The 114,984-nt window shown below is 72.2% G+C and carries 99 protein-coding genes and 4 pseudogenes (1 of these 103 running past the window's edge); 50 read left to right on the top strand and 53 right to left on the bottom strand.

Features of this window, described 5'->3' with window-relative positions:
- The 4 genes from AB0958_RS06415 to AB0958_RS06400 form a co-directional block, all read left to right on the top strand.
- Positions 1-1,168, top strand: the 3' portion of a protein-coding gene (locus tag AB0958_RS06415; RefSeq protein ID WP_366889153.1) for a ferredoxin reductase family protein. Its footprint begins 170 nt before the window's first position; only the last 1,168 of its 1,338 coding nucleotides appear in the window; its start codon lies off the left edge, out of view; it ends in the stop codon at positions 1,166-1,168.
- 10 nt (positions 1,169-1,178) lie between these two features.
- Positions 1,179-1,592, top strand: coding sequence for an FMN-binding protein (locus AB0958_RS06410; RefSeq protein ID WP_366889152.1), 414 nt, complete (start codon positions 1,179-1,181; stop codon positions 1,590-1,592).
- A 2-nt stretch (positions 1,593-1,594) separates the two neighbouring features.
- The gene (locus AB0958_RS06405) at positions 1,595-2,317 is read left to right on the top strand and encodes an FAD:protein FMN transferase (RefSeq protein ID WP_366889151.1); all 723 of its coding nucleotides are present in this window, start codon (positions 1,595-1,597) and stop codon (positions 2,315-2,317) included.
- Positions 2,318-2,767: 450 nt separating this feature from the next.
- The gene (locus tag AB0958_RS06400) at positions 2,768-3,745 is read left to right on the top strand and encodes a zeta toxin family protein (RefSeq protein ID WP_366889150.1); all 978 of its coding nucleotides are present in this window, start codon (positions 2,768-2,770) and stop codon (positions 3,743-3,745) included.
- Here the strand turns inward: AB0958_RS06400 and AB0958_RS06395 are convergent.
- Positions 3,738-4,061, bottom strand: coding sequence for a hypothetical protein (locus AB0958_RS06395; protein ID WP_366889149.1), 324 nt, complete (start codon positions 4,059-4,061; stop codon positions 3,738-3,740). The genes AB0958_RS06400 and AB0958_RS06395 overlap by 8 nt on opposite strands.
- Positions 4,062-4,431: 370 nt before the next feature.
- Here AB0958_RS06395 and AB0958_RS06390 point away from each other — a divergent pair, with 370 nt between their 5' ends.
- From AB0958_RS06390 to AB0958_RS06375, 4 genes are all read left to right on the top strand, one after another.
- A complete protein-coding gene (locus AB0958_RS06390; protein WP_366889148.1) occupies positions 4,432-7,080 on the top strand; it encodes an ATP/GTP-binding protein in 2,649 nt (882 codons plus the stop codon).
- 153 nt (positions 7,081-7,233) lie between these two features.
- Complete coding sequence (locus AB0958_RS06385; protein ID WP_366889147.1) at positions 7,234-8,364, top strand: ABC transporter ATP-binding protein; 1,131 nt, start codon at positions 7,234-7,236, stop codon at positions 8,362-8,364.
- Positions 8,361-9,011, top strand: a complete 651-nt coding sequence (locus AB0958_RS06380; protein ID WP_366889146.1) for an ABC transporter permease subunit — start codon at positions 8,361-8,363, stop codon at positions 9,009-9,011. Before AB0958_RS06385 ends, AB0958_RS06380 begins: the two co-directional genes overlap by 4 nt.
- Positions 9,008-9,673, top strand: a complete 666-nt coding sequence (locus tag AB0958_RS06375) for an ABC transporter permease (protein WP_366889145.1) — start codon at positions 9,008-9,010, stop codon at positions 9,671-9,673. The genes AB0958_RS06380 and AB0958_RS06375 overlap by 4 nt, the downstream gene beginning before the upstream one ends.
- A gap of 85 nt (positions 9,674-9,758) precedes the next feature.
- Here AB0958_RS06375 and AB0958_RS06370 read toward each other — a convergent pair whose 3' ends face one another.
- The 4 genes from AB0958_RS06370 to AB0958_RS06355 are packed head-to-tail and all read right to left on the bottom strand — an operon-like array spanning position 9,759 to position 13,766.
- A complete protein-coding gene (locus tag AB0958_RS06370) occupies positions 9,759-10,355 on the bottom strand; it encodes an ATP/GTP-binding protein (RefSeq protein ID WP_366889144.1) in 597 nt (198 codons plus the stop codon).
- Positions 10,342-10,758 (bottom strand): DUF742 domain-containing protein, encoded by a 417-nt coding sequence (locus AB0958_RS06365; protein WP_366889143.1) that lies wholly within the window; start codon positions 10,756-10,758, stop codon positions 10,342-10,344. Before AB0958_RS06365 ends, AB0958_RS06370 begins: the two co-directional genes overlap by 14 nt.
- A 45-nt stretch (positions 10,759-10,803) precedes the next feature.
- Positions 10,804-11,280 carry a roadblock/LC7 domain-containing protein gene (locus tag AB0958_RS06360; RefSeq protein WP_046732636.1) on the bottom strand — a complete coding sequence of 159 codons (477 nt, stop codon included), beginning with the start codon at positions 11,278-11,280 and terminating at the stop codon, positions 10,804-10,806.
- Entirely contained in the window at positions 11,277-13,766 is a 2,490-nt protein-coding gene (locus AB0958_RS06355; protein WP_366889142.1) for an ATP-binding protein, read from the bottom strand. Before AB0958_RS06355 ends, AB0958_RS06360 begins: the two co-directional genes overlap by 4 nt.
- A gap of 321 nt (positions 13,767-14,087) precedes the next feature.
- Here AB0958_RS06355 and AB0958_RS06350 point away from each other — a divergent pair, with 321 nt between their 5' ends.
- Entirely contained in the window at positions 14,088-15,047 is a 960-nt protein-coding gene (locus AB0958_RS06350; RefSeq protein WP_366889141.1) for an ABC transporter substrate-binding protein, read from the top strand.
- 151 nt (positions 15,048-15,198) lie between these two features.
- Here AB0958_RS06350 and AB0958_RS06345 read toward each other — a convergent pair whose 3' ends face one another.
- Positions 15,199-15,654 carry a TerB family tellurite resistance protein gene (locus AB0958_RS06345; protein WP_366889140.1) on the bottom strand — a complete coding sequence of 152 codons (456 nt, stop codon included), beginning with the start codon at positions 15,652-15,654 and terminating at the stop codon, positions 15,199-15,201.
- A gap of 140 nt (positions 15,655-15,794) precedes the next feature.
- Here AB0958_RS06345 and AB0958_RS06340 point away from each other — a divergent pair, with 140 nt between their 5' ends.
- On the top strand, positions 15,795-16,157 hold the full coding sequence (locus tag AB0958_RS06340; protein WP_366889139.1) for a metalloregulator ArsR/SmtB family transcription factor: 363 nt from the start codon (positions 15,795-15,797) through the stop codon (positions 16,155-16,157).
- The gene (locus AB0958_RS06335; RefSeq protein WP_366889138.1) at positions 16,147-18,678 is read left to right on the top strand and encodes an HAD-IC family P-type ATPase; all 2,532 of its coding nucleotides are present in this window, start codon (positions 16,147-16,149) and stop codon (positions 18,676-18,678) included. Before AB0958_RS06340 ends, AB0958_RS06335 begins: the two co-directional genes overlap by 11 nt.
- Positions 18,679-18,745: 67 nt before the next feature.
- Here the strand turns inward: AB0958_RS06335 and AB0958_RS06330 are convergent, their stop codons facing one another.
- The 3 genes from AB0958_RS06330 to AB0958_RS06320 all read right to left on the bottom strand — a co-directional run bounded on the left by AB0958_RS06330 (position 18,746) and on the right by AB0958_RS06320 (position 21,133).
- A complete protein-coding gene (locus AB0958_RS06330) occupies positions 18,746-19,798 on the bottom strand; it encodes a sporulation protein (RefSeq protein WP_366889137.1) in 1,053 nt (350 codons plus the stop codon).
- Positions 19,799-19,988: 190 nt separating this feature from the next.
- Positions 19,989-20,432 carry a DUF6114 domain-containing protein gene (locus AB0958_RS06325; protein WP_366889136.1) on the bottom strand — a complete coding sequence of 148 codons (444 nt, stop codon included), beginning with the start codon at positions 20,430-20,432 and terminating at the stop codon, positions 19,989-19,991.
- Positions 20,432-21,133 (bottom strand): DUF6230 family protein, encoded by a 702-nt coding sequence (locus tag AB0958_RS06320; RefSeq protein ID WP_366889135.1) that lies wholly within the window; start codon positions 21,131-21,133, stop codon positions 20,432-20,434. The genes AB0958_RS06325 and AB0958_RS06320 overlap by 1 nt, the downstream gene beginning before the upstream one ends.
- Before the next feature lie 611 nt (positions 21,134-21,744).
- Here AB0958_RS06320 and AB0958_RS06315 point away from each other — a divergent pair.
- Positions 21,745-22,389: a Tat pathway signal sequence domain protein gene (locus tag AB0958_RS06315; RefSeq protein ID WP_366889134.1), complete on the top strand. Its 645-nt coding sequence runs from the start codon at positions 21,745-21,747 to the stop codon at positions 22,387-22,389.
- Positions 22,390-22,406: 17 nt separating this feature from the next.
- Here the strand turns inward: AB0958_RS06315 and AB0958_RS06310 are convergent, their stop codons facing one another.
- Positions 22,407-23,324: a lytic polysaccharide monooxygenase gene (locus AB0958_RS06310; RefSeq protein ID WP_366889133.1), complete on the bottom strand. Its 918-nt coding sequence runs from the start codon at positions 23,322-23,324 to the stop codon at positions 22,407-22,409.
- Between the two features lie 460 nt (positions 23,325-23,784).
- On the opposite strand from AB0958_RS06310, the gene AB0958_RS06305 reads away from it, so the two are divergent.
- The 6 genes from AB0958_RS06305 (at position 23,785) to AB0958_RS06280 (ending at position 31,160) form a co-directional block, all read left to right on the top strand.
- The gene (locus tag AB0958_RS06305; protein ID WP_366889132.1) at positions 23,785-24,432 is read left to right on the top strand and encodes a ScbR family autoregulator-binding transcription factor; all 648 of its coding nucleotides are present in this window, start codon (positions 23,785-23,787) and stop codon (positions 24,430-24,432) included.
- Positions 24,433-24,544: 112 nt separating this feature from the next.
- A complete protein-coding gene (locus AB0958_RS06300) occupies positions 24,545-25,702 on the top strand; it encodes a damage-control phosphatase ARMT1 family protein (protein ID WP_366889130.1) in 1,158 nt (385 codons plus the stop codon).
- 192 nt (positions 25,703-25,894) lie between these two features.
- On the top strand, positions 25,895-28,060 hold the full coding sequence (gene cyc2, locus AB0958_RS06295; RefSeq protein WP_366889128.1) for a germacradienol/geosmin synthase Cyc2: 2,166 nt from the start codon (positions 25,895-25,897) through the stop codon (positions 28,058-28,060).
- Between the two features lie 252 nt (positions 28,061-28,312).
- The gene (locus tag AB0958_RS06290) at positions 28,313-28,870 is read left to right on the top strand and encodes a PDZ domain-containing protein (protein WP_366889127.1); all 558 of its coding nucleotides are present in this window, start codon (positions 28,313-28,315) and stop codon (positions 28,868-28,870) included.
- 140 nt (positions 28,871-29,010) lie between these two features.
- Positions 29,011-30,138 carry an aminopeptidase P family protein gene (locus tag AB0958_RS06285; protein ID WP_366889126.1) on the top strand — a complete coding sequence of 376 codons (1,128 nt, stop codon included), beginning with the start codon at positions 29,011-29,013 and terminating at the stop codon, positions 30,136-30,138.
- Between the two features lie 74 nt (positions 30,139-30,212).
- Complete coding sequence (locus AB0958_RS06280) at positions 30,213-31,160, top strand: aminoglycoside phosphotransferase family protein (protein WP_366889125.1); 948 nt, start codon at positions 30,213-30,215, stop codon at positions 31,158-31,160.
- Positions 31,161-31,250: 90 nt separating this feature from the next.
- Here AB0958_RS06280 and treZ read toward each other — a convergent pair whose 3' ends face one another.
- Positions 31,251-32,996 (bottom strand): malto-oligosyltrehalose trehalohydrolase, encoded by a 1,746-nt coding sequence (gene treZ / locus AB0958_RS06275; RefSeq protein WP_366889124.1) that lies wholly within the window; start codon positions 32,994-32,996, stop codon positions 31,251-31,253.
- 175 nt (positions 32,997-33,171) lie between these two features.
- Between treZ and AB0958_RS06270 the strand changes: the two genes are divergently transcribed.
- From AB0958_RS06270 to AB0958_RS06260, 3 genes are all read left to right on the top strand, one after another.
- Complete coding sequence (locus AB0958_RS06270) at positions 33,172-33,723, top strand: DUF1707 and FHA domain-containing protein (protein WP_366889123.1); 552 nt, start codon at positions 33,172-33,174, stop codon at positions 33,721-33,723.
- A gap of 119 nt (positions 33,724-33,842) precedes the next feature.
- On the top strand, positions 33,843-35,210 hold the full coding sequence (locus AB0958_RS06265) for a M14 family zinc carboxypeptidase (RefSeq protein WP_366889188.1): 1,368 nt from the start codon (positions 33,843-33,845) through the stop codon (positions 35,208-35,210).
- On the top strand, positions 35,207-35,620 hold the full coding sequence (locus AB0958_RS06260; protein WP_366889122.1) for an SSI family serine proteinase inhibitor: 414 nt from the start codon (positions 35,207-35,209) through the stop codon (positions 35,618-35,620). Before AB0958_RS06265 ends, AB0958_RS06260 begins: the two co-directional genes overlap by 4 nt.
- 175 nt (positions 35,621-35,795) lie before the next feature.
- Here the strand turns inward: AB0958_RS06260 and AB0958_RS06255 are convergent, their stop codons facing one another.
- The 3 genes from AB0958_RS06255 to glgX form a co-directional block, all read right to left on the bottom strand.
- The gene (locus AB0958_RS06255; RefSeq protein WP_366889121.1) at positions 35,796-37,046 is read right to left on the bottom strand and encodes a M14 family zinc carboxypeptidase; all 1,251 of its coding nucleotides are present in this window, start codon (positions 37,044-37,046) and stop codon (positions 35,796-35,798) included.
- 284 nt (positions 37,047-37,330) lie between these two features.
- Complete coding sequence (gene treY / locus AB0958_RS06250; RefSeq protein ID WP_366889120.1) at positions 37,331-39,676, bottom strand: malto-oligosyltrehalose synthase; 2,346 nt, start codon at positions 39,674-39,676, stop codon at positions 37,331-37,333.
- A gap of 83 nt (positions 39,677-39,759) precedes the next feature.
- Positions 39,760-41,868, bottom strand: coding sequence for a glycogen debranching protein GlgX (glgX, locus tag AB0958_RS06245; RefSeq protein WP_358976200.1), 2,109 nt, complete (start codon positions 41,866-41,868; stop codon positions 39,760-39,762).
- Positions 41,869-42,064: 196 nt separating this feature from the next.
- On the opposite strand from glgX, the gene AB0958_RS06240 reads away from it, so the two are divergent.
- The 4 genes from AB0958_RS06240 to AB0958_RS06225 all read left to right on the top strand — a co-directional run bounded on the left by AB0958_RS06240 (position 42,065) and on the right by AB0958_RS06225 (position 46,433).
- A complete protein-coding gene (locus AB0958_RS06240) occupies positions 42,065-42,880 on the top strand; it encodes a Tat pathway signal sequence domain protein (RefSeq protein ID WP_366889119.1) in 816 nt (271 codons plus the stop codon).
- Positions 42,881-42,937: 57 nt separating this feature from the next.
- Positions 42,938-44,254, top strand: coding sequence for a copper amine oxidase (locus tag AB0958_RS06235; RefSeq protein ID WP_366889118.1), 1,317 nt, complete (start codon positions 42,938-42,940; stop codon positions 44,252-44,254).
- Positions 44,255-44,356: 102 nt separating this feature from the next.
- Entirely contained in the window at positions 44,357-45,598 is a 1,242-nt protein-coding gene (locus AB0958_RS06230) for an SAV2148 family HEPN domain-containing protein (RefSeq protein ID WP_366889117.1), read from the top strand.
- Between the two features lie 115 nt (positions 45,599-45,713).
- Positions 45,714-46,433 (top strand): 3'-5' exonuclease, encoded by a 720-nt coding sequence (locus AB0958_RS06225; RefSeq protein ID WP_366889116.1) that lies wholly within the window; start codon positions 45,714-45,716, stop codon positions 46,431-46,433.
- Positions 46,434-46,530: 97 nt separating this feature from the next.
- Here the strand turns inward: AB0958_RS06225 and AB0958_RS06220 are convergent, their stop codons facing one another.
- Complete coding sequence (locus AB0958_RS06220) at positions 46,531-47,394, bottom strand: aminoglycoside phosphotransferase family protein (RefSeq protein ID WP_366889115.1); 864 nt, start codon at positions 47,392-47,394, stop codon at positions 46,531-46,533.
- 249 nt (positions 47,395-47,643) lie between these two features.
- Here AB0958_RS06220 and AB0958_RS06215 point away from each other — a divergent pair, with 249 nt between their 5' ends.
- Positions 47,644-48,564 (top strand): S41 family peptidase, encoded by a 921-nt coding sequence (locus AB0958_RS06215; RefSeq protein WP_358976216.1) that lies wholly within the window; start codon positions 47,644-47,646, stop codon positions 48,562-48,564.
- 90 nt (positions 48,565-48,654) lie between these two features.
- Here AB0958_RS06215 and AB0958_RS06210 read toward each other — a convergent pair.
- Positions 48,655-48,873 (bottom strand): annotated as a pseudogene (locus AB0958_RS06210) (hypothetical protein); the annotation flags it as partial.
- Positions 48,874-49,070: 197 nt separating this feature from the next.
- Here AB0958_RS06210 and AB0958_RS06205 point away from each other — a divergent pair.
- Together AB0958_RS06205 and AB0958_RS06200 are read left to right on the top strand one after the other, a co-directional pair.
- Positions 49,071-49,613, top strand: coding sequence for a DUF1697 domain-containing protein (locus AB0958_RS06205; protein WP_366889114.1), 543 nt, complete (start codon positions 49,071-49,073; stop codon positions 49,611-49,613).
- A gap of 148 nt (positions 49,614-49,761) precedes the next feature.
- On the top strand, positions 49,762-52,422 hold the full coding sequence (locus AB0958_RS06200; protein WP_366889113.1) for a fibronectin type III domain-containing protein: 2,661 nt from the start codon (positions 49,762-49,764) through the stop codon (positions 52,420-52,422).
- A gap of 168 nt (positions 52,423-52,590) precedes the next feature.
- On the opposite strand, the gene AB0958_RS06195 is transcribed toward AB0958_RS06200, so the two are convergent.
- The 15 genes from AB0958_RS06195 to AB0958_RS06125 form a co-directional block, all read right to left on the bottom strand.
- On the bottom strand, positions 52,591-53,340 hold the full coding sequence (locus AB0958_RS06195) for a sirohydrochlorin chelatase (protein WP_366889112.1): 750 nt from the start codon (positions 53,338-53,340) through the stop codon (positions 52,591-52,593).
- Positions 53,341-53,349: 9 nt separating this feature from the next.
- Entirely contained in the window at positions 53,350-54,228 is an 879-nt protein-coding gene (locus AB0958_RS06190; protein ID WP_358976233.1) for an ABC transporter permease, read from the bottom strand.
- Positions 54,215-54,994 carry an ABC transporter ATP-binding protein gene (locus AB0958_RS06185; RefSeq protein ID WP_366889111.1) on the bottom strand — a complete coding sequence of 260 codons (780 nt, stop codon included), beginning with the start codon at positions 54,992-54,994 and terminating at the stop codon, positions 54,215-54,217. The genes AB0958_RS06190 and AB0958_RS06185 overlap by 14 nt, the downstream gene beginning before the upstream one ends.
- A gap of 33 nt (positions 54,995-55,027) precedes the next feature.
- Positions 55,028-56,140, bottom strand: a complete 1,113-nt coding sequence (locus AB0958_RS06180; RefSeq protein WP_366889109.1) for an aliphatic sulfonate ABC transporter substrate-binding protein — start codon at positions 56,138-56,140, stop codon at positions 55,028-55,030.
- 231 nt (positions 56,141-56,371) lie between these two features.
- Positions 56,372-57,709 carry a GTP-binding protein gene (locus AB0958_RS06175; RefSeq protein WP_366889108.1) on the bottom strand — a complete coding sequence of 446 codons (1,338 nt, stop codon included), beginning with the start codon at positions 57,707-57,709 and terminating at the stop codon, positions 56,372-56,374.
- A 2-nt stretch (positions 57,710-57,711) separates the two neighbouring features.
- Complete coding sequence (gene cysD / locus AB0958_RS06170) at positions 57,712-58,650, bottom strand: sulfate adenylyltransferase subunit CysD (protein WP_366889107.1); 939 nt, start codon at positions 58,648-58,650, stop codon at positions 57,712-57,714.
- Positions 58,647-59,183 carry an adenylyl-sulfate kinase gene (gene cysC, locus AB0958_RS06165; protein WP_366889106.1) on the bottom strand — a complete coding sequence of 179 codons (537 nt, stop codon included), beginning with the start codon at positions 59,181-59,183 and terminating at the stop codon, positions 58,647-58,649. Before cysC ends, cysD begins: the two co-directional genes overlap by 4 nt.
- Positions 59,184-59,221: 38 nt before the next feature.
- Positions 59,222-59,932 (bottom strand): phosphoadenylyl-sulfate reductase, encoded by a 711-nt coding sequence (locus AB0958_RS06160; protein ID WP_366889105.1) that lies wholly within the window; start codon positions 59,930-59,932, stop codon positions 59,222-59,224.
- Positions 59,929-60,108, bottom strand: a complete 180-nt coding sequence (locus tag AB0958_RS06155; RefSeq protein WP_132890059.1) for a hypothetical protein — start codon at positions 60,106-60,108, stop codon at positions 59,929-59,931. Before AB0958_RS06155 ends, AB0958_RS06160 begins: the two co-directional genes overlap by 4 nt.
- A complete protein-coding gene (locus AB0958_RS06150) occupies positions 60,105-61,802 on the bottom strand; it encodes a nitrite/sulfite reductase (RefSeq protein WP_366889104.1) in 1,698 nt (565 codons plus the stop codon). The genes AB0958_RS06155 and AB0958_RS06150 overlap by 4 nt, the downstream gene beginning before the upstream one ends.
- 125 nt (positions 61,803-61,927) lie before the next feature.
- Positions 61,928-62,011, bottom strand: a complete 84-nt coding sequence (locus AB0958_RS06145) for a putative leader peptide (RefSeq protein ID WP_309500612.1) — start codon at positions 62,009-62,011, stop codon at positions 61,928-61,930.
- A 108-nt stretch (positions 62,012-62,119) separates the two neighbouring features.
- Positions 62,120-62,707: a GNAT family N-acetyltransferase gene (locus AB0958_RS06140; RefSeq protein WP_366889103.1), complete on the bottom strand. Its 588-nt coding sequence runs from the start codon at positions 62,705-62,707 to the stop codon at positions 62,120-62,122.
- A 74-nt stretch (positions 62,708-62,781) separates the two neighbouring features.
- The gene (locus AB0958_RS06135; RefSeq protein WP_366889102.1) at positions 62,782-64,119 is read right to left on the bottom strand and encodes a hypothetical protein; all 1,338 of its coding nucleotides are present in this window, start codon (positions 64,117-64,119) and stop codon (positions 62,782-62,784) included.
- A gap of 185 nt (positions 64,120-64,304) precedes the next feature.
- Positions 64,305-65,582 carry a GAF domain-containing protein gene (locus AB0958_RS06130; protein ID WP_366889101.1) on the bottom strand — a complete coding sequence of 426 codons (1,278 nt, stop codon included), beginning with the start codon at positions 65,580-65,582 and terminating at the stop codon, positions 64,305-64,307.
- Positions 65,583-65,887: 305 nt separating this feature from the next.
- Positions 65,888-67,531 (bottom strand): acyl-CoA dehydrogenase family protein, encoded by a 1,644-nt coding sequence (locus AB0958_RS06125; protein ID WP_366889100.1) that lies wholly within the window; start codon positions 67,529-67,531, stop codon positions 65,888-65,890.
- Positions 67,532-67,704: 173 nt separating this feature from the next.
- Here AB0958_RS06125 and AB0958_RS06120 point away from each other — a divergent pair, with 173 nt between their 5' ends.
- A complete protein-coding gene (locus tag AB0958_RS06120; RefSeq protein WP_366889099.1) occupies positions 67,705-68,850 on the top strand; it encodes a YihY/virulence factor BrkB family protein in 1,146 nt (381 codons plus the stop codon).
- A gap of 144 nt (positions 68,851-68,994) precedes the next feature.
- Entirely contained in the window at positions 68,995-69,666 is a 672-nt protein-coding gene (locus AB0958_RS06115; RefSeq protein WP_366889098.1) for a helix-turn-helix transcriptional regulator, read from the top strand.
- Here AB0958_RS06115 and AB0958_RS06110 read toward each other — a convergent pair.
- A complete protein-coding gene (locus tag AB0958_RS06110; protein ID WP_366889097.1) occupies positions 69,655-70,050 on the bottom strand; it encodes a VOC family protein in 396 nt (131 codons plus the stop codon). The two genes, AB0958_RS06115 and AB0958_RS06110, sit on opposite strands and share 12 nt — an antisense overlap.
- Positions 70,051-70,745: 695 nt before the next feature.
- Here AB0958_RS06110 and AB0958_RS06105 point away from each other — a divergent pair.
- Together AB0958_RS06105 and AB0958_RS06100 are read left to right on the top strand one after the other, a co-directional pair.
- Complete coding sequence (locus AB0958_RS06105) at positions 70,746-71,612, top strand: isocitrate lyase/PEP mutase family protein (RefSeq protein WP_366889096.1); 867 nt, start codon at positions 70,746-70,748, stop codon at positions 71,610-71,612.
- Entirely contained in the window at positions 71,609-71,863 is a 255-nt protein-coding gene (locus AB0958_RS06100; RefSeq protein ID WP_366889095.1) for a hypothetical protein, read from the top strand. Before AB0958_RS06105 ends, AB0958_RS06100 begins: the two co-directional genes overlap by 4 nt.
- A gap of 136 nt (positions 71,864-71,999) precedes the next feature.
- Here the strand turns inward: AB0958_RS06100 and AB0958_RS06095 are convergent, their stop codons facing one another.
- Complete coding sequence (locus AB0958_RS06095; RefSeq protein WP_366889094.1) at positions 72,000-72,206, bottom strand: hypothetical protein; 207 nt, start codon at positions 72,204-72,206, stop codon at positions 72,000-72,002.
- A gap of 30 nt (positions 72,207-72,236) precedes the next feature.
- Positions 72,237-73,301 (bottom strand): substrate-binding domain-containing protein, encoded by a 1,065-nt coding sequence (locus tag AB0958_RS06090; protein ID WP_366889093.1) that lies wholly within the window; start codon positions 73,299-73,301, stop codon positions 72,237-72,239.
- Positions 73,302-73,646: 345 nt separating this feature from the next.
- On the opposite strand from AB0958_RS06090, the gene AB0958_RS06085 reads away from it, so the two are divergent.
- Complete coding sequence (locus AB0958_RS06085; RefSeq protein ID WP_366889092.1) at positions 73,647-75,203, top strand: carboxylesterase family protein; 1,557 nt, start codon at positions 73,647-73,649, stop codon at positions 75,201-75,203.
- Here AB0958_RS06085 and AB0958_RS06080 read toward each other — a convergent pair.
- The 3 genes and pseudogenes from AB0958_RS06080 to AB0958_RS06070 form a co-directional block, all read right to left on the bottom strand.
- Positions 75,198-75,358: pseudogene (locus AB0958_RS06080) on the bottom strand (LacI family transcriptional regulator); the annotation flags it as partial. The gene AB0958_RS06085 and the pseudogene AB0958_RS06080 overlap by 6 nt on opposite strands.
- A 111-nt stretch (positions 75,359-75,469) precedes the next feature.
- Positions 75,470-76,387, bottom strand: coding sequence for a homocysteine S-methyltransferase (mmuM, locus tag AB0958_RS06075; RefSeq protein WP_366889091.1), 918 nt, complete (start codon positions 76,385-76,387; stop codon positions 75,470-75,472).
- 169 nt (positions 76,388-76,556) lie between these two features.
- The gene (locus AB0958_RS06070) at positions 76,557-77,336 is read right to left on the bottom strand and encodes a helix-turn-helix transcriptional regulator (RefSeq protein WP_366889090.1); all 780 of its coding nucleotides are present in this window, start codon (positions 77,334-77,336) and stop codon (positions 76,557-76,559) included.
- A gap of 86 nt (positions 77,337-77,422) precedes the next feature.
- On the opposite strand from AB0958_RS06070, the gene AB0958_RS06065 reads away from it, so the two are divergent.
- Positions 77,423-78,397, top strand: coding sequence for an LLM class flavin-dependent oxidoreductase (locus AB0958_RS06065; RefSeq protein ID WP_366889089.1), 975 nt, complete (start codon positions 77,423-77,425; stop codon positions 78,395-78,397).
- A 461-nt stretch (positions 78,398-78,858) separates the two neighbouring features.
- Positions 78,859-80,268, top strand: coding sequence for an RICIN domain-containing protein (locus AB0958_RS06060; RefSeq protein WP_366889088.1), 1,410 nt, complete (start codon positions 78,859-78,861; stop codon positions 80,266-80,268).
- Between the two features lie 137 nt (positions 80,269-80,405).
- Here the strand turns inward: AB0958_RS06060 and AB0958_RS06055 are convergent, their stop codons facing one another.
- The gene (locus AB0958_RS06055; protein WP_366889087.1) at positions 80,406-82,085 is read right to left on the bottom strand and encodes a rhamnogalacturonan lyase B N-terminal domain-containing protein; all 1,680 of its coding nucleotides are present in this window, start codon (positions 82,083-82,085) and stop codon (positions 80,406-80,408) included.
- Between the two features lie 199 nt (positions 82,086-82,284).
- Here AB0958_RS06055 and AB0958_RS06050 point away from each other — a divergent pair, with 199 nt between their 5' ends.
- Positions 82,285-83,340, top strand: coding sequence for a rhamnogalacturonan acetylesterase (locus tag AB0958_RS06050; protein WP_366889086.1), 1,056 nt, complete (start codon positions 82,285-82,287; stop codon positions 83,338-83,340).
- 77 nt (positions 83,341-83,417) lie between these two features.
- Entirely contained in the window at positions 83,418-85,115 is a 1,698-nt protein-coding gene (locus AB0958_RS06045; protein WP_366889085.1) for a DUF2264 domain-containing protein, read from the top strand.
- Positions 85,116-85,191: 76 nt separating this feature from the next.
- On the opposite strand, the gene AB0958_RS06040 is transcribed toward AB0958_RS06045, so the two are convergent.
- Both AB0958_RS06040 and AB0958_RS06035 read right to left on the bottom strand, forming a co-directional pair.
- Positions 85,192-85,872 carry an alpha/beta hydrolase gene (locus tag AB0958_RS06040; protein ID WP_366889084.1) on the bottom strand — a complete coding sequence of 227 codons (681 nt, stop codon included), beginning with the start codon at positions 85,870-85,872 and terminating at the stop codon, positions 85,192-85,194.
- Positions 85,865-86,455, bottom strand: a complete 591-nt coding sequence (locus AB0958_RS06035) for a TetR/AcrR family transcriptional regulator (protein ID WP_366889083.1) — start codon at positions 86,453-86,455, stop codon at positions 85,865-85,867. Before AB0958_RS06035 ends, AB0958_RS06040 begins: the two co-directional genes overlap by 8 nt.
- Before the next feature lie 146 nt (positions 86,456-86,601).
- On the opposite strand from AB0958_RS06035, the gene AB0958_RS06030 reads away from it, so the two are divergent.
- On the top strand, positions 86,602-87,861 hold the full coding sequence (locus AB0958_RS06030) for an MFS transporter (RefSeq protein ID WP_366889082.1): 1,260 nt from the start codon (positions 86,602-86,604) through the stop codon (positions 87,859-87,861).
- A gap of 13 nt (positions 87,862-87,874) precedes the next feature.
- On the opposite strand, the gene AB0958_RS06025 is transcribed toward AB0958_RS06030, so the two are convergent.
- From AB0958_RS06025 to AB0958_RS06005, 5 genes are all read right to left on the bottom strand, one after another.
- Complete coding sequence (locus tag AB0958_RS06025) at positions 87,875-88,675, bottom strand: ABC-2 family transporter protein (RefSeq protein WP_366889081.1); 801 nt, start codon at positions 88,673-88,675, stop codon at positions 87,875-87,877.
- Positions 88,676-88,680: 5 nt separating this feature from the next.
- Positions 88,681-89,484, bottom strand: a complete 804-nt coding sequence (locus AB0958_RS06020; RefSeq protein ID WP_366889080.1) for an ABC-2 family transporter protein — start codon at positions 89,482-89,484, stop codon at positions 88,681-88,683.
- 1 nt (position 89,485) lies between these two features.
- Positions 89,486-90,484 (bottom strand): ATP-binding cassette domain-containing protein, encoded by a 999-nt coding sequence (locus AB0958_RS06015; RefSeq protein WP_366889079.1) that lies wholly within the window; start codon positions 90,482-90,484, stop codon positions 89,486-89,488.
- Between the two features lie 181 nt (positions 90,485-90,665).
- Positions 90,666-91,910: an ROK family protein gene (locus tag AB0958_RS06010; protein ID WP_366889078.1), complete on the bottom strand. Its 1,245-nt coding sequence runs from the start codon at positions 91,908-91,910 to the stop codon at positions 90,666-90,668.
- A 63-nt stretch (positions 91,911-91,973) separates the two neighbouring features.
- Positions 91,974-93,227: an FAD-binding protein gene (locus AB0958_RS06005; RefSeq protein ID WP_366889187.1), complete on the bottom strand. Its 1,254-nt coding sequence runs from the start codon at positions 93,225-93,227 to the stop codon at positions 91,974-91,976.
- Positions 93,228-93,369: 142 nt separating this feature from the next.
- Here AB0958_RS06005 and AB0958_RS06000 point away from each other — a divergent pair, with 142 nt between their 5' ends.
- The 4 genes from AB0958_RS06000 to AB0958_RS05985 all read left to right on the top strand — a co-directional run bounded on the left by AB0958_RS06000 (position 93,370) and on the right by AB0958_RS05985 (position 98,802).
- Entirely contained in the window at positions 93,370-94,377 is a 1,008-nt protein-coding gene (locus tag AB0958_RS06000) for a hydroxyacid dehydrogenase (RefSeq protein ID WP_366889077.1), read from the top strand.
- Between the two features lie 52 nt (positions 94,378-94,429).
- Complete coding sequence (locus AB0958_RS05995; protein ID WP_366889076.1) at positions 94,430-95,503, top strand: LacI family DNA-binding transcriptional regulator; 1,074 nt, start codon at positions 94,430-94,432, stop codon at positions 95,501-95,503.
- Positions 95,504-95,646: 143 nt separating this feature from the next.
- Positions 95,647-96,978: a radical SAM protein gene (locus AB0958_RS05990; protein ID WP_366889075.1), complete on the top strand. Its 1,332-nt coding sequence runs from the start codon at positions 95,647-95,649 to the stop codon at positions 96,976-96,978.
- Between the two features lie 315 nt (positions 96,979-97,293).
- Entirely contained in the window at positions 97,294-98,802 is a 1,509-nt protein-coding gene (locus AB0958_RS05985) for a cellulose-binding domain-containing protein (protein WP_366889074.1), read from the top strand.
- Between the two features lie 113 nt (positions 98,803-98,915).
- On the opposite strand, the gene AB0958_RS05980 is transcribed toward AB0958_RS05985, so the two are convergent.
- From AB0958_RS05980 to AB0958_RS05970, 3 genes are read right to left on the bottom strand one after another with little or no spacing between them, the layout of a single operon-like run.
- The gene (locus AB0958_RS05980; protein WP_366889072.1) at positions 98,916-99,914 is read right to left on the bottom strand and encodes an ABC transporter substrate-binding protein; all 999 of its coding nucleotides are present in this window, start codon (positions 99,912-99,914) and stop codon (positions 98,916-98,918) included.
- 23 nt (positions 99,915-99,937) lie between these two features.
- On the bottom strand, positions 99,938-100,969 hold the full coding sequence (locus tag AB0958_RS05975; protein WP_366889071.1) for an ABC transporter permease: 1,032 nt from the start codon (positions 100,967-100,969) through the stop codon (positions 99,938-99,940).
- Positions 100,966-101,760, bottom strand: a complete 795-nt coding sequence (locus AB0958_RS05970; protein WP_366889070.1) for an ATP-binding cassette domain-containing protein — start codon at positions 101,758-101,760, stop codon at positions 100,966-100,968. Before AB0958_RS05970 ends, AB0958_RS05975 begins: the two co-directional genes overlap by 4 nt.
- Before the next feature lie 201 nt (positions 101,761-101,961).
- On the opposite strand from AB0958_RS05970, the gene AB0958_RS05965 reads away from it, so the two are divergent.
- The gene (locus tag AB0958_RS05965) at positions 101,962-102,972 is read left to right on the top strand and encodes a LacI family DNA-binding transcriptional regulator (protein ID WP_366889069.1); all 1,011 of its coding nucleotides are present in this window, start codon (positions 101,962-101,964) and stop codon (positions 102,970-102,972) included.
- 272 nt (positions 102,973-103,244) lie between these two features.
- On the opposite strand, the gene AB0958_RS05960 is transcribed toward AB0958_RS05965, so the two are convergent.
- The 5 genes from AB0958_RS05960 to AB0958_RS05940 all read right to left on the bottom strand — a co-directional run bounded on the left by AB0958_RS05960 (position 103,245) and on the right by AB0958_RS05940 (position 108,711).
- Positions 103,245-105,050 carry a DEAD/DEAH box helicase gene (locus AB0958_RS05960; RefSeq protein WP_366889068.1) on the bottom strand — a complete coding sequence of 602 codons (1,806 nt, stop codon included), beginning with the start codon at positions 105,048-105,050 and terminating at the stop codon, positions 103,245-103,247.
- Positions 105,051-105,137: 87 nt separating this feature from the next.
- Complete coding sequence (locus AB0958_RS05955) at positions 105,138-105,341, bottom strand: cold-shock protein (RefSeq protein WP_007502648.1); 204 nt, start codon at positions 105,339-105,341, stop codon at positions 105,138-105,140.
- Between the two features lie 121 nt (positions 105,342-105,462).
- Positions 105,463-106,773, bottom strand: a complete 1,311-nt coding sequence (locus tag AB0958_RS05950) for an acyltransferase (RefSeq protein WP_366889067.1) — start codon at positions 106,771-106,773, stop codon at positions 105,463-105,465.
- 211 nt (positions 106,774-106,984) lie between these two features.
- Positions 106,985-107,878, bottom strand: a complete 894-nt coding sequence (locus AB0958_RS05945; protein WP_366889066.1) for a helix-turn-helix transcriptional regulator — start codon at positions 107,876-107,878, stop codon at positions 106,985-106,987.
- A gap of 26 nt (positions 107,879-107,904) precedes the next feature.
- Positions 107,905-108,711 (bottom strand): SDR family oxidoreductase, encoded by an 807-nt coding sequence (locus AB0958_RS05940; RefSeq protein ID WP_366889065.1) that lies wholly within the window; start codon positions 108,709-108,711, stop codon positions 107,905-107,907.
- A 290-nt stretch (positions 108,712-109,001) separates the two neighbouring features.
- Between AB0958_RS05940 and AB0958_RS05935 the strand changes: the two are divergent.
- From AB0958_RS05935 to AB0958_RS05905, 7 genes and pseudogenes are all read left to right on the top strand, one after another.
- Positions 109,002-109,301 (top strand): annotated as a pseudogene (locus AB0958_RS05935) (GTPase RsgA); the annotation flags it as partial.
- Positions 109,302-110,216: 915 nt separating this feature from the next.
- A complete protein-coding gene (locus AB0958_RS05930) occupies positions 110,217-110,465 on the top strand; it encodes a hypothetical protein (RefSeq protein ID WP_366889064.1) in 249 nt (82 codons plus the stop codon).
- 144 nt (positions 110,466-110,609) lie between these two features.
- Complete coding sequence (locus AB0958_RS05925) at positions 110,610-111,020, top strand: hypothetical protein (protein WP_366889063.1); 411 nt, start codon at positions 110,610-110,612, stop codon at positions 111,018-111,020.
- Positions 111,021-111,421: 401 nt separating this feature from the next.
- Positions 111,422-112,516 (top strand): ribosome small subunit-dependent GTPase A, encoded by a 1,095-nt coding sequence (gene rsgA, locus AB0958_RS05920; RefSeq protein WP_366889062.1) that lies wholly within the window; start codon positions 111,422-111,424, stop codon positions 112,514-112,516.
- Positions 112,517-112,574: 58 nt separating this feature from the next.
- The gene (locus AB0958_RS05915; RefSeq protein WP_366889061.1) at positions 112,575-113,093 is read left to right on the top strand and encodes a methylated-DNA--[protein]-cysteine S-methyltransferase; all 519 of its coding nucleotides are present in this window, start codon (positions 112,575-112,577) and stop codon (positions 113,091-113,093) included.
- A 297-nt stretch (positions 113,094-113,390) separates the two neighbouring features.
- Positions 113,391-114,572 carry an SGNH/GDSL hydrolase family protein gene (locus AB0958_RS05910; RefSeq protein ID WP_366889060.1) on the top strand — a complete coding sequence of 394 codons (1,182 nt, stop codon included), beginning with the start codon at positions 113,391-113,393 and terminating at the stop codon, positions 114,570-114,572.
- 140 nt (positions 114,573-114,712) lie between these two features.
- Positions 114,713-114,984 (top strand): annotated as a pseudogene (locus tag AB0958_RS05905) (hypothetical protein); the annotation flags it as partial.

The following is a 114,984-nucleotide window of genomic DNA, read 5'->3' as shown; positions in this document are numbered from 1 at the left end:
GCTGTACGGCGCCCTCGTCATGGCCTTCCAGCTGGTGCTGGTGGCCCGGCTGCCCTGGCTGGACCGCCGGATCGGCATGGACCGGCTGACGTCCTGGCACCGCTGGACCGGCTTCGCCCTGCTCTGGACGCTGCTCGCGCACGCCGTCTTCATCAGCTTCGGTTACGCAGACGGCGCGGGCGTCGGCCCGGTCACCGAGCTCGTCGACCTCGCCCGGACCACGGAGGGCGTGCTCCGGGCCGTCGTCGCGCTCGGCGTCATCCTCGTCGTGGGCGCCGTCTCGGCCCGCTACGCCCGCCGCCGACTCGCCTACGAGACCTGGCACTTCATCCACCTGTACACGTACGTGGCCGTGGTGCTCGCCTTCAGCCACCAGGTCGCGGTCGGTACGACCTTCACGGCGTCGTCCGCCGCGAAGGCGTACTGGTACGCCGTGTGGGGCGTGGCCCTCGGCGCGGTGGCCCTCGGCCGTCTCGTCCTCCCCCTCTGGCGCAACCGACGCCACCAGTTCCGGGTCTCCGCGGTCGTCCCCGAGTCGGACGACGTGGTCTCGGTCCACGTCACCGGCCGTGACCTCGACAAGCTGGGCGCGCGGGCCGGCCAGTTCTTCCTCTGGCGCTTCCTGACCAAGGACCGCTGGTGGCAGGCCAACCCCTTCTCCCTCTCCGCCGCACCCGACGGCCGCACCCTGCGCCTGACCGCCAAGGCCGCCGGTGACGGCAGCGCCGCCCTGCGGCACCTGAAGGTCGGCACGCGTGTCTTCGCCGAGGGCCCGTACGGCGCGTTCACCACCCTGCACCGGCAGAGGACCGAGTCCCTGCTCATCGCGGGCGGTGTCGGTGTCACGCCGATCCGGGCGCTCCTGGAGGACCTGGAGGGCCACGCGGTCGTCATCTACCGCGTCGGCACGGACCGGGACGCCGTCCTCTACGACGAACTCCGCGACCTCGCCGTCGCCAAGGACGCCGAACTCCACCTGGTCACCGGCCCGCCGGTGCCCGACAAGCTGGCCGCGCGCGAACTGGCCCGGCTGGTGCCCGACATCGCCGACCGGGACGTCTTCCTGTGCGGGCCGCCCCCGATGATGAACGCGGTGCTGCGCAGCCTGGGAGACCTGGGCGTACCCAAGCCGCAGATCCACTTCGAGCGTTTCAGCCTGGCGGGATGAGAGGGACACCGTGAAGCGAGCCATACCCGTCGTCGCCCTGAGCATCGCCGGCCTGATCCCCGTCTGGCGCTACGAGCCGTCGATCGGCGGTACGACGGCCTCCACCGCCGCACCGGCCACGACCCCGTCCGCAACGACCCCGTCCACCGCCACGACCCCGGCCTCGGGCACGGTCGTCCGGGGGACGACCGTCGACACCGACAAGGGTCCCGTCCAGGTCCAGGTGACCTTCTCCGGCGACAGGATCACCGCGGTCAGGATGCTCCAGCAGCCGAACCACCCGCAGACGACGGCCGCGGTGCCGGTGCTGATCTCGGAGACGCTGAAGGCGCAGACCGCGGACATCGACACCGTCTCCGGCGCGACGATCACCAGTGACGGCTACAAGGAGTCCCTCCAGGCCGCGATCGACGCGAAGGGCTGACCATGCGCCGGGTCGAACACGTCATGGGCTTCCCGGTGTCCCTGCGCGTCGACGACGAGGGGGACTTCGCGGCGGCCGCGGACGCCGTCTTCGACTGGCTGCGCGAGGTCGACGAGCGGTTCAGCCCGTACCGGCCGGACAGCGAGGTGTGCCGGCTCGACCGGGGAGAGATCGCCGAGGAGGCCGTGTCCCCGGACCTCGCCGAGGTGCTCGCACTGTGCGAGGAGTACCGGCTGGCGACCGGCGGCGCGTTCGACGTGCGGCTGCCGGGGCGGCACCTCGACCCGTGCGCGGTGGTCAAGGGCTGGTCCGTGCAGCGGGCGGCGGAGCTGCTGGCTGCGGCCGGGGCGCGGCGGTTCGTGCTGAACGCCGGGGGAGACGTGGTCGCCTCCGGCGGGCCCTGGCGGGTGGGGGTACGGCATCCCGACCACGCCGACCGGCTGTGCACGGTCCTGGAGCTGACCGACCGCGCGGTCGCCACCTCCGCCCGCTACGAGCGCGGCGACCACATCGTGGACGGCCGTACGGGGCGTCCGGCGACCGGGCTGCTCAGCGTCACGGTGGTCGCGCCGACCCTGACGGAGGCCGACTCCGTGGCGACGGCCGCCTTCGCGATGGGTGCGGAGGGCGCCGCGTGGGCGGCCGGGCGTCCGGGCTGCGAGGTGTTCGTGGTGGACGCGGCGCGAGCCGTGCTGAGAACGGCGGACCTGCCGGTCGCGGCCTGAGTTCCGCAGGCTCTTGAGCCCGGCGCCGCAGGCTCTTGAGCCCGGCGAGGGTCATCGCGTCGTCACGGGAGCGCGCAATGAGCTCCCCTTGGTGCCCGTTGTCCACGACCATGACCGTCGAGGCGCACAGGTCGTGCCCGGTCCCCGCCGGGCGGAGCCCCGGGCTCCGGGCGGAGACCCCGCCGGGCGGAGCCCCGGGCTCCGGGCGGAGACCCCGCCGCGGTCAGCCGCCGCCGACGTCTGAAACACCTTCAATTCACAGTTGGCCGGAATTCTTTCGTCCGTACGGATGACGGTGACCGGGTGGTCGGTATGCGGCGGGGTTCCGACGGCCATTGCGTACGGGGTGGATCGAGCGGAAGATGTCCTGTGAGTCCGCTGAGACTCAGGCAATGCAAGGGGTGAAAAACCCTGTTGGTGCGCCTGGTTCCTGCGGTCCCTTCATCGCCCATGAGTCACAGATCGGGACGCCCCTTGTCCATTGTGCGACGCGCCGGTTTCTCTCCGCGTGATCGGAACTGCACCTGCGGCACGTGTTCGATCTTTCGCGGGGCCGGCGGGAGCGTCCCGGTCCTCCGGGCCGGCGAATCGTCCCGCCCGGTCTCCCCTCTCGGCGAACTCTCCCGGACCGACATCGAGGAGATTTTCGAACAGATTCGGGCCGACTACGAACCCGACGTCGTGCGGCAGACCGCCCCGTGCCGGAGCGTCATCGTGGCGCAGCCCGGTGCGGGAAAGTCCCAGTTGATGCCCGTCGGAATGGACGGCGCGACGCGTGTGTCCGGGGACGACTTCAAGATCTACCACCCCGGTTACCTGGGGCTGCTCGCCGCTGATCCACGGACCGCCGGCGCCCGGATCCGATCCGTCTACCAGGAGTGGCAGTGGCGGTTGGAGGAGCGCGTGCGCGCCCTGCGCGGTCACCTCGTGAGCGAGAACAGCCCCGGTCCGGTCTGCGCGTTCCTCGACGACCTCGCCGCTTTCCGGCACGACGGTTACCGCGTCGAGCTGGTGGTGCTGGCCGTACGCAGGGCGGACAGCCGTCAGGGGATCGGCCTGCGCTACGCCGACATGCTGCGGACGGAGGCGGCCCTGGCCCGGTTCACCTGGGTCGGCGGGCACGACGAGTGCTTCGAGGCCGTCGCCGAGGTCCTCGCGGCGGTCGAGCAGGAGTCCGCGGCCGACGCGGTGAGCGTGGTGCGCCGGGGTGGGGTGGTGCTGCACCGGGGCGAGCGCGAGACCGGGGGCAGGCTCGGCGGTGGGGCGGTCGACGCGCTGCTCGCGGAGCGGCGGCGGCCCTACACCTGCGAGGAGGCGGCGGCCTTCCTCGTGAACCATGAGCGGCTGTGCCGGGAACTTCCCCAGTACCGTGACGAGTGGGAGGAGGTCCTGGAACTGGCCGCGCCCCTGATGTCCCTGGTCAACTGACCGGCGGCCACGAATCCGTGAGCCTGCGGAAGAGTGCGCCGTAGTCCCGGGTCACCCGCGCGATTTCCTCGGGTCCCGATCGGGCGAGCGATTTCCGCTCGTCCAGGCACTTCTGTCGTTCAATCATCAATGAATTCAGGCGCGCGCTGTCGGGTTCCGGGAGTCGTCGCTCCAGATAGATGGCCCTGTTGTACCAGGCGATGACGAGGCGTACGCATTCCAACGCCACCGCATAACCGGCGAGTTCGGTTCGGGGTGACTCCCCGGTTTCCCCGGTGTCGGCGGACGGCCTGTTCTGGATCTCCGGATCGGACACCGCGTTCACCTCGACGGCTCGGTCCCCCCGAACCCTTTCGGCCGGGCGAATACCCAGCGCCTTGGACGTGGCGTCCCACACGTGGCGAATGGGCCAGGGATTTCCTTGCTCTTTGCACCCACCGGAGCGTCTGCCCTTACGACTGGTGATCAACCACACCGAATTCTCTCCGTGTCCTGTGATGTCGGAGCGGAGCGTGGTGAGGCCTGTGGTGTGGCCCCGTTCCGTGGTCCCACAGCTTAGGGTCCCTGGAGCGCCCGTGACACTCGTATGCAAGGGGGAACACGGAGCGTTCATTCGGAATGGCCGGTTCCGCTATGGGCGTCGATTCGCCGAGCGCATACGATCCTGGTATATCCGGGGGGGTTTCGTGGGCGGGCGGGATCTTCGTGCGCTGTTCGGTTCGAACGATCGGGGAATCCAGGTCGAGGAGCACTTCACCAACCGTCAGGAGCAGTGGGCAGCCGTCACCGCTGCCCTGGCCGAGCATGCGCAAGCCCTCTCGGCGCCCGGCTTCGACGTCGAGGACCTGGAGGCGCCGCGGAACAACGTCCTCGTCTTCCACGGCATCGGTGGCATAGGGAAGTCGACGCTGTCGCGGAAGGTGGAGGCTGCCCTCGCCCACGCGGAGCACCGGCCCACCCAGTGGGGTGAGCCCCTCCGGGTGAGCGGCCGGGTCCTTCCCGTCCGGATCGATCTCGCCCGTTCGGCCGGCACGGACTTCGAACGGGTGATCCTCACCCTCCGGCTGGCCCTCGCCGAACTCGGCCGCCCACTGCCCGCCTTCGACCTGGCGCTGCGCCGGTACTGGGACCACGTCCACCCGGGCGAGCCGCTGGAGGAGTTCCTGCGGCGCGGCGGCCTGGGCCGGCGCTTCGGACAGGCCGTGCCGGACCAGATGCAGTCCGCCCTCACCGACATCGCCCAGGCTCTGCTGCTGCCCGGCACGGTCGGCGCGGTCGTCGGACAGGTCACCGGCGCCCTGATCCGCGCCCTGCGCGACCACCGCACCGCCGTACGCGCGCTCGCCGGCTGCGCGCGGCTCGCCGACCTCCTGGAGGCCGAGCCCGATCTGGACGCTCTCTCCTACTACGCGCACCTGCTGGCCTGGGAGATCGCCCGGCTCCCGCCGGCGCGGGCCGTGCTGCCGGTGGTCCTCCTCGACACCTTCGAGGACGTCGGCGACCGAGTCCACCGTGACCTGGAACGGCTGCTGCAGCGGGTGGTCTGGCTGATGCCCAACGCCTTCTTCGTGGTCACCGGCCGCAGCCGCCTCCAGTGGGCCGAGGACGCCCTGCACGGCCAGCTCGACTGGACCGGACCGGCGGCCTGGCCGGGCCTCGCCGCGCCCAGCGGGCCCGTGCGGGGGCCGTCCCGGCAGATCCTCGTCGGGGACTTCTCGCCCGAGGACTGCGACGACTACCTGGCCCGGCGCCTGACCCGCGACGGCCGTCCGGTCATCGCGCCGGAGGTCAGGGCGGTGATGGTCGCCCGCTCGCACGGCTTGCCGCTCCATCTCGACCTGGCCGTGCAGCGCTTCCTGGCCATCCGGCGCACCGGGCGCGAACCCGTCCCCGCCGACTTCGACGTCGCCTTCCCGGCCCTCATCAGCCGTACGCTCACCGACCTCACGCCGGACGAACGGCATGTGCTGCGCTCGGTGTCGCTGCTCGACCACTTCGACGTACCGCTGGCCTCCAGGGCGGCCGGGATGACCTACGAGGCCGCCGCCCTGCGCCTGGTCGAGCGGCCGTTCGTCCTGTCGGACCCGCACGCCGTCTGGCCCTACCACCTGCACGGGGTCATCCGTTCGACCATCCGATCGGCCAACGACCCGGCAGACGACCGCTGGTCGGCGGGTGACTGGGAACGTGCGGCGGCGCGGGCGTTCGACGCCGTCGGGGAGTGCTGGGCCACCGCTCCCGAAGGCGACCGCGGGCGGCTCGTCGACTGCCTGCGGCAGGGACTGCGCCTCGCCCGCGACTTCGGTCTCGGCCTGGGCTGGCTCACCGACGCGGCCTGGAGCTATGTCGGGGACTCCGTGTGGGAGCCGCTCGCTCCGCCCGCTCCGGTCGGGGACCCGCCGGCCGCGCTGCGCACGGCGGCCGACGCCCTGGTGGAGACCCTCAGTGCACTCGCCCGCCGTCAGCACGAGCACCGGGAACGCACCGTCGACCGGCTCACCGCGGTCGTCGAATCGGGCCTGCTGCCCCCGGAGTTGCGGGACATGGCCGTGTACTACCGGGCCAAGGCCGAGCGCGACCTGGGCCGTTCGGTGGAGTCGCGCAGCGGTATGCGGGTCGTCGCCGAGGGCGGCGGACGGCTCGCCCCGGCGGCCCGCCGGGGACTCGCCCACCTGGCCCGGCTGGCCGGGGACTTCCCGACGGCCCTGAGCACCGCCGCCACCCTGGGCTGGGCCGGGCGCCACCACCGGGTGCTCGGTGACGTCTGGTGGGTGCAGGGCGACATGGCCCGGGCCGCCGAGGCGTACGCGGCGGCCCGCGACGAGGCCGAGCGGCACGCCGTGGCCGGCGAACGCGCCACCGCCCAGACCCAGCGGGCCTTCGTACTGGCCTTCGTCGACCCGGCCGCCGCCGCGGACGAACTGGACCTGGCCCGGCAGTTGCTCGCCGGACTCGACCTGCGTGCCACCCGGCTCACCGCCCGCATCGCCGCCCTCGTCCGGGACGCCGGGACCCCGGGCCCCGAGGTGACCGACCGCGCCGACGTGCTGCGTGCCGAGGCCGGGGTCGCGGGCATCACCGCCGCCCGGCTCACCCTGGAACTCGCCCTCGGCTTCCACCACGCGGTCCTGGACGACCGGGCCGGGGCGCAGGCGGCCGTGGCACGGCTGCGGGATCTCAGCCCCGGCCCGGACTACGCCTACTACGCCGACCTCGTCTGCTTCATGGCGGGACTCGAACCGTCCGCGTCGCCCTGCGGCAGGGCGCGCTGGGTGGACGGCGAGGACGTCACCCGGGCCCGCTGGCGGGCCCTGGCCACGATCAGGCGCGGCTGACGGCGGGCGACAGATCACGGACTGAAGACAACCAGTCAGTCGCCAAAGTCCTGAAACACCGGCGGTCTAAACTCTGTCCGCAACGGCCTGTGCCACGGCGACCGTGGTCGAAAATCGGGCATTGTCAGCCAAACCCGAAGGGTATTCGGCGCTTTGATACGGATAGATTCAGTCACCAAGCGGTACCCGGACGGTACGGTCGCCGTCGACCGACTCTCCCTGGACATACCGGACCGCTCGATCACCGTCTTCGTCGGGCCCTCGGGCTGCGGCAAGACGACGACCCTGCGCATGATCAACCGGATGGTGGAGCCCAGCGAGGGCCGCATTCTCCTCGACGGCGCCGACATCCACGCGCAGCCCGTCAACACCCTGCGCCGGTCCATGGGTTACGTCATCCAGAACGCCGGTCTCTTCCAGCACCGCACCATCATCGACAACATCGCCACCGTGCCCCGGCTGCTCGGCTGGACCAAGCAGAGGGCACGCGCCCGGGCGGCCGAGCTGATGGAACGGGTGGGTCTGGACTCGGCACTCGCCAAGCGCTACCCGTACCAGCTCTCCGGCGGCCAGCAGCAGCGCGTCGGCGTGGCCCGGGCGCTCGCCGCGGACCCGCCCGTACTCCTGATGGACGAACCGTTCTCCGCCGTCGACCCCGTGGTCCGCAAGGGACTTCAGGACGAACTGCTGCGCATTCAGGACGAGTTGGGTAAGACCATCGTCTTCGTCACCCATGACATCGACGAGGCGATCAAGCTCGGCAGCATGGTCGCCGTGATGCGTACGGGCGGTCACCTCGCGCAGTACGCGCCCCCCGCCGAACTGCTCACCGACCCCGCCGACACCTTCGTGGAGGACTTCCTCGGCGCCGACCGGGGCATCCGCCGGCTGTCCTTCTTCCCGTCCGCCGGGCTGGAGTTGCAGCGGGCCCCGATCGTCGCGATCGACGCCGACGCCGCCCGGCTCGGCGCCCGCGCCTCGGCCGACGCCCCCTACCTCCTCGTGACGGACCTGGACGGCAGGCCGCTCGGCTGGGGCGAACCGGGCGACCTCACCGCCGGTTCGATCGACCCGACACGACTGCTGTCGTACGGGCGGCCCTTCGTGCCGGGCCGGGACTCGCTGCGCGCCGCGCTCGACGGCTCGGTGCTCTCGCCGACCGGCTGGGCCGTGGCCGTGGACGATGAGGGACGCGCGGTCGGCGTCGTCTCCCAGCAGGTCATCGGCGCCGCGATCCGCACCGCCCACGCCGAGGGCCGCGACGACGCGAAGGTCGGGGGATGAGCGGTTTCTTCGACATTCCCAGCGACCTCCAGAACACCTACTTCGGGCTGATCGGCCTGCACCTGCGCGAGGCCCTCATCCCGGTCCTGGCCGGTCTGCTGGTGTCCCTGCCCGTCGCCCAGCTCTGCGTGCGCTTCCGCTGGCTGTACCCGCCGGTGCTGGGCGTGACCACGATCCTGTACGCCATCCCCTCCCTGGCCTTCTTCGTGATCCTCATCGACTACACCGGCCAGACCGAGACCACGGTGATGATCCCGCTCGCGGTGTACAGCCTGGTGGTGCTGGTCCCGGCCATCGTGGACGGCGTCCGCTCGGTCCCGCAGGAGACCCTCGCCGCCGCCACCGCGATGGGCCTCGGTCCCGTCCGCCGTTACTTCCAGGTCCAGTTGCCGATCGCGGTCCCCGCCATCATCGCGGGCCTGCGCGTCGCCACCGTCTCCAGCATCTCCCTGGTCAGCGTCGGCATGCTGATCGGCAACCAGGGTGCGCTCGGCAACCTGCTCAACGACGCGAACACCTACCACCGTCCCGAGCTGGCGGTGAACTCCGTGGTGACGACGGCCGTGCTGGCGATCCTGGCCGACGCGCTCCTCGTCCTCGTCCGCCGTGTGCTGACGCCCTGGATGCCGAAGGAGAGCACCCGGTGAACGTCCTCAACTTCATCCACGCCTTCTTCAGCGACAGTTCGCACTGGCACGGCTACGACGGCATCCCCACGCGCGTGTGGGAGCACATCCAGTACTCCTTGGAGGCGCTCGCCTACGCGGCCCTGATCGGCCTGCCCGTCGGCCTGGTCACCGGCCACTACGGCCGCGGCGGCAACGCCCTCGCCCTGATCGCCACGGCCGGCCGCGCGCTGCCCAGCTTCGGCCTGCTGGTCCTGATGTTCATCTGGCTGGGCTTCGGCATGCTGCCGGTGATGATCCCGTTGGTGATCCTCGCCGTACCGCCGATCCTGGTCACGACGTACGAGGCGCTCCGCTCGGTCGACCCGTCCCCGGTGGACGCCGCCCGGGGCATGGGCATGACCGAGCCGCGCATCCTCTTCCAGGTCGAACTCCCGGTGGCGCTGCCCCTGATCCTCAGCGGCCTGCGCTCCGCGGCCATCCAGATCGTCTCGACGGCCACGATCGCGGCGTACATCAGCCTCGGCGGCCTGGGCCGCTACATCATCGACGGTCTCTACCAGAAGAACTACGAGAAGGTGGTGGGCGGCGCCACCCTGGTGGCCGCGATGGCCCTGGCGACGCTGGGCATCTTCTGGGCGGTACAGAGACTGACGGTCTCGCCCGGAGTACGGCGGAGCTAGCGCCCCTCAAGCGGTAGCGCCCCGCAAGGGGCGCGGGGAACTGCGCGCTCAGCCACACACGGCCCGCAGTTCCCCACCCACCGCACTACCCCCCACTACGCGCCAGCGCCAGTTCCAGAACAACAAGCAGCGCATCCCGCACGGAACCCCGTTCACGCGCGTCGAAGACGACCAGCGGCGTCCCCTCGGCGACGTCCAGCGCCCAGCGCACCTCGTCCAGCGAGTGTTCCACCTGCCCGTCGAACGCGTTGATCGCGACGGCGAACGGTATCCCCTTGTGCTCGAAGTAGTCGACCGCGGCGTAGCAGTCGTCCAGGCGACGCGTGTCAACGATGACGAGCCCGCCGAGCGCGCCCTCCACGATGTCGTCCCACATGAAGCCGAACCGTTCCTGCCCGGGGGTGCCGAACAGGTACAGCTTCAGCGTCGGGTCGATGGTGATGCAGCCGAAGTCCATCGCCACGGTCGTGGTCGTCTTGCGCGGGGTGAGCGAGAGGTCGTCCACACCCGCCGCGACCTCGGTGATCGACGCCTCGGTGGTCAGCGGCTCGATCTCCGAGATCGAGCCGACGGCGGTGGTCTTGCCCACGCCGAAACCGCCCGCGATGACCATTTTCACCGGCAGCGGCGGCCGCACGGCCGTACGCCCGGCGCCCCGGGTCAGCGAGTCAGTCGGTGTCACGGAGTACCCCTCGGGAGTCGGGGATGGCCCGCAGGCCATCGATAACCCTGCGCAGGACGGACGAGTCGTGGGTGGCCTCGAAGTCCGGCACGTGGACCGTCAGCTGCCCGGCCTCGCGCAGGTCTTCTGCCAGCACCCGGACCACGTTCAGGTGCAGCCGCAGCCGGGCCGCCAGTTCCGCGAGCGACTGCGGAAGCCGGCACGCCGCGACGATGTCGTGCTGCTCGAAGGAGAGCCGGTCCAGCACCGCGAGCCCGGCGGCGGTGGCCACCACCTGGGTCTCGACGGGCATCGCCGGTCCGGAGGCGCTGTCCGCCACCCGGCCGGCGGTGACCAGGAACGGCCGTACGGCGGGGGCGGGGCCGACCGGGTCGCTGCCCGGGGGCGGTGAGCCGTCCGCCATGGCTGTGTCTTCCTCTCTCGACCGGATCTCTACCAAAGACCCCGGTCAGCGCGTCTGTGGGACGCCGACGCTGTTCTTCAGCTCCAGGACGAGCTGTGGACTGAGGGCCGCACCGGCGCGGTTGGCGAACAACGTCATCTCGTAGGCGATGTTGCCGAGCTTGGCCTCGTTGTCGGCGACCACGCCGAGCACGGCGCCGTTGCCGATCGCGGAGACGATGACATGGCCGCCCTCCAGGTCGATGATGACCTTGTTGAGGCCGCCCAGGCCGTAGTTGCCGGAGGCGCCGGCGGCCAGGCTGGTGATGCCGGAGACGATCGCGGCCAGCCGCTCGGAATGGGCGCGCTCGCGCAGCTCCGAGACGGCGATCAAAAGGCCGTCCGAGGACACGGCGATCGCGTCGACCACGCCTGCGGTCTCGGTCGCGAAGCGGTTCAGCAGCCAGGTGAAGTCGGCTGCGGCCGCCTGCAGGTCGGTCGGCGTGATGCCGCCCGTCGGGGTGTCACCTGTCGACGTGCTCACTGCTCGGCTCCTTCCGGAAGGTGGATCTGGTCGTGCGGCGGATTCGTTCGGGGGTGCGGCGCGGGCCGCTCGTGGCTGCCGGTGTCGCTGTCGCGCCGGGCGCGCTCCACCGCCGCCTCGAACTCGTCGAGGGCGGCCCGCTCGGCCTCGGCGTCGCGGGTACGCGGCGGCTGGGAGAGGGTCTGGGCGGCGCCGACGGTGGTCCGCAGGGTGGCGCCGCGGACCCGGCGGCGCAGGGGGCGGCTGCCGTCGGCGGTGTCGGCCGGGGGTTCGCCGGAGCGCGCGGCCGGGATCTGCGGGGCCGTCCCGGCGTCGGCGGCCGGCTCGCGGCGCGGCACCCGGCGGGGGAGCGGGCCCTCGGGCTCCGCGGCGGCGTGCGCCGTGCCGGTGGCCCAGCTCGGCGTGGCCGCGCCGTTGCGCGCCGGGGCCGGGCCGGTCGGCACCGAGGCCGCCGGGGTCGGTCCGGTCGGCCCGGTGGGTGCCGCCGGTTCCACGGTGAGCGGGCTGCCGGCGGTGTCGGCCACCGCGCTCATCGTCAGCAACAGGCGCCCGGGCAGCGTCACTTCGGCGGTGACACCGCCGCCCGGGGTCCGGGTCAGCTCGACGCCGATCTCCCAGCGCCGGGCCAGCGCACCCACCACGAACAGGCCGAGCACCTTGGTCGGCACCAGGTCGAGGCGCTCACGGCGGATCAGCCGCTGGTTCTCCTCGGCCAGCCGCTCGGCGCTCATGCCGAGACCGTGGTCGGTGACGACGATGTGCGCACCGGCGTCGCCGGCGCGCACGGTCACCTCGACCGGGCTGCCCGCCGGCGAGAACGACACCGCGTTCTCCAGGAGTTCGGCCACCATCAGGGTGAGGTCGCCGATGATGTCCGGCTCGATCACGGCGTCCGTGCCGGCGTACAGCCGTACCCGCTGGTACCCCTCGATCTGGCCGAGCGCCGCCCGCACGACGTTGGACACCGGGGTGGGCCCGGCGGCCAGCACGGTCTCGCGGATGCCGGCCAGCAGCATCAGGCTGTCGGCGTTGCGGCGCAGCCGGACGGCGATGTGGTCGATGGAGTAGAGGCGTTCCAGGAGCGCCGGGTCGGTCTCGGCCCGCTCCACCGCGTCGATGAAGGCCAGCTGGCGGGTGGTCAGGTTGCTGACGCGGCGGCCGACGTTGCCGAACATCTCGGCGGTGTTGCGGCGGCTGAGCACCTGGCGTTCCAGGAGCGCCGCGGCCGTGGTCTGCACCTGGTTGAACGCCTCGGCCAGGTCGCCGATCTCGTCCCGGGCGGTGACCGGCATGTCCCGCAGCCGGGGCGGGCCGGCGTCCTCGGCGTCGTCGTCGGCGACGCGGGCGAGTTCGCGGCCCGCCACCTCGGCGACCTCGTGCGCGACCCCGGTCAGGGCCTGCACGGGGCGGATCACCGAGCGGCGCACCAGCACCGACAGGGCGAGCCACAGGACGAAGCCGAGCAGCGCGCCGGTCAGCAGCCAGATGGCGCGCCAGCGGGCGGAGTCGGCGGCGGCGTCGGCGCGGTCGGCGATCTGGCCGATGAGCGAGGTGGTGATGGCCAGCCGGGCGGCGGCCTGGTCGAGGTAGGCGGGGTAGTCGGTCAGCGCGTCCTTGACCGCCAGCTCGATCTGGTCCGGGCTGCCCGACACCAGCTTGGTCGGGTCGATCTGCAGCTCGGCGAAGGACTGGGCGATCCTGCCCTGCGCCTTGGTGTGTTCGAGACCGGCGAGCTGCTCGGCCTGTCCGTCGGAGGCGAACCGGCCGAACCGGTCGGCCTGGTGCTGGTAGAGGTCGTAGGCGCCGACCGCGTTGGTGAACTCGATCAGCGCGTTGGTGTCCCCGGTGGTCGCCGCCAGCACGTTGGTCTCGAAGGCGCCGTGGGCGGCGTCCGCGCGCAGCAGGGAGTCCAGCAGGTTGCCGGTGAAGGTCGAGGCGAGGTTGGTGTTGCGGTCCAGTCCGAGGCCGTCGATCAGGTCGTTGGAGGCGTTGGAGTAGGCCGGGTCGATGTTGTCGGCCGGCAGGTACGCCTGCTCGACGGAGTCACGCAGGCTGGACAGGCCCTCGACCTGCCGCAGGGCGTCCGCCTCGGTGCCCGGCAGCCGGTCGCCGAAGGTCTGACGGACTCTCCTGACCTGGGAGTCCACGGCGTTCTGGGCGGCTTGGTAGGCGTGCGGCGAGGGCCTGGAGTTCCCGGACTCGTACCGCGCGGAGAGCAGGATCGCCTGCTGGTGCTCCGCCTCGACCCTGTCCACGAGCCGCGCCACCTGGGCGCTGTCCCGGACCAGCTGCGCCGCGGAGTCCGCGCTGGTGGACTGCTGCACCAGGTCGGTGAAGACATACGCCAGCAGGACGGCGATGACGGCGAGCGGTACTCCGACCAGCAGGTTGAGCTTGCGCCGGAAGGGCCAACGGTCGGCGAATCCCCGTATCCCGCCCTGCTGCGGGGTGGGACGGACGGGCGCGTCCACCTGGTTCGTGGACACCGGGCCTCCTTCATCAGGGTGTCTGGTGTGGGGGGGGCGTCTTCACCCCGAGCTGTTGCGGAACGACACCGAGTAGCGGGCCCCGTGCACCGCTGTGACCGATATCAACTGCGGTGAGACTACAGCGTTCTTGAAGCGCCGTTCCGCTTGCTCTTTATCAAGAATCCGTTACAAAGAGACCGCTCTCCATCCACAACTGGCCACGGATCGAAGCCAATCGGTGACCCGGAGACACTTGACTGACCGAGAACGGGCTGGATTGGATCGTGTGGAGTGGTTCGCAACACCCCCACCCTTCCCTCAGCTCCCGGAACGGCAACCGTGACTCTCCACACCCTTCCCAGCAGGTCAATCCGGACATACCGAGGTGCGGCGACCGTCGCGCTCGCCGCGACGACGGCCCTGCTGGCGGGCTGTTCCTCCTCCAGCGACAGCAAGTCCGACCCGCTGTCGGACAGCAAGGCGAGCGGCGACACCGTCGTCGTCGGCTCCAACAACTTCGCCGAGAGCACCCTGATCGCGGACATCTACGGCGAAGCGCTCAAGGCCAAGGGTGTCAAGGTCACTTACAAGCCGAACATCGGCAGCCGCGAGACCACCTACGGTCTGCTCAAGAACGGATCGATCTCGGTCCTGCCCGAGTACAACGGCGCCCTGCTCGCCTACCTCGACCCCAAGGCCGCCCCGAAGACGATCGACGAGACCACCAAGGCCATCGAGGCCAAGCTGGACTCCAAGCTGACGCTGCTGAACCCGGCGGACGCGCAGGACAAGGACACGGTGACCCTCAACGCCGTGACCGCCGCCAAGTACAACCTCACGGCGAAGTCCTCCATAGCCGACCTCAAGGACATCGCCAAGGACCTGGTCATCGGCGCCTCGCCGGAGTTCCAGACCCGGCAGCAGGGCCTGGTCGGCCTGAAGTCCGTGTACGGCCTGGAGTTCAAGTCCTTCAAGGCGCTCGACGCGGGCGGCGCGCTGACGGAGGCCGCCCTCACGAAGAACGCGGTACAGGCCGCGGACATCTTCAGCACGGACCCGACCATCACCAAGGAGAAGTTCGTCGTCCTTCAGGACCCGAAGAACCTCTTCGGTTTCGAGAACGTCCAGCCCCTGGTCTACAAGAGCGCCCTGAACCAGACGGCCGTCGACGCCCTCAACGCCGTCTCCGCCAAGCTGGACACGGCGACCCTGCTGGACCTGGACACCCAGGTGCAGTCGGACAACAAGGACCCGCTGGACGTCGCCAAGGCCTGGCTGAAGAAGGCCGGCCTCAGCTGACCCAACAGGTCGCCCCCGGCGGCGGGCCCTAGTCACACCCTGTTCGCTCGGGCCGGCGGTGGCGTCGGGTGGCTGTCCGGTCGGCGCGGCGGCGGTGTACGCCACCGCCGCGCCACCCGCTACCCCTGGCCGCTGCCGCCGGCGGCGCCGGTCAGAGGTCGAACTCGTGCGGCGGCAGGTCGAGCGTGTAGCACGCCTCGCGCACCACGGCCTGCTCCGTCTTGTCGAAGTCGCCGTCCGCGCCGCCGATCACGATGCCGATCTGGACGACGGCACGCGCCTCGGCCGGCTTCTTCTTCGCCTTGGCGACCTCCTGGAGCACGCTCACCTTGCCGAAGGCGAAGTCGGTGGTCAGCTTGTTCAGGTTCTCCTCGAAACGACGGCGCAGGTCGTCCGCCGGGAAGTTCTGCAACACCTCGTTGGTGGCGATCAGCTGGGCCACCCGCTGCCGCTCCGCCGGATCGATGGTGCCGTCGGCGGCCGCCACGAGCGCGCACATCGCCATGCTCGCGTCGCGGAACGCACCGCTCTTCAGGTCGTTCTTCTTCGCCACGAGCTGGGTCTGCATCTGCGTCGCGGAATCCTTGATGCGGTCCCACAGGGCCATGCGCATTCACTCCTCGGTAGGTAAGAGGCTTGCTTGCCGGCGAAACAACTTCTACAACACCGTAGAAACTGACCCGGCCGACGATAAGTTCCCGCGCCCTAAACTGGTTCCGCGACGCGGTGGACAGGAGGACGGCAACGGTGGCGACAGAGCCCGGCAGAGGCGACGACGACCCGGGTGCGGACGTACTCACGGAAGCGGCCGCCGCCTTCGGGCTGCTCGCCTCGCCCGCCCGGCTGCACATCGTCTGGGCGCTGGCCCAGGGCGAGAGCGATGTCACCGGCCTCGCCGAGCGGGTCGGCGGCGCGCTGCCCGCCGTCAGCCAGCACCTCACCAAGCTGAAGCTCGCCGGTCTGGTGCGCTCCCGCCGGGAGGGCCGTCGCCAGGTGTACCTCGTGGACGACCCGGACGTCGTCGACGTGGCGCGGCTCCTCGTCGGCCGCCTCACCGCCCGCGCCGCCGGCGCCGACGTCCCGGCACCCCGCCGGCTCCATGGCCTCTGAGGACGAGGCCGCCACCTCCCTGCAGGTGCTGCGCCGACTGGACACGGGACCGCGCGGACTCACCGAGGCCGAGGCCGCGGCCCGGCTCGCCGACGTCGGCGAGAACACCCCGCCCCGCCCGGTCCCCGCCCCCTGGCCCCTGCGCTGTGTCCGCGCCCTGCGCGACCCGTTCACCGCGGTGCTGCTCACCCTCGGCCTGGTCTCGGCCCTCCTCGCCTCCTGGGGCACGGCCGTCGTGATCCTCGCCCTGGTCGTGGTCAGCGCCGCCCTGCGGGCCGCCGGCGAACACCGCGCCGACCGCTCCCTGGTCGCCCTGCGCGAACTCGTCGCGGGCACGGCCACCGTGCTGCGCCGCGCCGGCCCGGACGCGGAGCCGCGGACCCGCGAGGTCACGGTCGCCGACCTGGTCCCCGGTGATGTCGTACGGCTCGGCCCGGGCGACCTGGTGCCCGCCGACGTACGACTGCTGCGCGCCCGGGGGCTGACGGTGCACCAGGCCGTGCTCACCGGCGAGTCGGCGCCCGTCGCCAAGGCCGCCGTCGACGTGCCCAGACCCGCCGGCCCCGGCCCCTTCGACGAGCCCCACCTCTGTTTCCAGGGCAGTGGCATCACCTCCGGCAGTGCCACGGCGGTGGTCGTGGCGACGGGGGAGCGGACCCGGTTCGCCGCCGCCCGGGGCGCCGCCGAGGGACGGCGGGAGGTGAGCGCCTTCGACCGGTCCGTGCACGGGATCTCCTGGGTGCTGATCCGGTTCATGCTGCTGACCCCGCCCCTCGTCCTCATGGCCAACGCGGGTCTGCGCGGCCGTGGTCTGGAGACGCTGCCCTTCGCGGTCGCGGTCGCCGTCGGCCTCACGCCCGAGATGCTCCCGGTGGTCGTCACCACCTGTCTGGCCCGGGGCGCCGCGCTGCTCGCCCGCGCCCACCGGGTCGTCGTACGGCGGCTGCCCGCGCTGCACGACCTGGGCGCCGCCGACGTGCTCTGCCTGGACAAGACCGGCACCCTCACCCAGGACCGCCCCGTCGTCGAACGCGCGCTCGGGCCGGACGGCGAGGAGGACCCCGAGGTGTTGCGCTGGGCGGCCGTCGGCGCCTGGTGGACCCTCCAGCTCGCCGAACTCCCCGCCCCCGACGCCCTCGACGAGGCCCTGCTCACGGCGGCCGGACCGGTGGGCGAGGAGTACGACGGCATCGGCGCCGTGCCCTTCGACCCCGAGCGGCGCACCGCCACCGCCGTCGTCACCGGTCCCCCGGGCAGCCCGCTCCTCATCACCAAGGGCGCCGCCGAGGCCGTACTGGACCGCTGCGCCCTGGACCCCGCCGAACGCGAGCGCCTCCTCGCCCTCGCCGCCCGCGAGGCCGCCACCGGGCTGCGCGTGCTGGCCGTCGCCACCACCGAACTCCCCGGCACCGGGCCGCGCTCGCGCGGCGGGACCGCTGCCGCCCGCAGCTGCCCGTACCCCGCCGCGGACGCGCACGGCCTCACCTTCCGGGGGCTGGTCACCTTCCGCGACGCCCTCGCCCCCGGCGCCGCCGAGGCCCTGCGCACCCTCACCGGCCTCGGCATCACCGTCCGGGTGCTCACCGGCGACCACCCGGCGACGGCGGCCCGTGTCTGCCGTGAACTCGGCCTGGACCTCGGCCGGGTGGCCGTGGCCGGCGACCCGCTCGACCTCGACGCCACGGTCGTCGCCCGTTGCACCGCCGAGGACAAGGCCCGGGTCGTCGCCGGGCTGCGCGCCGCCGGACACACCGTCGGGTTCCTCGGCGACGGGGTCAACGACCTTGCCGCCCTGCGCGCCGCCGACGTCGGCGTCGCCCCCCGTACCGCCGTGGACCTCGCCCGTGAGACCGCCGACGTGGTGCTCGCCGAGAAGGACCTCGGCGCGATCGGGCACGCCGTCACGGCCGGCCGGCACAGCAGCGCCAACATCGCCTCCTACCTACGGGTCACGCTCTCATCCAACCTCGGCAACGTCATCGCGATGCTCTCCGCCGGCCTGTTGCTGCCCTTCCTGCCGATGCTCCCGGCCCAGGTGCTCGCCCAGAACCTCTGCTTCGACGCCGCCCAGCTGGCCTTCGCCCACGACCGCCCGCGACCCGCGGCGCTGCGTCGGCCGACCGCGCTGCGGCCACCTGCCTTCCTGCGGTTCATCACCGGTTTCGGGGTGCTGAACGCGGTCGCCGACCTCGCCACCCTCGGCGTCCTCGCGCTCGCCCTGCGCGGCCCCGACGCCTTCGACGACCAGGCGGTCTTCCACTCGGCCTGGTTCACCGAGAACCTCCTCACCCAGGCCCTGGTGATGTTCCTGCTGCGCGGCGGCAGCCGCCGCGGACCCCTCGGCCGGGCCGCCGCCGTCCTCGCCGCCGTCGGTCTGCTGCTGCCGCCGAGCCCGCTGGGCGCGGCCCTGGGCATGACCGGGCCGCCACCCGCCTTCCACCTGCTGCTCGCCGCCGTTCTCGCCCTGTACGCCCTGGCCCTGCGGGCGGCGCGGGCCCGCCACGACGGGCGCCGGCCGTGAAGCGCGAGGCGAAGGCGAAGGCGATGGAGTCGGACGAGGCGACGGCCCCTCCCCGCCGCCCCCGGTCCTAGTCCTCTTCCTCTCCGTCCCCGCCGTCCCCCCCGTCCTCTTCGTCCCCCTCGAAGAAGTCGCCGATCTCGTCGACCACCTCGGCCGCCACCATTCCGCCGACCACGCCCACCGCGAGGCCCGCCGCACCCGCGGCGACCGCCGTGCCCAGGCCCGGTCCGGAGCGGTGGTGGCCGTCGTGCTCCCCGCCGTGGTGCCGGCTGCCGTGGTGATGCTCGCCGTAGAGCTGCTCGCCGTAGTGCTCGCCGTGCCCGTAGGCCGCATGGGTGCCGTAGGCCTCACGGTGGGCGATCAACTGGCGGATCCAGCCGTCGACCTCGCTGATCCAGTCGAGGGCGTGGGTGTCCTCGTGGCGCACCGTGAACCGGGCCAGCGCGTCCTGCCCGGAGGAGAACGGCCCACCGCGCTTGTCCGCCTCCAGCACCACCTCCAGCCCCGCGGGGGAGGCGAGGAAGGTCAGCTCGACCTCCTGGACCGCGTGCGCGTACTGCGGCGCCGGGGTCAGCTCCACCTCCTGGTAGAACGGCAGCTGCTGGCCGGTGCCGCCGATCCGGCCGTACTCCAGGTCCGCCGAGCGGAAACCGAAGCCCAGTTGCCCGAGAGCCTCCAGGACCGCCTCCTGGACCGGCAGCGGCCCGACGGCGAGCGGATCCAGATCGCCCTTGTCCCGGGCGCCGGCCACCCCGACCTCCGTGCGCACCCCGAGCACGATGCCCAGCGGCTGGCCGTACAGCCCGGTCACCGGCGTCTCCCACGGCAGCGGCACGGCGAACGGCACCTCCTGCTCCTCCTCCGCCCCGAGCCGGAAGCCGCCGCCCAGGCTGAACCGCTCGAAGACGACCGCGCCCTCGCTCTCCCCCTCCTCGTGCTCAGCCTCCACACGGGCGAGCAGCTCGAGCCCGATGTGCTCGACCTCCACCGCCGCCGAACCGCCCTTCAGCCACACCCGCCCCGCCAGCATTCCGCCGGGCACCACGGCGCCGCCGTCCAGCACCGTGTCCACCGAGGGTCCGCCGACACCGATCGCCCCCAGCAGCCGCTTGAACACCATGACCCCGCCGCTCCTTCACCGCACTCGTCCCACACGCCCGGACGGCACCACGCCGTCCGGCTGTCCAATGAACTGGCAAGAACGGCAAAGAAGTTCCCAAGTCACCTGTTCGGGGGAGCGAAGTGCTCGGAAGCACCCCGGACGCACGAAAGAGGCGGACCGAAGACATCGGTCCGCCTCATCCGAGGGGTCAGGCCGGCTCTCCCGCACCGTCTCCGAACCCCTGCGCGGTCGCCCGGGCGGCCTTGCGCCGCTGCCGCCGGCTCACCCGCGGCTCCTGGTCCGGCAGCCAGCCGAAGGTCATGCAGCTGCCGACGGCCCCCATGAGCAGGCCGACCATGAAACCGCCGAGGTTCGAGGTGAGCCACGTCCCCAGGGAGAGCAGGATGCCGAGGACGGAGTAGAAGAGGCGCTGGGCCGGGTTGAAGACGATCAGCAGGCCGCAGACCACCATCAGGGCCGGCAGCAGGTAACCCGCCAGGCCCTGCATGCCGATGTGCAGGATGACCGGAAGGGGTGCCTTCATGGTCACCAGGATCTCGGCGCCGCCCAGTACGAGCAGCACGCCTCCCAGGAAGGGCCGTTGCCCTCGCCAGAGCCGGAAGCGTTCTCGCCGTGTTCCTGTGCCGTCCATCAGGGGCAGCCGTCGGTGCTGAACGACATGTGCAGGTTGGGCAGCTTGAACACGGCCGCGGTGGCCGCGTAGTTGTGCTGGTACAGGTTCTCGATGACGACGCTGTCGGCCTGCTGGCCGTAGACGCCCCTGGGGCCCTGGACGTCGGCCTTGTCGAAGGTGCTGGCGTCGCGGCCGATCTCGATGTTCTTGAAGGTGGCGTCGCCCTTGATGTCGTCGGAGTCGATCGACAGGTTCGACACGGACACCGGCCTGGCGCCGCCGCCCGCCTTCAGCAGGAGCTGGATGCCGCCGAGGTCGACGCTCTGGCACATGTTGGTGATCGTGCCGTTCTTCACCACCGACGTGACGACCAGCTCCTGGCCGCCGGTGTCACCGGCGTTGGGGCTGTTGTCGATCATGTTGTCGAGGGTGCCGAACTGCTCGAAACCGGTGCCGTCGAGCCGGTCGGCCTTGACCACGAACGGCATGCCGGAGATGGCGAACTGCACTCCGAGCACCCCCTGCGCGGTGAAGACCGCGAGACCTGCGGCGGCCAGCGTGGCCGGCACGGCCATCACCGCGGCCCGGCGTCCCCGGACCCGCCCCCGTCTCTGTACCCCTCCGGTGGCCCCGGTGGTCTCTGGTGTTTCGGAAAGAGAACCGCTTCCCGGGTTCTCTGGCGTGTTGTCGGCGGACGGAACGTCCGGGGACGAGGCCATGTCTGCTCCCATGCATTAGTCACGCGGGTTGGGCTTCAGTGGCACGTTGTCCTGGCGCGGACAGCGGCTGCCACGCACGCCTCCTCGCAACTCCCGGCGGGCGCAAGGGCTTTCTCGTTACGCAGCAGTAGCCACGCCGCAAGTTACCGGCGGTTACTTTTCAGGGTCAAGACAGTTGTGAAAAAAGGGTGTTGAATTCGCGTCAGTTGTGTTCCGACCGTGCATTCCCTTGATCGTCTGCTCAACTTCCGTGATCAGCCTTGACGTTGACGGTTGATCAGGTCTACAACTCTCCCTGGTTTCTACCGGATCCGTGGCGCCGGATCCGCCGAGCGGCATCCACCGCTTCCCGGCCTCCTCGATCACCGCTCCGCTCAGCGGCGTCGGCACGGTCGCTTCCCCCCAGGGGCTGTGCCCGAACGCCCTCAACCGGTCCGGCCGGAGGCCCAACCCCCCCAGGTTTCCGGCCGGTCCGGCCCGGCTGCCGTTGCCGGCCCGTGACGTACGGAGAAGGCGTCACGGGCCGGTGACGGCTGGCGCCGCGCACGTGCGCCCCCTCGAACCCCCCACCCCACCTCACGCAAGTCCCCCTAAGAAAGAGGCAAACCCGCATGCGTACGCGATCCCTTCTTGCCCTCGCAGGTACCGTCGTCGCCCTCTCCGTCGCGGCCACCGTCCCGGCCTCCGCGGACGGCGCGGTGCTGACCACGGGCAGCGCCGGCGGCACCGCCGTCGCCGTCGGTGACACCCTCAGCGCGTCGCTGGCCGGAGGCACTTCCGCCACCCTCTACTCCAGCGCGACCAGCACCAGCGGCATCAAGTGCTCGACCTCGACCTTCACCGCGACGGTCACGGACAACCCGGCGGCCTCCGGCACCGCCACCGAGTCGGTCACCGGGCAGACCTTCGGCAACTGCACCAGCAACGTGCTCGGTGTGACCGGCGTCTCCAGCATCACGGTCGACCACCTGCCCTACGCCAACGCGGTCGCCTCGGGCGGCGCGCTCGCGGTCACCCCGGCGAGCGGATCGACCATCCAGACCACGGTCAAGCTCACCACCCTGCTGGGCAGCATCACCTGTGTCTACCAGGCCGCCGGCCTGAACGGCACGACCGACAACAGCGACAACAGCGTCAACTTCAGCAACCAGGCGTTCACCAAGACCTCCGGCTCGTCGCTCTGCCCGTCCGCCGGCTACTTCACCGCGAAGTACGCCCCGGTCACCGACAACGGCGCGGCCGTCTTCGTGAACTGACGTCCTGACACAAGGCGTCAGCGTCGTCGCAGACGCAACGCCAGGGCGGCGCCCCCGGTGAGCACCAGCACCGCGGCGGCGCCGCCCGCCACCAGTGGCGCCGACGGGCCCGATCCGGAGGCGGTGTCGGAGGCCACCGGAACACTGTCGGCGGCGGTGGTGGTTCCGGTCGTTGGGGCGACCGGGGCCGCCGCCGCCGTCTTCCGCGCCGAGGGCTCGGCGCTCGGCGCGGCGGTGGGAGTCGACGCGCCACCGGCCTGGGCCCGCGTGCCGCCCGTCGCCCCGCCGGCTGCCTTCTTCGTCGTGAACACCACGTCGGAACACGAGTAGTAGGTGTCCGGCGTGCTGCTGTTCTGCCAGATCGTGTACAGCAGCTGGCGTCCCGTCCGGTCGGCCGGCAGCTTCGCGCCGAAGTGGTACGCGCCGTTCGTCAGCGGCGGGTCCTTCACCTCGGCGAAGGGCCGCGTCGGCAGATCCGACCACGTGAGCGGCTTCGACGGGTCGTAGCCCGGCTTCGTCAGATACAGCTTGAACGTGCCGTTGTGCGCGATCGTCGAGGTGTACGTCATCGTCATCCGCGCGCCCGGCGTCAGCCGGGTCGCGGGCCAGTCCGCGCGCGCCAGGTCGAGCCCCCGGTACGCCGGCAGGTTGCCGCTGCACAGTCTCCCGTCCGGAATCACCTGCCGGTCCCGACCGTTCACCCCCGCCACCCGAAGGTCGTCCCAGGTGACGAAGTTCTGGCCGCTCGCCGCGATCGCCGCCTTGCAGGCCGCCGCCGTGGCGCTGCCGCCACTGGGCGAGCAGGCGTAGGCACGGCTGACGGGATCGGTGGGCGCGCCGTGCGCCCGGGCGGACCCCGCCGCCCACGACAGCAGTAGCAGCGGAGCCGCCACGGCGGCTCCCACGACTCTCAACTGGACGGTCGTCCGGGTCATCCGGGACGTCTCCTCGGCAGGCGCGGGTACGGGGTGTGCCGAGTGAGTACGGACATCGTGGGCGCACCGTTCAGTGCGGTTGATCACAGCGCCGGGCGAAGTATCCGCCGCCGACCGGCTCGTCCCCTTATGGACTTCCCCCTGGACGTACCGGGCGGCATTGAGAACCAACCGTCCGGCTCGTATCGTGGCGATCACCGCTGTGCGCCACACCGCCCGCACCGTTTCGGGAAACCGGTACGAACACGAGGGAGGGGCGCGTTCTGCTCTCGTCCGTTTGTGCACGGTGGACGCCGATCGGGCGGTCGGGCGTGCCGTGCACACGTGTCCGTCACCAGGTCCGCACAGTTGCCTCCCGCTGCCGCACGGTGAGCTATCGTGTGCACGGGGTGAAAAACAAACCGCATGCCCCGTCGGTTTGAAAACGCAGTGCCGTAAGCCGTGAAGGAGCGTTGAGTCGATGGCGAGGCAGTTACGCGCGGAGCAGACCCGCGCCACGATCATCACGGCCGCCGCCGACCTTTTCGACCGGCACGGCTATGAATCCACCAGCCTGAGCGAGATCGTCGAACACGCGAGGGTCACCAAGGGGGCGCTCTACTTCCACTTCGCCGCCAAGGAGGACCTTGCGCACGCCATCATGGAGCTCCAGTCCCGCACCTCCAGCCAGTTGGTGCGCGAGATGGACAGCCGCGGCTACTCCTCGCTGGAGGCCCTGATGCGCACCACGTTCGCCATCGCCCGGCTCTCCGTCGACGGCCCGATCCCGCGCGCCGGCCTGCGGCTCGCCACCGCCGACGTCTCCGTGAAGCCGCCGCTCAGACACCCGTTCACGGAGTGGCTGGAGTTCGCCACCCGCAAACTCACGGGCGCGGTCAAGGAGTCCGACGTGCACCCGGACATAGACGTGGGCGCGGTCGCGCACTCGCTGGTCTGCTTCTTCGTCGGTACCCGGGTGGCCGGCCGCAACCTGGAGCCGGTGGCCCGGCTGCCGCGCCGGGTCGCGGAGATGTGGCATCTGATGATCCGCAGCCTGGTCCCGGTGCACCGGCGCGCCCGCTACCTGACCCTCGCCACCCAGCTGGAGCGCGAGATCAGAATCGCGTGACCAGCACCGCGTGATCCAGCACCGCGTGATCCAGAACGGCGTGATCCAGAACGGTGTGACCGGCACTCCCGGTTCGGCGGAGCCGGACAGCGCGCGCGATAGCGTGGCGCACATGCCCGACTCCGCCGCCGCACCCGTGATCCTCGGTACCACCGGCCCGTTCCCGCGCAGCGTGCTGGCCGAGCGGCACCCCGCGATCATCCGCCAGGTGCGGGACGCCTTCCCGTACGGACCCGAACAGCGGCGCGCCCTCGACGAACTGCTGCTCAACTGCACCGAGGGCGTCATCGAACCCCTGCCGGGCGACGCCGACGTGTGGCGCGACCAAGGACTCGACACCTACGCCGGACGCTCCTGGTTCGACGTGCCGTGGCTGTGGTCCGAGAGCTGGTTCTACCGCCGTCTCCTCGGCGCCGTCGGCTACTTCGACCCCGGGCCCTGGCAGGGCATCGACCCGTTCCGACCGGTCAAGCTCGCCGAACTCGACTCCCGGGAGACCGACGACGAACTGGCCGCCCTCGACGCCCTCGACGACGACCCCGGCCCCGCCCTGCTGCACGGCTCGCTCTGGGGCAACCGCGCGGACCTCGGCTTCCGTCTCGCCGCCGAGTCGGGCGAGGCCGACCTCGCCCTGGTCGCCGACGACAGCGCCGCCCTCCGGCCGCTGCTGCGGGGCGGCACGCTGTGCCTGGTCGCCGACAACGCGGGCCGTGAGCTCGTCCCCGACCTGTTGCTGATCGCCCACCTCCTGGACACCGCGGGCGCGGACCGCGCGGTCCTGCACGTCAAGCCGTACCCCTACTACGTCTCCGACGCCACCACCGCCGACGTGCTCGACGCCCTGCGCAGGCTCACCGCCGCCCCGGGGGCCGCGGCACGGTACGGCCGTACCCTCTGGTCCGCCATGGCCGACGGCCGCCTCGCCGTGCGCGCCCATCCGTTCTCCTGCGACCCGCTGCCGTACGCCGAGATGCCGGGCGACCTGCGCGCCGAGTTCGCCTCCGCCGCGCTGACGATCTTCAAGGGGGACCTCAACTACCGCCGCCTGGTCGGCGATCGTCTCTGGCCGCCGACCACCCCCTTCGCCGACGTCACGGACTGGTTCCCGGGACCGGTGGCCGCGCTGCGCACCCTCAAGTCGGACGTCGTCACCGGCCTCGCCGCGGACACCGTGGCGGCCCTGGACGCGGCCGAGGGCCGGCGTTGGCGGACGGCCGGCACCCATGCCCTGATCCAGGTCAACGCGCGGCCGTCGGGGGCCCGGGCGTAGCACGCGCGCAACGGGAGCCGGGCGGTCGTACGACCCCGGTGGCCCGCGCGGCGCGGCGCGGCACGGACCCGGCGGCGGACACCGGAACACCACGGGGCCGGTGAAGTCACCGGAACCGCACCGGTTCACGCGATGGTGTGATCATGTCCCCTGGCCGGGATGGCCGTCGGGGCGTGCGGGTAGGGCCCGGCCATGACGCAGCCGTTCGAACTCCCGCACTTCTACATGCCGTACCCCGCGCGGCTCAACCCGCACCTGGAGGAGGCCCGGGCCCATTCCGCCGAGTGGGCCCGGGAGATGGGCATGCTGGAGGGCTCCGGGATCTGGACACGGGCCGACCTGGAGGCACACGACTACGGCCTGCTCTGCAGTTACACCCACCCCGACTGCGACGGACCCGCCCTGTCGCTGATCACCGACTGGTACGTGTGGGTGTTCTTCTTCGACGACCACTTCCTCGACATGTACAAGCGCACCCAGGACCGCGCCGCGGGCAAGGCCCACCTGGACCGGCTCCCGCTGTTCATGCCGCTCGACCTGTCGACACCCGTGCCGGAACCGCAGAACCCCGTCGAGGCGGGCCTCGCCGACCTGTGGCGGCGCACCGTGCCCGCGATGTCGGCCGACTGGCGCCGCAGGTTCTCGGTCGCCACCGAGCACCTGCTGAACGAGTCGATGTGGGAGCTGGCCAACATCAACGAGGGGCGGATCGCCAACCCCGTCGAGTACATCGAGATGCGCCGCAAGGTCGGCGGCGCTCCCTGGTCGGCGGGGCTCGTCGAGTACGCCACGGCGGAGGTGCCCGCCGCCGTCGCCGGCTCGCGGCCGCTGCGGGTGCTGATGGAGACCTTCGCCGACGCCGTCCACCTGCGCAACGACCTGTTCTCCTACCAGCGGGAGGTGGAGGACGAGGGCGAGAACAGCAACGGCGTGCTGGTCCTGGAGACCTTCTTCGACTGCTCCACCCAGGAGGCCGCCGACACGGTCAACGACATCCTCACCTCCCGCCTCCACCAGTTCGAGCACACCGCCCTCACCGAAGTGCCCGCGCTCGCCGCCGAGAAGGGCCTCGCCCCCCAGCAGACCGCCGCGATCGCCGCTTACACCAAGGGGCTGCAGGACTGGCAGTCCGGCGGCCACGAATGGCACCTGCGCTCCAGCCGCTACATGAACCAGGGCGCCGCCTCACCGGCCGCCCCCTGGCAGAGCCCGACCGGCCCCGGCACGTCGGCCGCGGACGTCGGCACCCTGCTCGCCACGGCCGCCGCGGAGCGTCTGCGCGCCTACTCCCACGTGCCCTTCCAACAGGTCGGCCCCACCCCGCTGCCCGACTTCCACATGCCCTACGAGGTGGAAATCAGTCCGCACCTCGACGCCGCCCGGCCCCGGCTGACCGCGTGGATGCACACCACCGGCATGCTCGCCGAGGGCGTCTGGGACGAGGACAAGCTCGCCGCCGCGGACCTCGTGCTCTGCGCCGCAGGTCTCGACCCGGACGCCACCCCCGCCGAACTCGACCTCGCCTCCCGGTGGCTGGCCTGGGGCACCTACGCCGACGACTACTACCCGCTCGTCTTCGGCACCCGCGGTGACCTGGCCGGCGCCCGGCTCGCCACGGCCCGTCTCTCCGCCTGCATGCCCGTCGCCGACGAGCCCGTACCCGTCCCCGTCACCGGGATGGAACGCGGGCTGGCCGACCTGTGGGCCCGCACCACCGCCGGGATGGGACCCGAGGACCGGATCGCCCTCAAGCGGTCCGTCGACGAGATGACCGAGAGCTGGCTCTGGGAGATGTCCAACCACCTCCAGCACCGCATCCCCGACCCCGTCGACTACCTGGAGATGCGTCGGGCCACGTTCGGCTCGGAACTCACCCTGAGCCTGGCCCGCCGCGGCCACGCCCCCGCCGTCCCCCCGGAGGTCTACCGCAGCGGCCCGGTCCGCTCCCTGGAGAACGCCGCCACCGACTACGGCATGCTCGTCAACGACGTCTTCTCCTACCAGAAGGAGATCCAGTACGAGGGCGAGCTCCACAACGCGATCCTCGTCGTCCAGAACTTCTTCGGCGTCGACCACCCGACCGCGCTCCGGGTCGTGCACGACCTGATGACCCAGCGCATGCAGCAGTTCGAGCACGTCGTCGCGAACGAACTCCCCGTGGTGTGCGACGACTTCGCACTGTCGGCCGAGGCCCGCGAGGCCATGGGGGCATACGTCCAGGAGCTGCAGAACTGGATGGCGGGCATCCTCAACTGGCACCGGCACGTCGACCGCTACAAGCCGGACCACCTGGCCCGCCGTGCCCACGGCTTCCTCCCGGACCACCCACCGCTCGCCCCGAGGCTCGGCGTCCGCTGACGGGCCGGTACGGGGCCCCCGCCCCTGCCTGCAGAGCAGCGGCGGTGTACAGGCGCTGGGCGCGCTCTGCCTGCGGCAGCTCGCCCAGTCGCGGCTGCGTCCGCGGCGCGGGTGGGTCTGCGGCGCGGGTGGGTCTGCGGCGCGGGTGGGTCCTGACACGCCCCCTTCCACCGTCCACCCGGCGACAGTCTCACTCGTTCGTGAATCGTCGCGCCCGCGTGCGCCGGGTAGGGCTGGGGCTGGAGGCGAACCATGGAACAGACCGTTTTGCGTCCCAAGCCGATCCCCGGTCAGGAACGCGGGGGCGACCCCCCACCCGAGCCGGTCCGGCGCCCGCACGCCGCGCGCCGCCGCGGCCGCCGGATCCGCAACCTGCTGCTGGGCCTGCTGGCCGGCACGGTCCTGGTGCTGTCCGGCGTCGGACTGGGCGCGGCAGGCGCCACGGTGATCGGCATGCGCGATCCGGCCGAGCCGCACCGCCCGGCCCCGCCGCCGACGTCGGGGGCCGCCGCCCCGTCCGGCACCCCGAGCCCGTCGTGGTCGGTCGCCGCGACGCTGGGAGTGGAGGTGGTGGACGCCGACAGGGCGGGAGCCGTGGTGGTGGGCGTCCACGTGCCCGGCCCGGGCTACACGGCGGGCCTGGTGCGGGGCGACGTACTGCTCCAGCTCGGCGGTACGAGGATCGACAGCGCCGCCGACCTGGCACGGGCGGTGACCGGCGCCCGTCCGGGGCAGGAGGTGAAGCTCACGGTGCGCCACGAGAGCGGGGCGTACCAGCAGCTCACGGTGGTGCCCGGTGTCGTGACCTGAGCCACCAGGGGGCGCGGGCCGGGCCGGCGCCGTGGCACACGACGGCCTTTCCGCGCAAACCGGCTCGCGCCGCCCCGCGACACCCGGCAGGATGCTCCCCGAGGCCGTACCGCCCCCTCACCCGCGCAAGGAGGCCCTGGATGACCGGCAGCAAGCCCGCGCCCTTCACCGCCGACGACTACCGGGCCCGCATGACGCGCGCGGCGCACACCGCGGCGGACGCCGGACTCGCCGGCCTCCTGATCGCCCCGGGCCCCGACATGGTGTGGCTCACCGGCTACACCCCCACCGCCGTCACCGAACGGCTCACCCTCCTCGTCCTCACCCCCGGCCGGGAGCCGGTCCTGGTCGTCCCCACCCTGGAGGCCCCGGACGCCGAGAAGGCCGAGGGCGCGCCGGCCCTCACCCTGCGGGACTGGACCGACGGCAAGGACCCCTACGCGGTCACCGCGGACCTGCTCGGCACCACCGGCCGGTTCGGGATCAGCGACAACGCCTGGGCCATGCACCTGCTGGGTCTCCAGAAGACCCTCCCGGGCACCGAGTACGCCTCCCTCACCGACGCGCTGCCCATGCTCCGCGCCGTGAAGGACGCCGCCGAGCTGGAACTCCTCGCGGCCGCCGGAGCCGCCGCCGACGAGACGTTCGAGGAGATCCGCGAGGTTCCCTTCGCCGGCCGCCGCGAGTCCGACGTCGGCCACGACCTCGCCGACCTGCTGCGCCGCTTCGGCCACGAACAGGTCGACTTCACCATCGTCGGCTCGGGTCCCAACGGCGCCAACCCGCACCACGAGGTCGGCGACCGCGTCATCCGCGACGGCGACATGGTCGTCCTCGACTTCGGCGGCCTCAGGGACGGCTACGGCTCCGACACCACCCGCACCGTGCACGTGGGTCCGCCGACCGCGGAGGAACGCGAGGTGCACGACGTCGTACGGGCCGCCCAGGAGGCCGGCTGCCGGGCCGTACGCCCCGGCGTCGCCTGCCAGGAGGTCGACCGGGCCGCCCGCGCGGTCATCACCGACGCCGGGTACGGCGAGTTCTTCATCCACCGCACGGGCCACGGCATCGGCGTCACGACGCACGAGCCGCCGTACATGATCGAGGGCGAGGAGCAACCGCTCGTGCCCGGGATGTGCTTCTCCGTGGAGCCCGGCATCTATCTGCCCGGCCGCTTCGGCGTGCGGATCGAGGACATCGTCACGGTGACCGACGAAGGCGGACGTCGTTTCAACAACACCACCCGCGAGATGGTCGTCGTGGGCTGACCGCCCCGGCACCGGCCCAGGCCCCTGGAGCACCACCTCGCCCCCACCCACCCCGAACGGCAACGGCGCGACCCATGACCCAGGCACCGACTCCCACCGCGGACACCGTCCGCCGACTGGTCCGTTCGCTGCTCAAGGAGAGCGCGGACGCTGCCTCCGGACCCGAGATCCGGCCCGTCGCGGAGGGGGGCGAGCACTCCACCTGGTGGGTCGGCGCCCGCCATGTGCTGCGCCTCGCCCCGGACCGCGACGCCGCCGTGCGCCAACGCCGCGAGCTGCGCCTGCGTGACCTGGTACGCCCGCACCTGCCCGTCGCCGTCCCGGCCAGCGTCGCACACGGCGAGTGGTCGCCGGGACTGACCTACACGCTGGACACCGTGATCCCCGGCGGCACGGCCGAGGAGCACGACGTCTCCGCGGTGGGCGAGGACGATCTGGCCGGGCTGCTCACCGGGCTGCGTGAGGTGCCCGTGCGGCAGGCCGAGACGCTCGGTGTGCCCCGCGCCGCGCCGCGCTCCCTGGAGGCGCTGCGCCGGATGGCCGTGGCCTCCGCGGAACGCCTCACCGCGGCCGACGAGTTCGACCCCGCCCGGCTGCACCAGCTCACCCGGCCCGGCGCGGCCCAGCTCGCCGCACAGCCCGGTACGGCCGTCCTGGCCCACCACGACCTCAAGGGCGAGCACCTGGTGGTCAGCGCCGACGGCAGGGTGCGCGGAGTCCTCGACTGGACCGACACGGCGATCGGTGACCCGGCCGAGGACATCGCCGGCCTCGCCCTCGCGGTCGGCTCCGGCGCGGCCGTCCGTGCGGCCACGCTCGCCGGGTACGGTGCCCGCCCCTGCCTGCGCGGTCTGTGGCTGGCCCGCTGCGACACCGTCATCCGCCTCACCGACCGCCTCGAAGGCCGCGACGACAGCCCCCTGCCGCTGCTGCGCGCCCAGCTCCGGCACGCCTGGGAGACGATCCTCCTGGAACGGGTGACGGAACTGCGCGAGGCCACCGAGCCCGACGAGGAACCGTAGCCCCCCACGCACGACCACCCGCCAAGCCAACCCGCCAAGCCAACCCGCCGGCCCCGCATCCGCGCCCCACAGCCGGGCACGCGGCCGCGTTCACGCCTGTGTCAGCACCACGCAGGACTCGCCCGGTACCCGCAACACCCCGTCGGCGTCCGGTACCGTCACCGGGTCCCACGCGGCCAGGACCTCCACCCGGCCGGTGCCGAGCGGGATGGCGGCCTGCGACGCGCCCAGGTTCACCGCCACCCGTACGTCCCCGCGGCGGAACGCCAGCCAGCGGGCCGCCCCGTCGTACGCCACCTTGGTGTCCGCGAGGTCGGGGTCGGTGAGGTCGGGCTGTTCGTGGCGCAGGGCGATCAGCCTGCGGTACCAGGCCAGTACGCGCGCGTGCGGCTCGCGTCCCGGTTCCGACCAGTCCAGGCAGGACCGTTCCCGCGTCGCCGGGTCCTGCGGATCGGGCACGTCCTCCTCCGCCCAGCCGTGCGTCGCGAACTCCCGGCGCCTGCCCCGTCGTACCGCCTCCGCCAGATCCGGGTCCGTGTGGTCGGTGAAGAACTGCCAGGGGGTGCCGGCCGCCCACTCCTCGCCCATGAACAGCATCGGCGTGAACGGCGCCGTGAGCGTCAGTGTGGCGGCGCAGGCCAGCAGGCCGGGGGAGAGGGACGCCGAGAGCCGGTCGCCCTGGGCGCGGTTGCCGACCTGGTCGTGGGTCTGGGTGTAGCCGAGCAGCCGGTGCCCGGCCACCCGCGCACGGTCCAGCGGACGGCCGTGGTGGCGGCCCCGGAAGCTGGAGTAGGTGCCGTCGTGGAAGTAGCCGCCGGTGAGCGTCTTGGCCAGGGCGGCGAACGGGTCACGTGCGAAGTCGGCGTAGTAGCCCTGCGACTCGCCGGTCAGCGCGGTGTGCAGGGCGTGATGGAAGTCGTCGTTCCACTGCGCGTCGAGGCCGAACCCGTGCTCCGCGCGCGCGGTGATGACCCTGGGGTCGTTCAGATCGGACTCGCCGACGAGGAACAGCGGACGGTCCGACTCGGCCGCGAGGGCCGCCACCGCGGCCGACAGCTCCTCGAGGAAGTGGCACGCGCGCGTGTCGCACAGGGCGTGCACCGCGTCCAGACGCAGCCCGTCGACGCGGTAGTCGCGCAGCCAGGCCAGCGCGCTGCCCACCAGGTACGCGCGTACCTCGTCGGAACCGGGCGCGTCCAGGTTGACCGCCGCGCCCCACGGCGTGTGGTGCGTCTCGGTGAAGTAGGGCCCGAACGCGGGCAGGTAGTTGCCGGACGGCCCGAGGTGGTTGTGCACGACGTCCAGGACGACGCCGAGTCCCAGCGCGTGTGCCCGGTCGACAAACCGTTTCAGTGACTCGGGGCCGCCGTACGGCTCGTGCACCGCCCAGAGGGAGACGCCTTCGTACCCCCAGCCGTGCCGACCGGGGAACGGGCACACCGGCATCAACTCCACGTGGGTGACGCCCAGTTCCACCAGGTGCTCCAGCCGGTCCGCGGCCGCGTCCAGGGTGCCCTCGGGGGTGTAGGTGCCCACGTGCAGCTCGTAGAGCACCGCGCCCGGCAGCCCACGGCCCGGCCAGGCGGCCCGCCACTCGTACCGGCCGTGGTCGACGACCGCGCTGAGCCCGTCCGGCCCGTCCGGCTGGCGGCGCGAGCGCGGGTCGGGCAGCACGGGACCGTCGTCCACCGCGAACCCGTACCGGGTGCCGTCCTCGGCGGCCGCCTCCGCGGCCCACCAGCCGGACCGCCGTGGATCACGCCCCATCGCGCGCGTGGCGCCGTCGCAATGGAGCGTCACCCGGTCTGCCTGCGGTGCCCACACCTCGAACTGCACGGACGGTCCCCTTCGTCTGGCTCATCGTGAGGTAGTCCTCCCATCGTGCCGCGAAAGAGATCAGTCCGCTTTTGAATCGGCCCTTTCCCAGCGGGTGTCGCCGTACGTACGCGCGCGTGACGGCCGTTTTCCCGTTTTCTGGACACCCGGGGTTCACTGACCCAGAATCGGCTGCGTGACGTCGTCCTTCGAGTTCAACACATACCCGGCGCGGCTGTCCGACGCGGAGCGCGACAAGGTGCTGAGCGTGTTGCGGGACGGCGTCGCCATGGGACGGCTGTCGCACGACACCTTCGTGCGCCGCATGGAGCTGGCGCTCGCCGCCCGTCGCGCGGACGAACTCGCCGCGCTCACCGCCGACCTGCCCCAGGAGAGCCGCTTCGCGCGCCTGCTCTTCGGCACCGTCGAGGCCGTCTCCGGCTTCACCGTACGGCTGCGCCGGGCCTGGCAGGCCGAGCGGCTGCCCAAGCTGCTGCTGCCGCACCCGGGCCACGGCCACCCGCTGCGCATCGGCCGGGACCCCGCCAACGGCCTGCGGCTCAACCACGAGACCGTCTCCCGGGTGCACGCCGAACTCCGCCACCAGGGCGGCCTGTGGGTCCTCAGGGACCTCGGCTCCACCAACGGCACGACCGTGAACGGCCGCCGGGTGACCGGCGCCGCCGTCGTGCGCGAGGGCGACCAGGTCGGCTTCGGCCGGATGTGCTTCCGGCTCGCGAGCTCCTGACCCCCTCGTCGTAGGGGTTGGCCGAAAAGTGTTTGTCGGCAGTGGTGTTGACGTACCTCCCGAGTCGTGACTGACTGTGTGTACCCCTTGCACATCATGTGAACCGACGGCACCGCTTTGTGGAGGTGTGTGTCCTGCCGCCCCTCCTCCGCTACCCGTCCGTCGACGAACTGGCCTCCCGGGCGGCCGCGCTGGTCGCCGACCGCCCCCGGGACGCCCGGCTGCGGAGGGTCGGGACCTCCCGCGCGGGCACCCCGATGTGGCTGCTTTCCATCGGTCACGGCGCCCGGCACGCCCTCGTCGTCGCCGGCCCGCACGCCAACGAACCCGTCGGCGGCGCGACCGTGCTGCGCCTCGCCGACCGGGTCCTCGCCGACAACCGGCTCACCGAGGACGCCGACGTCACCTGGAACCTGCTGCTCTGCCTCGACCCGGACGGCTCCCGCCGCAACGAGGGCTGGCTGGCGGGCCCGTACACCCTCGGCCACTACTTCCGGAACTTCTTCCGGCCCGGCTTCCTGGAACAGCCCGAATGGCTTCCCGAGGGGCCGGACGCCGTGGCCCTGCCCGAGACCCGGGTGCTGCTCGGCCTCCAGGACGAACTGCGGCCCTTCCTCCAGTGCTCGCTGCACGGCGTCGACGTCGGCGGCGGCTTCGTCGAGCTGACCCGCGACCTGCCGGGGCTCGCCCAGCGTGTCGCGCACACGGCGACCCGGCTCGGCATCCCCCGGGAACTCGGCGCCTACGACACCCTGTACTGGCCCACCCTGGGTCCTGCCGTCTACCGCGTGCCACCGCCCCGGCGCGGCGACCTGGCCGCCGCCATCACCGAGGCGGCCGTCGAGTCCACCTGGTTCCACCCGCACCGGCACGGCACCGTCACCGCCATCGTCGAGGCACCCATGTGGGGCGTGGCCGCCGTCCAGGACGGCGCGCCGCCCGCCGACCGGGACGCGACGCTGCGCGCCGTCAGCCGGACCCTGCGCCACGACACGGTCCTCCTCGACGCCGTCCTGGCCCGGATCAGGCCCCAGCTGGCCGCGACACCGGACGTGGCCCGGCTGCTCGCGCCGATCGACGACTACCTGCTCGTCGGTCCCGGCCTCGCCCACGCCTGGGACCCCGGCACCGACGCCCGCAGCGCCCGGCCGTTGCCCCCGCTCAGCACCGCCCACCTGGCCGCCCTGCGCATCGCGGGGCGCCGGCTGGCCCTGCGCACCGCCGGGCTGCTGCACCGGCTGCTGCGCGGCGCGGGGCGGGACCCGGCCGGCGCCCTGCCCGACCTGGACCGGCTGATCGACACCTGGTGCGCGGACTACCAGGACAACCTGGGCGCCCGGTGGATCCCGGTCGCACGCCAGGCCGAGTACCAGACCCGGGTGGTCCTGAGCGCGTTCGAACTGGCGCACCGCCACGCGCGCGTGGCCGCTCGTTCGGGTGAGCCGGGCTGGGGGAGCGAGTCCGTCCTGCCGATGCACGGGGAATGACCCGTCTCAGCAAAGCGACAGCGACCTGCGGTGCCCTGCTGGTGTCCGCCGCCCTGCTCGCCGCCGCCCCCGCCCAGGCCGTCGCACCGCGCCCCACGGGCGGCGGCGACTACCTGTACCTGACCGTCACCCGGGGCGACGCGGCCTCCGCCACGCGCGGTGCGCTGCTCCTGTGCGACCCGCCCCAGGGGTACGCACGCGCGGCCGACGCCTGTGCCGCACTGGACTCGGTGGGCGGTGACATCGCGCGTCTCGCCCCGGTCAAGGGCGCGATGTGCCCGATGGTCTACGCACCGGTGACCGCCCAGGCGCGCGGAGAGTGGAACGGCCGGCCGATCGAGTACCGGGAGAGGTTCTCCAACGGCTGCGTGCTGGCGTCCCGCACGGGGCCGGTCTTCGCCCTTGACTGAGCCCTGGACTGAGCCCACCCGGTCGGCCCGGCCGGCCTGACCCGCCCGCTCTGCCCGGCCGGCCCGACCCGCCCGCTCTGCCCGGCCGGCCTGACCCGCCCGCTCTGCCCGGCCGGCCCGACCCGCCCGCTCTGCCCGGCCGGCCTGACCGGTCCGAGCCGCCGGGCCCCTGGTGTCACGCCGCCTGCTCGCGTGCGTGCTGCGCGGCCGCCAGCACCGTCCGGGACTGGTGCTCCACCTGGCGCTCCAACGGCACCCAGCGGGCCTGGAAACGCACCGCGTACGCGTCGCACCAGGAGGCCACCAGCTCCTCCAGGGGCGGCGCCGCGCGGTCGTCCGCCTCCCGCAGCACCCGCAGCAGCATGGACGCCGCCCGTAGCGGCAGCCGCCGCCCGAAGGCGTCCACGCTGCCGATGTACGCCCTGGTGGTGTCGATCGGCGGCCGCAGGATCCAGTCCTGCGCCAGCCCGGGGATGAGCCCCAGTACCCACCGGGCCGCCCGCAGCAGCGGCCCGTCCGGGCCGTCCAGCCGCGGCAGCGCCTCGGCGAGCACCCGCTCCACCTCCCGCGAGTCCCGCAGCAACCGCCGTGCCAGCCGCCGCATCGCCGCCGCCGGCGCCGGGTGCGGCGCCGGGTCGTCGACCAGGTCGCTCGCCCACATCGGCACCTCCACCACCGCCGTCAGACCGCCGTAGCGGTGCGCGTGGTACCAGGTGCTGTGCCGTGCGTCGTCCGGCATGCTCGGGTACGCCAGCCCCGCCCCGGGTTCCGGCATCACCCGCACGCCGGGCCCGGAGGCCGGCCAGCCCGCGGCGTCCGAGGCACCCGTCTCCACCGGGATGTGCAGCTCCGCGGCGGACTTGGCGAACGGCTCGGCGAGCCCCGGTACGTCCCTCGTCAGCTGCACCCAGCTGCCGCCCAGATCGGTGCCGTGCAGGGACACCTGGAGGTAGGGGCGCAGCTCGTCGATCACCCCGAGCAGGGCCACGGTCTCGGGCGGCAGGCGGTCGGGCGGCAGCACCGAAGGCGACCACTCCGGCTGCTCGGGACCCGACGGCCGGTAGAAGCCGAGGTGGTAGTCGAACAGGCTGCGCGGCGCCGGAGTGACGTGGAGACTCGCGCCGTCCGGGTCCGCGCACAGCAGGAAGTGCCAGGAGGTCTCGGTCCGCAGCCCGCGTTCGTTCAGCACCCGCTCGGCCAGTGCCTGGAGCGTGCCGCCCCCGGTCGGCTCGTTGGCGTGGGCGCCCGCGACCACCAGCACGGCCCGCGGGGCGTGTCCCACGGAGAGCAGGTGCAGCGGTCTGCCCGCACGGGAGACGCCGATCTGCCGCAACCTGCACAGGCCGGGCCGCAGAGCGGCCAGTGCCCGGGCGGTCGCGACCAGTTCGGGAACGCTGGGGTAACGCAGCTCCGGCAGGAGACTCACCCCCGTCTTGTCCGCCCTGCTTCGCTTTTCCCAGTCCCCCACGGGATAGGTGAACTGTCAAGAACCTCCCCGGGGAGGCTCCGGGGGGCGCCCGAAGGCATGTCCGGTGGTCTCTCCGGGCCGTCGTCGCGGGCAGGCTCGCGGAGCGCGGCCGGGGCGCGGACGGGCTCCGCGCGCCCAGCCTCGACGCGAGCCGCGCGCCACCGGCGCGAGCAACACCTCAAGCATGCTTCAAATTCACTCTTACGGATGGATTCTTGCGGGTGAATTCATGGGCGTGTGCCTCAGTCGTCCACGCGCTCCAGCAGCGCCACCGGCAGTCCTTCGAACAAGTCGGCCACGCGCGCGTGCCCCGTGAACTCCCGGCCCGGCGCCAGCACGTCGGCCCACCGGCCCGGCGGCAGCGGCAGGACCGTGTCCCGCCAGCCGCCCGCCGCGGCCAGCCGGAGCGACAGCCGGGTCACCGCCGTGACCACCGCACCGGAGCGCGCGAACGCCACACAGTGCGCCGCCGCCGGGCCCTCGGCCGCCAACGTGGTGTACGTCGCCGCGTCGCCGAAGACGTCCGGCCGCCGCGCCCGCAGCCGCAGCGCCGCCGCCGTCACCGCGTCCTTCTCGCCCGGACCGGCGGGCGGGAACGCCACCGGACGACGGTTGTCCGGGTCCACCAGCGCCCGGAACTCGCCCTCCGTGCCCTGATAGACGTCCGGCACCCCCGGCATCGTCAGGTGGACCAGCGCCGTGCCGAGCACGTTCGCCCGGACCGGCTCGGCCAGCGACGCGCGGAAGGCCGCCACCCGCCCGCCCGGCGCCCCGCACGGCCCCGCCGCGACGAACGAGTCCACCGCCTCCTCGTACGACGGCTCCTGCTCCGTCCAGCTCGTGTGCAGGCCGGCCTCGCGCACATGCTTCAGCAACGCCCCCCGCACCCGCTCCGGGGCGGCCGGACCGAGTCCGAACACCGTCTGCCAGGCGGCCCAGGCCAGCTGTGCGTCCGGCGCGCCCCCGTCCTCCGCGGTCACCTCGGCGAGCACGTCCGCCCAGCGCTCCGGACACTCCGTCAGCACCGCCAGTGCCGCGCGCACGTCGGCGCTGCGCTTGGTGTCGTGCGTCGTCACCACCGTCCCGGTGAGCGGCCAGTCGCGCTGCACGCGCGCGCAGTACGCGTGGAAGGCGTCGGGGGAGACGCCCGGACGGCCCGGGTCGCCGCCCACCTCGTTCGCCGCCGGCAGCGGCACGTAGCGGTAGAACGCCGTGTCCTCCACGGACTTGGCGCGCAACGCCGAGGCGGTCTGCGCGAACCGCGTACGCAGCTCGTCGGAGCCCGGCGCGTCCCCGGCCACCAGCAGTCGGCGCACCACGTCCACCGCGCCGCCCTCCTCGGGCACCAGGAACTCCCGCCGGGCCTCCTCGGCGGCCTGCTCCGTGACCACGGCGGCCGCGTCGGCGGCGCCGTACGGCCGGTACACGCGCAGCCGTACCAGCAGCTCCTGGAGGGCCGTGCGCAGCGCCCACGGCGCCCGGTCGCGCAGCGCGGGGTCCGGCGACGCCGCGCACACCCGCGTGGCCACCCGCGTCAGCCGCTCCGTCTCGGTGGCCAGCTCATGGGTGACCACCTGGTACGCCGCCCGCCGGACCGTCGCCTCCCAGTCGCCGCCGCGGTCGCTCGCCGGGGCCGCGAACCGCCGGTAGTGGCCGAGGAGTTCACCAGCCCCCGAGGGGTCCGTGAACAGGCCGTCCACGTGCCGCAGCGCGTCGTACCCGGTGGTCCCGGCGACCGGCCAGGCGGCCGGCAGGTGCTCGCCGTCGGCCAGGATCTTCTCCACCACCGTCCAGCGCCCGCCGGTCGCCTCGTGCAGCCGGGCGAGATAGCCGGTGGGGTCGGCGAGCCCGTCGGGGTGGTCGATCCGCAGCCCGTCCAGCACGCCCTCGTGCAGCAGCTGGAGGATCTTGGCGTGGGTGGCGTCGAACACCTCGGGGTCCTCCACCCGCACCCCGATCAGCTCCGAGATGCTGAAGAACCGCCGGTAGTTCAGCTCCGTCCGGGCCAGCCGCCACCACACCGGGCGGTACCACTGGGCGTCCAGCAGTTCCGGCAGCGGAAGACCGGCGGTGCCCTCGCGGAGCGGGAAGGCGTGCTCGTGGTAGCGCAGCACCTCACCGTCGACCGCGAGCTGCCCGAGCACCTCGCCGACCGGCGCGCCGAGCACCGGTAGCAGCAGCTGTCCGCCCTGCGCCTCCCAGTCGACGTCGAACCAGCGCGCGTACGGCGACTTCGGGCCCTCCCGCAGCACCTCCCACAGGGCGTGGTTGTGCCGGGGCGACATGGCCATGTGGTTCGGCACGATGTCCACGACGAGACCGAGACCGTGCGCCCGCGCGGTGCCCGAGAGCGCCCGGAGCCCGTCCTCGCCGCCGAGCTCCTCGCGCACGCGCGCGTGGTCGACGACGTCGTAGCCGTGCGTGGAGCCGGGGACGGCCTCCAGGACGGGGGAGAGATGGAGGTGGGAGACACCGAGCGAGGCGAGGTAGGGCACCGCGGCCTCGGCGGCCGAGAAGGGGAAGTCGGGCTGGAGCTGGAGCCGGTAGGTGGAGGTCGGCACGGCGGGGGCGGTTCGCTCGGCTGTCATGCGGACGTATGTACCCGTCTCGTCGGGATTCGTGTCACGGTGCGGTTCGGTGGGGTCCGGTCGTGCCTGCGTGGCGCACATGCCTACGCCGGCCTCTTCAGGACGGTCAGGCTCCGCTCCACCAGCGTCAGCTTCGCCCCCGCGTCCACCTCCCGCCCCGGCGGCACCCCCTCGGCCGACGCCGTGTCGACCACCACCTCCCACTGCCGTCCGTGGTTCACCGGCACCACGAACTCCAGCGGCTCCGGGGACGCGTTGAACATCAGCAGGAACGAGTCGTCGGCGATCCGCTCCCCGCGCGCCCCCGGTTCCGAGATCGCGTTGCCGTTGAGGAACACCGTCAGGGCCGAGGCCTGCGCCGAGTCCCAGTCCTGCTGGGTCATCTCATGGCCCTCGGGGGTGAACCAGGCGATGTCGGAGAGCTCGTCGTGGGTGCCCTCCACCGGCCGGCCGTGGAAGAAGCGGCGGCGCCGGAAGACCGGGTGCTCCTTGCGCAGCCGCGCCATGGCGCGCGTGAAGGCCAGCAGCCCGGTGTCGTCCTCGGGAGCCGGCCAGTCCACCCAGGACAGCTCGTTGTCCTGGCAGTACGCGTTGTTGTTGCCCTGCTGGGTACGCGCGAACTCGTCGCCGTGACCGATCATCGGCACGCCCTGGGACAGCATCAGCGTGGCGATGAAGTTGCGCATCTGCCGCGCGCGCAGTTCCAGGACGCCGGGGTCGTCGGTGTGCCCCTCGACCCCGCAGTTCCACGAGCGGTTGTGGCTCTCGCCGTCCCGGTTGTCCTCGCCGTTGGCCTCGTTGTGCTTCTCGTTGTACGCCACCAGGTCGTGCAGGGTGAAGCCGTCGTGGCAGGTCACGAAGTTGATGGAGGCCAGCGGTCGGCGGCCGTCGTCCTGGTAGAGGTCGGAGGAGCCGGTCAGCCGGGACGCGAACTCCGCGAGCGCGCGCGGCTCGCCGCGCCACAGGTCGCGCACGGTGTCGCGGTACTTGCCGTTCCACTCGGTCCACAGCGGCGGGAAGTTGCCCACCTGGTAGCCGCCCTCGCCCACGTCCCAGGGCTCGGCGATCAGCTTCACCTGGGAGACCACCGGGTCCTGCTGCACGAGGTCGAAGAACGACGACAGTCGGTCCACCTCGTGGAACTGCCGTGCGAGGGTCGCCGCGAGGTCGAAGCGGAAGCCGTCGACGTGCATCTCGGTCACCCAGTACCGCAGCGAGTCCATGATCATCTGGAGCACGTGCGGGGACCGCATCAGCAGCGAGTTCCCGGTGCCGGTGGTGTCCATGTAGTAGCGCGGATCGTCGGTCAGCCGGTAGTACGACGGGTTGTCCAGACCCTTGAAGGACAGCGTCGGACCCAGGTGGTTGCCCTCGGCGGTGTGGTTGTAGACCACGTCCAGGATCACCTCGATCCCGGCCTCGTGCAGCGCCCGGACCGCCGACTTGAACTCCAGCACCTGCTGGCCGCGGTCGCCCCAGGAGGCGTACGCGTTGTGCGGGGCGAAGAAGCCGATGGTGTTGTAGCCCCAGTAGTTGTTCAGGCCCATGTCGACCAGCCGGTGGTCGTTCACGAACTGGTGGACCGGCATCAGCTCCAGCGCGGTCACCCCCAGCTCCACCAGGTGCTCGATCAGCGCCGGGTGCGCGAGACCCGCGTAGGTGCCGCGCAGTTCCTCGGGCAGGCCCGGGTGGCGCATGGTCAGGCCCTTCACGTGGGCCTCGTAGATCACCGTGTGGTGGTACTCGGTGCGTGGCCGGCGGTCGTCGCCCCAGTCGAAGTACGGGTTGATCACCACCGACGTCATGGTGTGCGGCGCGGAGTCCAGGTCGTTGCGCTTGTCGGGATCGTCGAAGTGGTAGCCGTACACCTCCTCGCCCCAGCGCACCGACCCGCTGACCGCCTTCGCGTACGGGTCGAGCAGCAGCTTCGCCGAGTTGCAGCGCAGCCCGCGCCCGGGGTCGTACGGGCCGTGCACCCTGAAGCCGTAGCGCTGGCCGGGCATCACGCCCGGCAGGTACGCGTGCCGTACGAAGGCGTCGCTCTCGCGCAGCTCCACGGCCGTCTCGGAGCCGTCGTCGTGCAGCAGACACAGCTCCACTCGGTCCGCGGTCTCGGTGAACACCGCGAAGTTGGTCCCGGCGCCGTCGTACGTCGCGCCGAGCGGATATGCCTCTCCAGGCCAGACCTGCATGAAGTCGACTCTTCCAGGTGTGCGTTACGCCCGAGGGCGCCTTGGTCATGAGTCTGCCCGAAAGTAATGGAACCCCTCCTGTCTTACGCCCCTCTTACCCCGCGACCAGTGCACACAGCGCCCCGTGGGGCGAAGTGTGCCGAACCAGTGGGGCAGACACGTACTCCCGATGACCAAGGGGGAGTAGGGGGAAGATGTGCGCAAAATAGTGCACCGCCATCTGGGCAAGGTGGTGGCCGGTGCGGGACTGGCGGTGGCGGGGACCGCCGTGATGGTCGGGATCACCCTGCCGGGGACGGCGGGGGCGGACGAACCGCAGGGGCGTGACGGGACCGGGGCGGTCGCCGCGCGGCAGGCGGGCCAGGGGCAGGACGCCGTCAAGGGCGGCGTGGTGGAACAGGCGCCCGCCGAGGGCGCGAAGGGCACGGGCAGTGACCCGCTGACCGACGACGAGACCCGGCGCGTCGAACAGCTCGCCCTGAGCCGGCAGATGGTCGACGCCGGCGAGAACGTCGAGGGCCGCCGCGGCCCGCAGCGGCTCAGCGTCGACCTCGCCGAGCCGGACGCGGACGAACTGGACAGCGCGAACGCACCGCGCCGCGCGGACGTCACGTTCTACGACTACCGCGACGACAGCCTCGTCACCCGGACCGTCGACCTCGCCAGCGGCAAGGTCGAGCGGACCACCACCCGGCGGGGCGTCCAGCCGCCGCTCAGCCACGACGAGAACGTCGAAGCCCTCAGGCTGCTGATCGCCGACCCGCTCGGCGCCGGCCTGAAGGCGGACTTCAAGGACGCCACCGGTCAGCAGCTGACCGACCCCGAGCGGCAGCTGCTGCTCAACAGCGCGGTCTACCGCGCCGTCCCCGGCGCCCAGCCGGCCGCGCTCGACACGTGCGGCGCACACCGCTGCGTGCGGCTCTTCCCGAAGGTGAAGAACGGGCCGTGGATCGACGCCAGGTCGTTCATCGTCGACCTGAGCGCGCGCAAGGTCGTGAAGCTCGGCCGCTGAGCCCGGCTCCCCGTTCACCCTCCACTCGGCATCTCCCGTACCAGGAGTCACCTCGTCATGCACCCGAACAGAATCCGCCGTGCCCGCAGGACGGCCGCCGTGGGCCTGTCCGCCGCCGCGCTGGCGGCCGGCGCCACCACGGCGGCCGGACCGGCCGTCGCCCAGCCCAGGGCGGCCGCGGCGGCCGCCGCCGACTGCTCCGCCGCCTACCGCATCGAGCAGAAGCTCTCCACCGGCACCACCTGGCGGATGTGCTGGCGCTACGACAGCAAGGCCGGCCTGGTCCTGGAGCACATCTCCTACCAGCCCAAGGGCGAGGCCGCCCCCATCAAGGTCCTCTCCAGCGCGCGACTCGCCCAGATCGACGTCCCCTACGACGACGGCAGCGTCGAGTACGACGACCTGACCGGCTTCGGCTTCGCCCAGGGCCTGATGCCGCTGGATCCGGCCGAGTGCCCCGGCGGCACCATCAGGACCGTCAAGGTGCCCGACGCGTGGGACCCGGCGCACCCGAACGTCGACGGACTGTGCACCACCACCCGTTCCCGGGGCCACGCGTACCGGATGCAGGCCGACACCGGCAACCGGGTGTACCAGCAGCAGGGCAAGGACCTGCTGGTCTACAGCGTCAACAAGGTCGGCTGGTACGAGTACATGACCGAGTGGCGCTTCCAGGACGACGGCACGATCAACATGAACGTCGGTGCCACCGGCAGCCTCTCGCCGGGCGACTACGACGCCGGTGACGGCCGCGGCTGGCCGATCGGCAAGGGCGCCCACGCCTACGCCACCAGCCACAGCCACAACGTGTTCTGGAAGCTGGACTTCGACCTCGACGGCTCCTCCAAGAGCCGTGTCGAACAGTACGACTCGGTGGTCAGCGCACCGGCGCGCGGACAGGAGGCGCCGACCAACCGGACCACCCGCACCAGCGTCACCAAGGAACTCGCCGGCGACTCCAAGAACATGCGCTGGTGGCGCGTGGTCAGCACGGCCGGCAAGAACAAGGACGGCCACGCCCGTTCGTACGAGATCGTCCAGGGCGCCACCAACAAGTACCCGGGTCACGGTTTCACCAAGCACGACGTCTACTTCACCCAGTACGACGCGTGCGAGCAGTTCGCCAGCAACAACCCGGGCTGCGCGAACGGCCACCCCAAGAACGTCGACCAGTGGGTCGACGGGCAGACCCTCACCAACCCCGTGGTCTGGGTGAACGTCGGTTTCCACCACATCGCGCGCGACGAGGACCAGCAGCCGATGCCGGTCCACTGGCAGGGCTTCGCCATCGCCCCGCGGGACGTCACCGCTATGAATCCGCTCACGCCGGCCGCCCTCGCCGATCAGAACGGTCAGCCCGGAAACGGTAGTTGAGAAACGACCTGTCCATCCGGCTGCACCGCCGACCACTCCCGGAGTACCCTTCCTTGATCGTTGGCATGGGGAGAGCTCGGGGGAGCGGAAGGCGGTGCACGGGTGGGCTCGGGAGGCCTGGAGCTGCCCCCTGGTGACGAGGGTCACGAGGGGAACTCCACAGACGTCCCGCCCGGCGCGGTGTCCCTGGCCCGGCCGATGGACGCCACGGGTTCCATCGGCCCGGAGCTGGAGTGGGACGCCGACGCCTGGCTCGAGGTGCGTACGCGCGCCCAGCGGGCGGGCCGGGCCTACGTCTGGCTGAACCTCGTCGAACAGCGGATGCGCGCCGTCGTGGCCGCCGTGCTGCGGCCCGTCTACGAACCCGTCCACGGCGACGAGTGGGTGGTCGCCGCGGCCGGTCCGGCCGGCCAGGAGTGGGTCCAGCGGGCGGTCGCGGTCCGCGAGGTCAGCCGCCGCAAGGGCTACCTGCTCGACCCCGCCGACGACAACGTGCTCAGCTTCCTCACCCTGCCGCAGCTGCGCGAGCTGATGGTGCAGCACTGGCCCTGCTTCGAGCCCTACTTCGACGAGCGCCGGGACGTCGAACTCGCCCTCGACGAGCTGGAAGTGACGCGGAACGTCGTCTCCCGCAACCGCGCCCTGTCGGGTGCCGTCCTCGACCAGGCCGAACGCGCCTCCGCCCGGCTCCTGGAGATGCTCGGCGCCGGCGGCGACGTGCCCTCCGCGCGCCGGCTGCCGGTGGACGCGGTCGAGGACCTCGTCGGCGACCGGTACGCCGACGTCGTCGCGGTCCATCCCGACCGGGTGCGCCTGATGCGCCAGTTCCCGGCCGAGGACCTCTTCGGCGCGGCCCGCCGGCTGGACGCCACCGGCATCGGCCTCAACCTGCTCGTGCAGAACTTCTCCGGCCGCCGCCTGGTCCGCCTCGCGGAGACCGGCTGCCGGATCCGCCTGCTCTTCCTCAACCCGGCCTCCAGCGCCGTCAAGCGCCGCGAGCGAGAACTGGGGATGAAGCGGGGCGAACTGGCCCGCTCGGTCGAGATGAACATCCTCCACATGCGCCGGGTCCGCTCCCGGCTGCGCGACCCCGGCGCCTTCGAGATCCAGGTGTACGACGACACGCCCCGGTTCTCCGCCTACCTGGTGGACGGCGACGGCGCCGACGGCATCGCGATCATCCAGTCCTACCTGCGCGGCGCCCGCGGGATGGAGTCGCCGGTGCTGGTACTGCGCAACGGTAACAAGGTGGTCAAGTCGGACGACCCGGTGGAAACGGGTCTCTTCCCCACGTACCGCGAGGAGTTCGAGATGGCTTGGGCGGATTCGCGTCCGGTGTCCTGACGGCGGTGCGAGGGAGATCCGCGCCGGTAAGCGGAACGCGGTCCTCTGATTGTCAGTGGCGCATGCGAGGGTGGAGACCACTGGGGGAAAGCACCACCAAGAAGGGGGGCCGCCGATGGGCTGGCACCAGGAGCTCCTGATCGGCTTCGACCTGGAGACGACGGGTACCGATCCACGCGAGGCGCGGATCGTCACGGGGGCCGTGATCGAGGTCCGGGCCGGGCAGGAACTGGGCCGCCGGGAATGGCTGGCGGATCCGGGCGTGGAGATCCCGGCGGACGCGGTGGCGGTGCACGGCATCAGCAACGAACGCGCGACGGCCGAGGGCAGACCGGCCGACCAGGTCGCCGACGCCCTCGCGAACGTCCTCACCGGCTACTGGAAGACGGGCGTCCCGGTCGTCGCCTACAACGCGACCTTCGACCTCACCCTGCTCTCGGCGGAACTGCGCCGGCACGGACTGCCGTCCCTCAGCGACCGCCTCGGCGGCCTCGACCCCGCACCGGTCGTCGACCCCTACACCATCGACCGCTGGGTGGACCGCTACCGCCGCGGCAAGCGCAACCTGGAAGCGGTCTGCGCCGAGTACGGCATCACCCTCACCGCCGCGCACAACGCCTGCGCCGACGCGCTCGCCGCGGCGCGCCTGGCCGGTGCGATAGCCGAGCGCCACCCGAAGATCGCGGCGCTGGGGCCGGTGGAGCTGCACCGGCGTCAGGTGGACTGGTACGCGCAGTGGGCGGCGGATTTCCAGCAGTTCCTGCGCCGCAAGGGGGACGCGGACGCGGTGGTGGACGGGGCGTGGCCCCTGCGGGAGCTGGCCGACGTCGTGTGAGTGACGGGCCGGTTACGTGGTTCGTCGGCCGCGGGCCGGTGGGGGCTGGGCGCGCAGTTCCCCGCGCCCCTTCGGGGCGCTCCTCAAAAGGCGCTCCTCAAAAGGGGTACCAGCGCACCGACTCGTCGCCCTCCCGTAGCGACGCCACCCGGCGTTCGAACTCTGCCAGCGCTTTCGGGTTGGTCGGGGCGTGCTGGGCGACCCACGCGCAGCTGGCCGTCTCCCGGGCTCCGCGGAGCACCGAGCACCCCTCCCACTCCCGCACGTCCCAGCCGTAGGTCTCGGTGAAGGAGTCGTAGGCCGCGGTCGGCAGACCGTACCGGTCCCGCGACAGCACCATCACCACGAGGTCGTGCTCGCGCAGGTCCGAGGAGAAGGTCTCCAGGTCGACCAGGACCGGGCCGTCCGGCCCGACGTGCACATTGCGCGGCAGCGCGTCCCCGTGGATCGGGCCCGGCGTCAGACGCGGCGTCAGCGCGGCCGCGGCCGCCGCGAAACCGTCCCGGCGCTCCCGGAGGTACGCCGCGTCGGCGGGGTCGATCGCGTCGCCGGCGAGCCGCAGCCAGCGCTCCACTCCGCCCAGCAGCTCGCGGGGCGGCAGCCCGAAAGGAGGCGAGGGCAGTGCGTGCACGGTCCGCAGCAGTTCGGCAAGATCGCGCGGTTCGGCCGGCCGTACCGGATCCGGCAGCCGGTGCCACACCGTCACCGGGTGGCCCTCGAAGAGCCGTGCCTTCGGCTCGGCGGCCCGTACGGCCGGCACCCCGGCCTCCGCCAGCCAGCCGGCGATCTCCAGCTCGCGCCGGGCCCGGTCCAGCAGCTCGGCGTCCCGGCCGACCTTCACCACCAGGTCCCCGGCGCCGAACACCGCGTTCTCGCCCAGGGCCAGGAGCGAGGCACCGGCCGCCGCACCGGGCAGAACGTCCGCAGCGGCCAGCACGTCCCGCGCCCTTGCCTCGTCCACCGTCCGCCTCCCGTGCCCGCTGCCCGCGCGCCCGCGCGCGCCCGTCGTCCGGCGGCCAGTCTCGCATCCACGGAGGCCGGACCGCGTGCATGGTGCCTTGTCAGCGTTAAGGTCGCTTCCGGAGCCGAGGACGGGGGCCGGATGGGACGGGGAGGTTCACGGCGTATGGCGGCCTGTGCGGGGCTGGTCGCGGTCGCCGCCGCCGCGACGGGGTGCACAAGTCGTTCGCAGGAGTCACCCGGTGACGGCATGGCGCCCGCGGCACGGACGTACTTGTCGAAGGCGCTGAGCATCATGGAAGAGCATTCCCTTCGCCGGCGCCAAGTCGACTGGAAGGACGTGCGGAGCAGGGCATACGAGCAGGCGCATGCTGCGCGGACACCGGCGGACACCTACGGGGCGATCGGCGCGGCGTTGCGGTCTCTGGGGGATAGCCATAGCACCTTCTGGGAGCCGGAGCAGGCGAAGGAGAACCTGGGGTCCCCTGCGGGCAACCTCGAAGGCCCGCAGGGCCGCTCACTGGAGAACGGCATCGGCTACATCTCTCTCCCCGGAGTGCAGGGATCTCACAAGACGTACGACGAGTACGTGCGGCAGGGCCGAGATGACGTGACGAAGGCGGACCGGGCGGAGCCCTGCGGCTGGGTGGTGGATCTGCGTTCGGATACGGGCGGCAACATGTGGCCGATGCTGGCCGTCGTCGGGCCCGTCCTGGGCGATGGCAGAGTCGGCATGTTCGTGGGTGCCGACGGCATGAAGTCCGTCTGGTCCATCAGAAACGGTGCTCCGTACGAGGGCCGGGATCCGGCCGGCTGGGGCGCTGGCCGACCCTTGACCAGGAGCCTGCCACCGGTCGCTGTTCTGACCGGCCGGCGGACCGCCAGTGCGGGGGAAGCGGTGGTGGTGGCCTTCAAAGGGCGTCCGGACACCCGGTCCTTCGGTGAGCAGACCTACGGCGTTCCCACGGGGAACAAGTCCTACCGCCTGTCCGACGGAGCGATGCTGTTCTTGACGGAGGCCAAGGACGCGGACCGCACGGGTCGTACCTACGACGCGGCGGTCCAGCCGGATGAAGAGATCGTCGAGGATCCGCGCCCAGGGGTGCGCAACCAGGACGAGGTTCTGGCCGCGGCCCACAGATGGCTGCTCCGACAGGACGCATGCCGGTGACCGTGGCTGGCTCAGCCGATCCTCAGCCGTGGTCGACATGTCGGGCCCGTCGGCTCACCGGTGGCCGACGGGCCCTGCGCCCAGAGGTGCTCAGACCGGCAGTCGGTCCTGCTCGCCGCGCGTCGCCGGGGGCGCCACCGGCTCCGGCGACTCGTCGTGGGACAGGCCCGGCAGCCACCGCAGCCAGTTCGGGAGGTACCAGTTGCGCTCACCGAGCAGTGCCATCACCGCCGGGAGCAGCACGCCACGGATGACCGTCGCGTCGATGAGGACAGCCGCCGCCAGGCCCAGGCCCACGCCCATCTGCTTCGTGACTCCTCCCCCGGCTGAAGCCGGGGGCTTCTCGCTATGCCGGGTTGGCGTCGCGACGGACCAGCCCGGCCCGTAGAACGCGAAGTAGGGTTCCGGGCCGGTGCGATCGGCCAGAGTCAGCGGCAGTCCGGGTTGCCCGGCACGGCCGTCGTGCCCACCCCCACCGGGCACGACGGCCGTTCTAAAGTGTTCGAATGACGACCTATGCGGCGCTGCTGCGCGGTATCAACGTGGGCGGCAAGAAGAAGCTCCCGATGGCCGAACTGCGCGGGCTGATGACCGGGCTCGGCCACGACCGCGTCGGGACCTATCTGCAGAGCGGGCAGGCGGTCTTCGCCTCCGACCGCGGGGACGCGGACTTCCTGGCGGCGGAGCTGACCGGGGCGATCGAGGAGCGGTTCGGCTTCTCCGTCGACGTGCTGGTCCGTGACCACGCCTACCTGAAGGCGGTCGCCGAGGCCTGCCCCTTCCCGGCCGCCGCGCTGGAGGCGAAGCAGCTGCACGTCACCTACTTCTCCGGGCCGGTCGCCGCGGAGCGCTACGCGGGCATCGACCCGGCCGTCCACCTCCCTGAGGAGTTCCGCCTCGGGGACCGGGCGCTGTACCTGTACGCCCCGGACGGGATCGGCCGCTCCAAGCTGGCGGAGGCGCTGTCCCGGTCCCGGGTCAACAAGGGGCTGATCGCCACCACCAGGAACTGGAACACCGTCCTCAAGCTGGTCGAGCTGACCGGCTGACATGCGGTGCCGCGACACCACTGATCCGATGAATCACGGGACTTGTCCGGGCTGTCGCGAGGAATCCCGTCACATTCATTGACCGAGGCATCCAAATGCTCCTACCTTCCCCGGGGTTGGTTCCAGGCTGATCCCACGGGAGGGGTACATGCCCACGCACCGAAGAGCCGCCCTCGTCACCCTCGTCGCATCCGCGCTCGCCCTCGGCACCCCGGGCCTCGCCGCCTCGGCCGCCGCGGGCCGGGCCGAAACCGGGGCCACGGCCAAGGTCTCCTCCGACGTCTACGTCTCACCCACCGGCGACGACCACGCCGCCGGGACCGCACGAAGCCCCGTCCGCACCCTCGACCGCGCCCGTGACCTGGTCCGGGCCAGGGCCGCCGGACTCCGCGCCGACCTCACCGTCCACCTCGCCCCGGGCACCTACCGCCGCACCGGGCCCCTGGTCCTGGACGCCCGTGACTCCGGCGGCAACGGCCACCGGGTGATCTGGCAGGGCACCGGCGACGCCACCCTGATCAGCGGCGGCCGCCGGGTGACCGGCTGGCGGCGGGTGCCGGGCCGCGCCGGGCTGTGGTCCGCGCCGGCTCCCCGAGGGCTCTTGGACACCCGGCAGTTGTACGTCGACGGGGTGCGCGCCCAACGGGCCCGCGGAGCCGTCCCCGTCACCCTCACCCAGACCGCCACCGGTTACACCGCGTCCTCCGACACGATCGCCCACTGGAAGCACCCCGCCGACGCGGAGTTCGTGTACACCAGCGGCGAGGCGCTGTGGAACGTGGAGCGCAACGGACTCGGGCAGTGGACCGAGCCGCGCTGCCGGGTCGCCGCCGCCGAGGGAACCACGATCACCATGACCCAGCCCTGCTGGGACAACTCCAACAAACGCGTGGAGTTCCCCGACATCCCCGGCCGCACCGTCAGCATGGTCGGCCCCGGGAAACTCACCGACGGCGGCAAGCCGTCGTACGTCGAGAACGCCTACGAACTGCTCGACCAGCCCGGTGAGTGGTACCTCGACAAGAGCGCGCACCGGGTCTACTACCTGCCCCGCAAGGGCGAGCGCCTGTCCCGCGCCGACGTCGAGGCGGCGGCCGCCGAGAAGCTGGTCGAGGGACGGGGCACGGCGGACGCACCCGTGCACGACATCGTCTTCCGGGACATCGAGTTCGGCTACGCGACCTGGCTGACGCCGAGCGGCCCGGAGGGCTTCTCCGAGATCCAGGCCGGCTACACCGTCACCGGGGACCGGGGCTGGGCCACCCAGGGGCTGTGCCAGTACGTCGAGGGCGGCACCTGCCCCTTCGCGTCCTGGACGAAGATGCCGGGCAACGTGTCGTTCGCCTACGGGCAGCGCATCGGCTTCGCCGACGACGTCTTCGCCCACCTCGGCGCGTCCGGCCTCGAACTGGGGGCGGGCACGGCGGACTCCACGGTCAGCGGGAGCATCTTCACCGACATCTCCGGCAACGGCGTCGAGATCGGCGGGGTCGACGGGCAGACGCCCGCCTCCGGTGTCCAGGTGACCGACAACCACCTCTACGGGCTGCCCCGCGAGTACCACGGCGCAGTGGCGATCCTCAACGGCTACACGCAGCACGACACCATCGCCCACAACCAGATCGACCACGTCGGCTACTCGGCCGTCTCCCTGGGCTGGGGCGGCTGGCCCGACAAGATCGGCGACCCGGCCACGCCCAACCCCAGCCACGACAACACCGTTCGGAACAACCTGATTCACGACTACATGCAGATGCTCGACGACGGCGGCGGCGTCTACACCCAGGGTCTGACCGGCACCTCCCTGGCCGACGGCGAGAAGGTCACCGGCAACGTCATCCACGACCAGTGGGGTCTGGGCAAGAGCGTCTACACCGACAACGGCTGCACCTACGAGACCGTCGAGGGCAACGTCCTCTACCACGCCTCCTACGCCAACGTCGCCTCCCGGCACACCGACTACCGCGACGGCCTCGGCAACAACGACCCGACCCTGGTCAAGGACAACTGGTGGGAGGAGGGCACGGCCGACGGCGACAACAAGGGCCTGGTCACCACCGGCAACCAGATCATGGCAGGGCTCTCGGACGTGCCGGCGGCCGTCCTGGACGCCGCCGGACTCGAACCCGCCTACCGGCACCTGCTCGACCGCCGGATCGGCGCCGTCTCCGTTCCCGAGGCGCCCTCCCGGGTCGGGACCGGCACCGCCGGTGCCGACGCGCTCTGGGTCACCTTCAACCCCACCTTCGCGGACGGGGGTTCACCGGTGACGGGCTACACCGCCAGGGCCTACGACACGGCTGGCCGTCAGGTCGGCGAAGCAAGCGTCTCCGCGGCCGAGTTCAAGCGGACCGCCCTGATCCGCCTCGGCGTCCCCGCGACCCCCGTCACCGTGACGGTCACCGCCCGCAACGCCCACGGCGAGAGCGCCCCCTCACTCGCCTCGGCACCGCTGGCCCCGACCGCCGCGCACACCCTCCCGGCCGCGCCGACCGGCCCGAAACTGCGCACGGCGGCCACTGCGGCCACCCTCGCCTGGACGCCGCCCACCGACACCGGCGACGCCAGGGTGACCGGCTACCGGGTCACCGTCTCCGACGGCCGCGACCCCGTCGAGGTCACCGGGCGGGACGTCCTGGTCACCCAGGCGTCCGCCAAGGGCATGTTCCGGGTGATCGGCGGCCTGCTGCCCGGCACCCGCTACACCGTGACCGTCGCCGCCGTCACCGCGGCCGGTGTCGGCCCCGCGGCCACGGTGACCGCGACGACCGGGTCAACAGCCCCGCAGGGACAAGTCGTTGGGAACTGAACCGGTAATGCCCCAGGTGTGACACGTTCGCCCCGCACGACGCAGTAAGAAGAGCCGGCCACGGCGGCGAGCGCCCGCAAGGGCGGTCCGCCGTGGGCCGGTTGTTCGCGGTCCGACGGACAGGGGAGCGCCGGACCGCGAACACCGACCCGTCAGGCTCCCGCGGCGTCAGGCTCCCACGGCCGCCAGCGCCGGCAGGCGGGCCGCGTCGTACCGCTGGAGGAGCACGCGCGCCACCTCCGGCGCCGGACCCAGCACCTCGGCCAGAAGGTCCGCCTCGGCCGCGCCCCGGGCGATCCGGTCGGGCAGGAAGCCGGGCGCGAGGACGTACGGGGCCACGGCGACCCGGGCGCAACCCAGCTCCCGGAGTTCGCGTACCGCTTCCTCGGTGCGGGGGAGGCAGGCAGAGGCGAACGCGGGCCGCACGGCGCACCAGCCGGTGCCCCGCCACTCCCGCGCGATGTCCGCGATCACCGCGATCGCCTCCGGGTCGCTGGACCCCGCCGAGGCCAGGACGACCCCGGTCGAGGACTTGTCGGCGGGGCTCAGCCCCGCCTCGTACAGCCGCCGTTCCAGGGCCGAAAGGAGCAGCGGGGACGGGCCCAGCACGTCCGCCTGCCGGATCCGCAGCTGCGGCGGCGCGTCCCGCAACACGGCCGGGATGTCGGCCTTCGCGTGGAACGCGCGGGTGAGCAGGAGGGGGAGAGCGACGACGTCCCGGACGCCCTCCGCCGCCAGTGACTCCAGTACTCCGTGCACGGACGGGATGTTGAAGTCCAGGAAGCCGGTCTCCACGCGCAGCCCGGGCCGCAGCGACCGCACCCGCTCCACCAGGGCGTGCACGGTCGCCGCGTGCCGCGGATCACGGCTGCCGTGGGCGATCACCACGAGGACGGGGCGAACCGGCTTCCTGTGCATGGACGTACCTCAGCTCTTCACCAGCAGACCGCGGCTGCGCAGCACCCAGCGCTCCAGCGGGCTGAAGATCAGCAGGTCGATGGCGATGCCGACGAACAGGATGAGCAGGATGGCCAGGAAGACCGTCGCCATGTCGCTGTTGGTACGGCCCACCTCAAGGAGCTGACCGAGGCCCATGCCCATGTCCGGCGACTGGGCGATGATCTCGGCGGCCATCAGCGAACGCCAGGAGAACGCCCAGCCCTGCTTCAGACCGGCCACGTAGCCGGGCAGCGCGGCCGGCATCACGATGTGCCAGGTGCCGCGCAGGCCCGTGGCGCCCAGGGTGCGGCCCGCCCGCAGGAACAGCGGGGGCACCTGGTCGACTCCCGACACCAGACCGTTGGCGATGGAGGGCACGGCGCCCAGCAGGATCACCGTGAACATCACCGAGTTGTTCAGCCCCAGCCAGATGACCGCCGGCGCCACCCAGGCGACCGAGGGCAGCGACTGGAGGCCGGACAGGATCGGGCCGAAGGCCGCGCGGACGAACTTCACCCGCGCCACCACCAGGCCCAGCGGCGTGCCGATCACCAGCGCGAGCAGGAAGCCCAGCAGACCGCGGGAGACGCTGCCCCAGATGTAGCTGAGCAGGGTCCCCTTGACCCACTGGTCCTCGACCGCGCTCCAGACGTCGGCGGGGGAGGGCAGCTTCGACGGGTCGTCGACGACCGGGTACAGCAGGGTCCAGGCGACCAGCACCACCGCGACGGCGATGACCGGTGGCAGGATCTTGTTCCGGAGGGTCTGGCTGAAGGGCGGCCGCCCGACGACCGAGGTCTCCAGCGCGTCGAGGCCCGCCTCGACACTCCCGGCATCCTGGGTCGGCGTGGTCTCAGTGCTGGCCATGACGACGGATCTCCCCCCGCAGTACGTCGGTGATCTCAAGCGACAGTTCGGCCACGGGGGCGTCCTCGATGCGACGCGGCTGCGGGATGCCGACCGTCCACTCACGCGCGATCCGGCCCGGCCGGGACGACAGCAGGACGACCCGCTGGGCCAGCCGTACCGCCTCGCGCACGTTGTGCGTGACGAACAGGACGGACACCCCGGTCTCCGCCCAGATCCGGGTCAGTTCGTCGTGCAGCACGTCCCGCGTGATGGCGTCGAGGGCCGCGAACGGCTCGTCCATCAACAGCAGGTTGCTCTCCTGGCCGAGTGCCCGCGCCAGCGCCACCCGCTGCCGCATACCGCCCGACAGCTCGTGCACGCGCTTGCCGTACGCGCCCTTCAGCCGGACGAGTTCGAGCAGTTCCTCGGCCTTGCCGCGCCGCTCGTTCTTCGGGACGCCGCGCAGCCTGAGGGCGAGTTCGATGTTCTTGCCCGCGGTCAGCCAAGGGAAGAGGGCGTGCTCCTGGAACATCAGGGCCGGGCGGCCGTCCGTCGCGATGGCTCCGGTGCTCGGCGCGTCCAGACCGGCCACCAGGTTCAGCAGCGTGGACTTGCCGCAGCCCGAGGCCCCCAGGAGGGTGACGAACTCGCCCGGCGCGACATCGAGGCTGATGTCGTCCAGGACGAGCTGCTGCCCACCCGGTCCGGCAAAGGACTTGGAGACGTGTTCGAGCCGCGCCGCGTACTCGACGGTCTCGCCGGCCTCGGCGAGGGTCGTGGCCATGGTCGTCACCTCCTGGGATCTCGTCGGGGTCCGTCAGCTGCTGCCGAGACCGGCGTCGGAGACGGTGGCCTCGCCCTCGGACTTGAGGACCTTGTTGAGGATCGTCAGGTCGTAGATCCCCTTCAGGTCGGGCTTCTGCAGCAGGCCGGCCTTGACGGCGTGCTCCGCCTCGGTGTTGAGGGTGGCGGCCAGCGGGTCGTCGGTGAACTGGATGGACTTCCACGCCGGGTCCAGTACGTTCGCCTTGAGCGCCTTGCCGGAGTCGGCCTCCAGCTGCTTGTTCGCCACCGCCTTGGCCTGGTCGGGGTTGGCGTTGATCCACTTGTTGGCCTCGACCGAGGCCTTCAGCACCGCCTCGACGGCCTTCGGGTGGTCCTTGAGGAACTGCTGCCGCACGATGATGTTCGTGATCACGAACTTCTTGTCCGGCCACAGGCTCGACTCGTCGAGCAGCACCTTGCCGCCCTCGGCGACCAGCTTGGAAGCGGTCGGCTCCGGCACCCAGGCGCCGTCGATGGCACCGGACTTGTAGGCGTCCGGGGTGATCTTGTTGTCGGTGCGGACCACCGAGACATCGCCCTTGCCGGTGTTCGCGTCGACCTTCCAGCCCTGGTCCGCGATCCAGTTGAGGAACGCCACGTCCTGCGTGTTGCCCAGCTGCGGCGTCGCGATCTTCTTGCCCTTGACGTCCTTCAGGGACTTGATCTTCGACGGGTTCACGACGAGCTTGACCCCGCCGGAGGCCGAACCGCCGATGATCTTCAGGCTCTTGCCGTTCGACTTGGTGTAGCCGTTGATCGACGGGGACGGGCCGATCCAGCCTATGTCGATGGAGCCCGAGTTCAGGGCCTCGATCTCCGAGGGGCCGGCGTTGAAGATCTGGTACGCCGCCTTGGTGGCGCCCAGCTGCTTCTGGAAGTACCCCTGCTGACGGGCGACGAGCGCGGTCCCGTGGGTGAGGTTGCCGAAGTAGCCGATCTTGACGGAGTCGAGGCCGTCGATCTTCGAGGATCCGGCGGAGACCTTCTCCTTGGCGTTGTCGGTCGTGGACTTCGACCCGTAGCCGCAGGCGGCGAGCGTGAGCAAGGGGAGCGCGGCGGCCACGGCCACGCCGCGGCGAAGAAGTGTGGAGCGGTTGGCAGGCACGGGAGGCTTTCCTCTCGTTGGCCCGGCGGTCACGGTCTCTCAGGTCGTGGCCGGGAGGTCGGCAGGTCTTCGTCGCATCCGGGACGTCGGGTGGGGGGCCAGGGCGCGCAGGCAGTGCGCGTACGTCAGCACGCACATCGCGCCACCCCGCCCTGCCCGCTGCCGAGGGCACCGCTGCCGACGCGGCCGCCCTCCTTCGCGAACGTCGAGTAGACGTCGGTTCTCTTCATGTCAGAAGTCCCAGCCGTCGTCTTCGGGCTCGTCCTTGACGGGCTCGGGGGACGCGAACGACTCGCCGACCATGCCCGCGGTGAGCGTGGTGCCGTCGGCGGGGTCGATCAGGATGAACGAGCCGGTGCGGCGCGAGTCGGCGTAGGAGTCGACCGGCAGCGGCTCCGCGGTACGGATCTTCACCCGGCCGATGTCGTTGGCGACGAGCCGGCCCGGGTGCGGGTGCAGGGACAGGTCGTCGAGGGTGAGCCGGGACGGGATGTCCCTGACGATCGCCTTGACCGTGCGCGTGCCGTGCTTGAGCAGCACCCGGTGGCCGACGGTCAGCGGCGCGTCGGCGACGTGGCAGACGGTCGCCTCGACGTCCTGGGTGGTCGCCGGGGCGTCCTTGGTCGGCACGATCAGGTCGCCGCGCGAGACGTCGATGTCGTCGGTGAGCAGCAGGGTCACCGACTGGGTCGTCCACGCCGTGTCGACCGGCCGGCCGAGCAGGTCGATGCCGGAGATCGTCGTCGTACGGCCCGACGGCAGCACCGTGACCGCTTCGCCGACGTGGAACGTGCCGGCCGCGATCTGGCCGGCGTAGCCCCGGTAGTCGGGGTGGTCCGCGCTCTGCGGGCGGATCACGTACTGCACGGGCAGCCGGGCGTGGCAGTGCGCCAGGTCGTGGCTGACCGGGACGGTCTCCAGGTGCTCCAGGACGGTGGGGCCGCCGTACCAGTCCATGTTCGCGGAGGGTTCCACGACGTTGTCGCCGACGAGCGCCGAGATCGGGATCGCGGTGACCTCGGGGACGCCCAGTTCGGTCGCGTACGCCGTGAACTCCTCGGCGATCCCCGCGAAGATCGGCTCCTGGTAGCCGACCAGGTCCATCTTGTTGACGGCGAGCACGACGTGCGGGACGCGCAGCAGGGCGGCGATCGCGGCGTGCCGGCGGGTCTGCTCGACCACGCCGTTGCGGGCGTCGACCAGGATCACGGTCAGCTCGGCGGTGGAGGCGCCGGTGACCATGTTGCGGGTGTACTGCACGTGGCCGGGCGTGTCGGCGAGGATGAACCGGCGCTTCGGGGTGGCGAAGTACCGGTAGGCCACGTCGATGGTGATGCCCTGCTCGCGCTCGGCGCGCAGCCCGTCGGTGAGCAGCGCGAGGTCCGGCGCGTCCTGGCCGCGGCTGGCGGAGACCCGCTCGACGGCCTCCAGCTGGTCGGTGAGGACCGACTTGGAGTCGTGCAGCAGCCGTCCGACGAGGGTGGACTTGCCGTCGTCGACCGAGCCGGCGGTCGCGAACCGCAGCAGCGTGGTCTCGTCCAGACCGAGTTCCGTGGTGGTCGTGCTCATCTCTAGAAGTACCCCTCGCGCTTGCGGTCTTCCATCGCGGCCTCGGAGAGCTTGTCGTCGGCGCGGGTTGCGCCGCGCTCGGTCAGCCGGGACGCGGCGATCTCGGCGATCACGGCGTCCAGCGTGGTCGCGTCGGAGTCCACGGCGCCGGTGCAGGACATGTCGCCGACGGTCCGGTAGCGGACCTGGCGCTTCTCGACGCTCTCGCCGTCCTTCGGGCCGCCCCAGTCGCCGGCCGTCAGCCACATCCCGGCCCGCTGGAACACCTCACGCTCGTGCGCGAAGTAGATCTCCGGCAGTTCGATGCCCTCGCGGGCGATGTACTGCCAGACGTCCAGTTCGGTCCAGTTGGACAGCGGGAAGACGCGGACGTGTTCGCCGGGCGCGTGCCGGCCGTTGTAGAGGTTCCACAGCTCGGGGCGCTGGCGGCGCGGGTCCCACTGGGAGAACTCGTCCCGCAGCGAGAACACCCGCTCCTTGGCGCGGGCCTTCTCCTCGTCGCGGCGGCCGCCGCCGAAGACGGCGTCGAAGCGCTCGCTCTGGATCTTCTCGGTGAGCGGCAGCGTCTGCAGCGGGTTGCGGGTGCCGTCGGGGCGTTCGCGCAGCACCCCGCGGTCGATGTAGTCCTGCACGGAGGCCACGTGCAGCCGCAGCCCGTGCCGTGCCACCGTGCGGTCCCGGTACTCCAGGACCTCGGGGAAGTTGTGCCCTGTGTCCACGTGCAGCAGGGAGAACGGGATCGGAGCCGGGGCGAACGCCTTCAGGGCGAGGTGCAGCATCAGGATGGAGTCCTTGCCGCCCGAGAACAGGATCACCGGCCGCTCGAACTCGCCCGCCACCTCACGGAAGATGTGGACCGCCTCGGACTCCAGCGCGTCCAGGTGGGACAGGGCGTACGGGGTGTCGGTGCCCTCCCCGTGGGTCGCCACGGTCGCCGTCATGCCAGTCCCCTCTCGCTGAGCAGGGCGTACACGCTCGCCGCGGACTCCTGCACGGTCTGGTGCTGCGACTCGATCCGCAGATCGGGCGTCTCGGGCTCCTCGTACGGGTCGTCGACGCCGGTGAGACCGGTGAGTTCACCGGCGGCCTGCTTGGCGTACAGCCCCTTCACGTCGCGTACGGAGCACACCTCGACCGGGGTCGCCACATGCACCTCGACATAGGCGGTGCCGTTCGCCGCGTGGCGCTTCCGTACCGCGTCCCGGCTGTCCGCGTAGGGCGCGATCACCGGCACCAGTGCCTTGACGCCGTTGCGGGCGAGGAGTTCGGCGACGAAGCCGATGCGCTGCACGTTGGTGTGCCGGTCCTCGCGGGTGAAGCCGAGGCCCGCCGAGATGAACTCGCGGATCTCGTCGCCGTCGAGCACCTCGACGAGGTGGCCCTCCGCGCGCAGCCGGTTCGCCAGCTCGTACGCGATGGTGGTCTTGCCGGCACTCGGCAGACCCGTGAGCCAGACGGTGGCTCCGGTCGTCACGTGCAACTCCTCCGTGTTCGCCTCAAGGGCATGCGCGGTCATCCGTGCAGTCCGCACTCGGTCTTGGCCCGGCCCGCCCAGCGGCCGGCGCGCGCGTCCTCGCCCTCCAGCACCCGGCGGGTGCAGGGGGCGCAGCCGACGGAGGCGTAGCCGTCCATCAGCAGCGGGTTGGTCAGCACGCCGTGTTCGGCGACGTACGCGTCCACGTCGTCCTGGGTCCAGCGGGCGATCGGCGAGATCTTGACCTTCTGCCGCTTCTCGTCCCAGCCGACGACCGGCGTGTTCGCGCGGGTCGGGGACTCGTCGCGGCGCAGCCCGGTCGCCCAGGCCGCGTACTTCGTCAGACCCTGTTCCAGCGGCTGGACCTTGCGCAGCTTGCAGCACAGGTCGGGGTCGCGGTCGTGCAGCTTCGGGCCGTACTCGGCGTCCTGCTCGGCGACCGTCTGACGCGGGGTGAGGGTGATGACGTTGACGTCCATCACGGCCTCGACCGCGTCCCGGGTGCCGATGGTCTCCGGGAAGTGGTAGCCGGTGTCGAGGAAGACGACGTCCACGCCGCTGCGGACGCGGGACGCCAGGTGGGCCACCACCGCGTCCTCCATGGAGGAGGTCACGCAGAAGCGCTTGCCGAAGGTGTCCACCGCCCACTGGAGGATCTCCAGGGCGGAGGCGTCTTCGAGATCGCGCCCGGCCTGCTCGGCCAGCGCCTTCAACTCGTCTGTCGTGCGGTCTTCCTGAGCCGTGGTCATATGTGTTCCCCTCCAGCTTCGGAGTGCTTCAGCCCCCGGGCGAGCAGCCCGAGGAACTTCAGCTGGAATGCGCGGTTGCAGGCCGCGCATTCCCAGGCGCCGTGGCCCTCGTCGCTGGGACGCAGGTCCTCGTCGCCGCAGTAGGGGCAGTAGAAGGGGGCGGCCCGCTCGCTCATGAGAGGGCCTCCTCGCCGGCGCGGGACGCCCAGGTGGCGAACCGCTCGCCGTCCGCGCGCTCCGCCTGGAAGCGCTTGAGCACCCGCTCGACGTAGTCCGGCAGTTCCTCGGCGGTCACCTTGAGACCGCGGACCTTGCGGCCGAAACCGGCCTCCAGGCCCAGCGCGCCGCCGAGGTGCACCTGGTAGCCCTCGACCTGGTTGCCCTGGTCGTCGAGGACCAGCTGGCCCTTGAGACCGATGTCCGCCACCTGGATACGGGCACAGGCGTTCGGGCAGCCGTTGAGGTTGATGGTGAGCGGCTCGTCGAAGTCCGGCAGCCGGCGCTCCAGCTCGTCGATCAGGGCGCTGCCGCGCTGCTTGGTCTCGACGATGGCGAGCTTGCAGTACTCGATGCCGGTGCAGGCCATGGTGCCGCGCCGGAACGGGGACGGCCTGGCGGTCAGGTCCAGCGCCTCCAGCGCCTCGACCAGCGACTCGACCTGGTCCTCCGTGACGTCGAGGACGATCATCTTCTGCTCGACGGTGGTGCGCACCCGGCCCGAGCCGTGCGCCTCGGCGAGGTCCGCGATCTTCGCCAGGGTGGCGCCGTCCACACGGCCGACGCGCGGCGCGAACCCGACGTAGAACTTGCCGTCCCGCTGCCGGTGCACGCCGACGTGGTCCCGCCAGCGGGACACGGGCTCGGCGGGCGCGGGGCCGTCGACGAGCGCGCGCTTGAGGTACTCGTCCTGGAGCACCTGGCGGAACTTCTCCGGGCCCCAGTCGGCCACCAGGAACTTCAGGCGGGCACGGGTGCGCAGCCGCCGGTAGCCGTAGTCCCGGAAGATGCCGACCACGCCGGCCCAGACCTCCGGGACCTCCGCCAACGGCACCCAGGCGCCGAGCCGGACGCCGATCTTCGGGTTGGTGGACAGGCCGCCGCCCACCCACAGGTCGAAGCCGGGGCCGTGCTCGGGGTGCTCGACACCGACGAACGCCACGTCGTTGATCTCGTGCACGACGTCCAGGAGCGGGGAGCCGGAGATCGCCGTCTTGAACTTGCGCGGCAGGTTGGAGAACTCCTTGCTGCCGATGTACCGGTCGTGGATCTCGTCGATGGCCCAGCTGCCGTCGATGATCTCGTCCTCGGCGATGCCGGCGACCGGCGAGCCGATCACCACACGCGGGCAGTCGCCGCACGCCTCGGTGGTGGACAGGCCGACCGCCTCCAGCCGGTTCCAGATCTCCGGGACGTCCTCGATGCGGATCCAGTGCAGCTGGATGTTCTGCCGGTCGGTGATGTCCGCGCTGCCCCGCGCGAACTCCTGCGAGATCTCGCCGATCACCCGCAGCTGGCGGGTGGTGAGCCGGCCGCCGTCGATCCGCACCCGCAGCATGAAGTACTTGTCGTCCAGCTCCTCCGGCTCCAGGACCGCGGTCTTGCCGCCGTCGATCCCGGGCTTGCGCTGGGTGTACAGGCCCCACCAGCGCATCCGGCCGCGCAGGTCGTTGGGGTCGATCGAGTCGAAGCCGCGCTTGGAATAGATCGTCTCAATGCGTGTCCGCACATTGAGACCGTCGTCGTCCTTCTTGAACTGTTCGTTGCCGTTGAGCGGGGTGTGGTGACCCATAGCCCACTGCCCCTCGCCGCGGTGACGGCTCACCTTGCGGCGGGGCGCGGAGGCGGCAGGGTTCTGTGGGGTGGCGGCCATGGTTGAACGTCCTTCGGGACCGGCGGGAAGCGGCTCTGACCTGCGCGTACGGGCGCACGGGGAGGCCTGCGCGGCGCTGCGCAGGCCCCGGTGTCTGGGCAGGAGGGGGCGGCGGTGCTGTGTTCTCAGCCCGCCGGACAGATGGCGCTGGACATGCGGCCGAGGTCGACGTGCCGCCGACTCACCAAGGCGATTCCAGTTCCAGACATGACGGAAGCGTGTCACGCGGATCTCTGGCCAGTCCACCATCGTCCGCGATTCGGACCAATCTATTCTGCATAGTGAGACGGGTGGCGTGTGTCACGCTCCGGCCGCGTTTACCGGGGGGTGTCGGGATACGCTCCCGGCCACGGTCCCGGCGCCGGGACGTCCGGCGCCTCCTCGACCTTGGTGTCGAAGAGCGTGAAGCCGCGGCGCTGGTAGTTCGCCATCGCGTGCTCGCCGTCCAGGCTGCAGGTGTGCAGCCACACCCGCTTCGTCGGGGGCCGCGCCGCCCACCGCTCCGCCAGGTCCCAGGCGCGGGCGGCGCCGTACGAGAGCAGGTGACCGCCGATCCGGCGGCCCCGGAAGGCCGGTATCAGGCCGAAGTAGACGATCTCCACGACTCCGTCGTCCTGCGGCTCCAGCTCGACGTAGCCCGCGGGGGTGCCGCGGTCGTGCGCCACCCAGGTCTCCACGCCCGGCTGCTCCAGGTGCTCCCGCCAGCGGGCGTGGCTCCAGCCCAGCCGGTCGGTCCAGCGGATGTCACCGCCGACCGAGGCGTACAGGAAGCGGCTGAACTCGGGGGAGGGGACCTCGGCGCGGACGATCCGCAGCCCGTCCCCCTCCGGGGCGGGGGCCGGGACGAGGTCGGCGGGGGAGGTCTGCTCCAGGGACCAGGTGGTCACGACGACGCTGCTGCTCATGGGGCCAGGCAATCATCCCGGCCCCGGAGGTGTCGATGCCGGCCCCGTCGCCGGGTCCGACGCGGCGACGCCGGCTAGCTCAGCGACGCGTCGATCGAGCGCAGCGGCGTCGAGAACAGCATGCGCTCGCTGATCGACCACACCTCGCCCGTGTCGGACGCGTACGACAGCGAACCGGTACCCGCGGCCCAGCAGCGGTGCGAGGCGTCCGAGCCGCAGCGGCTGCCGTGCGCGCCGTCGGTGTCCTGGCGCCACAGGCTGCCGTGCCCGTCCATGGCGCCGGGCAGATGGCCGACGTACCACTCGGAGCCGGTCGCGCCCGGCGGTCGGTACGACAGGACGCCCCGGATCTCGGAGGCCCCCGTCCGGTACGCCTCCACCGCTCCCACCCGGCCGGCGGCGTCGGTGGCGAGCAGCCCGGCGCGCGCGGGCCTCTCGTCGAACGCGTACCGCCACAGCCGGGCGGCCCGCCGGTCGCCGCCCGCGGTGGTCCACTCGCCGAGCACCAGGCTGTCCGGGGACGTCCCCCGGTCCACCGAGAGCGCGCTCGGACAGGGCGCGCCGTCCCCGGAGCAGGCTCCCGCGGCGAAGCTGTACCAGCCCACCGCGGGCATCGCGTACCGGAACCCGTCGGCCGACCAGCCGCCCCGGACCCGGCCGACCGCGTCCGTGAGGACCGAGGTCCGCTGGATGCGGTTCAGGTCGTAGACGTAGAGCGCGTCGGCGCTGCCCAGGGTGGTGGTGACCAGCAGCTTGTTCTCGTACCAGGCCATTCCGGAGATCTGCGAGGTCAGACCCCGGTAGGTGCCGCCGTCGGCGCTGGGCACGGTCAGCAGGACCCAGGCGTAGGTGGGGTGGGCCGGGTCGTTCGCGTCCACCACGGCGATCCGGGCCAGGCCCCGGGAGGCGGCCGGACCGGAGGTGGTGGAGTGCGTCCAGCCGGCGAGGACGACGCGGTTGGCGCCCCACAGGCCGTCGTCGTCCGCGTCCGACGAGGTGGTCACCGAGGCCGGACGCCAGTCGTCGGTGAGGGTGTCGGTGGGGTCCCAGCAGTACGCCTCGTCGGCCGCCGGCGTGACCGGCAGCGTGTCCCGGTCGCCGGAGTCGCAGTCGGCCGCCTCCCGCAGCGTGTGGTCGGCGTTCTGGAGTACGTCCGCGACCCCGACGGTGCCGCCCGCCGCCGAGGCGAGCCGGTCGAGCGCGCGCCGGGGCACCAGGTGCTCCCGGAGTCCCAACCGGGCGGTGGCGGCGGTGGAGGTCAGGGGCTTCAGGGCGCCGGGGTCCTCGGCGACCGTGGCCTGCGAGGCGCTGACGATCGTGGCGGTCGCGGTGAGCGCGAGCGCGGTCCCGGCCAGGGCGGCGCGCAGTGCCGCGCCCCGCCTGCGTCGCCGGTGTCTGCCGCGATGCTTCATGTCTCCTCCCGAGGCGGGCCAACTGCGCCGGATGGTCCGTACGTTGACCGAGGAGCAGGTGGGGAGGCCCGTACCGGGATGCTACGGCAGCCGGGGCCCCGGTATCTCGAAGACCTCGCAAATATGCGGAAGACATCTCCCGGGATGCCCCGGATACGCCGAATGCGCCCCTGGCGTCGGGGCGTTCACCTCGACCGGTGGCCCGGGGTTCTGCCCTCCGTCACCGCCGGGGCGGTCGAGTGCGGCAGCAGGTCCCGCGGGTCGTCGGGGAACAGCACCTCGATCCGCGCGTCCTCGCGGAAGCGGTACGGCCGGTGTTCGAGGAGTGCCCCCAGGTACCGTCGTACCCGGGACATCTCGGCGCGTACGGTGACGGTCCGCGAGGCGTCCCCGAACACGTCCTCGGCGAGACCTGCCGCACTGCGCCCGGCCCGCCGTACGGCGAGCAGGTAGAGCAACTCCGCGTGTCGCGGACTCAGTTCACGGGTCCAGAAGTCCGCGTCGCCGCCCACCGTCAGCGCGGGCCGGCGCGGCCGGCTCAGGTCGAGCACGAGCCGTCCGCCGTCCGCCGGCACCGGCTCGTCCGCCCTCCGCAGCAGCCAGCCCCCGGCCAGCGGCTCCACCGAGCACAGCCCGAGCGCGGGCAGCCGACGGAGGCCCGGGGACAGGGACTTGGGCAGCGCGAGCCGCCGGGGACACGGCATGCCGGTGACCGCCGCGATCCAGCCGTCGGCGTCCACGACCAGCGCCCGCCCGGGCAGCCGGGCCAGCACCGGGGCGGCGACCGCCCGCAGCCGTTCCAGGGAGTCCAGATGCAGTTCCCGCAGCCGGGCCTCGGCGAGTTTCGCCACCGAGTTCACCCAGGCCAGGGTCGCCGGGTGCATGGTCTCCAACGGTCCGCTGACATCCACCACCCCGAGCAGCGTGCCGTCCCGGGGATCGGTGATGGGGGCGCCCGAACAGGTCCAGGAGGCGTGCGAGCGCACGAAGTGCTCGGCGGCGAACACCTGCACGGGCCTGCGCACCACCGCCGGCGTGCCCACCCCGTTGGTTCCGACGACGTCTTCGCGCCAGTCGGCGCCCAGTTCGAAGCCCAGCCCGTCCGCCTTGCGCAGCACCCGCGAGGAACCCTCACGCCACAGCACCCGGCCGTCGGCGTCGGCCACCACCATGATGTGCTGGGCGACGTCCGCGACCGAAAGCAACCCCTCGCGCAGGACCGGGAGTACGTCCCTGAGGGGTGACTCCTCACGTCTGCGCCGGACCTCGTCGGCCGACAGCAGCCCCGAGCGGAAGTCGTGGTCCGGGTCGACACCGTTGCGCAGCATCCGCCCCCAGGACTGCTCGATCACCGGCCGGGGCGCGATCCGCCCACGGTGTCCGGCGAGTCGGGCCTCGCGGACCTCGCGCAGCACCCGAGCCGCCTGTGCCGCGTCCTGCGCGGCGAGTCGGGCCACGTCCATCGGCGGGTTCCCCACTGAGGTCCTCCCGGACAGTCCTCGGAAAAGGCATGGAAGAGTCTTGTCAAGCCGTCCGGGCGGCGGTTTCCGGTCCGGCTGCGCGTCTCATACTGCCGTTCTCCGGTGCCGGAGGCACCCGGTCCGCACACAGTCACCGCCAGGTTGCAACCCCTTGCAACCCTGGTGAACGAGCCGGGGGTGGCCGAAAATTGGGCCGACGCCACGGCGTCGGCGGCCCGACACGGGCCGAAGTGGTGGGGGTGGTGCCGTGTCGGCGCAGCACCACCCCCAACCCCTCCCGGACCGGGTCACCCGGGGAGGTGCACCCGGGCCCGGTCCACCAGGGCCGCCAGGTCCAGGCTCGCCGGCAGGGTGCCGAAGGTCGCACCCCAGTCGTTGCCCAGCCGCGAGGCGCAGAAGGCGTCCGCCACCTCGGACGGCGCGAAGCGGACCAGCAACGAGCCCTGGAGCACCGTCGCCAGCCGTTCCACGAGCCGTCTGGCCCGGGTCTGCGCGCCCTCCAGGTCGGCCAGTTCGGCGAACAGGTCCTTGACCGCCCGGTCCAGGCGGTGGTCGGCGCCGTGGGCGCGGCCGATCTCCTGCAGACAGGCGTCCAGGGCGCCCGGCTCGCGGTGCAGCGCCCGCAGGACGTCCAGCGCCTGGATGTTCCCGGCGCCCTCCCAGACGGCGTTGAGCGGCGACTCGCGCACCAGCCGGGGCAGCCCCGACTCCTCCACGTAGCCGTTGCCGCCCAGGCACTCGGCCGCCTCCACCACGACCGGCGAGCAGCGCTTGGTCACCCAGTACTTGGCGGCCGGCAGCGCCAGCCGCAGCAGGGCCCGTTCCGCCTCGCCCCCGTCGTCGTAGGCGGCGGCCAGCCGCAGCGCCAGCGTGGTCGCGGCCTCCGACTCGACGGCGAGATCGGCCAGCACGTTGCGCATCAGCGGCTGGTCGGCCAGTTTCGCGCCGAACGCCTCGCGGTGCGTGCAGTGGTGCACGGCCTGCGCCACGGCCTGCCGCATCAGCCCCGCCGAACCCAGCACGCAGTCCAGCCGGGTCGCGGCGACCATCTCGATGATGGTCGGCACCCCGCGCCCCTCCTCGCCCACCCGCCGCGCCCAGGTCCCGTCGAACTCGACCTCGGCCGACGCGTTGGACCGGTTGCCGAGCTTGTCCTTGAGCCTCTGGAGGAGGAAGACGTTCCGGGAGCCGTCGGCCAGGACGCGGGGCACCAGGAAACAGGTGAGGCCGCCGGGCGCCTGGGCCAGCACCAGGAAGCCGTCGGACATCGGCGCCGAGCAGAACCACTTGTGCCCGGAGAGGGTGTACGTCCCGGACTCGGCGAGCGGGACGGCGGCGGTCGTGTTCGCGCGTACGTCGCTGCCGCCCTGCTTCTCCGTCATGCCCATGCCGAACAGGGCGCCGGCCTTCGACCCGGCGGGCCGCAGCTCGCGGTCGTAGATCATCGACGTCAGCAGCGGCTCCCAGGCGGCGGCCAGCTCCGGCTCGGTGCGCAGCACCGGCACCGCCGCGTTCGTCATCGACAGCGGACAGCAGTTCCCGGCCTCCACCTGGGTCCAGACCAGGAACGCGGCGGCGCGCCGGACGTGCCCGGCCGGCCGTACGAAGCCGGTGGTCAGGCCCGCGCCCACCCCCTTGCCGAGCATCCGGTGCCAGGCCGGATGGAACTCGACCTCGTCGACACGGTGCCCGTAGCGGTCATGGGTGCGCAGCCGCGGCGGGTGCTCGTTCGCCTGGGCCCCCCACTCCTGCACCTGCGCCGAGCCGGCCGAGGAGCCGATGCCCGACAGCTCGGAGCGCACCTCGTCGAGCAGCTCGGGGGCGGTGTGCCGGGCCACGGCCTCGACGAGGGCGTGGTCGGCGGTGAACAGGTCGTACCCGACCAGCGGGGGCGGCTGGTTGGTGACGGTGTGGGTGGTGGTGCCTGCCATGTCTGCGTACCTACCCGGGCCGACGGCGGTGGTCTCCAGCGTGACACAGCGACTTCCCCGGTCGCGCCGGATGATCCCGCACCGGGCCGTTCGTTTCCCGGTCCCGTCCGGAAGGACCCGGTCAGGACCCCCGGAAGATGAGTGGCGACCCGGACGGCGGATACCGTTAGGGCGTGCAGCCAGCAAGCGACATCCCCGAGCGGCCCTCCGGCCGGCTCCACCGGGCCAGAGCCCTCTACCGGAACGTCTCCAAGCGCAGGACGGCCTGGCTGCTGCTCAAGGACACCGTCAATTCCTGCATGGAGTACCGCATCCTCGGGCTCGCCGCCGAGGCCGCCTTCTTCACCCTGCTGTCCGTGCCGCCGCTGCTGCTCAGCCTCATCGGACTGCTCGGCTACGTCGACGACTGGACCGGTGCCCACACCATCGCCAGCCTGGAGAACAACCTCCTCGACGCCTCCCACACGGTCCTGTCCGACAAGGGCGTCAAGGAGATCGCGGAGCCGATCCTGCACGACGTGGTCCAGGGCGGCCGCCCCGACGTGATCTCCATCGGCTTCCTGTTCGCCCTGTGGTCGGGCTCCCGCGCGGTGAACGTCTTCATAGACACGATCACCGTGATGTACGGCCTCGACGGCGTCCGCGGCATCGTGAAGACCCGGATCGTCTCCTTCCTGCTCTTCATCGCCGCCCTGCTGATCGGGTCGGTGGCGCTGCCGCTGATGGTGGCCGGCCCGGACGCGGTGGTCCGGATCGTGCCGTGGTCGGAGACGGTCGTGCAGGTCCTGTACTGGCCGGTGGTGATCGTCCTGTCCATCGTCTTCCTGACCACGCTGTACCACGTCTCCGTGCCGGTCCGCTCCCCGTGGATCGAGGACGTGCCCGGCGCCCTGGTCGCCCTCGCCATGTGGGTCCTCGGCAGCTTCCTGCTGCGCATCTACCTCACCCACACCATCGAGGGCGCCACGATCTACGGCTCGCTCGCCGCGTCCGTCGCCGTGCTGCTGTGGATCGGCGTCTCGGCCTTCGCGGTGCTGGTCGGCGCCGCCGTGAACGCCGCCATCGACCGGGTCTGGCCGGCCGCCGCGACGGCCGCCGCCCGCGCCGCCAACGAACGGCTGCGGGAGGCCCAGGTCGCCGAGTACGTCGCCCGCGCGACCGCGGCGGCGCGCGAGGGCGGGGCCGACGACCCCGACGACCCCGACATGCCGTCGGAGTTCCCGGAGCGGTGGTCGCGGTTCCTGCCGCCGGAAGACGTCACGGCGCGGCTGCGCGCGCACGTGAAGAGCAGCCATCCGCCGCACAAGCGGGAGGGGTGAGGGCCGGGGGGCGGTTCCGCCGCGGGGCACCGCCGGGCGCGGGCCGGGGCCGCGGGCCGGGTGGGGCCGGTCGCGCAGTTCCTCCCCCAGCCTCCGGCCGGGGGGACCCCCAGCGCCCCCGCGAGGCGCGGCTACGCTGAGTCCGTGTACAGGGAACGGGCGTCCCGGCTCGCCGGTGCGGTTGTCTGGGCGAACATCCCGGACGAGGGTGGCGCGGGACGGGTGCTGCCCGACGGGTGCATGGATCTGCTGTGGAACGAGGGACGGCTGCTCGTCGCCGGGCCCGACACCTCCGCGTACGTCCCCGAGGGAGCCGTCGGCGCGTGGGCCGGGCTGCGCTTCGCTCCCGGGGCCGCGCCCGCCTTTCTCGGGCTGCCGGCGTACGAACTGCTCGACCGGCGCGTCGACCTGAGCGAGCTCTGGCCGGCTTCGGACGTGCGGAGGCTGCGGAACCGGGTCGCTCGCGCCGCCGATCCCGGCCGCGCCCTGGAGGAGATCGCCCTCGACGGCGCGGCGCCCGCCGACCCGTTGCTCGTGCGGCTCGTCGAAGCGCTGGACACGGGGTGGCCGGTGGCCGCCGTCGCCGACGAACTGGGGCTCGGCGCACGTCAGTTGCACCGCCGCAGCCGGGCCGCTTTCGGTTACGGGCCCAAGACGCTGGCGCGGGTGCTGCGGATGCAGCGCGCCCTCGCGCTTGCCCGGGCCGGGGTGCCGCTCGCCGCGACCGCCGTCCGGGCCGGGTACGCGGACCAGCCCCATCTCTCCCGCGAGGTGCGGGCGTTGGCGGGCGTGCCGGTGACCGGCCTACTGCGGTAGCGGGGCGAACAGGTCGACGCCGTTGCCGTCGGGGTCGTGCACCGTGGCGTACCGCTGACCCCAGAAGGCGTCCCAGGGCTTGAGCTCGCCGTGGTACCCGGCGCCCACCAGGTCCTCGTACACCGCGTCCACCTCGGCGGGCGAGCCGCAGCGGAAGGCGAGCCCCACCCGGCCGCCCCCGGCCGGCGGCCGCCAGGCCGGACGGAAGGAGCGGATGGTCTCCTCCGTGTCCAGGGCGAGGGTGAGGCCGCCCGGCAACTCGGCCTCGACATGGGGCTGTTCCTCGGCTCCGGGCGGGAAGTCCAGACCGAGACGGCGGTAGAAGGCGAGGGACGCGGACAGGTCGGAGACGACCAGGCCGAGCACGGCGAATCGTGGAGTCATGCGGTCACCGTAGGCGGCCGGCCCGGCGCCGGTCTTGAACGATTCGGACCCGTTCCCCGCATCCGGGGGCGCCCGGAAAACCCGGCGCCCGGGGAACAGCGGTGCGGCACCACGGGCCCGTCGGCGTGCAGGGTGACGACGGCTTCTCCGCCGCGTACACGGACAGCACCGGCGCCGTCATCCACCTCTGTACCGTCCGGCCCCGTCACGCCGGACACCACCGGTACCAGGTGGCGAAGAAGGAGTGCGTCGTGCGGCTCGAAGCCGGGGGCGAGGTCTCCGCGGCCGTCCTCGGCAACGCCCTGCACCGCGGTCCACCGGCCCTCCGCCGGCGAACTCGACGCCCTGCCGCCCACCCCCGACCCGGCCTTCACCGACGGCGAGCCGGTGCGCCGCGGCGACCTGCCGGCCGACGGGGACGGCGGACCTCCCGACAACAGCGTGCCGCCGCCGGGGCTCTGACCCCGCCGGTCCCGCCGGTCCCCCCGGTCCTGTTCACCCGTACGGACGTCCCGTTGCGCCGCACGGGGCCGCCAGTGACGTTTCTCCGGTGAACCCGATCCGCCGTTGGAGTGAGTAAAGGTCGCGCACGGAGATGGTCACGTGCGTATCTAGAGATGCTCTTGTCTTGGCAAAGGGCGTTGAGACGCGGAGGCCGTCCGAGCCGCCGCGCCACCCACAGGAGGAGCCGGACCTTGACTTACGGGAAGAAGCTGCGCGAGCAGATCGCCGGGCCGGGGACGACCCCGCTGATCGGCGTGTACGACATGTACTCGGCGTCGATCGCGGCCAAGCACTACGACGGGATGTTCGTCTCCGGCTTCGGCTTCGCCGCCTCGTACTACGGCCTGCCGGACATCGGATTCATCGCCTGGCCCGACATGGTGGCCTTCGTCCAGCGGCTGCGGGGCGCGTTCCCGCACCACCATCTCCTCGTCGACATCGACGACGGCTACGTCGACCCCGAGGTCGCCTGCCACGTCGTGGAGGGCCTGGAGCGGATCGGCGCCTCCGGGGTGATCCTGGAGGACCAGAAGCGGCCCCGCCGCTGCGGGCACGCCGACGGCAAGCAGGTGCTGCCGCTGGAGGAGTACCTCGAGAAACTGGAGCGGGTCCTTCAGACCCGTCAGGACCTGGTCGTGGTGGCCCGTACGGACGCCACCGACGAGCACGACATCCTGCACCGCGCCGAGCGGCTCGCCGCCACCGACGCCGACGTGATCCTCGTCGACGGGGTGCGCAGCGAGGAGTGGATCCGCCGCATCCGCAAGGTCGTCGGCGACAAACCGCTGCTCTTCAACCAGATCGCGGGCGGCAAGTCGCCCCGGCTCTCGCTGACCGAGCTGGACGAGCTGGGCGTGGACGTGGCGATCTACTCCACACCGTGTCTGTTCGCCGCGCACGAGGCGATGGACGCGGCGCTCGGCGACCTCAAGGCGGCGGACGGCCGGCTGCCCCAGGTGGACGCGGACGGCGGGGTGGGCGTCAAGGTGTCCACGACGCTGCTGGAGCGCAACATCGCCCGCGAGCGGCTCGACGAGCCCGAGGGTGTGGGCGTGTGACGGCCGCGATGCCGGTGCTGCGGGCGGCCGCGGTGGCCGCCGTCGCGCTGCTGGCCGGGGCCGCCGCCCCGGCCCACGCGGGCGACAGCCTGATCACGGTGATCGACAACTCGCACGCGGACTCCGTCCTCGAGGTGGACCGCACGGCGAACGTGCAGGCCGGCAGAGGCACGGCGGGCAGCGATCACGACGGCAGCGCCGTGGACGCCATCCAGGCGATGCTCGGCGAGCCCGTCACGCACGACGACTGAGCACCCCGCACGCCGCACCCCGCACCCCGCACCCCGCACGCCGTGGGACGCGACAGCGCACGCGGGAGGGCGGCCGGACCGGTCCGGCCGCCCTCACCCGGGTCGGGGCGCCCGGTCCTCGTCCGGTCAGGGGCGCTCAGTCCTCGCCGAGGTCGGGGTGGCCGCTCTCGTCCAGTTCCACGTCCTCCTCGGGGTCATGGTCGTCGTGCGGGGCGGTCACCGTGGTGGTGTGCAGAGGGGCCGGGGCGACCGTCCGGGTCGTGGCGTGGGCGGTGCCCAGCGCCGTGGTCAGGGCGGCCGCGGTCAGGGCGCCGGCCGCGGCGGTACGCGGGGTGAGTTTCATGCCCCGGAAACGATCTTGCCGAGGGCGCGGTCACCGTCGTACGGCCGAACGGGCCGGTGGGGCCGCCGTGCTCGCCCGCTCCACCAACCGCGTCGACAGCTCCGTCCGGGTGCCCTCCGGGCGGTCCCCGTGCATCATCCGCACCAGCAGCCGCAGCGCCGTCGCCGCCATCTCCGCCAGCGGCTGGCGCACCGTGGTCAGGGCCGGAGCCGCCCAGCGCGCCTCGGGCAGGTCGTCGAAACCGACCACGCTGATGTCGTCCGGCACCCGCAGCCCGCGCTCGGCCAGCGCCGCATACGCCCCGAGCGCCATCCGGTCCGAGCAGGCGAACACGGCGGTCGGCGGCTCCGGCAGGTCGAGCAGTTCGTGCATGCGGTGCCGGGCCGTGCCCTCGTCGAAGCCGGCGTGCCGGACGTACTCGCCGCGGTGGCGCAGTCCGGCCGAGGCGAGCGCCGAGCGGTAGCCGGCCACCCGGGTGCTGCCGCACAGCTTGCGCCGGCTGCCGGCGATCACCGCGATCCGCTCGTGGCCGAGGGCGAGCAGGTGCTCGGTCGCGGTCACCCCGCCCTGCCAGTTCGCCGCCCCGACCGAGACCGTCCCCGACGGGGGTTCGTGGACGGGGTCGATCAGGACGTACGGGATGCGGTGGTGGTCCAGCCAGGCGTACTGGGACCGGGTCAGCTCGGCCAGGTTGAACAGGACTCCCGAGGAACCGCGTGCGGTGAGCTTGTCCAGCCAGTCGCGCTCCGGGCGGCCGGTCCGCGTCCGGCTCAGCCCCGCCGAGACGACGATCTCCAGACCGGCCTCGTACGCCGCCTCCTCCACCCCGCGCAGCACCGCGCCCGACCACGAACTGTCCAGCGAGTGCACGACCAGATCGATCAGGGCGGGGGCCTTGGTCGCGTCGAAGCGCGGCCTGCGGACGTAGCCGAGCCGTTCGAGTGCCTCGGTGACCCGGCGGCGGGTCTCGGGTGCCACGTCGTCCCGGCCGTTGACCACCTTGGAGGCCGTGGGTACGGAGACGCCCGCCTCGCGGGCCACCACCGCCAGGGTCGGACCGGCCGCCGCCATGCTCGTGCTCCCGGCACGGACCATGGGGAACCCGCCTCTCCGGCCCGCCGTTGGGCCAACGAAAGTAACGAAAGTTGCGACCAACGCTGCTTCCGCGGTCAGCGTGCAAGCCGTGCAGTAAGCGCTTCCTACGATAGGTGCGCGTCAACACGGCGTGAAGACCTGGGAATTCGCCAGATCGTCGCGTGCGTGGCTTTCGAAACTTCGAACAGGCGGGCGGCCGGATCAGTCGGGCAACCACACACCTGACGTACGCCGAGGAGCGGCGCGCGTCCGCCCGGCCGCCGTGCGTGCCGGAATACCGGGTGTGGATGTGGTGCTCTTGTCATACCGGCGTAGACGCGCGCGGCGGGAGGAGCTGGTGGGCGGATGACGGCGCACCATACGGACCCGAAGGACCCCGTGGCCGGCACCCCGTACGGCGCGGTGCGCGGCCGGTGGGAGCGCGGCATCGCGGTGTTCCGCGGCATCCCGTACGCAGCCCCGCCCTACGGGGCACACCGGTTCCGGCCGCCCGTGCCGCCCGAGCCCTGGGACGGCGTGCGGGACGCGGGCGCCTTCGGGCCGACGGCCCCCAAGCCGCCGTACTCGGAGGCGTTCGCGCGGTACCTGTCCGACCCGGTGATCCCCGGCGACGACTGCCTCAATCTGAACGTGTGGACCCCGCAGCCGGGCCCCGGGGCCCGGCTCCCGGTCCTCGTCTTCCTGCACGGCGGCGCCCTGACCAGGGGATCCTCCGCGGTTCCGGTGTACGACGGGCACGCGTTCGCCCGGGACGGGGTGGTGTTCGTCTCCCTGAACCACCGACTGGGGGTGGAGGGCTACGGCCTGTTCCCGGACGCCCCGCCGAACCCCGGTCTGCACGACCAGCTCGCCGCCCTGCGCTGGGTCCACGAGACCATCGCGCACTTCGGCGGCGACCCCGGCCGCGTCACCCTCTGCGGCCAGTCGGCCGGAGCCATCAGCGCCGGCGTCCTGCTCGCCGCGCCCCAGACCCAGGGCCTGATCCGCCGGGCCGTCCTGCAGAGCGGGCCGCCCGAGGCCGCCGAGCGGGACAAGGTCCGGCGCATGGTCCGCCGGATGGCCGCCCGGCTCAGGATCCCCGCCACCGCCCGGGCCTTCGCCGCGGTCGACCGGACCCTCCTGCTGCGCACCCAGGCCGAGGTGGGCCGGCTCAGCAGTCCCGTCCTCGGCGGCCCGGCCTTCGGGATCGTCGTCGACGGCGACCTCGTCCCGCGCGACCCGCTCCAGGCCCTCGTGGCCGGCGAGGCGGCCCGGGGAGTCGACCTCCTGATGGGCTGGACCCGCGACGAGTACCGGCTCTGGCTGGTCCCCGGCGGCCTGGTCGACCACGTCGACCGGCTCGGCCCGGTCGCCTTCGCCGGCGCCATGGCCCGCTGCCACGCCTCCCACGAGGTGCCGCGCGGCTACCGCGCCCTGCATCCGGACGCCGCCCCCGCCGAGATCGTCGGCCAGATGGTCACCGACCACCTGCTGCGCCGCCCCCTGCACCGGCTGGCCGAGGCGCGCCCCGGGTCCTCCTACCTCTACGAGTTCGCCTGGCCCTCCCGCCGGCCCGGCCTCGGCGCCTGCCACGGCCTGGAGCTGGGCTTCGTCTTCGACACCGGCGCGGTCCCCGAAGCCGCCCTGCTGGCCGGCGACGGTGCCCCGCAACGGCTGGCCGACGCGATGCACGGCGCCTGGGTCCGCTTCGCCACCACCGGTGACCCCGGCTGGCAGCCCTGGGACGACACCCACCCGGTCCGCGTCCTCGGCGACGGCGAACCCCACACGGTGTCCGGCCCCCGGGACGAGGCACTCGCCCTGTGGGCACCGGGCACGACACCACGCCCCGAACGGACTGCCGAACCGACCCTGGCGGTCCGGCGGCTGCGCCGCTCCATGGCCGCCGTGCGCCGCCACTGAGTCCCGCACCACCATGTGCGTGCCCACCGGCAGATGCCCGGCGGCCGGCTCCGCGCAGGGTGCAGGTCGCGGGCGAACGGAAGGTCGTCGTACCCGGCGAGCGACACGTCCCCGGGCAGGTCGGGACCCGCCTGGTGCAGGGCGGTCAGCGCCCCGCCAGGGGCACGGGACAGTGCTCATGCGGGGCTCCGCCGCGTGGGCGCGACGAGCCCACGGCAGCGGTCTGCCGCCGAGCGACCGCACCCCTTCGGCGTCGACCGCGACGCTCACACCACCCCCGCGATCCCCGCGATCCCCTCCGGCCCCACCCGGCAGCACCCCCCGATCAACCGGGCCCCCGCCGCCCGCCACCCCGCGACCTGCTCCGCCCCGAACGTCGTCGGCCCCGTCCACGCCCGAGCCCGCGCGTCCCACACCTCACCGCTGTTGGGATACACGACCACCGGCTTCCCGGTCACCCGCGCGGCCACCTCCACCGCCCCGAACACGTCCTCGGGCGCACAGCAGTTCACGCCCACCGCGATCACCTCGTCCACCTCGGCGGCCAGGGCGAACGCCTCCTCCAGCGGCTGCCCCGCCCGCGTCCGTCCGCCCGCCACGCTGTACGAGAGCCACGCCGGCACCCCCAGCCCCCGCACCGCCCGCAGCAGCGCCGCCGCCTCGTCGGCGTCCGGCACGGTCTCCAGCGCGAACACGTCCGGTGCCGCCCCGGCCAGCACCTCCAGGCGGGGCCGGTGGAACGCCTCCAACGCGTCGACGCCCAGCCCGTACCGCCCCCGGTACTCGGAACCGTCGGCGAGCATCGCCCCGTACGGCCCGACCGACGCGGCCACCCACAGCGGCCGTACGATCCCCTGCTCGCGCGCCCGGCGCACCGCGTCCCGCCCCAGCTCCACGCTGAGCGCGAGCAGCCGGGCGGCCTCCTGCCGAGGGATCCCGCGCCTGCCGAAACCCTCGAACGTCGCCTGGTAGCTGGCGGTGATCGCGACGTCCGCGCCCGCCCTGAAGTACGCGAGGTGCGCGTCACTCACCGCGTCCGGACGGTCGGCCAGCAGTCGCGCCGACCACAGTTCGTCGCTCAGGTCGTGGCCCGCGGACGCCAGCTGGTTGGACATGCCGCCGTCGAGCACGACCGTCCCGGCGGTGAGGGCGTCGGCAAGGCTGGGGGAGGTGTCGCTGCGCATACCCCGACGCTAGCCGACCCCGGGACTCACCTTCAGGGCACGGGCCGACGCCGTGCGCCTGCACGGTGTGGTCAGGTTCGGCTGGGAGGCGGTCTCCGCCGCGACGGGCGATCTCGTCGGGCGGAGGCCTGGAGTTCCTCGTGCTCGACGACGGCCGGACCAAGGCCGACTACATCTTCCCGGGGGCCTGACCCGCATCGGCCGGGCAGGCGGACCCGGCTGCCGCCGAGAGCGCCTCGGCCGTCGCCGGGTCGGCCGGCAGGAACGCCTCCAGCTTCAGCTCGGCGAGCGTGACGTCGACGGCGGTGGCGAAGGTCGTCACGGTCGTCATCAGGCGCAGCTCGCCGTACGAGGACCGCAGACGGAGCGGGACCGCGAAACCCAGGAGCCCGGTGGACGGCTCGAGTGGGGGAACGTACACGGTGAGTTCCCTGCGCAACTCCGGCAGGTGAGCCAGCCCGGCCAGGATGTGGCGGGCCCATTCGGCGAGGTTGAGGATGCGGGGTGCCAGGCCGTCGGGATGCAGTGCCAGGCGGTAGACGTTCGTGCCGGGGCCGACGAGTTCGGGGGCCGCGCCCTCGGTGATCAGACCGAAGGCGGTGTTCGCGGCGACCAGATCGCCGCGCCGGTCCACCACCAGCGCCGGATACGGCTGGTAGCCGCGCAGGATGTGGTCGATCGCCGTGCGCACGGGGGCCAGCACCGGGTCCTCGAGCGGGCTCTCGGGGTAGGCGGGCGCGTAGCCGGCGGCCAGCAGCAGGTCGTTGCGCTCCCGCAGCGGCAGTTCCAGCGACTCGGCCAGCCGCACGACCATGTTCCGGCCGGGGACGGACCTGCCGGACTCGATGAAGCTGAGGTGCCGCTGGGTGGTGCCCGCCCGCAGCGCCAGGTCGAGCTGGCTGAGGTGACGGCGGATACGACGTTCGCGAAGCGCACGGGGGAAGTCCACCGGCCTGTTGTAGCGGCGACCGAGGGCCCCCGGCCATTCCCCGCGGGGAATTGTCGCCAGTCGCGGCAGTCGTGAACCTCGGGGGCATGGACATCGGTGTACTGCTTCCGACCGGAACCGCCCAGTGGGGCGCGGGCGACGACCCTCGTGATCTGGTCGCCTTCGGCCGCCACGCCGAACGCGTGGGCTTCGCCTCGCTCTTCGTCAACGATTCCCTGATCAGCCCGCGGATCGAGGCGCTCACCATGCTGGCCGCGCTTGCCCCCGTGACCGAGACCGCGACGCTGGGCACAGCCGCACTGCTGCCGTTTCTGCGGCGGCCGGTGCAGGCCGCCCAGTCGCTCGCGTCGATCGACCTGCTCTCCGGCGGCCGGGTCACCGTGGCTGTCGGCGCCGGGTTTCCCGGCCGGTTCGGGCGGCCCCTCTACGCGCTGTCCGAGCTGCCGTGGCAGCGGCGCTTCGCCCGCCTGGACGAGACGGTTGCGCTGTGGCGGGCCCTGTGGGAGGGGGCCGACGCCTTCCACGGCGAGATCCTGCGCTTCGACGGCATCCCGCCCATGACCAGGCCCGCTCGCCCCGCCGGGCCGCCGGTCTGGCTCGGCGGCGCGAGCCCCGCCGCGCTGGCCCGGACGGGCCGGATGTACGACGGATGGCTGCCCTACCCACCCGCCGCGGTGGAGTACGCGTCCGGTCTCCGCGAGGTCCGCCGAGCGGCAACCGACGCGGGCCGCGCGGCCGAGGACGTCACCCCCGCACTGTTCGTCTCGGTACGGATCGAGGACGACGTCGAGACCGGCCGTACGGCACTGGACGCGTACGCGCGGGCCACCTACGGCATGCCGCTGTCCGAACTGGAGCAGATCCAGGCGGTCGCCACCGGTACCGCCGACCAGGTGCTCGAACGCCTGGGCCGGTACGTCGCCGCCGGCGCCCGGCACCTCGTCGTACGTCTCGGCGCCCTGGGCCTGCGTTCCCAGCGCGACCAACTCGAACGCGTCGCGGACCTGATCCCCGCCCTGCGGCCGGCAAGGGCCGTGCCCGGGCCCGGGAAGGCCCCGTAGCCCACGGTCAGGCCGCGTGCCGGCCGCTCTTGTCGCGCTTCCACCGCTGCGGTGCGCAGGCCTGCCGGGACCATCGGCCCGCCGAGGAGGCCGAGGGACAGGGCGTACGGCCACCGGCCGAAGGGGTTCCGGGAGACGGCGGCGGCGCGGGTGCTCACGGCGGGGGGTGCGGTGGACGGGGCGGAGTCCGTGGTGTCCGCCCTCGCCGTGGCTTGTCCGCCGTCGCGTCCTGGTGAGGATCAGGGTGCCGCCGCCGCGCACGGTGAGCGCGCCCTCGCCGGGCAGGACCCCGTCGAACGTCGTCGTCCCGGCCGGCACGGTGACGGCCGTGTCGCCGGTGACGGTCACGGCCCGGTCGGCGAGGACGTCGGAAATCGCTTTCCCCCTTGTCTCGTCAGACCCGTTGACCTGCCGCTGACACCCCCTTACCTTTTCGGCGATCACAACGAAGGAGAGCACCGATGAGACGTGCGTACGCGGTTCTGCTGTCCCTCTGCCTGGCGGTGATCGGCGCCCTGGCCACCGCCGGTCCCGCCGCGGCCGCCGCCCAGACCGTCACCAACGGCACCCGGTTCACCGACACCTCGGGGAACGCCGTGCACGCCCACGGCGGCGGGGTCATCAAGGTCGGCTCGTACTACTACTGGTTCGGCGAGGACCGCAACTCCGACAACACCTTCAAGTCCGTGGACGCCTACCGTTCCACCGACCTGAAGGCCTGGGAGTTCCGGGGCCACGTCCTCACCCAGTCCTCCGCCGCCGAGTTGGGCACCGCCTACATCGAGCGCCCGAAGGTCATCTACAACGCCTCGACCGGCAGGTTCGTCATGTGGATGCACAAGGAGAACGGCGTCGACTACAGCCAGGCCCGCGCCGCCGTCGCCGTCTCCGCCACCGTCGACGGCACCTACACCTACCAGGGCAGCTTCCGGCCGCTCGGCCAGTACATGTCCCGGGACCTCACCACGTACGTGGACACCGACGGCACGGCCTACATGGTCTCGGCCGCGAACGAGAACGCCGACCTGCAGATCTACAAGCTCACCGCCGACTACACCGGCATCGACAGCCTGGTCGCCAACCCCTGGGCCGGCGCGAGTCGGGAGGCACCGGCGCTCTTCAAGCGGGGCGGCGTCTACTTCATGCTGACCTCGGCGGCCACCGGCTGGAGCCCCAACCAGCAGAAGTACGCCACCGCCACCTCGCTCGCCGGACCGTGGACCTCCTGGACGAACATCGGCGACTCCACGGCGTACGGCTCCCAGACCGCCTACGTCCTGCCGGTCAGCGGCACCTCGGGGACCTCGTACCTCTACATGGGCGACCGCTGGGGCAACTCCTTCGGCGGCACCGTCAACGACTCCCGGTACGTCTGGCTGCCGTTGACCTTCCCGACGTCCACCTCGATGTCGATGTCCTGGTACCCGGAGGTGTCCGTCGACACGGCCGCCGGTACCGTCGGCGGCACCGGCGCCACGTACAACACCCTCGTCGCCCGGCACAGCGGCAAGTGCGCCGACGTCCCCGACCAGTCCCTCTGGGAGGGCGTCGCGATCAGTCAGTACACCTGCAACGGCGGCACGAACCAGAAGTGGTGGTTCAAGGACCTGGGCACCGGCTACTACGAGCTCATGGGCCGTGGCAGTTCGCTCTGTCTCCAGGAGAACGCCACCGACGTCACGCAGGAGGACTGCACCGGCGCCACCACCCAGCAGTGGTCGGTCGTGACCTCCGGCTCCTACGTCACCGTCAAGGCCCGTACCAGCGGTGAGTGCCTGGACGTGAGCGGCGCGTCCACCGCCAACTCGGCCGCGATCATCACGTACACGTGCAACGGCGGCACCAACCAGCAGTGGACGCGCGGCAGCTGACCATCCGTCGGCCGACCGTACCCCGGCCGTCCGCGACCGCCAGGTGCTTCCGGGCCGTGTGCTTCGCGGCCGGTGAGACGGTGAGCTGCGGACGGCCGGCGGTGAGCGCCGCGGTACGGTCCCGCGGGTCGCCGGGTTCAGGCCAGCAGGTCGATGGCGTCCACCGAGGTGCCGGCACTGAGGAAGGACGTCGTTCCCGAGCCGCTCGCCACGTAGATCTTCAGCGTGTTGTAGGCGCTGGTGTCGGTCAGCCAGGCGGACGCCGGGACGCTGTAGGTGAACGTGTGGTTGTTGCCCCGGTAGGAGCCCACGGTCAGCGACCGGGTGCCCGGCTGGGCGGGCGCCGAGGGGACGGCGGAGGTCCAGGTGTCGTTGACGACGACCTGCGGGCGGCCGTTGGCGTACGCCGTCGTCACGCCGATCCTGAGGGTGTGCGCGGCGGCGGCCTGGGCGGCCGTCAGCTTGAAATAGACGACGATCCCGCTGTTGACGTCCTTCCACAGGTAGCAGGGGAAGGACGAGGTCTCGGTGCCGCTGCCGACGACCACGTTCCCGGTCCAGGACGAGGCGCGCACGTCCGACGGGTGGGCGTACGTCATGAGTTCGGCGTTCTTGAACCCGCCGGGCGTGCCGTCCCAGTTGTTGATCCGCCAGATCGCCGAGGCGTTGCTCGGGTCGTTGGAGGCGGGGATCGCGAGGGTGTTGAGCGTGGTGGTCGCACCCGCCGTCACCGTCACCGAGCTGGTGTGGACGGCCAGTTCGCCCTTGAAGACGGTGAGCGTGTACGTTCCCGGCAGCACCCCGGCGACGGAGAACCAGCCGTCCGAGGAGCGTGCCGAACCCCAGTACTGGGCGGCCGAGTTGGCGAGGCCCACGGTGTACGCGTAGGCGGTGTCCCGCCCGGTGATGCCGACGCCCGCGACCCGGCCGCGGCCGCTCGCGGGGACGTACCCGGAGATGCCGAGCGAGTCCGCCCACGACGTGGTCAGGGTGCCCGGGTACAGCGCGGAGGAGGGCGCGCCGCCGTCCGTGAACGCGATGACGTACGGGCCCTGGAGGCCGAAGCGCTCCGCCTCGGTCTGGTTCTCGCCGTAGTACAGGATCTCGTACAGCCCGCCGCCGTCGGCGCTCTGGTGGCGCAGCAGCGAGCGGTAGAAGGGGCCGCCGGAGGCCTTCTCGTGGTTGCTGCGCACGATCCACAGGCCGACGCTGCCGGTGGTCCAGCCGATGTAGTCGTAGTCCATCACCCGCAGCCTCGAGTAGTGCTTGGCGCGGGTCTGGCCGTCGGACTTCCGGAAGATGTCGGCGGACTCGACGACGGTGGGCGCGTAGGTGTAGGAGTCCGGTTCGTCGTTGAGGAACAGGCCGGCCCTGACGCGCACGATGTAGCGGGTCGCGGTGACGGACGAGTCGGCCTTGTTCGTCCACAGGTAGATGTTGTTCTCGCCGCTGCGGGCCGCGTAGTAGTGCTTCAGCGTGCCGTACGTGACGGAGACGAGGATCGTCGGACCCGACTGGGCGATGGTCACCGTGGAGGTGCCCAGGCCCGACTCGACGTGCGAGTTCTTGCCGCCGTAGCCCTGGTACTCGGTGCCCCGGTAGACCAGCGAGGTGAGGTCGCCGTTGGTCTTGCTGACCTTGAAGACCAGGTTCGCGCCGGTGTCGACGACGTAGTGGGAGCCGTCGTCCGACCAGCCGAAGCCCGCGGCCGAGGCGCTCGTGGCCGGCGGTCCTGCGAGGGCCACGGTCCCGGCGGCGGCCGCGCCGCCGAGGACGAAGGTGCGGCGTCCGAGCGGTCTCCCGGTGGATTCGGACATGGGGGTGCCTCCTTCGGTGGTGCGGGGATGCGGGTGTCCCTGAGAGTGACAGTTGAATCGATTTCGCGAAAGGGCTTTCACGTTCATGGAGTTGGCAACCTTGTGAAATCGGTGCAGGGTCTAGAAAGCGCTTGCGAGCAGCGGTACGGTCCCCGCCAGACACTGTCGGCATGACTGGCCCATGACGGAGGAGCCCCGAGTGAGACGTTTCAACGGTGTGCGTGCCGCCGCGCTCGCGGCGGTCGTCCTCGGCACCTGCCTGACGGCCGCACCCGCCGCCCAGGCCCACGACCGGCGCCCGCCGCTCGGCCTCGCCGACTGCACCGCCACCGCCTGCCACTTCGACGTACCGCCGGGCGACTACGACGTCACGGTCCGGCTCGGCGGCGAGACCGCGTCCAGCACGGAGATCAGCGGGGAGACCCGGCGCTCGCTGCTGCCGGAGACGGCGGTGGCGGCCGGCCGGCACGTCACCCGCACCTTCACCGTCGACGTCCGTACCCCCGAGGGCGAGCCGACGGGACCCGACGGAACCCCCGGGCTCGACCTGGTGATCGGCGGCTCCGCACCCGTACTCGCCGACATCCGGGTCACCCCCGCCCGGCACACCCGGCAGCTCTTCCTGATCGGCGACTCCACCGTCTGCGACCAGCCCGCCGCCCCCTACACCGGCTGGGGCCAGCGGCTCCCGCGATTCCTGCGCAGGGGCGTCGCGGTCGCCAACCACGCCGACTCCGGCGAGAGCACGGTGACCTACCTCCAGAACCCTCAACTCTGGGACACCGTAAAGCCGTTGATCCGCCCCGGCGACCTGGTGCTGATCCAGCTGGCGCACAACGACAAGACGACCGACGAGCCGACCTACCGCGCCAACCTGGAGACCCTGGTGGCGGGCGCCCGGGAGAAGGGCGGCCGGCCGGTGCTCGTCACCCCGATCGTGCGCCGCTGGTTCAACGCCGACGGCACGCTGAACAACGACACCGCGCTGCTGGTCAACGGGCTCGGCGTCAATCATCCTGAGGTGATCCGCTCGGTCGCCGCCGCCGAGGACGTTCCGCTGATCGACCTCACGGCGAAGACCAAGACGCTGGTGGAGTCGCTCGGCGTGGAGGGCTCCAAGGCGCTGTACCTGTACGACGAGAAGAAGGACAACACGCACACCTCCGTGTACGGCGCCACCGTCTACGCGGGCCTGGTGCGCGACGAACTCCTCGCCCAGCACCTGGTGCCGCCCGGCACCGTGCGGGTCGCATGAGCCCCTGGGGCGCCCCGACCGGAACCGGGGCGCCCCAGGTCCGAACCGTACGAGGTCCCGAGCGAGAAAGAGCACCGATGCAGCTGCCCCCCGAGGACCGTGGCCCCAGCCCGCGCACCGGCTACACCCGGGCCCACTGGGAGGCGGCGGCCGACGCCCTGCTCGCCGCCGTGGAGCCGTACGCCACCGAGGACCGCGCCCTCTACCACTTCCCCGGCACCCGGCAGAGCTGGTCGGGCCGCCTCTCCGACGGCCTGGAGGGCTACGCCCGCACCCTGCTCCTCGCGGCCTTCCGCCGTGACGAGACCGCGCTCCAGCGGTACGCCGACGGACTCGCCGCCGGTGTGTCCGGCGTCTGGCCGCGCATCGAGGACCGCGGCCAGCCCCTGGTCGAGGCGGCCTCCGTCGCCGTCGCCCTGCGCCTGACCCGCCCGCTGCTCTGGGACCGGCTCGACGATGCGGTACGGCAGCGCGCCGCGGCCTGGCTCACCGACGCGCTGACCGCCGAACCATGGCCCTGCAACTGGGAGTTGTTCCCGGTGACGGTCGGCGGCTTCCTCGCCGAGGTCGGCCACGAGACCGCGGCCGCGCACCAGGCGATCGACCGCGGCCTGGCCCGCATCGAGGACTGGTACGTCGGCGACGGCTGGTACACCGACGGCGACGGCCGGAAGTTCGACTACTACAACGGCTGGGCCATGCACCTCTACCCGGTGCTGCACGCCTGGCTCGCCGACGACCCGGCACTCCTGGACCGCTACGGCGGCCGGCTGGAACGCCACCTCGCGGACTACGCCCGGCTGTTCGGCGGCGACGGCGCCCCCATGCACCAGGGCCGCTCGCTCACCTACCGCTTCGCGACCACGGCCCCGCTGTGGCTGGGCGCCCTCACGGGCCGTACCCCCCTCGCCCCCGGCGAGACCCGGCGCCTGGCCTCCGGAGCGCTGAGGTACTTCCTCGACCGTGGCGCGGTGGACGACCAGGACCTGCTGACCCTCGGCTGGCACGGCCCCGACCCCGCCGTCCTCCAGGGCTATTCGGGCCCGGCGTCCCCCTACTGGGCGAGCAAGGGCTTCCTCGGCCTGCTGCTGCCGCCGGACCACGAGGTATGGACGGCGACGGAAGCACCCGGCCCGTCGGAACGCGCCGACGCCACCACCCCGGTCGCCCCCGCCAACTGGCTGCTCCAGTCCACGCGTGCGGACGGGATCGTCCGCCTCCACAACCACGGCAGCGAGGACGTCCGCTACGACCCCTACTACACCCGGCTCGGCTACTCCACCGTGACCGGGCCCTCGCCCTCGTACGACAACAGTGTGATCGTCGGCGACGACCCCGGCCGGACGGGGATCGAGCCGCTCGGGGTGGGGGAGGACTGGGCGGCCTCCCGGCACACCGCCGGGTCCGGCGCCCGGGTCACCAGTGCCGTACTCGTCCGCGGGGCCGTGGAGGTGCGGGCATTCCTGGTGACGGGCGCCGCGGCCGGGACGTCCGTGCGGGTGACCGGGTGGGCCGCGGGGGACGGGCTGCGGTGCGAACTGCTGCCCGCCGTGGGGCTCGACGCGGCGCTGACCGGGGTCACCGGGGAGGGCGACACCTTGTTCGTCGCGCTGAGCCGGCTCACGGGTGCGGCGGATGCCGAGCCGCTGGGAGAGACGGTCGCGGTACGCGCCAACGGGGAACGGGAGTTGACGGTCCTGTGGAGCCGGGGGCCCGGTCTGCGGGTCCGGTGGCAGGGCTCCGAGGTGGTTGTGGAGGCCGTCGCGCAGGTCTGAGCCGCCTCGGTCACGAAGCGGGGACGGGTGAGTCGCCGTCACGGTGGTGGGCCGTCTCCGTCCACGGCGACGCAGTTCACGCGTGCAGGATCTGCGTGATCCGCTCCGCGAACGCGCCGGGGTGTTCCAGTGCGCCCAGGTGGCCGCCGGGGAACTCGGCGAACGCGCCACCGGTGTGCCGGGCGGTGTACTGCGCCGCCTTGTGCAGGAGCTGGCCGCGGGAGTCGGTCCCCGCGGCAACGGTGAGGCCGGGCAGGCCGGCCTGCGGACGGTACCGGGTGAACGGGCGCAGGACGTGGTCGAGGAACACGGCGAACGGGGTCACCTCGCCGGAGTCGGGGCGGCCGCTCTCGAGTTGGCCGATCAGCTCCGCCCGCAGCCGCTCCCCGTCCGGCAGCAGGGTGACGCACGGCGGCTCGTGGGCGATGACGTGCCGCAGCCGGGCGGGGTGGCGGGCCAGCAGGTCGAGGGCCGCGACGCCGCCGGCGCTGGTGCCGAGGACGTACGCCGACTCGCCCTCGGGCAGGACCTCGTCCAGGAGCCGGTGCGCGCCGTCGCTCCAGTCCGGCACGCGCTGGTCGGCGACGGGGGCGCCCAGCCTGCCGTGGGCGAGGCCCAGCGGGTCGTGGGTGACGACCGTGAAGTGCGCCGCCAGACGTTCCGTGAGCGGGCCCAGGCCCATGGGGTGGCCCGCGCCGCCCGGCACGACCAGCAGGACGGGGCCGCTGCCGGTGACGTCGTAGAACAGGTCAGACATGGTGATCGGGGTCCTCTCGGGGCCAGTGCTCGAGGGCGATGTGGAGGGCGTCGATCGCCCGGTCCCAGGACGCGCGGACGTCCCGTGGGGCGTTGAACCCACCGCCGGCCTCCAGGGCGCAGTAGCCGTGGAAGGTGGCGCGCAACAGGCGTACGGCGTCGGTGAGATCGGGTTCGGCCAGGCCGTAGCCGCGCAGCATGCCGTAGGTGATCTCCACGGTGCGGCGCATGGCAGGGGCGTCCGCGTCGACGAGGGCGGGGTCGATCCGGATCCCGGTGGCCGCGTAACGACCGGGGTGGGCGAGGGCGTACGCCCGGTAGGCGCCGACGTAGGCGGCCAGCGCGTCCTTCCCGGAGAGCCCGGCCACGGCCACGGCGATCCGGTCGATCATCTCGCCGCCCGCGAGGAGCGCGAGCCGGTGGCGCAGGTCCTTGAGGCTCCGCACGTGCGCGTACAGACTCGCGTCCTTCACGCCGAACCGGCGGGCCAGCGCGGACAGCGTGACCTGGTCGAACCCGACCTCGTCGGCCAGCTCGGCCGCGGCCGAGACCAGCAGGTCGGCCGTGATCCCGGCACGGGCCATACGACACCTCCCTTGGCTTCCTAGGTGCAATCCTAGGGTCCCTAGGTTACGGAGCCAAGGGTTTTCCTCGGCGCACCCGTACGATGCCGTCATGTACCTGCCCTCACGGGCGGGCACAGGGTGGCCGGGAGACGGAAGGGGGAGCCGTGGCGTACCGGGCGCGGCGCGTGGCGCCGGCGGTGCCGCAGCGTGCGGTGGACAGCCGGCCGTTGTGGCGGCAGCGGGACTTCGGGTTCTTCTGGCTCGCCCAGACGCTGTCCGTCCTCGGTGACTCCTTCAGTCTGGTCGCGCTGCCCCTGCTCGTGCTCCAGGCGACCGGCTCGGTGGCCCGGATGGGCCTGCTGACGGGTGCCGGCGGCGTCGCGATGGTGCTGGCGGCGGTCTTCGCCGGGGTGGTCGTGGACCGGGTCGACCGCCGTAGGCTCCTCATCGCCTGCGACCTGGTCCGCATGGTCCTGTACGGCCTGGTGCCCGTCGTGTGGCTCGCAGGCCCGCACCTCTGGCTGCTGTACGTGGTCCTGCCCCTGTGCGAGGCCGTCGGCATGCTCTTCGCCGTCGGGTACGTCACCGTCGTACGCGGACTCGTCGGCACCGGCCGGCTGACCGAGGCCAACGGCCGGCTGAACGCCACCGCGGCCGCGGCCGGCGTCCTCGGGCCGCTCGGCGCGGGCCTGGTGGCCGCCTGGACGGGACCCGCCGACGCCGTGGCCGTGGACGCGGCCAGTTACGCGGTCTCGGCGAGCTGCCTGCTGCTCGTACGGGTCCGGGAGCGCGCCGGTGACGAGCACCCGGCCAAGGACACGGGCCTCTGGCGCGACCTGCGCACCGGGATCGAGTACCTGGTCCACCAGCCCGTGCTTCGCTCGCTCACCGGCCTCCTCGCCGTCTTCAGCTTCCTCAGCCTCGGCATCAACGACCTGATCATCTACCACCTGAAGCACGACCTCGGCCGCGACGACGGCACGGTCGGCACGGTGCTGGCGGTCGGCGCCGTCGGCACCGTCGCCGGGGCCCTGCTGGTCGCCCGGCTCCGGCGGCGGCTGGGGTTCGGACCGACCTGGATCGGCTCGACCGCGCTGTGCGGAGTGGCCTTCGCCGGGCTCGGCTGGGTCCGCCCGGTACCCGCCGTGGCCGTCCTCGGCGCGGTCTACCTGGGCTGCGCGGGCATGGCGGGCACCTGCTCCATGTCCCTGCGCCAGGAGATCACCCCCGAACCCCTGCTGGGCCGGGTCACCTCCGCCCACTGGACCCTCCAGTACGCGCTCGCCCCGACCGGCGCGGCCGTCCTCACCTGGGCGGCCGAACGGTACGGCACCGGCCCGGTGGCCGCCGTCGCCGGAGCGTGCTGCGCCCTCGTCGGCGCCGCCGGTCTGTGCACCCCGATCCGCCGCGCGGGGCGCACCTGACACCGCGCGACGGTCAGCCGTTGACCCCCGTGTAGTGGTTCAGCGCCCACCGCCACAGCCCCCGGGAGGCCAGGTAGAGCAGCAGGCCGACCAGGGGCGATCCCGCCGCCAGCCAGTAGGGGACGACGGTCGAGTGGCCGTGGCCGGTGAGGACCGCGACCGGCAGGTAGGCGACGAAGGCGAGCGGAAGGCCGTAGGTGAGCAGCCCGCCGACCGCCCGGGGCAGCACGTTCAGCGGGTAGCTGCCGAAGGTGCCGAGGAGTTCCTCCAGCCAGCGGCTCCAGTAGTCGGCGGCCGGATAGCGCAGCGAGGCGCCGGCCACCACCGTGAACAGGGCCGCCTCCAGCAGCATCCCGCCCAGGACCGCCGCGATCAGGTACGAGACCCGTCCCGCCGTCCAGTCGAGGTGACTGCGCCCGAGCGCGCCCACCATCAGGCCGGCGGCCACCGTCAGGTCGCCGATCGCGTTCGTGGGGAAGTACTCCAGCTGGACCTGCCGGTGCACGGGCAGCGGGCGCAGCAGGTAGGCGTCGATCCGGCCTTCCTGGATGTACCGGCCCACCCCGTGCACCCGGCCGAGGAGCAGCACGAACAGGCCGTGGGCCAGCATTCGCGTCGCCGGGATGAGCAGGACGTCCGAGCTGTCCCAGCCGCCCATCCCGGTGAACCGGGTGAGCAGCACGGTCGCGAACACGATCACCGACACCTGCCAGACCGCGCCGATCGCGATCATCATCAGGAACTCGGTGCGGTACTCCAGCTGCGCACGGAAGTTGAGGCGCGTGATGCGCCAGGCGATCCGGACGGCGTTCAACGGCCTCAGCCTCCCTGGGAGATGACACGGCGGGCGGCCCGCCGCCACACGAAACGGGTGAAGAGGTGCAGCGCCACGGCCCAGCCGGCCTGGACGCCGAGCTGGAAACCGGCGTCCGTCAGCGGGATCCGGCCCACGTACAGCGACAGCGGCACGCTCAGGGTGGCCTGGAAGGGCAGGAAGGAGCTGAGGACGACGAACCAGTGCGGGAAGAACCACAGCGGCGCGTACACCCCGGACAGCAGGTTCTGCGCGAAGACCAGGATCAGCATCGCCGCGGTGTTGCGCAGCGTCCAGAAGCAGAACTGGTCGATGAGGAGCATGACGTAGTAGAGGACCAGCTGCCCGAGCAGCAGGCTGAGCGCGAACACCGCCGCCACCGCGGCCGACCGCGGCGGCTCCACCACCCCGGCGGCCAGGCAGACCGCGTATCCCGCCGACGCCCAGGCCAGCCCGTACAGCTGCTCGCCGACCGCGCGCAGCGCGTGGTAGCGCTGGGGCGGCAGCGGGCGCAGATACCAGTAGACGATGGTGCCGAAGTGCATGTGCTGCATGACGGAGTCCCGGCCCGCGTACTGGTCCAGCTCCCGCAGCCGGGAGGCGAGCACGGCGAGCACCGCGTAGGTGACGGCCTGGCCGCGGTCCAGACCAGCGGTCGTACCCGACTGGGCGTACAGGCCCCGCCACAGCGAGGCGACCAGCACCACCTGCACGGTCAGCCGGAGCAGGACCCCGGTCATCCGGGGCGGGGTGTACAGCTCGCCGAGCGGGGTGACCCGGGCGGCGCGCCAGGCGTACAGGAGGGCCATCTCAGACCTCGGCCTTCGCCTGCGCGTAGGCCGCCCGCATGACGTCCTCCAGGTCCGCCTCGTCCACCGCGACGCCCGTCACCTCGTACCGCTCGATGACCAGCTTCAGCGCCTCGTGGACCGTGGGCGCGGCCGGACCGTCCGGGCCGAACACCGCCTGCGGGCCCTCCCGGCGCACCAGGGCGACGCCGGGCAGCGGGCCGACCGGGGTGTGCGCGTCGGCGAGCGTGGCCCGCACCTGCCAGGTCGAGCCGAACCGGCGGCGCATCTCGTCCAGCGAGCCGTCGAGGACCAGCCGGCCGTGGTTGACCAGCACCACCCGTTCGGCGAGCCGCTCCACCTCGGTCATGTCGTGGGTGGTGAGCAGCACGGTACGGCCGCGTTCCGCCACCTGGTACCGCAGGAACTCGCGGACCTGCTCCTTCACCACCACGTCCATGCCGATGGTCGGTTCGTCCAGGAAGACGACCGGCGGGTCGTGCAGCAGCGCGGCGGCCAGGTCGCAGCGCACCCGCTGGCCGAGCGACAGGTGCCGCACCCGGGTGTCCCAGAACGCGGAGAGCTCCAGCAGGTCGTCGAACTCCCGCAGGCGGGCCTCGTGTTCGGTCTTGGGGACCTCGTAGATGTCCCGCAGGATCGCGAACGACTCCCGCACCGGCAGGTCCCACCACAGCTGGGTGCGCTGCCCGAACACCGCGCCGATGGTGCGGGCGTTGCGTTCCCGCTCCCGGTACGGCACCACGCCCGCGACGCGGGCCTCGCCGGAGGTCGGCGTGAGGATGCCGGTGAGCATCTTGATGGTGGTCGACTTGCCGGCGCCGTTCGGGCCGAGCAGGGCGAGCAGTTCGCCCGCGGCGACGTCGAAGGAGATGTCGGAGACGGCGTGCTTCTCGACGCGTTCGGGGTTGACCAGGGACCGCAGGGCGCCCGCGAAGCCCGGGCGCCTGACAGTGGTGTGGAAGGTGCGGGACAGACCGCGGACCTCGATGTTTCCGGCCACGCCGGGGCCTCCCTCGTTCCGTACACGACGTACGGCCGGCCGGCTGGAGGCCGACCGGCCGCGGATACGTCCCGACGTTCGCAGAGCGCCGAGGGGCCCGGCAATGGACTAATCGACGCGCGATTTGGACTGGTCGATCATCACGGAAGGCCAGGCGATCGGTGGGGGAACGCCACGTGGATCAGCGGGCAGCCGCCGGTGCCCGGCCCGTGCGGCCACCGCCGTGCAGCCGCACCGGCCGCAGCGCGCCCTCCAGTGCGAAGGTGGCCGCGCCCAGGCACACCGGGTCGCTGGGGATGGGGGAGAGGACGATCTCGGTCGCGGCGAACGGCCGCCCGAGAGCGTGCCTGCGCACGGCCTCGCGCACCTCGTGGAGCAGCGGTTCGCCGAGCCGGCGGGCCACCCAGCTGCTGAGCACGACCAGTTCCGGGTTGAGCAGGTTGACCAGGTTGGCGACCCCGGCGCCGATGTAGCGGGCGGTGTCCCGGACCACCTGGACCGCGACCGGGTCGCCGTCGGCCACGCCCCTGGCCAGCGCGTCGACGGTGGCGGTCTGGTCGTCGGGGTGCAGCAGCGGGCTGTGCGGGCTCGCCTCGCTCAGGTTCAGCATGATCCCGGGCGCGCCGACGTACGTCTCCACGCACCCCCGGTTGCCGCAGTGGCACGGCCGTCCGTCGAGCACGAGCGTCGTGTGGCCCCACTCGCCGGCGCTGTTGCTCACCCCCCGGTGCAGGCGGCCGCCGAGGGCGAGTCCGGCGCCGACCCCGGTGCCGAGGTTCACCACCACGGTGTCCCCGCGTCCGCGGGCCGCCCCGAACCACTGCTCGGCCACCGCGCAGGCGCGCAGCGGGTTGTCCAGGTGGAGGGGGTAGGCGATGTGCTCGGCGAGCAGGTCGAGCAACGGCACGTCGTGCCAGTCCCAGTTGGGCGCGTACTCGGCGATGCCGGTGTCCCGGTCCACCTGGCCCGGGACGCTCACCCCGACACCGAGCACCCGCGCGCCCTCGACCCCGGCCTGGGCCACCACCGAGCCGACGGCGGCGGCGACCTGGGCCACCACCTGCTCGGGCCGGTTCTCGCCGGGCCGCATGTCCTCGTCCGCGCGGGCCAGCACGGTCAGCGCGAGGTCGAACAGCTCGACGTGGACGTAGGTCTCGGCGATGTCGACGCCGATCAGCGCGCCCCCGGAGGCGTTGACCGCCACGAGTCCGCGGGGGCGGCCGCCCGCGGAGTCCTCGAAGCCGACCTCCGTGATCATCCGCAGGTCGAGCAGCTCCCCGACGAGCGTGGCGACCGTGGCCAGGCTCAGCCCGGTGACGGACGCCAGCTCCTGCCGTGACGTGGGAGAGGCGGCGATGATGTGCCGGAGCACCTCATAGCGGTTCGCGGTGCGGATGTCTCGTGATGTGTGCTTCACACGACGCAACGCTATGACTTGGGAAGCGCTTTCGACAAGCCGTTACCTTAAGGGTTGGATTAAGTCTGGCGGTCAGTCCCGCAGCACCTCGGCCACGAAGGGGTTGGTGAACTTCCCGTCGGGGTCCAGGTCCCGGGCCAGGGCGCGGAAGTCCGCGAGCCGCGGGTAGCGGCCGCGCAGCGCCTCGCCGGACATCGCGTACACCTTGCCCCAGTGCGGGCGCGGATCGAACGGTTCCAGCGCCTCCTCCAGCCGGCGCACCACCGGCAGCACGGCCGCCAGGTCGTCCACCCAGGTGAAGTGCAGGGCGACCGAGTCCCGGCCGTGGGCGGGGCTGAGCCACTGCGGATCGGCGGCGACCGTCCGCACCTCGCAGGTCTGCAGCACGGCGGAGACCGGCCGGCGGATGCCGTCGACCGCGTGCAGCGCGGCCACCGCCGCCGACCTCGGCAGCAGGTACTCCGACTGGAGCTCGTCCCCGCTGCTCGGCGTGAACTCCGCCCGGAAGTGCGGGAGCCGCTCGTGCCAGGGCCCCGGCACCCCGAACTGCTCGGTGCAGTTGCCGCCCGGCATGCCCGGCACCGGGTGCATCGCCACCTTCGCCGGCACGCCCCAGCCGAACTCCACGGCCGCCTCGTCGGTGCGCCGCTTCACCCACGCCTGCCGGAACCCCGGATCCCGCCAGTCGGTGAACAGGCTCACGCTGTACGCGGCCCCGGTCACGGCCGCGAGGTCCAGTCCCTCCATCGGCAGTTCGACGTAAACGGACTGCTCGACCTCGTACGCCGGCTCCAGGTCCAGGGTGAGCGCGGTGACGACCCCGAGCGCGCCCAGCGAGGTCACCGCACCGTCGAAACGGGCGTCCCCGCGCGCGATCGTCACCGTCGAACCGTCGGCGAGGACCAGCTCCACCTCGCGTACGGGCGCCGCGAGCGGCCCGTTGGCCACGCCCGAGCCGTGGGTGCCGGTGGCGACCGAACCGGCCACCGAGATGTGCGGCAGCGAGGCCATGTTGGGCAGCGCGAGGCCCTGCGCGTGCACCGCGCGGGCCAGTTCGGCGTACCGCACACCGCCCGCCACCCGCACCGTACGGGCGGCCGTGTCCACCTCGATCCGCGGCGGCAGCCCGGCGATCGACACCAGCACGCCCTCCGGCCCCGGATCGGCGATGCGGTTGAAGGAGTGCCCGCTGCCCAGCACCCGCACCCGCGCACTGCCCGCCACCAGCGACCGCAGCGCGTCCGCCGAGTCCGGGCGGTGGAACTCCTTCGCCGTGTACGTGATGTTGCGTGCCCAGTTGGTGACCGTCCGCGCCGGATCCGTCATCTCCGCCGTCCCCTCCCTTTCGTCCTCCGGAGCGTACGTGCCGGGCTCCGGGAAGTGCGTGTCCATTGACCCTCTCATTCGCCGGGACCTACCGTAGAGACCGGTTGCTGTCCGTGCGTCACCGAGCCGGAAGGTCACTTCCTTGCCCGAGCGTCCTCAGGCACTGTTCGCCATGACAGCCCGGAACATGCCGCACGTCTTCCCGCCCGAGGTGCTCGCGCAGCTGCGCGAGTGCCTGGAAATCGATCCCACTCTGGTGGCGGACGACTTCACCGACCCCCGGGTGCGGGAGGCGCTCGCCCGTACCGAGGTGCTCGTCACCGGCTGGGGCTGCCCGGTCCTGGACACCGCGGTCCTGGACGCGGCGCCCGCGCTGCGCGCCGTGCTGCACGCGGCCGGCTCGGTCAAGGGCTTCACCACGCCCGAGGTCTGGCGGCGCGGCATCCTCGTCTCCTCGGCCGCCGAAGCCAACGCGCTGCCCGTCGCCGAGTACACCCTCGCGATGATCCTGCTCGCCGGGAAGGACGTGTTCGCCTTCCGTGACCTGCTGCGCGACCGCCGCTCCTTCCCCTACGGCGACATCGTCCCCGGCATCGGCAACTTCCACCGCCGGGTGGGCGTCGTCGGCGCCTCCCGCATCGGCCGCCGCCTCATCGAACTCCTGCGCCCCCACGACCTGCTCGTCAGCCTCGCCGACCCCTACGTCGACCAGGCCCAGGCGGCCCGGCTCGGTGTCCCCCTGCTGCCGCTGGACGAGTTGCTGCGCACCTCGGACATCGTCACCGTGCACGCCCCGCAGACCCCTGAGACCCGGCATCTGATCGGCGCCCGGGAACTCACCCTGATGCCGGACGGGGCGGTGCTGATCAACACCGCGCGCGGCTCGCTGGTCGACCACGACGCCCTTCTGGGGGAACTGCGCACCGGCCGGCTGCGCGCCGTCCTCGACGTGACCGACCCCGAGCCGCTGCCCGCCGACTCCCCGCTCTTCGACCTGCCCAACGCCTTCCTCACCCCGCACCTCGCCGGCTCCCAGGGCAACGAGGTGGCGCGGCTCGGCAGCACCGTCGTGGACGAGGCGAGGCGCCTGCTCACCGGTGCCGCGCTGCGCTACGCGGTCGACCACTCGGTCCTGGAGCGGGCCGCGTGACGGCCGTCTCGTAGGGTGACGCGCGAACGGCACGACGAAGGGGAGCCGAGCGGTGGCGAAGAGGACGCGGCCGGCGCCGAGCGGGGGCGCCTCGACGGTACGGGACGTGGCCGCGCGGGCCGGCGTCTCCGCGTCGACCGTGTCCCGGGTCCTCGGCGGCACCTATCCGGTGGCCACCGCCACCCGCGCCAAGGTCCTGAAGGCGATGCGCGAGCTGGACTACGTGGTCAACGCGCACGCCCGGGCGCTCGGCGGCGCCACCGGCAGCACGGTCGCCGTCGTCGTGGACGACGTCACCGGCCCCTTCTACGCGCACGTCGCCCGTGGAGTCGAGGAGCAGGCGTCGGCGGAGGGCCGGCTGTGCATGCTCTGCACCACGCACGGCGACCCCCGGCGCATCCTCACCGTCGTGGAGACCATGCGGGAGCAGCGGGCGGACGCCGTGATCGTGGTGGGCGGCGCCCTCGACGACAAGGCCTACCACGACCGGATGACCCACTTCGCGCACGCCCTGGACCGCGCCGGGTCCCGGCTGGTGCTGGTCGGCAGGCCGCCGCTCGGCCCCGGCGTCCCGGCCACGGTGGTCGACTACGACAACGAGGGCGGCGCCTTCGCCCTCACCGGCCACCTGCTCTCCGGCGGCCACCGGCGCATCGCCCACCTCGGCCGCGTCCCCGGCCTGTCCACCAGCGCCCAGCGCATCGCCGGCTTCACCCGCGCCCATGAACTCCTCGGTCTCGCCCCCGACCCCGAGCTGATCGTGGACGGCGTCTTCTCCCGCTCCCACGGTTACCAGGCCACCCGTGAACTCCTCTCCTCGGGAAGGGAGTTCACGGCGGTCTTCGCCGCCACCGACATGGTCGCCACGGGCGTGATCCAGGCGCTGCGGGAGTCCGGCCGCCGCATACCCGAGGACGTGGCGGTGGCCGGGTACGACGACGTCTCGGTCGCCCGGGACGTCTACCCGGCCCTCACCACGGTCCACGTGCCCCAGGAGGAACTGGGCCGCGCCGCGGTCCGGCTCGCCCTGCGCCGCGACGAGCTGCCGGACGGCCAGCACCTGGTGCTGGGCACCCACGTGGTGCTGCGGGAGTCGACCCGCAGGGCCGGGCCCGGGCCGGGGTGATCCTCCCCGTGACCGACGCCTCACCACCCCCAAAAACTCTGATACCGGGACACAGTGCCCGCCACGGGGGACCCGGCACGGCCGACGGCCGGGCGGGGGCATACCGTGAGGAGTCGAACGCCTGAGCCGGGAGGAGACACGGGATGGGCAGCCGTACCGCGCTGGTCGAGGATCTGATGGAGAGGTTCCCGCACGTACCCCGGGAAGCCGTCTTCAAGGAGGACCTGCTCCGGGGCGGAGTCGCCTTCGACCCGTCCGCGCTGAGCGACAACGAGAGCGGCGAGGTCAAGCCGAAGTCGTACTTCATCTTCTCCTTCGACCACGGCACCCTGCCCGAACTGGGCGAGGCCGCGCTGCGCCGGCCCCCGGAGGAGATCATCCTCACCGGCGGCCCCTACGACCTGCGGCGGACCGTGGTCTCGGTGCGCGTGAACCCCACCTCGCCGTACCGGGTCGCGGCCGACGACGAGGGGGTGCTCGGCCTCTACCTGGACGGGAAGCGGATCGCGGACGTCGGAGTGCCGCCGATGCCCGAGTACTACCGGCACAAGCTCTCCAACGGGAAGTCCGTGATGGAGGTCGCCCCGACCATCCAGTGGGGCTACCTGATCTACCTGACCGTCTTCCGGGTCTGCCAGTACTTCGGCGCCAAGGAGGAGTGCCAGTACTGCGACATCAACCACAACTGGCGCCAGCACAAGGCCGCCGGACGGCCGTACACCGGGGTCAAGGACGTCGAGGAGGTCCTGGAGGCCCTGGAGATCATCGACCGGTACGACACCGCGAAGGCGTCCACCGCCTACACGCTGACCGGCGGCGCGATCACCAAGACGGTCTCCGGGCGGGACGAGGCCGACTTCTACGGGCACTACGCCAAGGCCATCGAGGAGCGCTTCCCGGGCCGCTGGATCGGCAAGGTGGTCGCGCAGGCGCTGCCACGGGACGACGTCCAGCGGTTCAAGGACTACGGCGTGCAGATCTACCACCCCAACTACGAGGTGTGGGACGAGTACCTGTTCAAGATGTACTGCCCCGGCAAGGAGCGGTACGTCGGCCGGGACGAGTGGCACCGGCGGATCCTGGACTCGGCGGAGATCTTCGGCGCGCGCAACGTGATCCCCAACTTCGTCGCGGGCGTGGAGATGGCCGAGCCGTTCGGCTTCAAGACGGTCGACGAGGCGATCGCCTCCACCACCGAGGGGCTGCGCTTCTTCATGTCGCAGGGCATCACGCCCCGCTTCACCACCTGGTGCCCGGAGCCCACCACCCCGCTCGGCAAGGCCAACCCGCAGGGCGCCCCGCTGGAGTACCACATCCGGCTGCTCCAGGCCTACCGCCAGACCATGGAGGACTTCGGCCTCTCCTCGCCCCCCGGCTACGGCCCGCCCGGCCCCGGCCGCGCCGTCTTCTCGGTCAGCTCCTTCATGGACAGCCTCCCCGCGCGGGAACCGGCGGAGGAACCGGCGCAGGCCTGACCCGGGCGAGCCGCGGAAGATTCGCGGGAACGGTGAGTCGAATGGCGGTCGCCGTCCGTACAAGAGGGCGGAGTTGTGGGCCACGGCACCGAGTACCGCACCGAGTACGGCACTGAACAGGGCGGGTTGACGCAACACCGGGGACCGGTGGTATGGGTGACGGCGGGAAAACGTCGCGCGACCACCGGTAGCCGGTTTGAATAGGCCGCTTGTCAGTTGTGCAGGAGACGTGAAAAGCTCGGGTCCTGCCGCGAGGTTCCCCCCAACTCCATCGCCCATATGGTGAGTTGACCTCGCATTGGATGCAGGAGACCCATGCCTGACCTGCCGACCCCTCAGGACGCCGCCGAGGCAGCGCTGTTCTCCGAATGCTGGGACGCGGTGCTCTCCTACGCCGACCTGTGCACGTCCGGCTCGCTGACGGCCAATCAACTGGCCACCGAGGCCTTCACGCTCGGCATGCGCGAGGCCCGCGAGGCGGACCTCGCGCCCCAGCGCGGCAGCGGACGGCGCGCCGCCCGGCTGCCGATGATCCCGCTGCTGCTCACCGCCGTGCGCAACACGGCCGCCGGCTGGGAGGCGCAGGGGCTCGGCCACAAGCTCGACCCGGACCTCCGGCTCTGGCTCAACTCCGAGAAGGCCACGCGGTACACGGGGCCGCCGTTGCAGCGGCCCATCGCGCTGCGCGGCCTCAGGGACATGCAGGACGCGGACGCGTCGCTGCTGTGGCTGGCCGAGGTGGAGGCGCTGCCGCTGCCCTCCGTGGCCCGCCGGCTCGGCCTCGACCCGGCCGCCGCCGCCCAGGAACTGGAGCAGGTCCGCGCACTGTTCCGGGACCGCTGCCACCGCGCCCACCTCGACTCGCCGATGGACGCCGAGTGCCGCAGCTACGCCCGGCTCCTCGACGCGGTCACCCGGTCCTCCGCGGCCGACACGCCCGACGACCTCTCCCGGCACCTCGCCACCTGCGTGCAGTGCGCCGAGGCCGCCGCCTGTCTGCGGCTGCACGGCGGCGGACTGCCCGCGGCGCTCGCCGGCGGGGTCATAGGCTGGGGCGGCCTCGCCTACCTGGAGCGCCGCCGCCGCGCCTCCGAGGTACGGCTCGGCGTGGGCCGTCCGGTTCCCGCGGACAACGACGGAGGCGACCCCAAGGAGGGCGCCGCCCGGAGCAAGGTGCTGCGCCACGGACTGCTCGGCGCGGCGGTGCTGATCTCGCTGGTCGCGCTCGGCGTGTCGATGATGCCGATGGGCGGCGGCTCCGGTGACGACACGACGGCCGCCTCGCACGACGACCGGCAGCCCGTCGCCGACCCCGGCTCCGTCCTGCCCTCCACCGCGCACCCGTCCCCGGCGCACTCCGCCTCCGGCGCCCCGTCCGCCTCCGCCTCCGCCGGCAAGCCGGGCCACGACAACCCCGATCCGGAGCCGCAGGGCACGGCCTCGGCCACCGCGAGCACCGCCCCCGGCCACCGGGCCACCGGCTCCGCGGACCCCAGCGCTCCCGCGTCGGCCACCTGCCGGGCCTCCTACGACCTGGTCAACCAGTGGAACGACGGCTTCCAGTCCACGGTGACCGTCACCACCACCCGGGCCCTGGCCGGCTGGCGGGTCGAATGGTCCTTCCGGGACGGCCAGAAGGTCACCCAGATGTGGGACGCCACGGTCAGCCAGAGCGGCGCCCGGGTCGCCGCCGACGCCGCCGACTACAACCGGTCGGTCTCCGCGAACGGCAGCCTCTCCTTCGGCTTCCTCGGCACCTGGAGCGGCAAGAACTCCGCACCGTACGCCTTCACGCTGAACGGCCAGTCCTGCTCACTGAGCTGAGCTGAGCTGAGCCCTGCCGGACCGGGCGGCCGTACGACCGGCGGCCGGGCGGACCCCCACCAGGGACCGCCCGACCGCTGACGGTGCGTCAGGAGTGTTCTCCGAAGGCCCCCTCAGCACTGCGACTTGTAGAAGTACTTGCTGACCGAAGGCTCGTTCATGTTGTCCTTCGTGATCGCCACCATGTCGGTGCCGATCGACTTGCTCACCGACTTGCCCGCGAAGGCGCCGGCGAGCTGGTCCACCGCCTGCCTCCCGATCGCCGCCGGGTCCTGTGCCACCAGCACCTGGAGGGTGCCCGCCTTCAGCGCGGCGACCTCGTCCGGTTCCGCGTCGAACGCGGCCACCTTCACCGCGCCCTGCTTGCCGGCCTGCTTCAGCCCGGTGGCGATACCGGTACCGGTGTTGGTGTTGCCCGCGAACGCGCCGCCCAGGTCCGGATGGGCGGCCAGCGTCGACTGGATCTGGGAGGCGGCGGTGGCCGGCAGGTCGTTGTCGTAGAGCGTGGGCAGCACCTTGATGTCCGGGTACTTGCCCATCTCCTCGGTGAAGCCCTTGATCCGCGCGTCGGTCGTCGACACGCCGGGCTTGACGCTGATGACGATGACCGAGCCCTTCTCGTTCATCAGCTTCGCCAGCGCGTCGGCGGCCACCCGGCCGCCCTTCTCGTTGTCCGACGATATCCGGGTGATGCCGACGGAACCGTCGGTCACCGTCGTGTCCACCAGCGCCACCTTGGTACCGGCCGACTGGATCTGCTTGAGCGAGGGCGTCAGCGCGCTGGTGTCGACCGGCGAGATCAACAGCCCGTCCGGGCGTGCCGCCGCCACCGAGTCGAGCAGTGGGCGCTGCACCGACACGTCCCACTGCGCGGAACCGTCGGCGGTGAAGTCCATCCCCTTCGCCTTGGCCTCCTGCTGCGCGGCACAGGTCATGGTGATGTAGAACGGGTCGCTCTTCACCCCCGTGATCAGCCGCACCTTCTTCCCCTTGGCGCCACCCGAACCCCCCGAGCCGCCACCGTCGTCCGACGAACCGCATGCCGAGGCGCCCAGGGCCAGCACCGTGCCCACCGCGACCAGCAACCCGCGCCTGCTGCGAATGCTCCCCATCACAGACTTCTCCTTGTCACTCGTCATGCGCGTTCCCGGGTCTTCCTGCGCAGCTGGTCGATGTAGACGGCCACGACCAGCACCACGCCCACCGCGACGTCCTGCCAGTACTGCTGGACGCCGATCACGATCAGCCCGGTGGTCAGCACCGCCGGGATGAACACGCCGATCACCGTGCCCAGCACCGAACCCCGGCCACCGAACAGGCTGGTACCGCCGAGCACCACCGCGGTGATCACCTTCAGGTTGTCAGTGGAGTGCCCGGCGATCGACGTCGTGCCGTACGAGGCCAGCCACATCACCGCGCCGAGCCCGGCCAGCAGCCCCATGAGCCCGTACACCTTGACCAGGTGCCGGCCCACGGGTATGCCCGCCCGCCGCACGGCGGTCGGGTTCGAGCCGATCGCGAGGGTGTGCTCGCCGAACCGCGTGCCGGCCAGCACCGCGCCGAACAGCGCCGTCACCACCGCGGCCAGGACCACCATCCAGGGGATGCCGAGCACCTTCCCGAAACCGAGGCTGTTCTGCAGGTGCGTGGAGGCCGCCCCGGCGGGATCCTGGCCGCCGGTGGCGAGTTCGGCGATCCCCAGCGCGGCGCCCAGCCCGCCCAGCGTCACGATCAGCGGCGGCACCTTGCCGCTCGCCACCACCGCGCCCTGCAACGCGCCCCACGCCGTGCCCACCGCGAGCGCGATGACGGCACAGATCGCGACCGTGCCCCAGCCGGAGTCCGGACCGCCGTGGTGGAGGTTGTACTCACCCGCGGCCACCGCGGCCAGCACCAGCACCGAGCCGATCGACAGGTCGATGCCCGCTGTGATGATCACGAACGTCATGCCGACCCCGAGCACCAGGTAGATGGCCGCGTTCACGGCGATCTGGGTGATGTCGTACGTGGTGAAGAACTTGCCCGGCGCGGCGACGGTGAAGAACGCCACCAGGGCCACCAGGATCACGAAGGTCCACAGTTCGTTGAGGGTCGCGGCCCGCCGGAGCCAGTCCGGCACGCCCGGACGGCCGCCGACGGCCGCCGCCTTCCGGCTCTCCGCGCTCATCGCACGCCCTCCGCTTCCCGGCCCCCGTTCGGGCCGTCCAGCGACCCGGTCATCGCCCCGACGAGTTCCTCGATCGTGGTGTCGGCCGCGGTGTACGACGCGACGCGCCGGCCCAGCCGCAGCACCTCCACCCGGTCCGCCACCGACAGCACCTCGGGCATGTTGTGGCTGATCAGCACGACACAGATGCCCCGGTCGGCGACCCTGCGCACGGTCTGAAGGACCCGGGCGCGCTGGACGACGCCCAGGGCGGCGGTCGGCTCGTCCATGAAGATGACCTTGTGCGCGAAGGCGACCGCGCGGGCCACCGCGACGGACTGCCGCTGACCGCCGGACAACGTTGTCACCGGGGCCGTCACATCCTTCAGTTCGACGCCGAGTTCCGCGAAGGCCCGTACCGCCTCCCGCCGCATCGCGGGCCGGTCGAGAACGCCGATGCGGCCGAACAGCCCGCCGCGCACGATCTCCCGGCCGAGGTAGAGATTGGCCGCCGCGTCGAGATCGGGGGCGAGTGACAGGTCCTGGTACACCGTCTCGACGCCGTGCCGCTGGGCGTCCATCGGCCCGGAGAACCGCACGGGTGCGCCGTCCAGGCGGACCTCGCCCGCGTCGGGGGCCAGTACGCCCGACAGGACGTTCACCAGAGTGGACTTGCCGGCGCCGTTGTCACCGATCAGGGCGACGACCTCGCCGGGGTGTGCCGTGAAATCGGCGCCCGAGAGCGCCTGGACGTGGCCGAAACGCTTGACCACTCCATGTGCTGTGAGCAGTGGTTCCCTTGCAGAGGCCATGTTGTGCCTTCTGGTTGGTATCGTTAACAGCTTGGCTGATTCTTGGGGCGCCCGCAGCGGGGTGTCAAGGGTGGTGCACCCCGGCCGGCCTCAGCACCGCCGGTTCCGCAATTGCCATTATTTGTACGGCTGTTGATATGCCGCCGAGTGGGTAACGTTGACGAGTCGACGCTCCGACGTGACGCAGCGGGAGGACGTGGCGTGGCAGCGACCCGGCCGACCATGAAGGACGTCGCCGCGGAAGCGGGCGTCAGCGCGATGACGGTGTCCCGGGTCGTCAACGGCGATGCGGCCGTCGCCCCGCGGACCGCCGCCCGGGTGGAGGCCGCGGTCCGCAAACTCGGGTACCAACGCGACGACGTGGCCCGCCAGTTGCGTCGCACCCGCGAACTGAGCCAGACCATAGGGCTGTTGGTCGACGACGTCGCCGACCCCTTCATGGCGGCGGTCGCCTCCGCCGCCGAGGACGTCGCCCGGCAGCGCGGCAGCGTCATGCTCATCGGTTCCAGCAGGGCAGACCTGCGCCGGGAACGCGAGGTGATCGCCGCGTTCACCGCCCGGCGGGTCGACGGGCTGATCCTCACCCCGGCGGCGGGCAGCCACCGCTTCCTGCGCCCCGCCCAGGTCCAGGGCACGAAGATCGTCTGCGTGGACCGGGCGGCGCCCGGCCTGGACGTGGACGCCGTGGTGGTCGACAACTTCGGTGCGGTCCGGGAGGCCGTGGGGTCCCTGGTGGCACACGGGCACCGCAGGATCGGGTACGTCGGCGACACACCGGAGATCTGGACGTTCGGCGAACGCCGGCGGGGGTATGTCGCGGCGTTGGCGGCGGCGGGGATCGCGGCGGACCCGGCGCTGGTCAGGGAGGGGGCGCGGTCGGGTCATGAGGCGGCGCAGGCGGTCACCGGGATGCTGGCGCTGCCCGACCCGCCGACGGCTCTGCTGGCCGGCAACGAGCTCCTCGCCTTCGGCGCCCTCACCGTGCTCCCGCCCCAACTGGCCTTCGTCTCCTTCGACGACTTCGCGCTCGCCGCCCGGCTGACCCCTCCGGTCACGGTGATCGCCCAGGACCCGGTCGCCCTCGCCACCAGCGCGGCACACCTTCTGTTCGCCCGCATCCACGGCGACGTCTCCCCCTCCCGCGCGGTGGTGATGCCGACGCGACTGATCCGCCGCGGCTCGGGGGAGATCCCGGGCCCGTTCGCGGGGTAGGGGGTCGGCCGGAGCCCGGAGCCCGGAGCCCGGAGCCCGGAGCCCGGAGCCCGGAGCCCTGCGCCGGGACCCGGAGGCCGGAGCCCGGCGCCGGGACCCGGAGGCCGGAGCCCTGCGCCGGGACCCGGAGGCCGGAGCCCGGCGCCGGGACCCGGAGGCCCGGTGGCCGTGAGGTCCGTGTGTTCGGCGGGGTGGAGATCTCACGAGCCTGGCGTGGGGGGAGCTGGTGGTTCGGTGGCCGGACCCGGAGGCCCGGTGGAACCGGGCCCCGGTCAGTCGCCGCGGGTGGAGGCGCCGCGGGTGCGGGAGCCGGCGCCCCTCGCGCGGGCTGGGCCGCCTGCCGTGCGGGAGGTGGCGCCCGTCGTGCCGCGGGAGGTGGCGCCCGTCGTGCCGCGGGAGGTGGCGCCCGTCGTGCCGCGGGAGGTGGCGCCCGGCGTGCTGCCGGAGGCGGTGCCCGTCGTACGGGTGGCGGCCCCCTTCGTGCCTCCTCGCGGCTGGGGGACGGAGCCGGTCGTCCGGGTGGACGTGCCTCGGGACTGACCGGTGGAACCGGCTGCCCGCGGGGCGGCGGACCTCTTCCTGCCGGTGGCGCCCGCCGTCTGTTCGGAGGTGCCCCGCCCCTGCTCGCCGGTGCTCCCCCTCCGGGTGTCGGTGCCCGCGGTCCGGGCGGCGGCGTCCGGCCCCGCGGCTCCCCGGCCGCCCCGGCGGCGGGCGGATCGCCTGCCGCCCTCGCTGCCGGCCTTCCGCGCCGGGCGGGACTGCGCCGGTTCCGTCGGCTGGGGCACCTCGATGGTGACGGGCACGCCGGAGGGCTCGCGGGCGCCGGTGATACCGGCCAGCTCCGCGTCGCTCGACGTGACGTGGGCCGTCCGGGGGCGGATGCCCGCGTCCGACATCAGCCGGGTGACGTCCCGTCGCTGCTCGGGCAGGACCAGGGTGACCACGCTGCCGGAGTCACCGGCGCGGGCCGTGCGGCCGCCCCGGTGGAGGTAGTCCTTGTGGTCGGTGGGCGGATCCACGTTCACCACGAGGTCGAGGTCGTCGACGTGTATGCCCCGGGCCGCGACGTTCGTCGCCACCAAAGCGGTGACCTGGCCGTTCTTGAACTGCTCCAGGGTGCGGGTGCGCTGCGGCTGGGAACGCCCCCCGTGCAGCGCCGCCGCCCGCACACCGACGGCCAGCAGCCGCTTGGCGAGCCGGTCGGCGGACCGCTTGGTGTCGAGGAAGAGGATGACCCGCCCGTCACGGGCCGCGATCCGCGTGGTGACCGCCTTCTTGTCGGTCTCGTCCTGGATGTGGAGCACATGGTGCTCCATGGTGGTCACGGCCCCCGCCGACGGGTCCACGGAGTGCACCACGGGGTCGGTCAGGAACCGCTGCACCAGACGGTCGATGTTGCGGTCCAGGGTGGCGGAGAAGAGCATGCGCTGGCCGTCGGGCCGTACCAGCTCGATCAGCTTGGTGATCTGCGGCAGGAAACCCATGTCGGTCATCTGGTCGGCCTCGTCCAGCACCGTGACGCGCACCTGGTCGAGTACGCAGTCACCGCGCTCCACGAGGTCGTTGAGCCTGCCGGGGGTCGCGACGAGCACCTCCGCGCCGCGGCGGAGCGTACCGGCCTGCTTGGTGAGGGAGAGGCCGCCGACCACCGTGGCCAGCCGGAGGTTCACCGCCGTCGCGTAGGGGGTCAGCGCGTCCGTCACCTGCTGGGCGAGTTCCCGGGTGGGCACCAGCACCAGGGCGAGGGGCGCCCTGGACTCCGCGCGCAGACCGGCCGTACGGGCCAGGACCGCGAGGCCGAACGCGAGGGTCTTGCCGGAGCCGGTGCGCCCCCGGCCGAGCAGGTCGCGGCCCGCCAGCGAGTTGGGCAGCGTGGCGGCCTGGATGGGGAAGGGGGCGGTCACGCCCTGCGCGGTGAGGGTCTTCAGCAGCCCTGCCGGCATGTCCAGAGCCGCGAAGTCCTCGACGGCGGGGAGCGGGGGTGTCGTGCTCTGCGGCAGCCGGAACTCCGCCGACGACGACACGGACGGTCGGGACGACGGGGCGCGCCGGTTCGACTTCTGGGGCCTGCGGGACATGCGGTGGTCTGCCTTCCTGGAAACAGCACAAACCGGGGTCCGCACCATGACGGTGCGGACCCCGGTGAGCGGATACGCGTCCGGTGATCAGGCGGGGACGATGTTCTCCGCCTGCGGGCCCTTCTGGCCCTGCGTGACGTCGAAGGAGACCCGCTGGCCCTCCTGCAGCTCACGGAAGCCCTGGGTCGCGATGTTCGAGTAGTGGGCGAAGACGTCGGGGCCGCCGCCGTCCTGCTCGATGAAACCGAAGCCCTTTTCAGAGTTGAACCACTTCACGGTTCCCTGTGCCATGACATTCTCCTTCAGTAGGCAGAGGCCCCATCCGGAGATGCCGGAAAACAAACAATGCGCCTGATGGATGAACATTCCCGTCAGGCGCACCAAGTTCATGGGTACCACAACTGCGACTGGTTCACCGTAGCACAGCTTCCGCGACCGCGGCGGCTCGGCGCGCCGCCACCCACCGGGTGGCCGGCACCAGGGCCGTGCCCAGCGCCAGCCCCAGGGCGGGCAGTGCGGGGAACCGGCCGTCCGGTGCGAAGCCCCGCACGGCCAGCCGGCTCAGGGCGAGGACGTCCAGCGCCAGACCGAGCCACAGCGGCCAGGCACGGCGCAGCCCGGCGTCCGGACCGGTCCGCTCGTACAGCACGGCCAGCGCGCGCTCCAGCGGGCCGAGCGCGGCCACGACGCCCGCCAGGGCCAGGCCGAGCACCAGCAGCCACGGCACCCGCAGCGCCCACCAGGCGCCCGAGCCCAGGCCCGGCTCGGGTGCGAGGCCGGTCAGGTAGAACGCGGCGGCGGCGATCAGCACCGGCAGCATGTGCCACAGGTACAGCGTCATGCTGGCCGCGCTCAGCGGACGGACCAACCGCCACACCCGCTCGCGCTCCAGCCCTCGCCGTACCGCCGGGGCGGCGAGGAGGCACAGCCCGGCCTGGGCCACCACCCACGCCAGCATCGCGGCGGACGGCGGATCGGTGTTGCCGGGGTGCTGTCCGGTCACCAGGATCAGGCTGACCGGGAACGGCCCGCAGGCCACGAGCGCGGCGAAGGCGGCCAGGCCGCCCGCCGCCATCGCGAGCGGCACGTACCGCCGCCCGGTCAGCAGCCCGTCGCGCCAGCAGAAACCCAGCTGGTAGGCCACGCCCCAGACGAGCACGTAGTCGAGCAGCCCGACGTACGGCGTGTGCTCCCGCACCACGAGCACGTCGACCACCAGCGCCACCGCACCCATCGCCGACGGGACGCGCGTCCCCCAGCGCCGGTGGGCCGCGTACATCACCGGCGTCAGCGCGCTGAGCAGCAGATACACCGGAAGGAACCAGAACTGCATCGCCATCGCCCAGCCCACCAGCGCAAGCGTGTCCGCGTCCACTCCGGCGGCCGCGCAGACACCGACAGCGACCAGCACCAGGCCGCTGTAGACGCCCACCGGGAGGAGCAGCCGCAGCGCCCGCCGGCCCAGCCACCCGGCGGCGGTGGCCCCGGACTCCCGGGCCCGTGCCCAGGAGCCGCCCGCGGCATGGCCGCCGGCCAGGAAGAACAGCGGCATGATCTGGAACGCGAGGGTCAGCCACTGGGTCCAGGGCACGGTCGCCAGCAGCTCGGGTGCGAGGATCCGGCCGCCGGGCTCCCGGACCAGGGCCGTGATCAGCCAGTGGCCGAGGACCACCAGAACGATCGCCCACGCGCGCAGGAAGTCCACGTACCGGTCTCTGCTCATGGGCCGTCATGCTGCCGCAGCCCCGCCGCCCCCACGCCAGGACACCCATGCCGCAACCATTCCGTGCCCGGCACGACACCCTCCGGACCTGGTCGCGTACGGCGGGCTGGAGCCGGTGGGACGGCCGGCCGAGCGGTGCGGCCGGCCCGATCGGTGCGGTCCGCCCGCGCCGGTCCGGGAGGCGGACCCGAGTACGGCTGAGGGAGTCGGACTATCCGTTGCCCGCTTCGAGTTCGGTCGCGGGCGTCTGTCGGGTGGCCGCCCACGACGCCAGGAGCGCCACGTTGTCAGCGGTCGGCGTGCCCGCCGGTGCGGTGTACACGGTGAGGTGCAGGCCGGGTTCGGCGGGCAGTTCCAGGGACTCGACGTCCAAGTCGAGCCGGCCCACGATCGGATGGTGCACCCGCTTGCGTCCCGACCGGTGCAGCCGCACGTCCTGAGACGCCCACCGCTGCCGGAACAGCTCACTGCGCGTCGACAGTTCGCCGACCAGGGCGATCAGCTCCTCGTCGTGAGGATTGCGGCCGGCTTCCATGCGGAGCTTCGCGGCCGCGTCAGTGGCAATCTGGTCGTAGTCGACGAAGAATTCTCTGGCCGCCGCGGATTCCAGATAGACGAACCGTGCTGTGTTCGCCGGCCGTCGCGGGTCGGCCAGCACAGGTGAAAACAGCGCGCGGGCGAGTTGATTCGTGGCGAGCACGTCATAACGGCCGTTACAGATCCAGGCCGGCGCACCAGAGATCGCGTCGAGCACCTGGTGCAGTGTCGAGCGCACCGTCAGGGCAGACCCGCGCCGACGTGGGCCGCTGGGCGTCCCGGAGCGGCGCGCCAGGTGGAACAGGTGGTCGCGCTCGGCCTCGTCGAGTTGCAGAGCAGAGGCCAACGCATCGAGCACGCCGTCGGAGGCGCCGGCGAGGCTGCCGCGCTCCATGCGCACGTAGTAGTCGACCGACACCCCCGCCAGGAGCGCCACCTCCTCGCGGCGCAGCCCCTTGACCCGACGGTTGCCGCCGTAAGCGGGCAGTCCTGCCTGTTCGGGTGCGATGCGGGCGCGACGTGAGCTGAGAAACTCCCGGATCTCGGTGCGTGGATCCATGGTGGCCATCTCCTCACCGTATGCCCGTTCGCAGTTCAGGGGGTGCCTGTTGCGGTTGTCGCGATGCCGCCGTCCACCGGGATGACGGTGCCCGTGAGGTAGGACCCGGCCCGGCCGGCGAGAAACACGGCGACACCCGCCATGTCGTCGTCGCGGCCGAGCCGGCGCAGAGGGGCCGCCGCCGCGATCGTGTCGCCGATGGCATCGAGCGTGGACGCCGTCATCCGTGACGGGAACACTCCCGGTGCCACCGCGTTCACCGTGACGTGCTGCGGGCCCAGCTCTCTGGCAAGCACTCGGGTGAGTTGGTGGAGTGCTGCTTTGCTGCTGGCGTACGAGTAGTTGGGCGACTGGGCGACGTGGATGGCGGCGATGCTGCCGATGTTGATGATCCGTGCGGGATCATCGGCGGTGCCCGCCCTGCGGAGGGCCGGAAGCAGCGCCTGCACCAGCCAGAACGGCGACTTGAGGTTCAGGTCGATCACTGTGTCCCACGCCTCGTCCGGGAATGTCGCCAGCGGCTCGCGCCACATCGCTCCCGCGTTGTTGACAAGGATGTCCAGGCGTTCCGAGTCGACTGTGACGAGATCAGCGAGGCGCTGACACTCGTCGTGCCTGGACAGGTCGGCGGGGATTGCCTGAACATCGCCGAATTCGGACAGTAGACGCTGTGCTCCCGCGCACGCGTCCGCTGTGCGCGAGCTGACGACAACGCGGGCGCCCGCCTGGAGCAGGCCGCGCGCCATCATCATCCCGATGCCTCTGGTCCCGCCAGTGACAAGGGCATACTTCCCACTCAGATCGAAAAGTCCTGTGCGCGTAGTGAATTGGGCGTCTGCCATTGATCTCCCCATTGGGTAAAGCCGCAGTGGTGTCCAAGGAATGGTGTCGACACTTTCGACTCGACCAGGTTGACAGGCGTTCTGGGCGTCTGGGAGACCCGGGTGATACAGGTACTTGCAGAGCCCCCCTTGCCCGATCGATCTGCTCCTGTAGCTGAAGGAGCGCCGGTAGAGGGTTCAACGACAAGGCGTACACGGCCGCACAGACTGACCCTGACGTCCAACCGGTCAGCTTGGAGGCGCCCTACGGCATGGAATGACCCTCTCTCCCGGGTTCGTCCTCGGCTTCGTTGCCTTCCCCGGCCCCGTACGGCTGGGACGCGGCCTGGGAAGCCGAGTTCGCCCCTCATGCCGAGCAGGGTCTGCTGCCCGGCCGTGTCGTACGGGTCGACCGCGGCCAGTGCGATGTCGTCACCCAGGCCGGCACCGTCCGCGCGGGCATCGAGTTCGTCGTTCCCCGTGACCCGATGAAGGTCGTGTGCACGGGGGACTGGGTCGCGGCCAACGTCGGCCACGCCGTCGTCGCCGTGTCCCTCGCCGTCGAACTCGACCTCGGCCGCATCGAGCGGTTCCTGGCGCTGGCCTGGGAGAAGAGCAGGACTACGCAGCGGCGGATGACCGGTCGACGCTGAAGCGCTGACTGCGGCGATTCAGGCGCGATGGGCAGACATCGAGCTCGACTTGGCGCACCACAGCGAGGGGCGGAGCATCTGCTCGTCCCCCAACTGCCGCTGGGGCCGCAGCTTCACAAGCCGACCGTTGGGAGCGCCCTCCACAGCCGGAGCGTGTACGGCTGTGCGCGACGAAGGGGTTCACCGGAACCCTGACTGGCATCCCGCCGTGTGCTGACATCCACGGCCTGAGCTGTGTGGCATGCGATCTTCCCTGCACGGCTCGGGGCCGCCGTCCTCTTCGCTACAGCCACCGCCATAGGGAGCGGTGAATTCCCTTATGCAAGCGAATGGTGGTCACGACCCGGCCCCGGACCTGGCGACCGTGTGCACGGTGACCGGCGCATCCTGCTGCATGGGCCTGAGGTACGGCCGTCGGATGCCGATGCGTGACCGGATGAGAGTGGCAAGTCGGCACAGGTGTGCAGCGAACGCTCGATCGCTGACGGGTAATAGCTCACGCAAAGGTCTTACCGAGGAATCTTCGGTAGCGGTCACCAGCTGAATCGGCGGTAGCAACAAGTAGGGCCGGAAACGAGTGCAATGTGACGTGGAACACGGTTGACCGGCATTCAGCCTGACCACGCCGCGCGGCCGGACCCTGAGCAATCACGCGGCTGAACGGGTGGCCGGGAGCGGCCCGGGACGGCCGCCCACAACCCTGAACGCTCTGGACTATATTCTGGAGAACGGCAACAAGGTGAAATACGATGCGGTCCGTGACACCATCCAGGTCAGAGCGACCCAGCTTCCGGGTAAGCCTTTCGTGGTCATCTCCGGAAGTGACCCCAACCACATAGTCACTGCCATGATACCGAAGGAATTCGACATTCCGTGAACCCTGTAGAAGAGATCCTCAAAATGGCGCGGAAATTCATTTCCGGCGAGGATAGGTCAATGGGTTTCGTTGCGTCTATGGAAAGCTTCGTGGTGGAGCACCTGCTGGACACTCAGGAATTTGATTTCCTAGCGGAAGGCATGTCTCTCTACCGCCCATGGGCTGGGCCGCCGTACTGGACCGAGGAGGATATGTTGCACCTCATGAAGGATTTCGTGAAAGAATTCGAGTCGCGTTCTTTGTGAGGTGCAGACGAGGCTCCGTAAGTTCCGATATGCCCACGTAGAAATGAGGGCAGAAACAACGTGATGTAGCCTCGAATGCGGCGGGGAGGCCGACCTCGGTCCTCCCCGCCGAAGGTGGACGCACCTGCGGTCTGGAAAATTTCTATGACGAACATCACGCCTCTGGGTATTTTCGGCAGGATTGCGAGTCAATCCGCCTTCTCGGGAACCGCCGATGAGCTCCGGCAGAGGGCAGGTGCGATTCCCGTCGGAGAGCGGGCAAAGATTGCCGAATACCTCCGCTCCGGTACGCCCGTCATCGCCCTGATGGGATTCTCTGAGGACATTTTGGATAGCAATTTCTCCCGCTCCGGCGGTACCGCCATCATGAGCGACGGCAGGTTCTTCTGGAGGCTGGATGCGGCTGATTATGTCGAGCACTACGGGATCGAATTGCCGGCGGAGTTCCTATCTCACGGCGCCGCCCGGCATTGGGTCCCGCCAGTCCTTTCCCGTGAAGAGGTCGCGGCCGTCGATCACCGACTGGGCGAACTGAGGAGATCCGGGACTCTGTGAACACCCGGAGAGCGTTTCCGTCTGAAGCGCGCCGCGGCCGGCCCCTTTTGGGGCTCCGGCCGCGGTGTGTGTCCACGGTGGAGTGACCGTAGAGGACGGCGGCGTCGACGTTGCGGGGCAAGCCGGTGTCTACCTGCGACTGGCAGAGCCGCTCATGAACCAGCACGGCCTGTGACCCTGCCAGAAAATCGGTGGCGCCCGAGTGTGCGCGCATCTAGGGTTGCAACCGTTCGGGCAGCGGCTGTTGGCCGCTGCTGTCGACCGAGTGAGGAACGGGAGGTGTGACCGATGGCTGTCTTTGTGACGGGTTCTGCCCGCAACCAGAAGCTCATCCATTCCACCTCAGCGGCCACCGGCTGACCGACCTCCTTTCCCGGGGCCGCCCTTGTGAAGGGTCACCCTTGACTTCCAGCTCTGCTGTTTTCTCCGCGCTCGCTCCCTACGGCTGGGACGAGACCTGGGCGACGGAGTTCGCCCCCTACGCCGCCGAAGGGCTGCTGGCCGGGCGTGTCGTGCGTGTCGACCGCGGCCAGTGCGACGTCGTCACCGCCGGCGGGACGCTGCGTGCCGACACCGCGTTCGTCACCCCGCACGACCCGCTGCGCATCGTGTGCACCGGCGACTGGGTCGCCGTAGAACCCGGCGGCAACCCGCGGTACGTACGGGCGTACCTGCCGCGCCGTACCGCCTTCGTGCGCTCCACCTCCTCCAAGCGGTCCGAGGGGCAGATCCTCGCGGCCAACGTCGACCACGCCGTCGTCGCCGTGTCCCTCGCCGTCGAACTCGACCTCGGTCGCATCGAACGGTTCCTGTCGCTGGCCTGGGAGTCCGGGGCGCAGCCGGTCGTCGTCCTCACCAAGGCGGACCTGGTCCCGGACCCGGTGACGCTCGGCCACCTCGTGCAGGACGTCGAGACGACGGCACCCGGGGTGCCCGTCCTGACGGTCAGCGCACTCGCCGGGGACGGCCTCGACGTCCTCGTCGCCCTGGTCGGCTCCGGTACGTCGGTGCTGCTGGGCCAGTCCGGCGCCGGCAAGTCCACCCTGGCCAACGCGCTGCTCGGGGCGGACGTGATGGAGGTGCAGGCGGCCCGTGACGTGGACGGGAAGGGCCGCCACACCACGACCACCCGCAACCTGCTGCCGCTCCCGGCCGGGGGAGTGCTGATCGACACCCCGGGACTGCGCGGCGTCGGCCTCTTCGACGCCGAGACCGGGGTCGGGCAGGTGTTCTCCGAGATCGAGGAGCTGGCCCGGCGGTGCCGGTTCGGCGACTGCGCGCACGAGAGCGAGCCGGGCTGCGCGGTGCGCTCCGCGCTGAAGGCCGGGGAACTGCCCGTACGCCGGCTGGAGAGCTACCGCAAGCTCGTGCGGGAGAACCAGTGGATCGTCGCCAAGACGGACGCGCGGCTCCGGTCCGAGCTGAGGAAGGACTGGAAGCGGAAGGGGGCGCAAGGGAAGGCGGCGATGGAGGCGAAGCGGGGGCGGTGGGAGTAGGGCCGTGTCCGTTTTCCGCCAGCCGTGCGGGGCCGCGTCCCTCACACTGGGAGACGTGATGGACGAGGACAGTCGAGGAACTGATGGGCCCACCTACTGGACCCGGATCGCTTCGCCCGTCGGCGAGCTGCTGCTGACCGCCGACGCGGACGGGGCGCTCACGTCCCTGTCCGTGCCCGGACAGAAGGGCGGCCGGAGCGTCGAGACGGGATGGCTGGCGGATCCCGGCCCCTTCACGGCGGCCAGGGAACAGCTCGCTGCCTACTTCGCCGGTGAACTCAAGGAATTCCGGTTGGAGTTGCGGGCGCATGGCACCGAGTTCCGGGAACGGGTGTGGGCGGCGCTCGACGACGTCCCGTACGGGGCGACGACGACGTACGGGGAGATCGCGGCGCGGCTCGGCGCGGCCAGGATGGCGGTCCGGGCGGTCGGCGGCGCGATCGGGGCCAACCCGCTGCTGATCGTGCGGCCCTGCCACCGGGTGATCGGGGCCAACGGCTCGATGACCGGGTACGCGGGGGGACTTGACCGCAAGGTACGACTGCTGACGCTGGAGGGGGCGGTGGCGGCCGGGTAGGGCCGGGGCAGGGCCGGGGGCACTCGCCCGCTGCGGCGGGTGCCCGCCCGCGCCCGGCGGTGCCGTCCCGGCGGCACGACTGCTCGCGGCCGGAGGGAGGGCCGCTTCGCAGGGCGCCCCCGCCGTCAGGAGGCGCGGGGCGGTACCGGTCGGCGGCTCCGCGGACGGTACGACCGCCGACGGCCGGCACCGCCGACGCTCCGCCAACTGGGTGCACCTCCGCGCGAGTTGCCGCTCCGGGCACGCTCCGTGTGCCACCTTCCCCTCCAGTGGACCTTCGGAAGGGCGGACGTGCGGATGGGCAAGGTCGGTCATGTCCTCGCGGCGGCGCTGCTGGCGGTCCTGGGCACGGCGGCGCGGGCCGGCGCCGACCCCGCACCCTCGCTCTGGACCGGGAGCTGGGAGGCGGCGCCCTCCGGCACCGTCCCGGCCGTGCCCGGCGCCGCGTTCCGCAACGTCGTGCACCTGAGCGTCGGAGGCGCGGCCGTACGCGTCCGGATCAGCAACCGGTTCGGCAGCTCGCCCCTGCGGCTCGGCGCGGTCACCGTCGCCCGGCGGCAGGGCACGGGGCCGGACGCCGTACCCGGGTCGATGCGCGTCGCCACCTTCGACGGCGTCGGGACCGCGGTCGTACCCGCCGGGCACGACCTGGTCAGCGATCCGGTGCCCCTCGCGGTGCGGGCCGGCGCGGATCTGCTGGTCAGCGTCGAGACGCCGGGGAACTCCGGGCCCGCCACGTACCACCGGGTCGCCCTCCAGACCGGCTACATCGCCGGGCGGGGGGCCGGGCGGGCCGCCGACGAGGACGGCGACGGGTACACCCGGACCACCGGGAACTGGTACTACGTCACCGGGGTCGACGTCCGCGCCGTGACCCTCGGCAGCGTGGTCGCCCTCGGTGACTCCCTCACCGACGGCAACGGGTCCAGTTTCGGCGCCAACCACCGCTGGCCCGACCGGCTCGCCGAGCGGCTGCGGCCCTACCGGATCGGCGTCCTCAACGCCGGGATCTCCGGGAACCGCCTGCTCACCGACAGCACCGGCGGTCCCGCGGCCCTGCGCCGCCTGGACGCCGACGCGCTGGCCCGCGCCGGGGTCAGGACCCTGGTCGTCCTCGAAGGCATCAACGACATCAAGGGCACCCCGGCGGCCACCGACCCGGCCGACTTCGTGCGGGCCTACCGGACCGTCGTCGCCCGCGCCCACGCGCGGGGGATCCGGGTGGTGGGCGCGACCCTCACGCCGTACGCCGGGTACGGCGAGTACACCGGGGCGGGCGAGGCGGTACGGCAGCGGGTCAACTCGCTGATCCGCACCGGGCAGGTCTTCGACGCCTACGTCGACTTCGACGCCGTCGTACGTGATCCGCTGCGGCCCGCACGCATCCGGCCCGCCTACGACCCCGGTGACCACCTGCACTTCAACGACGCCGGAATGCGCGCCCTGGCGGCCGCCGTACCGCTCGTCGACCTGCTCTGAGTCTCCCGCGTGTCCGTGACTCCCTTTTCTCGCACGTGTGTTCAGGATGTCCCTCGACACGCCGTTCGAGATCGGACCGGGTGCGGGATTTTTCCGGATGCCCCGTTTTCATCGGGCCCGTGCGGTGGACAATTGGGGGCATGAGCCAGCCAGGGGGTAGGCCCACCCGTCACGAGGACGACTGGTGGGGGCAGTTGTACGACGACTCCACGGAGGACACCGGGCCCACGGCCGCACCCGATTCCCTGGACGACCGCTTCGACTCGGCGAAGAAGACGGTGGGGGGACGAAGGGGCGGCGGCACGGCTCCGGACCTGCCGGGCCCGCCTCCGCCGACCGTGCCGCCCCAGCGCGGGGCCGCGCCCGAGACGCCCTCGCGACGTCCACCGGCTCCCGACGCGCCCGACCGGCC

Source organism: Streptomyces sp. NPDC006655 (genome assembly GCF_040703965.1).
Lineage (GTDB): Bacteria > Actinomycetota > Actinomycetes > Streptomycetales > Streptomycetaceae > Streptomyces.
The sequence above is the reverse complement of the archived record's forward strand: the minus strand, read 5'-3'. Positions and strand labels throughout refer to the sequence as shown.

Coding starts and splice junctions, on each gene's coding strand:
- AB0958_RS06405 (WP_366889151.1), top strand. CDS start 1,595: ATGCGCCGGGTCGAACACGTCATGGGCTTCCCGGTGTCCCTGCGCGTC.
- AB0958_RS06400 (WP_366889150.1), top strand. CDS start 2,768: ATGAGTCACAGATCGGGACGCCCCTTGTCCATTGTGCGACGCGCCGGT.
- AB0958_RS06380 (WP_366889146.1), top strand. CDS start 8,361: ATGAGCGGTTTCTTCGACATTCCCAGCGACCTCCAGAACACCTACTTC.
- AB0958_RS06365 (WP_366889143.1), bottom strand. CDS start 10,758: ATGGCGGACGGCTCACCGCCCCCGGGCAGCGACCCGGTCGGCCCCGCC.
- AB0958_RS06345 (WP_366889140.1), bottom strand. CDS start 15,654: ATGGCCCTGTGGGACCGCATCAAGGATTCCGCGACGCAGATGCAGACC.
- AB0958_RS06335 (WP_366889138.1), top strand. CDS start 16,147: ATGGCCTCTGAGGACGAGGCCGCCACCTCCCTGCAGGTGCTGCGCCGA.
- AB0958_RS06330 (WP_366889137.1), bottom strand. CDS start 19,798: ATGGTGTTCAAGCGGCTGCTGGGGGCGATCGGTGTCGGCGGACCCTCG.
- AB0958_RS06325 (WP_366889136.1), bottom strand. CDS start 20,432: ATGGACGGCACAGGAACACGGCGAGAACGCTTCCGGCTCTGGCGAGGG.
- AB0958_RS06320 (WP_366889135.1), bottom strand. CDS start 21,133: ATGGCCTCGTCCCCGGACGTTCCGTCCGCCGACAACACGCCAGAGAAC.
- AB0958_RS06315 (WP_366889134.1), top strand. CDS start 21,745: ATGCGTACGCGATCCCTTCTTGCCCTCGCAGGTACCGTCGTCGCCCTC.
- AB0958_RS06310 (WP_366889133.1), bottom strand. CDS start 23,324: ATGACCCGGACGACCGTCCAGTTGAGAGTCGTGGGAGCCGCCGTGGCG.
- AB0958_RS06305 (WP_366889132.1), top strand. CDS start 23,785: ATGGCGAGGCAGTTACGCGCGGAGCAGACCCGCGCCACGATCATCACG.
- AB0958_RS06300 (WP_366889130.1), top strand. CDS start 24,545: ATGCCCGACTCCGCCGCCGCACCCGTGATCCTCGGTACCACCGGCCCG.
- cyc2 (WP_366889128.1), top strand. CDS start 25,895: ATGACGCAGCCGTTCGAACTCCCGCACTTCTACATGCCGTACCCCGCG.
- AB0958_RS06290 (WP_366889127.1), top strand. CDS start 28,313: ATGGAACAGACCGTTTTGCGTCCCAAGCCGATCCCCGGTCAGGAACGC.
- AB0958_RS06285 (WP_366889126.1), top strand. CDS start 29,011: ATGACCGGCAGCAAGCCCGCGCCCTTCACCGCCGACGACTACCGGGCC.
- AB0958_RS06280 (WP_366889125.1), top strand. CDS start 30,213: ATGACCCAGGCACCGACTCCCACCGCGGACACCGTCCGCCGACTGGTC.
- AB0958_RS06260 (WP_366889122.1), top strand. CDS start 35,207: ATGACCCGTCTCAGCAAAGCGACAGCGACCTGCGGTGCCCTGCTGGTG.
- treY (WP_366889120.1), bottom strand. CDS start 39,676: ATGACAGCCGAGCGAACCGCCCCCGCCGTGCCGACCTCCACCTACCGG.
- glgX (WP_358976200.1), bottom strand. CDS start 41,868: ATGCAGGTCTGGCCTGGAGAGGCATATCCGCTCGGCGCGACGTACGAC.
- AB0958_RS06235 (WP_366889118.1), top strand. CDS start 42,938: ATGCACCCGAACAGAATCCGCCGTGCCCGCAGGACGGCCGCCGTGGGC.
- AB0958_RS06225 (WP_366889116.1), top strand. CDS start 45,714: ATGGGCTGGCACCAGGAGCTCCTGATCGGCTTCGACCTGGAGACGACG.
- AB0958_RS06215 (WP_358976216.1), top strand. CDS start 47,644: ATGGCGCCCGCGGCACGGACGTACTTGTCGAAGGCGCTGAGCATCATG.
- AB0958_RS06205 (WP_366889114.1), top strand. CDS start 49,071: ATGACGACCTATGCGGCGCTGCTGCGCGGTATCAACGTGGGCGGCAAG.
- AB0958_RS06200 (WP_366889113.1), top strand. CDS start 49,762: ATGCCCACGCACCGAAGAGCCGCCCTCGTCACCCTCGTCGCATCCGCG.
- AB0958_RS06195 (WP_366889112.1), bottom strand. CDS start 53,340: ATGCACAGGAAGCCGGTTCGCCCCGTCCTCGTGGTGATCGCCCACGGC.
- AB0958_RS06190 (WP_358976233.1), bottom strand. CDS start 54,228: ATGGCCAGCACTGAGACCACGCCGACCCAGGATGCCGGGAGTGTCGAG.
- AB0958_RS06185 (WP_366889111.1), bottom strand. CDS start 54,994: ATGGCCACGACCCTCGCCGAGGCCGGCGAGACCGTCGAGTACGCGGCG.
- AB0958_RS06175 (WP_366889108.1), bottom strand. CDS start 57,709: ATGAGCACGACCACCACGGAACTCGGTCTGGACGAGACCACGCTGCTG.
- cysD (WP_366889107.1), bottom strand. CDS start 58,650: ATGACGGCGACCGTGGCGACCCACGGGGAGGGCACCGACACCCCGTAC.
- AB0958_RS06160 (WP_366889105.1), bottom strand. CDS start 59,932: ATGACCACGGCTCAGGAAGACCGCACGACAGACGAGTTGAAGGCGCTG.
- AB0958_RS06155 (WP_132890059.1), bottom strand. CDS start 60,108: ATGAGCGAGCGGGCCGCCCCCTTCTACTGCCCCTACTGCGGCGACGAG.
- AB0958_RS06150 (WP_366889104.1), bottom strand. CDS start 61,802: ATGGCCGCCACCCCACAGAACCCTGCCGCCTCCGCGCCCCGCCGCAAG.
- AB0958_RS06145 (WP_309500612.1), bottom strand. CDS start 62,011: ATGTCTGGAACTGGAATCGCCTTGGTGAGTCGGCGGCACGTCGACCTC.
- AB0958_RS06140 (WP_366889103.1), bottom strand. CDS start 62,707: ATGAGCAGCAGCGTCGTCGTGACCACCTGGTCCCTGGAGCAGACCTCC.
- AB0958_RS06135 (WP_366889102.1), bottom strand. CDS start 64,119: ATGAAGCATCGCGGCAGACACCGGCGACGCAGGCGGGGCGCGGCACTG.
- AB0958_RS06130 (WP_366889101.1), bottom strand. CDS start 65,582: ATGGACGTGGCCCGACTCGCCGCGCAGGACGCGGCACAGGCGGCTCGG.
- AB0958_RS06125 (WP_366889100.1), bottom strand. CDS start 67,531: ATGGCAGGCACCACCACCCACACCGTCACCAACCAGCCGCCCCCGCTG.
- AB0958_RS06110 (WP_366889097.1), bottom strand. CDS start 70,050: ATGACTCCACGATTCGCCGTGCTCGGCCTGGTCGTCTCCGACCTGTCC.
- AB0958_RS06095 (WP_366889094.1), bottom strand. CDS start 72,206: ATGAAACTCACCCCGCGTACCGCCGCGGCCGGCGCCCTGACCGCGGCC.
- AB0958_RS06090 (WP_366889093.1), bottom strand. CDS start 73,301: ATGGTCCGTGCCGGGAGCACGAGCATGGCGGCGGCCGGTCCGACCCTG.
- AB0958_RS06085 (WP_366889092.1), top strand. CDS start 73,647: ATGACGGCGCACCATACGGACCCGAAGGACCCCGTGGCCGGCACCCCG.
- mmuM (WP_366889091.1), bottom strand. CDS start 76,387: ATGCGCAGCGACACCTCCCCCAGCCTTGCCGACGCCCTCACCGCCGGG.
- AB0958_RS06065 (WP_366889089.1), top strand. CDS start 77,423: ATGGACATCGGTGTACTGCTTCCGACCGGAACCGCCCAGTGGGGCGCG.
- AB0958_RS06060 (WP_366889088.1), top strand. CDS start 78,859: ATGAGACGTGCGTACGCGGTTCTGCTGTCCCTCTGCCTGGCGGTGATC.
- AB0958_RS06055 (WP_366889087.1), bottom strand. CDS start 82,085: ATGTCCGAATCCACCGGGAGACCGCTCGGACGCCGCACCTTCGTCCTC.
- AB0958_RS06045 (WP_366889085.1), top strand. CDS start 83,418: ATGCAGCTGCCCCCCGAGGACCGTGGCCCCAGCCCGCGCACCGGCTAC.
- AB0958_RS06040 (WP_366889084.1), bottom strand. CDS start 85,872: ATGTCTGACCTGTTCTACGACGTCACCGGCAGCGGCCCCGTCCTGCTG.
- AB0958_RS06035 (WP_366889083.1), bottom strand. CDS start 86,455: ATGGCCCGTGCCGGGATCACGGCCGACCTGCTGGTCTCGGCCGCGGCC.
- AB0958_RS06020 (WP_366889080.1), bottom strand. CDS start 89,484: ATGGCCCTCCTGTACGCCTGGCGCGCCGCCCGGGTCACCCCGCTCGGC.
- AB0958_RS06005 (WP_366889187.1), bottom strand. CDS start 93,227: ATGACGGATCCGGCGCGGACGGTCACCAACTGGGCACGCAACATCACG.
- AB0958_RS05990 (WP_366889075.1), top strand. CDS start 95,647: ATGGGCAGCCGTACCGCGCTGGTCGAGGATCTGATGGAGAGGTTCCCG.
- AB0958_RS05985 (WP_366889074.1), top strand. CDS start 97,294: ATGCCTGACCTGCCGACCCCTCAGGACGCCGCCGAGGCAGCGCTGTTC.
- AB0958_RS05980 (WP_366889072.1), bottom strand. CDS start 99,914: ATGGGGAGCATTCGCAGCAGGCGCGGGTTGCTGGTCGCGGTGGGCACG.
- AB0958_RS05975 (WP_366889071.1), bottom strand. CDS start 100,969: ATGAGCGCGGAGAGCCGGAAGGCGGCGGCCGTCGGCGGCCGTCCGGGC.
- AB0958_RS05970 (WP_366889070.1), bottom strand. CDS start 101,760: ATGGCCTCTGCAAGGGAACCACTGCTCACAGCACATGGAGTGGTCAAG.
- AB0958_RS05960 (WP_366889068.1), bottom strand. CDS start 105,050: ATGTCCCGCAGGCCCCAGAAGTCGAACCGGCGCGCCCCGTCGTCCCGA.
- AB0958_RS05955 (WP_007502648.1), bottom strand. CDS start 105,341: ATGGCACAGGGAACCGTGAAGTGGTTCAACTCTGAAAAGGGCTTCGGT.
- AB0958_RS05950 (WP_366889067.1), bottom strand. CDS start 106,773: ATGAGCAGAGACCGGTACGTGGACTTCCTGCGCGCGTGGGCGATCGTT.
- AB0958_RS05945 (WP_366889066.1), bottom strand. CDS start 107,878: ATGGCCACCATGGATCCACGCACCGAGATCCGGGAGTTTCTCAGCTCA.
- AB0958_RS05940 (WP_366889065.1), bottom strand. CDS start 108,711: ATGGCAGACGCCCAATTCACTACGCGCACAGGACTTTTCGATCTGAGT.
- AB0958_RS05925 (WP_366889063.1), top strand. CDS start 110,610: ATGACGAACATCACGCCTCTGGGTATTTTCGGCAGGATTGCGAGTCAA.
- AB0958_RS05915 (WP_366889061.1), top strand. CDS start 112,575: ATGGACGAGGACAGTCGAGGAACTGATGGGCCCACCTACTGGACCCGG.
- AB0958_RS05910 (WP_366889060.1), top strand. CDS start 113,391: ATGGGCAAGGTCGGTCATGTCCTCGCGGCGGCGCTGCTGGCGGTCCTG.